Origin of the sequence: Okibacterium sp. HSC-33S16 (assembly GCF_024171565.1) — a bacterium.
In the GTDB taxonomy this organism is placed as follows: domain Bacteria; phylum Actinomycetota; class Actinomycetes; order Actinomycetales; family Microbacteriaceae; genus Mycetocola_A.
On record NZ_JALJZZ010000004.1, the window covers coordinates 57,672 to 172,766 of the forward strand.

Here is a 115,095-nt window from a genome sequence, read left to right on the forward strand (position 1 = left end):
TGCTGCGGGCTGCGTCGTTCGGTCGGCCACCTCGCTCGCGGATTATGCCGCAATCGCCGGTCTGCTCGACGACACCTGGGGGAGAGGAACCGGTCCGGACCCGTCGTTCATCCAGGCCGTCGCGCATGCCGGCAACACCGTGCTGATCGCCGAGAGGGCGGGTGCGACCATCGGTGCGCTCGTCGGTGTGCTCGGCTGGGACGACGGCCTGCACGTGCACTCCCACGTGGCCGCTGTACGCCCCGCGGCTCGAGGCGGAGTGGGCTTTGCACTGAAGCTCGCCCAGCGCGCGCTGGCCCTCGACCACGGCGTCACCGAGGTGCGCTGGACCTTCGACCCGCTGATTCGCCGCAACGCTCACCTCAACCTCGACAAGCTCGGTGCAGCGGTCCGCGCCTGGCTGCCCGACTTCTATGGGGTCCTGGGTGACGCCATCTCCGGCTCGGATGCGAGTGACCGGTTTGAGGTGAGCTGGGCGCTCGATTCAGCGGCGGTTGCCGAGGCGATCGACCGCTCCATCACCCGGGCGGAACCGACGCATGCCGATCTCGGAATGTCCGCACGTGGCATCCGCTTTGACTTGCATATGGATTTTGAGGAGCTCCGTCGAACCGACCCTGTTGCAGCTGCCGAGTTTCGAGCGGCGTCGCGAGCGGTGTTCGATCCGGCATTCTCCGAGGGCCTCAGCGTGACGTACGTGAACGGTGGATACGTCTTCACGTAGCCGGGCGCAACCCCTTCAGTCCGCTTCCGGCAGTCGGTATCGTCGGAGCTTCGATCGAAGGGGATTACATGGAATACCGTACTCTCGGCTGCTCAGGCGCCGTCGTCTCAGCTCACGCACTCGGAACCATGACGTTTGGCGCTGAAGCCGACGAAACGACGTCGGGTGACATCATGACCGCATTCGTCGAGGGCGGAGGGACCTTTTTCGACACCGCGGACGTGTACAGCGCCGGGGCCTCGGAAGAAATCATTGGCCGATGGCTCTCGAAGCATCCGACGGAAGCCGGGCAGATTGTGCTGGCCACCAAGGGCAGGTTCCCGATGGGCGAGGGGCCCAACGATGTGGGACTGTCACGGCGGCACTTGCGTGCTGCCCTCGACGCGTCGCTGACGCGACTCGGTGTTGAGCACGTCGACCTTTACCAAATGCACGCGTGGGACGCGATCACGCCGATCGAGGAGACGCTGCGTTTCCTCGATGACGCGGTGACCGCTGGCAAGATTTCGTACTACGGCTTCTCCAACTATCTCGGCTGGCAGCTCACGAAGGCGGTCGGGGTCGCGACGGCACGAGGGCTCTCGGCGCCGGTCACCCTGCAGCCGCAGTACAACCTCCTGGTGCGCGACATTGAGCACGAGGTGGTGCCAGCGGCACTCGACGCGGGAATCGGGCTGCTGCCGTGGTCGCCGCTCGCGGGCGGCTGGCTGAGTGGCAAGTACGAGCGCGACGTGTCGCCGACCGGGCAGACCCGCCTTGGTCAGAATCCGCAACGCGGGATGGAGGCGTGGGAGGCGCGTAACGCGTCTGAGCGCACCTGGCGGGTGCTCGACGCCGTGAAGGACAGCGCCGAGGCCCACTCGGTGTCAGCGGCGCAGGTCGCGCTGGCCTGGCTGGGCGCTCAACCCGCAGTGACCTCCGTCATCCTGGGAGCGCGCACCGTCGAGCAGCTGACCGACAACATGGCCGCGGCTGATCTGAAGCTCAGCAGTGAGGAGCTACAGCGGCTGACCGATGCCAGCGCTCCCGAGATGGACGACTACCCCTATGGCGTCGCGGGGATTGCACAGCGGAACAGGCCGATCACCGGCGGGCGTTGAGCTTAGGCGTTCTCGAGTTCGTCGATCACGATCTTCTTCTGGCCCATCATGACCTGGATCTGCTCGGGGCGACGGGTGAGCTCGCCCATGCGTGCCGGAATGATCTGCCAGCTGATGCCGAAGCGGTCTTTGCACCAGCCGCACTGTTCCGCCTCAGGAACGTGGGACAGGGCCGCCCAGTACCGATCGATCTCAGCCTGGTCGCTGCAGGACACCACGAACGAGATCGCCTCGGTGAAGCTGAACGCCGGTCCGCCGTCGAGACAGACGAAGTCGATGCCGTTGAGGGTGAACTGCCCGTTGAGAATTTTGCCGGACATGCCGGTGAAGTGTTCGTCGAGGGACTCGTCGGGGTAACTCGCCATCGAGGTGATCGACGAGTTCGGGAAGACGCTGACGTAGTACTCCATCGCCTCACGGGCGTTGTCGGTGAACCACAAGCAGGGTTGGATCGGTGAGAGCTCGGCCATGGAAACCTCCGTAGTGAGTTCGAGTGAGTCGCCGCTCAGGCTACGCCCGCGAGGCATCCTCGGGCGAGAAGTATTTTGGAGTGGGCGATAGGGTCGGCAGATGAGAGTCGAATCGATCACTCTGCACCGCGTCGGGATGCCGCTCGTGCGGCCATTCGAGACGAGCTTCGGACGCGAAACGGAGCGCGATGTGTTGCTCGTCGAGCTGCACACCGATAGCGGTGTGGGCTGGGGCGAGTGCGTGGCGGGCGCGGCCCCGAACTACAGCTCGGAGTACGTCGATGGATGTGCCCAGGTGATCGAACGGCATCTGGCGCCGCTGCTTCTCAGCGCGACAGCGGTACAGGCGCGGGATCTCACTGGGCTCTTTGCTCCGGTGGTCGGGCACCGAATGGCCAAGGCCGCGCTCGAGGCGGCCGTCCTCGATGCCGAACTGAGAGCATCCGGAATCAGCATGGCCACCTTCCTGGGAGCCGAGCGCACCGAGGTGGAATGCGGCGTGTCTGTCGGCATCAGCCCGACGATCGACGAGCTGCTCACTGAAGTGCAGGGGTACGTCAACGCGGGATACCGACGGATCAAGCTCAAGGTCAAGCCGGGTTGGGACATCGAGCCGGTGCGCCGGGTGAGAGAGCTCATCGGTGCGGATCTCGGGTTGCAGGTTGACGCCAATACGGCGTACACGCGGGATGACATTGCGCACCTGGGCCAGCTCGACGAGTTCGACCTGCTGCTGATCGAGCAACCGTTCGATGAGGAAGACATCGCGTCGCACGTCGAACTGGCACGAGTGATATCGACACCGGTGTGCCTTGACGAGTCCATCGTGTCGGTCGGGATTGCGATCGACGCGATCGAGCGTGGGGCGACGTCGATCATCAACATCAAGCCGGGCAGGGTCGGCGGTTATCTGCCCGCTGTCGCCATTCACGACGCGTGCGTCGGGCGCGGTGTGCCTGTCTGGTGTGGCGGCATGCTCGAGACCGGAATCGGGCGGGCAATGAACGTGGCGCTCGCCGCACTACCCGGGTTCACGTTGCCCGGCGACACGAGTGCCTCCGACCGCTACTACCGCGAGGACCTCACTGAGCCGTTTGTTCTTTCGAAGGGGCGGCTCGCCGTTCCGACCGGTCCTGGCTCGGGCATCACCGTGCGCACGGACCTGGTTCAGCAGCTCGCCCTGATGCGCCCAAGAACGCTCCGACCCTAGCGTCGCGCACCTCACGAGAATTTCGCGCTTTGAACCACAAAATCCGCTGTGCACGCCGTCGAAACACCTCGCGCGGTGGCGTTGCACTCGACAAAGCCGACAGAATAAGGAGAATTCCAAGCGAAAGGCTCCCGTGACTCTCACCGTCGGAACCAACTGGTCAGCCAACCACGCCTACCGGGCCGCGCGCATCGAAGCGCCATCGAGTGTCGAGGAGGTGCAGCAGCTTCTCGCCGGTTCCACCGCCGTTCGAGCGCTCGGCACCCGCCACTCGTTCAACCCGATCGCCGACTCGAGTGACCTGCTTCTGTCAACCGCGAACCTCACCTTCGCTCCGCACATCCAGGAGTACGAGCGACTCGTCACGGTCGGTGCCGGTATGCGGTACGGCGACCTGGCGAGTGAACTGCAGAAGCACGGCTGGGCGCTCTCCAACCTCGCCTCGCTTCCACACATCTCGATCGGTGGAGCCATCGCGACCGGAACCCACGGCTCCGGAAACGGCGTGCGCTCACTCGCGGCATCCGTCGCTGCGCTCGAAATCGTCACGGCCAGCGGAGAGGTTCTGCAGCTCCGCCGCGGAGACGCCGACTTCGACGGTGCCGTCGTCAGCCTGGGCGCCCTCGGCATCGTCACCCGGGTCGCCCTCGATATCGAACCGACCTACGAGGTCGCTCAAACCGTGTTCGAAGGACTCCGATTCGACGAGGCCGTCGCGAATTTCGACGCCATCACCGGCGCCGCGTACAGCGTCTCGCTCTTCACCACCTGGCGTAACCCCGACGTGATCGACCAGGTCTGGCTCAAGAGACGTCCGAAAACGGATGCCGCGCCACCGGCAGACCTCTTCGGTGCTGTCCCAGCACCGGCCGATCGTCACCCGTTGCCGGGTATCTCGGCTGTGAACTGCACCGCACAAATGGGCGTCGCGGGAGCCTGGCTCGACCGTCTGCCGCACTTCCGGCTCGACTTCACCCCGTCAAACGGTGAGGAACTGCAGTCAGAGTTCCTCGTTCCGCGTCGCCACGCGGTGGCGGCGCTCGCCGCTGTGCGGGAACTCGCCTCGAAGATTTCGCCGCTGTTGCAGGTCTGTGAGGTGCGCACGATTGCCGAGGACTCCCTCTGGCTGAGCTCGGCGTTCCAGACCGACGCGGTCGGACTGCACTTCACCTGGTTCAAGAGGCAAGCCGAGGTTGAGGCGTTCCTGCCGGAGCTCGAATCGGCCCTTGCCCCGTTCGACGCTCGCCCGCACTGGGGCAAGGTCTTCACAGCCGACCGTGCCGCACTCGAGCGCGTCTACCCACGACTCGACGACTTCCGGGCGCTTGCCGCGAAGCTCGACCCGAACCGCGTCTTCGTCAACGAATTCCTCGCCGAGAAGGTGCTGCCCGCCTAGGCTTTCGGCATGAGCGACGACGCGACGACCCCGACCGACCCCCTCGCGGCCGCCCGCGCCGAAGCTGAGGCCCTCGCGACAGCGGCTTCGGAAGCCCAAGCGGCGGCGGCCGCTGCGCTCCAGCGGCTGGAAGACGCCGCCGCGGCCGCGCGGGCGAACGCCGAGGCCCAAGCGGCCGACGCGCTGGCGCATGCCCACGCCGACGGTGATGCGGCGGATACCGATGCGCGATCCGCAGCCGCGGCGGCGACAGCGGCTAAGAATGACGAAACGAATGCCGCGTCGGAGGCGGCCCGCACGGCATCCGTCAACGCCCAGGCCGCCGCCAACGCGACCACCGTCGCCGCGCACGACGCCGCGGAGAAATCCGCTGCCGCAGCCACCGACGCGGCGACTCGGTCAGCGGTCGCGGCCACCGCATCGGTGCCTGATCTCTCGGATCCACCGAGTGTGCCGGTGCCCGTCCCGGACGCGCCGGCTACAACCCCGGCAGCCGGCCCGCTCGATGACGGTGAGATGGATCGTATTCGCGCCGGCTACGCCTTTGAGGGCGCCGCGCTCCAAATGGGGGCGCTCGTCAACGGCGACCCGGTGCCCGACGTCCAGGTGCGGATTCCGCTCGCCATGATGAATCGCCACGGGCTCGTCGCCGGAGCGACCGGAACCGGCAAAACCCGCACACTGCAGGTTCTCGCCGAGCAACTCAGTGCACACGGGGTCTCGGTCTTCGCTGCAGACATCAAGGGCGACCTGTCGGGAATGGCGGTGCCGGGGGAGGGGAATGACAAGTTACTGTCCCGCACTGCGGGAATCGGCCAGGACTGGGCGCCAGCGTCCTTTCCGCTCGAATACTTTTCGCTCGGCGGGGTGGGAAGGGGAGTCCCGATACGGGCAACGATCGCCGGTTTCGGCCCGATCCTGCTCAGCAAGGTTCTCGGCCTCAACGACACACAGGAGTCGAGTCTTGGGCTCGTGTTTCACTACGCCGAGTCGGCGGGTTTGCCGCTGCTTGACCTCACCGACCTCCGCGCGGTGCTGACGTTCCTGGCCAGCGACGAGGGAAAGGGCGAGCTGAAGGAACTCGGCGGACTCTCCGGCGCGACGGTCGGCGTGATCCTTCGGGAACTGATCACGTTCGCCGACCAGGGTGCTGACGTGTTCTTCGGTGAACCGGAAATCGACACGGCCGAGTTCCTCCGCACGACCGCAGACGGTCGAGGAATCATTAGCCTGCTTGAAGTGCCCGGTGTACAGGACCGGCCCGCCCTCTACTCCACCTTCCTGATGTGGCTTCTCGCTGACCTCTTCAACGACCTGCCCGAGGTCGGCGACCTCGACCAGCCGAAGCTCGTGTTTTTCTTTGATGAGGCGCACCTCCTGTTCCGGGATGCGTCGAAGGACTTCCTGGCGCAGATCACCCAGACGGTGCGACTCATTCGGTCGAAAGGGGTGGGCATCTTTTTCGTCACCCAAACACCGAAGGACGTGCCCGCCGATGTCCTCGGGCAGCTCGGCTCGCGCGTACAGCACCAGCTGCGCGCGTTCACTCCAGACGATGCCAAGGCCTTGCGCGCCACGGTGTCCACCTATCCGACATCGGCGTATGACCTGGCCGAAGTCCTCACAGGGCTCGGAACCGGCGAGGCCGTCGTGACGGTGATGAACGAGCGGGGTGCTCCGTCGCCAGTGGCGTGGACACGGCTGCGCGCACCTCAGGGCCTGATGTCTCCGCGACCGGATGCCGACCTTGCTGCGGCAGTGCACGCATCCGCTTTGCTGGTGAAGTATGGCACTGCGATCGACCGGGAGTCCGCGCGCGAAATCCTCAGTGCGAAGCTGGAAGCCGCGAATCAGGCGGCCGCCGCGGAGGAGGATGCGGTTCAGCGGGCGAAGGCCGAGGCGGAGTACGCCAAGCAGAAGGCCGCGATCGACAAGGCGCAGGCGGCCGCACAGAAGAAGGCGGATGCGGAGTACGAGCGGTTGCTCCGCAGAACTCAGGGCACGGCTCGTCGGCGTACCACTCGCAGCGAGAAGACCGTGCTGGAGCAGGTGCTCACCTCACGGGCGACGAAGACCATTCTCACCGGGGTGGTTGAGGGCATCTTCGGCACCCGGCGGCGACGCTAACGGGTTATCGGCTCGCCAGCCGGCGCTCAGCCAAAGCGCCGATTCGCAACGCCTGTGCTTCGGCGGCGTGATTCCCGTCGGCTGCGAACCAGCTCGCGCTGAGGCCGGTCCAGGCTACCGTCCACTCGATCAGCTCGATCTCGTCGAGCCCGGCCAGCTCGGAGAGAACCGTCAGCCGCCGGTCGAACTGGGTTTCGGCGAGTGCCGGCTCGGGATTGCAGAGGATGTTTGCGTAATCGAACGCCCGATGGCCGATCAGAAACTTCGGGTCGATGGCGAGCCAACCGAGTCGATCGCCAAAGTTGAGCACGTTGTCGTGGTGCAGGTCGCCATGCAAGACCACGAGGTCAGCGGAGTCGGTCGGCCGCTCGAGCAGGCGTCGCGCAACCCGCGCTGCGCGGGCGTAGAAGCCGTCGCTGTCTGGGCGGGCGAACAGGGAGCGGAACCACTCGTCCAAGGGGATCAGACCGGCCGGCCTGGCCGCGAAGTCCGCGCGCGACACCGCGTGCAACCGCGCCGCCACCTCGCAAAGCACACGGGTGGCCCGGTCGTCGTGGCCCGATGCCGCCACCTCAACGAGCGAGCCGCCGCCCCAGGCGACCACCACCGCCTGGTCGTCGTGCTCGAAGACCGGCGCGGCACCGCGGCCGTCCCACCACGCGAGCAAGCGGCATCCGTTCGCTTCTTCTTCTAATCGGGCCACCTTGAGCATCGCGCGTTCGCCGCCGCGAAGGACCGGCTGGAGGACAGAGGACGGGGTGCTCATGGCGGCGCCGACCGCTGTGAGCTGCCACTCGGCGCACTTCTGCTCGACGGTTGCCGGACGCCAACTGCTCATGCCGCCACCCTATCGCCGTGCGTAGAATCGGCACCGTGATCACGATTCGCCCGTACCGCCCCGGCGACCGCGCCGATGTCTATGACGTGTGCGTGCGCACCGGAGCGACCGGGCAGGACGCCTCCGGCATGTACTCGAGCGATGACCTGCTCCCCGACATCTACGCACTGCCGTACGTCGACACCGAACCCGAGTTGGCGTTTGTGGCTGACGACGGCGAGCGTGTCGTCGGCTACGTGATCGCAACCGCCGACACCCGCGCCTTCGCCCGCTGGTTCAGCGACACCTGGTGGCCGTCGGTCGCGGGGAAGTATGGTGGCACGGTGTCCGACGCCGAAGCCGGCATCCTCGCGTCGGCCGCAGACCCGGAGCGCATGCTCGTGTCCGAGGTCGACGACTACCCGGCGCACCTGCACATCGACCTGCTGCCTGAAGCGCAGGGCCAGGGTCTAGGACGTCGGCTCATCGATACCCTGCGGTCGGCGCTCGCTGAGCGAGGCGTTCGGGGCCTCCACCTCACCATGGGCGCTGACAACATCAACGCCGGTGCGTTCTACCGCCGGCTCGGCTTCACCGAGCTTGCATCCAGCACCGATACGGGAACGAGCTTTGGCATGGCGATCGAACGATCATAAGCGAGCGGATGCCATTCCTCACGGAAAGTGAATCGGTCGCCGTTCGAACCAATACAGCATTTCGGGGCGCGACGTCTGAAGCTCATCGAGGGTGACCGGGTGGTCGATGTGTTCGATCGGAGCGGTTCCCAACTGGGCAGCGATGCGGTTGATGCTGTTGCGGCTCCAGTATTCGCCACGCATGCGAAGGAGCGGTCGGCCGCTCGCGTCGAGCACGAACATCTGCAGTCGTGACTGTGACGCCATGGTGCGGTGCATCTCGAGCATGAGAACACGTTCGATATCGGTGATGTTCGTCCGGTTTTCGCCGCCGAAGAACCGCACCTCAACGATTGTCGTCGGGGTGACCGTGACACTCACCCGGGTGTAGCGGTAGGCGGCGATGAGAACGACCACCAGAACGATGACCTGTGCGGCGCCCACCCAGCCCCAGGTTCCAGCCGGGATGGTCAACCAGTAGAGCACGATCATGATCGGAACACTCAGCGCAAGCAGGGCCAGAACGCCCTGCGCCAGCAGGCCGCGACGAACCCGGACCGTCACTGTCGTCGTGCCTGTTACCGTCATCGTCCCCGTCCCCCGGAGTAAGTGTGTCCTGTTGCGTCGAGTAACACTATCCACAGTTTGGGGGACACTGCGACAAGCGGTTAACGGCAGAACGCGCCCGTCTTCTCGAGAGGCGCGTTCTGGTTTGTGGCGGAGAATGGGGGATTCGAACCCCCGAGGGCGTTAACCCAACACGCTTTCCAAGCGTGCGCCATAGGCCACTAGGCGAATTCTCCTGGCCGATCTCCTCGCCGGAGCGATTCAACCTCAGCTATCCTACCGTGCCTTTCGGATGCGTCTGACCGCATGCTGGCCCGACAGGCAAACAAGGCCTCACAATGTCTGTAGAATAGGTGTCGGCTCCTCGCGTGGCGCCATCCAGGCCAACTCCCCCAGGACGGAAACGTAGCAAGGGTAACCGGGCTCTGGCGGGTGCGCGAGGGGTCTTTTCTCGTTAACGGCACTATCGCGGATGCGTGTTGGGTTCCTAGGATGACCCCATGGCTCCCACGACGGTAGACACTGACATGCTCGCTCGCATCGACGCGTGGTGGAGGGCCGCAAACTATCTCTCCATCGGGCAGATATACCTGCTCGACAATCCGCTCCTTCGTGAGCCCCTCACCAAAGATCACATCAAACCGCGATTGCTGGGCCACTGGGGAACGACGCCTGGGCTCAACTTCGTCTACGCCCACCTCAACCGGGTAATCGCCGAGCGCAACCAGCCGACGCTCTACATCGCCGGCCCGGGTCACGGCGGTCCCGGGATGGTGGCGAACGCCTGGCTCGATGGCACCTATTCCGAGATCTACTCACCGATCACGCAAGACGAGCGGGGCATGAAGAGACTGTTTCGGCAGTTCTCCTTCCCGGGTGGCATCCCGAGCCATGTCGCCCCCGAGACGCCCGGGTCCATCCACGAGGGCGGTGAACTTGGTTACGCACTCAGCCACGCCTACGGTGCGGCCTTCGACAACCCCGACCTTCTGGTGGCGGCGGTTGTCGGCGACGGCGAGGCAGAAACCGGGCCTCTCGCCACCAGCTGGCACTCCAACAAATTCGTTGACCCGCTGCAGGACGGCGTTGTTCTGCCGATCCTCCACCTCAACGGTTACAAAATTGCCAACCCCACCGTGCTGGCACGCATCCCGGAGAACGAGCTTCTCGACTTGATGCGCGGATACGGGCACACGCCGTACCTCGTGTCTGGTGGCTTCGACGGCGAAGATCCGATGCTCGTGCACGCCCGCATGGCCGAGACTCTCGACATTGTGCTCGACGAGATTGCTGAGATCAAACGCACCGCGCAGGCACAACAGGACGCGGGCGAAGATGTCACGCGGCCGCGGTGGCCCATGATCATCCTCCGCACTCCGAAGGGCTGGACCTGCCCAGCCGAGATTGACGGGCTCCCCGTCGAGAACACCTGGCGGGCCCATCAGGTTCCGCTCGCCAACGCCCGCGACACCGACGAACACACGAAGATCCTCGAGAACTGGCTCAAGAAGTACCGTCCAGAAGAGCTTTTCGACGAGAACGGCTGGCTCCGCAGCGACATCGCGGCGCTGGCGCCGGCTGGCGAGCTGCGCATGAGCGCAACGCCACACGCGAACGGCGGAGTGCTTCGGCGTGACCTCGAACTGCCCAACTTCCGCGACTACGCGGTCGACGTTCCAGCGCCAGGCGCAACCACCGCCGAGGCGACCAAAGTGCTCGGCATCTGGCTGGCCGACGTGATTCGCGATAATCCCACCAACTTCCGCATCTTCGGCCCAGACGAAACCGCGTCCAACCGGCTGGCGCCCTCGGTCTACGAGTACACCGACAAGCAGTGGAACGCTGAGCTCCTCCCGGTCGATAAGAACCTCGCTCGAGCCGGTCGGGTAATGGAGGTGCTGAGCGAACACCAGTGCCAGGGCTGGCTCGAGGGCTACCTGCTCACCGGCAGGCACGGTCTGTTCAACTGCTACGAGGCGTTCATCCACATCATCGACTCGATGTTCAACCAACACGCGAAGTGGCTCAAGACCGCGGGCGATATCCCGTGGCGACGGTCGGTTCCGAGCCTCAACTACCTGTTGTCGAGCCACGTCTGGCGCCAGGACCACAATGGCTTCAGCCACCAGGACCCTGGCTTTATCGATCATGTCGTCAATAAGAAGGCTGACGTCGTTCGTGTGTATTTGCCAGCGGATGCCAACACGCTGTTATCGACGTACGATCACGTTCTGCGATCGGTCGATTACGTCAATGTCGTCGTGGCGGGCAAGCAGCCGCAGGCGAACTGGCTCACCATGGACGAGGCCATCGCCCACTGCACCCGCGGACTGGGAATCTGGGACTGGGCAGGCACCGAAGTGCCGGGCGAAGAGCCCGATGTGGTCTTGGCCTGCGCGGGAGACGTGCCGACCCTCGAGACGCTCGCCGCGGCATCCCTTCTTCGAGAACATCTGCCCGACCTCAAGGTGCGCGTGATCAACGTTGTCGACCTCATGCGACTGCAGACCGAGTCGGAGCACCCGCACGGGCTGAGCGATCGGGAGTTCGACGCGCTGTTCACAACCGACAAGCCTGTGGTCTTCGCCTATCACGGCTATCCCTGGCTGATTCATCGGTTGGCATACAAGCGACACGGCCACGACAACATGCACGTGCGCGGATATATCGAGGAGGGCACGACCACCACACCGTTCGACATGGTGATGCTCAACGACCTGGACCGCTACCGACTCGTCATCGACGTGATCGACCGGGTGCCGGGGCTCGGTGCCCGGGCGGCCTCCTTGCGGCAGGCCATGCAGGACGCACGGCTCGCGGCGCGGCAGTACACCCGCGATCACGGCGAAGATATCCCCGAGGTTGCGTCGTGGCAGTGGTCGACCGAGGGAGAGGGCGGCGTGTCGCAGGAAGACGCACAGGAACGGGTTGACGAAACCGGTGCCGATAACGTCTGAGTGTTCCGTACGTCGAGTGCCGCGACGGCGGGCGTGAGCGTCGCACCGTAGGGTTGAACTGTGGCTCAAAGCATCTACATCACGTCCGCTGAAGGACAAACCGGCAAGTCGACCATCGCGCTGGGTACGCTCGACACCCTGTCACACGAGGTAGAGCGCGTCGGCGTCTTTCGTCCGATTGCCCGGTCGACGGAGGAACGCGACTACGTTGTCGAGCTCCTCCGCAGCCACGACAGTGTGAACCTCGACTACGACGAGTGCATTGGCGTCACCTACGACGAGGTGCACACCGATGCCGAGGCTGCGCTCGCAACCATCGTCCGTCGCTACAAGGCCGTCGAGGCGCAGTGCGACTCAGTCGTCATCCTCGGGTCAGACTTCACGGACGTCGGCAGCCCCACCGAGCTCGGCTACAACGCGCGCATCGCCGCGAACCTCGGCGCCCCGGTGCTCCTCGTGCTCGGCGGTCGCTCGAGCCAGGGCTCGGGGGAGCGGCTCGGCCAGGCCGACCCGCGCACGCCCGAACAGATGAACGACATCGCCGAGCTCGCGTTGCTCGAGCTGCGCAACGCCCACGCCACCCTGCTCGCCATCATCGCCAACCGCGCCGACGACGAGCGACTGCCCGAGATCACCGCGGCCATCGAATCGACGAACCCAGGTGTGCCGGTGTGGGCGATTCCGGAGAACCCGTACCTCATCGCCCCGAGCATGGAATCGATTATGAAGGCGACGGGCGGAACCCTAATCAAGGGTGACCCGGCGCTGCTGTCGCGGGAAGCGCTCGGCGTCGTCGTCGCGGGCATGGGCATGGTCAACGTCCTTCCCCGGCTGATCGAGGGTGCTGTCCTCGTGGTGGCGGGCGACCGCACCGAAGTGTTGCTTGCGGCCATGATGGCGCAGAGCTCGGGCACCTTTCCGTCCATCGCGGGCGTCGTGCTCAACGGTGGGTTCGACCTGCCCGAGCCGGTCGAACGGTTGCTCGATGGCTTGCCGCAAACGTTGCCGATCATCCGCACCGGCCTCGGCACCTACGACACCATCGTGGCCATCACCCGCACGCGCGGACGACTCGCGGCCGATTCGCAGCGCAAATACGATGCTGCGCTCGCGCTGTTTGAACAGCATGTCGATGCATCCGCTCTCCTTCAGCTTCTCGAGGTTAGCCGCACCGATGTCGTCACGCCGCTCATGTTCGAGTACGGCTTGTTGGAACGAGCCCGCGCGAACCAGAAGCACATCGTGCTGCCCGAGGGTGGCGACGATCGTATTCTGCGCGCAGCGCACACGTTGCTTGCCCGAGATGTGGCGAAGCTCACCATTCTTGGGGAGACATTCGAGGTGCGATCGCGCGCCATTGAGCTGGGACTCGACATCTCACGGGCCGACGTGCTGTCGTCGCACGACCCGGTGCTTGGGATCAAATTCGCCGAGGAGTATGCGCGGCTGCGGGCGCACAAGGGCGTGACCGTCGAGCAGGCTCGAGACCAAATCACCGACGTGTCGTACTTCGGCACGATGATGGTGCACATGGGACTCGCGGACGGCATGGTTTCGGGAGCGGCGCACACCACCGCGCACACCATTCGACCGGGCTTCGAAATCATCAAGACCAAACCGGATGTCAACGTGGTCTCCTCCGTCTTCCTCATGGCGCTGCAGGACCGGGTTCTCGTCTACGGCGACTGCGCCGTCATTCCCGATCCGGATGCTGTTCAGCTGGCCGATATCGCCATCTCGTCGACGGAAACGGCCCTGCAATTCGGCATTGATCCCCGCGTGGCGATGCTCTCGTACTCGACCGGCGAATCTGGCTCGGGCGCCGACGTGGAGAAAGTGCGGGAGGCGACCGCCATCGTTCGGTCTCGCCGGCCCGACCTGCTCGTTGAAGGTCCGATCCAGTACGACGCGGCAGCGGACGCGGCGGTTGGGGCGTCGAAGATGCCGGGCTCAGAGGTGGCCGGTCGGGCAACGGTCTTCATATTCCCTGACCTGAATACCGGAAACAACACCTATAAGGCTGTTCAGCGGTCTGCCGGTGCTGTGGCGATTGGCCCGGTGCTCCAGGGCCTCAATAAGCCCATCAACGACCTGTCGCGCGGTGCCCTGGTTCAGGACATCGTCAACACGGTCGCCATCACAGCCATCCAGGCGCAGGGTGAGAGCATCGCATGAGCGCAATCCTCGTCGTCAACTCCGGGTCGTCTTCCTTCAAGTACCAGCTGATTGACATGGACACCGAGCAAATGCTCGCAACCGGACTCATCGAGCGCATCGGTGAGGAGTCCGGTCGGTCGGTGCACACGATTCCGTGGGACGCCGTCCCTTCGGTCGACCGGTCGGATGCGCCGCAGACGACGGAGCGGACGCTGCCGATTCCCGATCACGCGGCAGGTTTCCGGGTGATGCTCGACGCGTTCGACGCACACGGGCCGTCGCTGTCGCGGCACCCGTTGCTCGCCGTCGGACACCGTGTCGTGCATGGCGGCAAGCGGTTCTTCGAGGCCACGCTGATCAACAACCTCGTCAAGATCAACATCGAGGAGCTGGCTGAGCTGGCCCCGCTGCACAACCCGGCGAATCTGCAGGGCATCGAGGCCGCGCAGAAAGCGTTCCCGGACGTGCCGCACGTCGCCGTGTTTGATACCGCGTTCCACTCGACGCTGTCACCCGCCGCGTACAGCTACGCGATCGACGACGAGCTCGCTCGGAAGCACCGGCTGCGGAAGTACGGTTTTCACGGCACCTCGCACAAGTTCGTGTCTGAAGAAGCTGCGGCGTTTGTTGGACGTCCGCTTGGCGAGCTCAAGCAAATCGTGCTGCACCTCGGCAACGGTGCATCTGCGTCGGCCATCGACGGCGGTCGGTCGGTGGAGACGTCCATGGGGCTCACCCCTCTCGAAGGACTGGTGATGGGAACCCGGTCGGGCGACATTGACCCCGCAGTTCTCATTCACCTTCACCGCCGCACCGGCATGAGATTCGACGACATGGATGTTCTCCTCAATCGGAAGAGCGGACTCCTCGGAATGTCGGGAGCCGGCGACATGCGGGACGTCCTTGAGCGCTCGGCCACGGGGGATGAGAGAGCAACGACGGCTTTCGACGTCTATGTACATCGGCTCAAGGGTTACATCGGCAATTACATGGCGCAGCTCGGCGGTGTGGATGTGATTTCGTTCACGGCTGGCGTCGGTGAAAACGCGGCAGCGGTTCGCAAGGCGGCACTTTCCGGGCTGGAGGGATTCGGCATCCGTCTCTCTGACGACCGTAACGAGGAGAAGTCGCGGGATCTTCGGCGCATCTCTGCCGACGACTCAACCGTTGTCGTCCTCGTGATTCCGACCAACGAGGAACTCGAAATCGCCCGGCAGACGTTGGCCCTCTTGTGATCAGCGGCCGACCGGCCGAACTTGGCTCCCGCCTGTTCGGCTTTCACCCCGGAGTAGCAATCCAGGTCGCCGCCGTTCTGATCGTTGTTTGCGGCGTAGCGCTGGCGATGGTCATCGATCCCGCGCCGCTGCAGACGCCGGCCTTCGGAGTTGCGATGGGGATCTTCGCCATCGCAACGGTGTTCGCCTTCCTGCTTGGACGCACCGAATCGAACCTGCTCTACGCTGTGCCGGTCCTCGATATGTTGGCGCTCATTGTCATGCGACAGGTTCCAGACACCCATATTCACGCGCTCAGTTTCCTGGCCATCTTGCCGGCCCTCTGGCTGGGCTGGTCGGGCAGGTTGTCTCTCACCGCTCTTGCCGTCGTGCTCTCGATCGGAATGATTGAAATTCCTGGCGTCAACGATCAACCGGTGGTCGATCTGGAATTGGTGTTGCGTGACTTCCTCACTCCATCCGTTGTTCTGGTTGCTGCGAGCAGTACGTACATGGCCGCTCGTCGAACTGATGCAAGTATCCGGTACCTAATCGAACAGGAGAGAATGACGGCCGCTGCGCTCGAGCGGGAGAAGAGCACGTCGCAGCTCTTGGACGCCATTCTGGACGCTGTCGACATGGGTGTGCTCGCCTACGACGCGAGTGGCAAACAAATTCTGGCGAACCGCACGGTGCACGAGCATCCGGTGTCTGTGAGCACCGGACTGAGCCCGATGGAGCTGGAGCGGCAAGGCTATATGCTCCGGGCCGACCGCGTCACGCCGATTCCCGCCAACGACGGATTCATCTTCCGCGCTTTGCAGGGCGACGAGTACTCCAATCGGATCATGTGGATTAACGCGCCAGGCTCGGGGCAGCATGCTTTGGCCGCTTCTGCGCGTCCGCTGATAGGGCCCGACCAGAAGTTCGCCGGGACCGTTATCGCGATCGACGATGTCACCGCTTACCTCGAGGCCCTGTCCGCCAAGGATGCGTTCGTGGGGTCTATTTCGCACGAACTTCGGACGCCACTTGCATCCATTGTCGGATACCTCGAACTGATTCTCGACGACCCGGACGTGACGGAAGGAATTCGAGGCAGCCTCGAGGTAATCGAGCGGAACGCCGATCGGCTCCGGCAACTGGTTCAAGACTTGTTAGCAGAGGCCAGCAAGGGATACGGAGCTGTCAAACTCGAACGGGATCTCTGTGATCTCAGCACGCTGTGTTCGGAAGTGGTCGAACGCTGCAGCGGTGCAGCAGAATCCGCGGGAGTCACGCTGGCTCTGGACGCACCGGAACCGGTAATGGCTGTCATCGACCGGAAAAGCATCGCGCAGGTTCTGGACACCCTCACCTCAAGCGCGTTGCGGTTCACCCCGCCCGGCGGGACTGCATCTCTGTCGGTGAGGACTGTCGAGGGGCGAGTGCGCATCGTCGTTCGTGACTCCGGAGTCGGCGTGCCGCCCGAAGAAATGGAGGCCCTCGCATCGCCGTTCTATCGTCCAACCGAAGTGGGAGAGCAATTTCCCGGTGTCGGGCTCGCACTCACGGTGAGCAAAGCACTGGTCGAGGCGCACTCAGGGACGCTGGCATTCAGCGCGACACCCGGGTTAGGGACGACGGTCACAGTGGAACTGCCGGTGCGATAGCGCGCTTGCTCGAAGCCAAGGCCGGGGAGTTCCGCGCGACCGTTGCGTGAGGATTCCTCACCTGCTAGCCTGTGCGCCATTCGACCAAGGAGTTTCTCTCCATGTCAAAAATCACTCGCGTTGTTGTGACCTTTTTCGCGGCCATCGCGTTGCTCTTTGTCGGAGCAGTGCCAGCGCTCGCGGACCACAATGCCGGCGCCGATCTCGACGAGGGTGGCGACTGTTACTACGGGCAGTTACTGTCGGGTCCGCCGAAAGATATTCGAACCACGGACTACACGCTCATTCGTCATGGCGATTCGCTGCTGGTGGTGTGTTATTTTTCCCTGCCACGTGTGATTCTCGCCGATGAGGACTGCCTGGGCTGTGGCAGTGATATCAAGGACGACTGGTATGCACCGAGCCGACCTGCGTTCTTCACCAACCCCCACGCCTGCGTCCCGCCAGGGGCGATGAGCCCGGGAGGCGACTGGCCGAACGGCGAAATGTCCCGATGGACCGACGCCAAAATCGTCTTCTACCGAACCCATGCCGTGCTGACCTGCTTCTGGCCGGACGACCCGACCGATGATCCGGGAGCACCCGGCGGGCCACCGCTACCGTAGCTCGGGGCTGTGATCGACGAAAATGCAAGGAAATGTAAGGAGTCCGCTCCATGTCCAAGCTCACAAAAGTTCTGCTGACCCTGTTCGCCGCGTTCGCACTGCTCGTTGCTGGCGCGGCGCCAGCGCTGGCTGACCACAATGCCGGCGCCGACCTCGACGAGGGTGGCGATTGCTATTACGGAACCCTCCTGCCCGGTGGCCCGCCCGTAGACATTTCGACGACCAGGTACAAAGTGATCCGCTCCGGCAGCTCGCTGCTGGTCGCCTGCTACTTCTCACTGCCGAGTTTCATTCCCGTGCCCGATCCGTGTGACGGGTGCCCGGGCGACAACGAGGGCGACTGGACCGCTCCCACACGGCCGAACTTCGTGGTCGCGGAAAACAGCTGTCTTCCACCCGGTGCGCAAAGCCCAGGTGGTGATTGGCCGGGTGGTGACGGCGCGAGGACGACGGATGCGAAAGCGGTGTTCTACCGAACCCACGCCGTACTCACGTGTTACTGGGCCGATGATCCCACCGACGATCCCGGTGCGCCCGGCGGCCCGCCGCTGGCCGATTGAGCGTGATGAAAGGCGAATGACCGAGAGCGGATGCGCCGTCGCGGCAAGCGACGATGCATCCGCTTTTCTCTGCGATATTTCACAAGAACCATTGCACAACAGTTCTTGCGAAACTAATCTGAGGCCATGGACACCTCCGAAAAAGCCATCGCCGCCCTCACGGATCCCTCCGCGATGCGGGCGCTCGCGCATCCACTGCGGGTGCGACTCCTCGGTGAATTGCGAGTATCAGGGCCGCAGTCGGTGGGAATGCTGGCTGAGCTATTCGACGAAGCACCCGGGTCGATCAGTTACCACGTGGGAGTGCTGGCCCGTTCGGGCTTCGTAGCCGAGGCGCCGGAGAATGCTCGCGACGGCCGCGAGCGCTGGTGGAAAGCGGCGCAGACGCACACCCGTTACGAACCGAGTCAGCTCAACAGCGATCCGGACACTCGGGTGGCGAGCGCCGCGATGCGGCACACCTTCCTGCAGGCGCAGGCGAGGGAACTTGCCGAATACATCGACCTCGAGCCGACGCTGGAGCCGGAGTGGGTGGCGGCCGCGACGACCGGAGACACGGTGGCGTTCCTCACACCCGAGGAGTTGAGGGACATGGCCGATGAGCTCAACGCCTTCGCGCGCAAGTGGGAGTCGAAGAGTCGGCCAGACGCTCAGGGCGCGCGCCCCGCGCGGTTCATGTACAGCGCGTTCGTGCGGCCGCAGTACAGAAAAGCGGCAACGCCGGAGGCCGAAGGCGAAACAGGGTCCGACCAATGATCACCGCAGACACCGCACGTGAGAACCGGTCGCGTACTCCGCTGATCGGGCTGCTGGCCGCCGAGCTGATCTCGAAAGCGGGAAACGCGATCACCATGGTGGCCGTGCCGCTCTACGTCCTGGGCACGACCGGGTCTGCACTCGCGACCGGCGTTGCCGGGGTCTTCGCAACGGTGCCCGTCGTCGTCGGTGGTGCGCTCGGGGGAGCGGTGATCGACCGATTCGGCTATCGCACCTCGAGCATCCTGGCGGATCTGGCCAGTGGGGTGACCGTGCTGCTCATTCCGGTGTTCGCGCTCACCAGCGGGTTGCCGTTCTGGCTGCTGCTACTCCTCGTGTTCCTGAGCGGGCTACTCGACACCCCGGGGGACACCGCGAAGACCGTGCTGCTCCCGGAACTCGCGGAACGAAGCGGCACGGCGATCGCCCGTGCCGCTGGCGCGCAATCCGCCGTGCAGCGCAGCGCGTCGATGATCGGTGCGTCGACGGCGGGCATCCTGGTGGCGCTCGCCGGAGCGACGAACTCGCTGCTGGTCAACGCGGCGACCTTCGCGGTGTCGGCCGTGCTCATCGCCGTGTGCATCCCGCGCTCGGTGGCGCTGCCGCTGCGCCAGGATGGCGACGCACCGTACCTGCGGGAATTGGCTGACGGCATCCGTTTTCTATTGAAACAACCCCTGCTCCGCAATGTCGTGCTGCTGGTGATGGTCACCAACGCGATTGACATTGCGGGGGTGACGGTGATCAAACCCATCTTCGCGACCGCGCACTCGGATTCGGGATCGCTGCTCGGCTTCATGATCGGGTGTTTCGGTGCGGGCGCGCTGGCCGGTTCGGCGCTGTTTGCACTGTGGGGGCATCGGCTCGCCGGGCGGGCGTTCTTCGTCTGGTCGTTCTTCTTCGCGGGAGTGCCGCCGTACCTCGCCATGTTCCTGGACCTGCCGATCGCGGGAGTGCTGGTCGTGTTCGCGTTGTCCGGGCTATCTGCCGGTGCGATCAACCCGATGCTGTCGACCGCGATGTATGCGCTGACGCCGGTACCGATGCGCGCTCGAATCTTCGGTGCGACGACGGCCGGCGTGGCGGCGGCTATGCCGCTCGGCAGCTTTGTGGCCGGGCTCGCCATCGCCGGGGTCGGTTTCGCGCCGACGGTGCTGTTCTGTGCGGTGCTCTACGCGGTCCTGACGGTGATCCCGTTGTTCGGGTCGCGCTGGAAAGGTCTCGACGCGGCCAGGGCCGAGCCCGGCATCGGTTGAGCGGGCGCTGCGCACGGAACCTCCGCAGGAAGAGGTCACTGTGGAGAACCCCGGCTCGTTGTCAGCGGCGGCGACTACGATAAGTGGGTGGTTACCGCCCTGTATCGCCGTTACCGGCCAGAGTCCTTTGCCGAGCTGATCGGTCAATCTCAGGTGACCGATCCCCTGCGGACGGCGCTGCGCACCAACCGGGTGAATCACGCCTATCTCTTCAGCGGTCCGCGCGGCTGCGGCAAGACCACCTCCGCTCGCATCCTGGCGCGTTGCTTGAACTGTGTTGAGGGCCCGACCGACACCCCGTGTGGCGTCTGCCCCAGCTGTGTCGAACTCAGTCGTGATGGCGGCGGATCACTCGACGTGGTCGAAATCGACGCGGCAAGCCACAACGGTGTCGACGACGCCCGCGACCTCCGCGAGCGGGCCATCTTCGCCCCCGCGCGGGACCGATACAAGATTTTCATCCTCGACGAAGCCCACATGGTCACGCCCCAGGGGTTCAACGCACTGCTCAAGATCGTCGAAGAGCCACCGGAACACATCAAGTTCATTTTCGCGACGACCGAGCCAGACAAAGTCATCGGCACGATTCGCTCGCGTACCCACCATTACCCGTTCCGGCTCATCCCGCCCGCCCAGATGCTCGAGTATGTGCAGTCGCTGTGCGAGAGCGAAGGGGTGCACGTCGAGGCCGGTGTGCTCCCGCTCGTCGTGCGCGCGGGAGGTGGGTCAGCGCGAGACACCCTCTCACTGCTCGACCAGCTGATGGCCGGTTCCGAGGGCGACACCGTCGACTACGAGCGTGCCGTCGCGCTGCTCGGCTACACCCACTCCGCCCTCCTCGATGAAGTGATTGACGCGCTCGCCGCACGTGATGCCGGTGCTGCGTTCTCAGCCGTTGACCGCGTGATCCAGACCGGGCAGGATCCCCGGCGTTTCGTCGACGATCTGCTCGAACGGCTTCGTGACCTCATCGTCGTTGGTGCGACCGGTGCCGATGCGGCTGCGGTGCTTCGCGGCATCCCACAAGACGAACTCGACCACATGTCGGTGCAGGCGACGACCTTCGGCCAGGCAGAACTCAGCCGCACCGCTGACATCGTGAACACGGCGCTCAGCGAGATGACCGGTGCCACTTCGCCGAAGCTGCACCTCGAACTGATGGTGGCTCGCGTCCTCGTTCCGTCGATGGACGACTCAGCACGCGGCGCGCTCGCTCGGGTTGAGCGGCTCGAACGCCGCGTCGGCATGGGCGACAGCGTGCTTGCCCCTCCCGCCCAGCCCGGCCCACCGGTCGCAACTGCCCCAGCGCCGTCTGCGCAGCGCCGGGTCGACGAACCCGCCGAGCCGATGCCCAGCCGTTCGACGGCCCCGTCAGTCCCGGCTCCCGCCGCGACGCCGCCGGCCACGGCTACGCCGACTCCTGCGGCTGAGCCCGTTCGGGTTCGTCCGATCGGACCTGTGTCGCTGCAGCAGCTCAAGGACGCCTGGCCCGAGATTCTCGAGCGGGTTGCCAAGACCAAGCGTGCCTCCTGGCTCGTCGCGACGACCGCAACGATTCGCGGATTCAGTGACGACCATGTTCTCCGACTCGCCTTCCCCAGCCAGACGGACGTCGATGAGTTCAAGAAGCTCACCGCCGGTGACGGTGTGTCATCTCACGTTCGGCAGGCGATCCTCGATGTCCTCGGCGTGACGGTGAAGTTCATCGCCCAGGTGGCGCCTCCCGGCGACGGACCCGCCGGAGCGTCGGACGCACCGCCCGCCGCGCCGCCTGCACCGGCCGTCACTCCGGAGCGCCCGGTTTCCGATGCTCCGATCACCGCTCCCCGCGTCGAGGCAGCTCCGGCTGCCGCGGGTGTTGCCGGTTCCGGAACTCCCGGACCCGGCCCTGCGGCCGAGGCGCCTGCGGCGACACCCGCCTCCGGCAAGATGCCGCCGGCGTGGCCCACCGCCACGGCGGGAAGTGTCGGTCCGATCGGAGATGACCCCGAGTCGCGTGCCGCTCGCGATGCGATTCCGACCGAATGGGTTGTTCCCGGTGTGACGCCGGCGCCCGCACCAGCCACGTCGCCGGCGCCCGCACCAGCCGCGTCGCCGGCGCCCGCACCGGCCGCCGCTGCCCCGGCACCCGCTGCTCCCGTCGCCACGGTCGCCCCCGAGCGTCCGAGCGCACCGGCACAGATGTCGGCGCCGCTCGACGCCAACGGCGGATGGGCCGTGGTGCAGATTCCGAAGTCAGCACCGGTCGACGCGCCCAGCGACGTTCCCGCTGCGCCGGTTCCTCCGGCCGCTGCACCTGTCGCGCCCAACGCTGCACCTGCCGCACCCGCTGTGGTCGACCCGTCGCTGCCGAACGACAACGATGCACCGCCGCTCGACGACGAGCCGCCGTACCCCGACCCGTACGGTGACCCATACGCCGAACCGGTGGCCATCGGAAGCGTGACCGCCGCAATCGCCCCGGGCATCGCCCGGTCGAACGCGACGGCGCCCGTACCGGTCGCACCACAGCAGACGGCGCCCGCTGCAGCGCCACAGGGTGCCCCGACTCCGGCGCGGGCTCCCCAGCCGTCGACGCGCGTCGTCACCCCGGCGCACCCGAAAGCCAACTCTCGCTACGGGGAATCTGTGGTGCGCGAACTCCTCGGGGCCAGCTTCATCGAGGAGCAGCCCCACACACCAGCAACACGTTTCAACAGGGACTAGTCACACATGTATGAAGGAATAGTCCAGGAGCTGATCGATGAATTCGGCCGCCTCCCCGGGATCGGCCCGAAATCAGCCCAGCGCATTGCGTTCCACATCCTGCAGACGGAGACGTTCGACGTCACCCGGCTCGCCGAACTCCTCACCGAGGTGCGCGAGAAGGTGCACTTCTGCGAGATTTGCGGAAACGTCGCCGAACAGCCCACCTGCTCAATTTGCCGCGACCCACGCCGTAACCCGGCCAGCATTTGCGTGGTTGAAGAGGCGAAAGACGTTGTCGCCATCGAGCGCACCCGCGAATTCCGCGGCCTGTACCACGTGCTCGGCGGGGCGATCAGCCCGATCGACGGCGTCGGCCCCGACGACCTGCGCATCCGCCAGCTCATGCAGCGACTCGCCGACGGCGTCGTGCAGGAGGTCATCATCGCCACCGACCCCAACCTCGAAGGCGAAGCAACGGCCACCTACCTCAGCCGCCTGCTCACCGCGCTCGAGATCCGGGTCACCCGCCTGGCCTCCGGCCTGCCGGTCGGCGGCGACCTCGAATACGCCGACGAAGTCACCCTTGGCCGTGCGTTCGAAGGACGCACGGTCGTCTCCCGCTGATTTTCTCGAGAACGGATGCCGTCCCTCGCGCCGGCCTGACGGCATCCGTCACATAGCAGCCCCGGAATATCCGCGCCTTTAGAATGGACTATCGGGTATCACCCGGTCCACCCACCCCAGGAGTACACGTGAGCCTTATCGTGCAGAAGTTCGGCGGGTCCTCCGTCGCGGATGCCGAGAGCATCAAGCGCGTCGCCAAGCGCGTCGTCGAGACGCACAAGGCCGGGCACGAAGTCGTCGTCGTGGTCAGCGCCATGGGCGACACGACCGACGAACTGCTCGACCTGGCCGCCGCGGTCTCCCCGCTGCCGCCCGAACCGCGCGAGATGGACCTGCTCCTCTCCAGCGGGGAGCGCATCTCGATGTCACTGCTCGCCATGGCCATCAAGAACCTCGGCGTCGACTCCCGCTCATACACCGGCCTTCAGGCTGGCATGCGCACTGACAAGCACTATGGCTCGGCCCGCATCGTTGACGTTAACCCGGTGCGGGTGCGCAAAGCGCTCGACGCCGGCGCTGTCGTCATCGTCGCCGGTTTCCAGGGCTTCAACGACGAAACCGAAGACATCACCACACTTGGCCGCGGCGGTTCAGACACCACGGCCGTTGCGCTCGCTGCGGCGCTTAACGCTGAGGTGTGTGAAATCTATACGGATGTCGACGGCATCTTCACGTCTGACCCTCGCGTCGTTCCCCTGGCCCGCAAGATCGACACGATCACGAGCGAAGAGATGCTCGAGCTCGCCGCGAACGGCGCCAAGGTGCTCTACATCCGCGCTGTGGAGTATGCCCGTCGACACGGCGTCACCCTGCACGTACGATCATCGTTCAACAACAACGAGGGCACCCTCGTTTTCAACCCGAAAGAGGGCGAACAGATGGAACAGCCCATCGTCACCGGCGTCGCGATCGACCTCACCGAAGCCAAGATCACCGTCGTCGGTGTGCCTGACATCCCCGGTAAGGCCGCCCAGATCTTCAAGATCATCGCGGCCAAGGAAGCCAACGTCGACATCATCGTGCAGAACGTCTCGGCCGCAGCCACCGGCTTGACCGACATCTCGTTCACCCTCCCGCAGGATGAGGCACCGCAGGTCATCGCCGCGCTGCTCGAGAGCAAGGACGACGTCGGTTTCGAGTCGCTGCAGCACGACGACCAGATCGGCAAGCTCGTTCTCGTCGGCGCCGGCATGAAGGCCAACACCGGTGTCTCGGCCAAGCTCTTCGAGTCGCTGCACCTCGCCGGTATCAACATCGAGATGATTTCCACTAGTGAGATCCGTATTTCGGTGATTACCCGGGCCGACAACGTCAAGGAAGCCGCTCGTGTTGTGCACGCGGCCTTCGAACTCGACGCCGTTGAAGAGGCCGTCGTTCACGGTGGCACCGGCCGCTAACGCCATCCAGCACTACTGACAGCGCATCCCGTGAGTCGGGTGCGCACACCAGCACAGAAGGAAGCCAGCATGAGTAACGGAGTGAACGTCGGCGTCGTCGGCGCTACAGGACAGGTCGGCGCCGTGATGCGCACGCTGCTCGCCGAACGGGACTTCCCGATTGCGAGCATCCGTTTCTTCGCATCGGCACGGTCGGCCGGATCTACCCTGACCTTCCGCGGCGAGGAGATCGTTGTGGAAGACGCGGCAACCGCCGACCCGAGCGGCCTCGACATTGCCCTGTTCTCAGCCGGTGCAACGACGAGCCGTGCCCAGGCCGAGCGATTTGCTGCCGCGGGGGCACTCGTCATCGATAACTCAAGCGCCTGGCGGATGGACCCCGAGGTTCCGCTCGTCGTCTCAGAGGTCAACCCGCACGCCATCGACCAGGCCGTTAAGGGCATCGTCGCGAACCCGAACTGCACCACCATGGCGGCCATGCCGGTCATCAAGGTGCTGCATGAGGAAGCCGGGCTTGAGCGGCTCATCGTGAGCACCTACCAGGCGGTCTCCGGATCTGGCCTCGCCGGTGCCCGCGAACTCGCCTCGCAGATGCGCGCGGCTGTGGAAGACGAGAACCTGTTGAAGCTCGTTCATGACGGTTCCGCCGTCGCGATGCCGGAGCCCACCATCTACGCCCGGCCCATTGCCTTCGACGTGGTCCCGCTCGCGGGCTCGATCGTCGATGACGGCCAGTACGAAACCGACGAGGAAAAGAAGCTCCGCAACGAGAGTCGCAAGATCCTCGAGCTGCCCGAGCTTCTCGTGTCGGGTACCTGTGTCCGGGTCCCCGTGTTCACCGGCCACTCGCTGTCGATCAACGCCGAGTTTGCGCGCGACATCACGCCCGAACGCGCGATCGAGCTGCTCAGAGGCGCACCGGGCGTTCGCCTGGCCGAGATCCCCACGCCGCTCGAAGCCGCCGGTCAGGACCCGTCGTTCGTCGGACGTATCCGCGCCGACCAGAGCGCGCCCAAGAACAAGGGGCTCGCGCTGTTCATCTCGAACGACAACCTCCGCAAGGGCGCCGCACTCAACGCGGTTCAGATCGCTGAACTGGTTGCTGCGAAGCTCCGCGACACGGCCAACGCGTAACTCTCACACCGTCGAGCCTGCCGCGTCGAGTGCGCGGCAGGCTTGACGCAGTTGTGCCGGCGTCGGGGAGAACGGCGAGATATTGCTAGTCTCAACACCATGTCACTGCCCCTGACCGCGGTTTCGCCGTCGAGCCGTCTGCGCCTGGAGCGCTCGGTCTTTCTGTGGCAGCTGCTCCTCGCCGGTGCCGTCCTTTTGCTCGTGTGCATCGCACTCAGCATGGCTGGCGACATTTCACGCCCCGAGCTGTTCTTCCTCGGCGTTTCCGTCATCTTCGCGGCGACTGCCGGCGCCGGCGTCGTGCCGTGGGGCAGGCTGGGCAAGAACTGGACGATGATCATCCCGATCATCGACATCCTCGCGGTCGTCGCGCTGCGCGTGGCCGAACCGATGCTCGGCGCCGGCCTCTTCCTCATCTTCCCCGTGCTCTGGTTGGCGACCTACTTTGGCCTGTTCGGCGCCATAACGGGTCCGGTTTTGTCGACGGCCGCGCTGACCGCCGGCCTTCTCGTGATTGACAACCCCACTGCGGGCACCTGGATCATCGGTGTCCTCATCATTCCGGTCGTCCTGGTCTTCGTGTCAACAGCAACCTACGTCGGCACCCGCAAAACCCAGGCACAACGGGTGTTGCTTCGCCAGCAGGCGGAGTTGCTGGAGAGCGCCTTCGGTCGAGCACGACAGGATGAGCGCACGCTCGACCAGGTGATGAACACCGTGACCTTCGGCGTGGTTGCGCTCAACCGGTTCGGCCGACCCACCATCATCAACAGCGCGTACCGACGCTGGCTCGACGAGTTCGGCACACCCGCGTCGGCGTATTTCCCGGCGGTCGACTATCAGGAAGACGGCGTCACACCGTTTGAGCCCGGACAACGTCCACACGAACGGATGCTCCGGGGCGAGAGCTTCGACAACCTCATCGTCTGGTACGGCGAGCCCGGCCAGAAACGACTCGCGTTGGGCATGACAAGTCGGGCGCTCACCAACGCGGAAGGCCAACGTGAGGGCGCGGTTCTGGTTTCGCGGGACCTCACCTCCGAAATCGACGCAATCCGATCTCGTGATGACCTCGTCGCATCCGTTTCTCACGAACTTCGCACACCGCTCACCTCGATTCTCGGCTACCTCGAACTGACACTCGACGGTGATGCGCTCACCGAAACCGACCGTGGCTACGTCGATATCGCGCTCGCCAACGCCGACCGTTTGCTGTCGATCGTGAGCGACCTGCTGCTTGTCTCCCAGGAAGAACGCGTCGGCTTTCTGCTCAACTTCGCCCCCACCGACCTTGCTGTGCTCGCCAAACAATCGATCCAATCGCTCAAACCCGTCGCGGACGAACGCCGCATCTCGCTCTTGCTCACCTCGATCGGTTCGCCGGTTGTCTACGCGGACGAGTTCCGCGTGCGCCAGGTTATCGACAACCTGCTGTCGAACGCCGTCAAGTACAACCACTCGGGTGGGCGCGTGAGCGTCGCGGTCATCGGTGACGATGACGAGGTCGAGATCTTCATCTCCGACACCGGTCGCGGCATGACCCCCGATGAGCAAAGCAACCTCTTCCAGCGGTTCTACCGGGCCGAATCGGTGCGCAACTCGAGCATTCACGGCACCGGACTCGGCCTGGCGATCAGCCAGGAAATCATTCGAGCGCACGAGGGCGACATTCGCGTGTCGGCGTCGAGCCCGTCGGGGACCACCATGGTGATCACACTTCCCCGCGAGCAGGAGGAGGTCGACGAATGATCCGAACACTGCTGGGCGGCCTCATTTGTCTCAATCTGCCGACCCTGCTGCTCTCCAGCGGGCTCGTGGTGACGGTATGCGGCCTCATCTTCATCATCGGATCCGTCGCCCAGCACCATGACCGTGCGAGCCGACTCTGGTCAGCCGCGTTTACTTTCGGCATCCTCGCCATGGTGTCATTCGCCGTGTGGTCGGTTCTGCCGGACTCGCCCGCCATCATCGGCGTCGGGAACGGTTCGCTGACGCTGGCCATGGGATTAATTTGGAGCGGGTCCCGGGCATACAACGGCCGGCAACCGTTCGGCCTTCTCAGCTTCGCGGGGGCGCTGGTCGTGGCGATCCTTGCCTGGGTTGACGGCGAGAACGGCAGTTGGGCCGGAGGCCAGGCCTTCCTGATCGGGGTCGCGGTCTTCGCAGCGCTTGCCGGTGTCGAAGCTTTTTCCGGGCGGATGCGACGCAGCATCAACGCGCACATCCTTGCGGTGGTCATGTGCGCCGTTGGCGTATTTTTCGCGATCCGTGCCGTGGTGTTCGCGATCAGCGGCCCGTACAGTGATGTGTTCCTCGGCTACCTCGACACCGACATCACCACGTTCGTCACCGTGCTTTTCGTGGTTACGGCATCGACATCGATGAACGTGCTCCGCACCGAGGGCACGTCCCCGCGGGGCAGTCGAACGGTTGACGTTGAGCAGTGGGAACACTTCAGGCCACGCGAGAGCTTCGCCAACGAGGTGAACGACAGACTTGAACGCCTGGCTCGATCGGGGGCGCCCGGCGTTCTCGCCCGCGTCGAGATCGACAACCTCGCGGAGATGAACACGGCGTTCGGCCGTTCGTTCAGTGACTCGGCCATGACTCTCGTCGGCGCCATCCTCCGCGATGAAGTGAGCGCATCCGCGGTTCTCGGGCATTCGGGAGGAGCAGGGTTCGACGCACTGCTCTTCGGCGATCTCGACAGCGCGCTCGACTGTGCCAAGCGAGTGCGAGCAGCACTTGTCGATATGCCCATCGACGTGTCGCAGGGCCTCCGGGTGAGCGTGACGATTGCGCTTGCCGTTCCGGAATCGGGGGAGAAGTTCGCGGCCCTGTCCGAGCGAGCCGCAGGACTCGTCGCTGACGGGCACGCGGCTGGCGGCAACCTCATCGTCGGCCACCCGGAGGAGGACGCCGCCCGTGTATGACGACCTCATTGTGCTGAGCGCTGCCGTAGTCCTGCCGATTGCCACGCTTGCACTGCTCAATGTCGCCATGGCGTCGAAGTCCCGACTGTTGCAGGCGTGGAGTTCACTGCACGTCTTCGCAGCGCTCGCGTCGATCGCCGCCGCATGCGTGTCCTGGGTCGGGGCAGACTCCCCGCTGCACATCGTCCCGAACCTCGCAGTCATTTGCGCCCTCGGCGGATTTTGGTCCGGGGCCCGGGTCTTCAACGGGCGCCGTCCGCGCCTCGTCATCGTCGCGATATTCGCGCTCGTCACCGGACTCGTGACGTACCTCGAGCGGCCCGAGTTCGGTGAATGGGGCGGTGCCTCCCTGGCGATGAGCGCCGTGATTCTGCTCGCTGTGGCCAGCGCCATCGAGTGTATGCGCGGCGAAGTCGGCGGCTATGTCAATGGCCGCATTCTCACCGTTGTCTGCCTGCTCGGGGCAGCGTGGCTGGCTGGCCGGCTCACCGCCTACCTGATCGCCGGCCCGAACGATCCGTTGTTCGAGCGATACTTCAACCCGACGGTCACCGTGCTGGTTGCCATCATGGCTTTCTCCTGCGCGGCACTGTGCACCGCCATGCTCGTCGCCGGGCGCATGGGCGGCTGGGCCGATCTTGGGCCGTCCGTTCCGACCTTCTCAATGGGCGTGCTGGACTGGGCCGCCTTCGTTCCCGGGGCGCGTGACCGGGTGACCCGGGTCCGTGCCCATGGAGACCATTCAGCGGTCCTGGTGCTCAAGATCAACGGGCTCGACGAAATCAACATCACCTACGGCACCGCCTTCGGTGATGACGTGATCCGCACGCTGGCCGCGTTCCTCCGCGAGCACCTCGCACCGACGACGCTCATTGGCCACCGTGGCGGTGGCCGCTTCGTCATCGTCGGCATCGCCTCCGACGAGCAGGAGGCCGAGCGACGCGCCTACGAGCTGCTCGACGGGCTCATTTCCGTCACGGTGGCGGGCAGGAAGGGCTTCCGCGTTGCGGTGAGCATCGGCGCGAGCGATTCCTTCACCGAGGAGCACACCTTCGATGAGCTCTACGCTGCTGCCGCTGCGGCGGTCGATCGAACTCGTCAGCCCGGGGGCAGCCGCGTGCAAACGTCGGCGTCCCGCCCGGCGGAGTGAACGCGTCGCACGAGTTCGGCGATGCTCAACGGACGCCTAAACTAGAGTAATGACCTCTTCCAGCCCGGTGGATGTTGCCCTTATCGGTGGCGGCATCATGAGCGCGACTCTCGCTTCCCTTATTCAGCAAATTCAACCCGACTGGAAGATCGTGATCTTCGAGCGACTGGGCGACGTTGCCGAGGAGAGCTCGAACCCCTGGAACAACGCCGGTACCGGGCACGCCGCGCTCTGCGAGCTCAACTACATGCCCGAGTCAAAGGATGGCTCAATTGACCCGTCCAAGGCAATCAGCATCAACGAGCAGTTCCAATTGAGCCGTCAGTTCTGGTCGTCGCTGGTACGTCGAGGCGTCCTGCGCGAGCCGAAGTCGTTTATCAACTCGACGCCGCACATGACCTTCGTTCGTGGTGAAAAAGACGTCAACTTCCTTCGCCGCCGCTACGAGGTGCTCAAGAAACAGCCGCTCTTTTCCGACATGGAGTACTCCGAAGACTCCCGCGTCATTCACCAGTGGGCACCGCTGCTCATGAAGAAGCGCCTCAAGGGTGAGCCGTTCGCGGCGACCCGCACCCCGTCGGGAACCGACGTGGACTTTGGTGCCCTGACCCACCAGCTGATCGAATCGGTAACGGATGCCGGTGCGCAGCTTCGTCTCAACACCGAGGTTCGCGGCCTGAAAAAGCAGAAGGACGGAAGCTGGCTCATTCGCCACCGTGAGCTGGTTGGTCGCACCCCGGGCGAGACCCGCGCGCGCTTTGTCTTCGTCGGTGCCGGCGGCTGGGCGCTCAAGCTCCTGCAGAAGTCAGGCATTCCCGAAATCAAGGGCTACGGTGTCTTCCCGATCTCCGGACAGTTCCTCCGCACAGACAACCCAGCCATCGTGGCCCAGCACAAGGCCAAGGTCTACAGCCAGGCCGCTGTCGGCGCCCCGCCCATGTCGGTTCCGCACCTCGACACCCGCGTTGTCGACGGCGAGGCCAGCCTGCTCTTCGGCCCGTACGCCGGATTCAGTCCGAAGTTCCTCAAGACGGGCTCACTCCTCGACATCGTGACGCAGGTGCGCCCGTCGAACCTGCTGCCCATGCTCGCGGTCGCCCGCGACAACCCCAGCTTGATGAAGTACCTCATCGGTGAGCTTCTCGCCAGCAAGAGCAAGAAGTTCTCGGCTCTGCGCACCTTCATGCCGACCGCGAACCCGAAGGACTGGTACCTCATCACGGCCGGCCAGCGTGCGCAGGTCATGAAGAAGGACGAGAAAAAGGGTGGCGTCCTGCAGTTTGGCACCGAGGTCATCGCGGCGGAGGACGGCAGCATCGCCGGCCTGCTTGGCGCGTCGCCCGGAGCGTCAACCGCCGTCCCAATCATGCTTGACGTTCTCAAGACCTGTTTCCCGAACGACTTCGCCCGCTGGGAGCCGACACTCACGAGCATGATCCCGAGCTACGGCGTCACGCTCAACGACAAGCCCGAGCGCGCCGACGAGGTCCTCTCGGCGACCGCTGCCGTTCTCGAACTGACCCGCTAATTCGACGCACACCCCGGTATCGCCGTGAGCGCGGTCAGCGCTCCGGCGTACCGGGCGTTCGCGGCGACGATGGCGCTCTCCGTGATGTCCATTGCGACGCCCCGGTCGAACCCCGCGAGGGCTCGATCCATGTCGTCGCGCGCGGCGGCTAACTCGCCGACGGCATCAGATACTGACTGTCGCGACGCCTGGCAATTCTCGAGCGCCTGGGCGGCTGCTGCAAGCTTGATGCTGAGCGCAGTGACCTCGCTCTCCAGGGCTACCTCGCGGCTGCGGGCCGTGAGCACCGATGTCGTCACGACGGCGGACAGAATAGCGGCCACCACGGCGGCGAACAGAAGCGTTCCGATCGAGACACGAAGGCGCGCCCGGCGCGACGCTCCGGGCCCCGTATCGTCACGAGCGCCGGGTTCGGCGACTCTTGTCGCCCGCGCAGAGCCAGGTAGCACGATCCGAGTCCCCCTCAGTTTTTCTCCCCTGCATACTTTCTCATAATGAGGCGGGTGCATGCGGCTCGGATGTTTCCGGCAGATCACATCCGTGCGAAACAAACGTGACAAATCCTCACGGCGCATTACTGTTGTACTGAGCACCTGCCCAGAGGCCGATCCGGTGCGCCGAAAGGAGGACCGTGAACGGCTTGACCGCCCTCACCGCACTGCAGCGCCTCCGCGATGCGGTGTTCAGTTGGACCGTAGGGCCGGGTTTCTATCGCTTCGGGCGCGGATCTCGCATCCTGCTCCCGTTTCGGGTGGCCCGCGGTGACAAGATCGCAATCGGGAAGGACTGCCTGATCGGGTCGAACTCATGGTTCATGATCCCGGTTGACGACTCGCCGACACCGACCATCGTGCTCGGCAATCGGGTCCGGATGAACCAGACCCAGATCTCCGCCGTTTCCAGCGTGGTCATCGACGACGGTGTCGCTATCGCTCGCGGCGTCTACATCTCTGACCACACCCACGGCTTTGACCAGCCCGATGTCTTCATTCGGGATCAGCCGCTCGACCGCATCGCACCGGTCCACATTGGGCGCGGCGCCTGGATCGGCCAGAACGCCATCATCATGCCCGGCGTCACGATTGGCGCCGGCGCCGTGGTCGGTGCCTTGAGCGTGGTGCGTGACGACGTTCCGGCCCGCACGGTCGTTGCCGGCATCCCGGCCCGGGTCATCCGCTCGTTGCCCGGGTCCGACGTTGTGACGGGATCTCACTCGTGAGCGATCCGCACGACGTGGTCTTCACCTTCAGTTATGAAACCTGGACGGATGCTGTCGCTCGCGGCATGATGCGTCCTCCCGACCGCCTGTTGTCACGATTGCTGGAAAGTCCGGCCGTGAACAAGCTGCTCGTGGCGAACCCGTTCCGGTGGCTGCCGTCGTACGCGCTGCGCACCCTGTCACGCTCGAGAACCCGGTTTCCGGGCTCGCCGACCCGGGTGCTGCACACGCCGCTCCGCCTCCACCGGGCGGATCGAGCGAACGTGAGCGCGGTTGTGCGCGACTATCGCGCCTATGATCGCTCGCTCGAGCGCGCCTCCGAGCGGCTCGGGCAGTCAGGCCCCGTGGTCATCTCGGCCAACCCGATCATCGCGGGATTCGCCCCGTTCGACTGGGCGGGCGGCGTGACCTTCTACGCTCGCGATGACTGGCTGAGCTCACCGGCCCGCCAGGAGTACTGGCACGCCTACCGTGAGGCGTACCGGCGGATTGCCGACCGGGGCGTCGGTGTTGTGGCCGTCTCGGAGCAGGTACTCGACCGAATCTCGCCCACCGGCCCGAGCGCCGTTGTGCCCAACGGTGTCGAACCGGCCGAGTGGGCAGGGCCCGTGCCGACTGAGCCGGCCTGGCTCGCCGCGATTCCTGGGCCACGGGCACTCTACGTCGGCACCCTCGACTCCCGACTCGACGTTGAGGGACTCGCCGCACTGGCCCGCCGCCGCCCCGACCTGTCGATCATTCTTTTGGGACCGCAACCCGAGCCCGGGTATCTGGCCGCGATCCGTGGCATCCGTTCGGTGTATGTGCATCCAAGCGTGGGCAGGGAGGAACTCGTCGCGGTGATGCGCAATGTCGACGTGTGCCTCCTGGCCCACCGCACCACTCCACTGACCGAGGCGATGAGTCCGCTCAAGGTCTACGAATACCTGGCAGCCGGTTGTCCGGTGCTCGCCATCGACCTGCCACCGGTGCGCCGCATATCGGAGCGTGTGCTGCTCACTGCAACGGTCGCCGACTTCACGGACCGGCTCGATGAGGCACTCGCGCTGGGGCCGGCGACTGAGGTCGACCGGCTGCGGTTCGTGGCCGACAACTCGTGGGAGTCCCGGCACCGAACAATCCTCGGCACCGCCTGGGCCTCGGCCGGCCTGAGCTTCCCGTCGTTCGCGCAGCCCCCGTTTCCTGCCGCTGAACCGAGAGGATCCCGATGAGCGTCGAGATCGTGCACTGGAACCCACGCCGCCCGGTGCTGCGAGGCCGTATCGGCAAGCTGGTGCCGGTCAAGCGTCCTGTCGGGAACTTCGGCGACCTGCTGGGGCCGATGATCGTCGAGCGAATGCGCGAGCGGCTCGGCCTCGACGTCGCAGTGGGGCTGCCCGACCATCGGCTGCTTTCCGTGGGGTCGATCCTGCAGTACGCCCGGAATAACGACGTGGTGTGGGGGAGTGGTATCAACGGCAAGGTGGATCCGCCGTGGGCGACGCTCGACACCCTCGACATTCGGGCGGTGCGCGGGCCGCTCACTCGACAGCGCCTGATCGAACACGGGTTCTCGGTTCCCGAGGTCTACGGCGACCCGGCGCTGCTGCTGCCCGAGCTGTTTCCTGAACTCACCGACTGGGCGCGCGAGCCCAAACGCTACCCGCTCACCATCGTGCCCAACCTGCACGACCTGGCCGAGCTGCGCGGGCGCGCCCACGTCCTCTCGCCGCGGGCGCCGGTCTGGAAAGTCCTCGAGCGCATCGCGCGCAGCGAGCTCGTGATCGGCTCGAGCCTGCACGGCGTCATCGTGGCAGAGGCGCTCGGTGTTCCGGCCCGGCTGGTCGCCCCGGCGCGGGAAAACCTGTTCAAGTATCGCGACTACTTCGAAGCCACCGGGCGGGACGTTCTTCCGCTCGTGTCGTCGGTCGATGCGGCGCGGGCCGTCGGCGGTGCGCCGGCCCCGCGGTGGAACCCTCAACCACTCCTGGACGCGTTCCCGGACGAGCTCTGGCCCCCTGTTCTCTAGCTGGCCCAGCGGCGTTCCGTGTCGAGCAGGTAAACGCGAGAGAACGTCAGGTTACATTCTCAGTTAAACCTGATTAATCCTCAGGTTCTGCGCTAGCGTGAGAATATGCCTCAAACGGGGGCCACGACACCTCGATTCCGAGGGTGCGAGGCACTGGTGGGGCACTCACTTCCCTCAGCGACCGATTGGTTTTGCGTATGCGCAGCGCACTTGCGTCACCGAAGCCCGCCCGGTTTGCCCCGAACGCGGCACCCGTCGCACTCGGCCGGCGCCCGACCGGCGCGGGCACTGCTGCTGACGAGGCGCCCCCGTCGCTCTCCGTCCTGGCGCAACCGCTCAAGCTTCGCTGGCCCGTGCGCTACCTCCTGGCGACAACGGCCACAGACGTGCTCGCGATCGTGGCCGCCCTTGCCCTCGCCCAGGTCGTGCGCTTCGGCCCCGACAGTCTCGACTACGCCTCGGGCGCCGGCATCGAGTATGCGGTGCTCGCTGCGGCCATCGCCGCCGTCTGGCTGATCACCCTCTCGGCCACCCGCTCCCGCGCCGCCCGCCTCGTCGGCGTCGGCTTCGCCGAATACCAGCGCGTCACCAACGCCACCCTGCTCACGTTTGGCCTGCTCGCCATTATCGCGTTCCTCCTCCAGCTCGACCTGGCCCGCGGCTACCTCGGCATCGCCCTGCCCACCGGCCTCGTGCTGCTCCTCGCCGGGCGCAAGTTCTGGCGAGTGCAGTTGACCCGCATGCGGGTGAGGGGCCGGTGCCTCACCGGTGCCCTGGTGGTGGGATCAACGACAGACGTTCGCGAGGTGATTCACCAGCTGCGAGCGAATCTCACGGCCGGATACCGACCGATCGGGGTTGTGCGAACGGATGCACCGGCATCCGTTTTCGAAGGATTGCCCGGAATCGATCTCGAACAGCTCGCCGACACGTCTCGACTGTCGCGCACGAAGGCGGTAATGGTGGCCGGCAACCTGCCCGGTGGCAGTGAGCAGCTGCGCACGATTGGCTGGTCGCTCGAGAACTCGAGCACCGAGCTGATTCTCGTGTCGAGCCTCACCGACGTGGCAGGGCCGCGAATTCACATGCGGCCGGTCGAGGGCCTGCCGATGGTTCACGTGCAACTGCCCAAATACACCGGGTTCACCTATGCGGTGAAGCGGCTCATTGATGTGGTGGTCGCCGGGAGCGGGCTGGTGCTGCTCGCGCCGCTGTTCGGGCTGATCGCCCTGGCCGTGCTGCTCGAGGATGGCGGCCCCGTGCTGTTCCAACAACGTCGCATCGGCGTCAGTGGAACGTCGTTCTCCATGCTCAAGTTCCGCTCGATGGTGCCAGACGCCGAGGCGCGGCGCGTCGACATCTCGCAACTGGACGAGGGCAACGGCGTGCTCTTCAAGGTGCGCAACGACCCGAGGATCACCCGGGTCGGACGGGTGATCCGGCGGTTCTCCCTCGACGAGCTGCCGCAGCTGGTCAACGTGCTGGTGGGGGAGATGAGCCTGATCGGGCCGCGCCCGCCACTGCCGAGTGAAGTCGAGCGATACGAAGACGCCGCCACGCGCCGCCTGCTCATCAAGCCGGGCATCACCGGGCTGTGGCAGGTGTCAGGCCGCTCCAATCTCAGCTGGGAGGAGAGCGTCAAGCTCGACCTCTATTACGTCGAAAACTGGTCGGTGACGGGGGATTTCATGATCCTCCTCCGCACCGTCCGCGCCGTCGTGAGGAGTGATGGCGCCTACTAGTACGGTCCTTTGTTCGATCAATTGTGCACAATTCGGGAGTTCACAATGTCGCAGTATCTGTTCGTCTGCTCGGGTGGTGGACACCTCAAGCAGCTCCATACTTTGGCTCGCCGCATCGGCATTCCGCCGGGAAACCAGTTTTGGTTCACCTTCGACAACGGGTTGAGCCGCACGCTCACCGAGGGAACCGACCGGGTGTTCGCGAACTTCGCGGCACCGCGCGACGGCCTCAACATCATGAAGAACACAGCCCTGGCCGCCAAGGTGATGGCGCACAAGAAGTTCGCGGCCGTGATCAGCACGGGTTCGTCGCCTGCGGTATCGGCCTTCCCCGTCGCGCTGGCCCACGGCATTCCCTGCCACTACATCGAGAGCGCCGCGCGAGCGGAAGGTCCGTCATTGACCGGCAAGATTGTCGCACGGATGCCGCGAGTCAAGACGTATTCGCAATACCCGGTTTGGGCGACAGAGAGCAGTTGGGCGTACCGGGGCAGCATCTTCGACGAATTTGCGCCGGGGCCTGAACGCGAGGAACGGCCCATTCGCAAGGTTGTGGTCTCCCTCGGCACGCAGGAGTCGTACGGGTTCGACCGGCTGTTTCGCCGACTTGTTCCGCTGCTCGACGGGTGTGAGGTGCTCTGGCAGGTCGGCGCGGCCGATGTGTCGGAATACGGCATCGACGGTCGGGCCAGCGTGCTGCATTCGGAACTCGCCGACGCGGTCGCCGAGGCCGATGTCGTGGTCGCACACGCCGGAACCGGGGCGGCGCTCACCGCCATCGAGGCAGGCAAGATTCCGGTGCTCGTGCCCCGGCTCGCGCGCTACGGCGAGCACATCGATGACCACCAGGAGCAGATCGCCGCCGAGCTGTCACGGCGCGGACTGGCCGTGAACTGCCCGCCCGAGGAGCTCGACACCGAGACGCTCATCGCGGCATCGGTCCGCTCGGCGGAACGGGTTGATCCGCCCAACTTTGCGCTCGACGGACTGGTGCCGTCGCTGGCGGCCGTGTAGTTGCGCCAAGCCTGCCGTCGGACCCCTGGTCCGCGGTGAGGGGCCGGCGACCCGGGCCGCCCCGATCGGTTCGGGTCGCCGTTCGAGCCGCAGTTGCGGTGCTGCGCCCTCAGCCGCACCGCGCCCTCGTTTTCCATGTCTGCTCGCGTGCCCGTGTTCGTGCCTCCGCTCGTGCGAAAGCGCCAGTAGAAAGGGGTGCGCGCCGCCGTCACCCGCAACAACTGGCACTCGTGCGGATGGCGCTTAGTGCGCTGCCCGGCAGAAGTACCAGTACGCCGGGGTTGCCGCGCCCACAACTCCCAACAACTGGCGCTTCCTCGGCTAGGGCAGCAACGACCGGAGGCAACCGGCACCCGGGTTGCTGTGGATAACCCGCGCGGCGAGTACTCATCTGCGACAGCATCGATCCATGACCGAACGGCGGCCGCTTCCGCGGGCAATCCAGCAGGGGCCGATCAGCGTGGCGCGCGCCCTCGAACTTGGAGTCAGCCCGGGGCGGCTGAACGCATCGGACCTGCAGGCGCCGTTTCGTGGCGTGCGAATGCCTGCATCGATGGTGCCCGAGCCGCTGCAACGTGCACGAGCACTCGCCACCATCCTGTCCAATGGCCAGTTCTTTAGCCACCAGACCGCTGCGCTGATCTGGGGAATGCCGCTGCCGTGGTCGCTGCAGAACGACGGCATTCTGCACGTTTCCGCATTCAGGCCCCAGCATCCGCCGCGTCGCATCGGTGTCGTCGGACATGTCATTGCACCGGGCACCGTCATCACACAGGAGTGGTTGGGACTGCCCGTCACCGCGCCTGCATCGACCTGGACCGAACTCGCGACGGTCCTCACCCTCTACGAATTGGTTGCTGTCGGTGATTACCTGCTGCGGGGCGTCGAGACGTCGCCTCCCAACGCCCAGCGCCCGGTGTACACGCCGCTCGCTACGGGCACCGGCCTGAAAGCCGCGGTGGACCGAACGCCACGAGCTGGAACCGCGAAACTGCGGAAGGCCCTTGAGCGGGTACGCGAGGGGGTGGAGTCCCCACGAGAGACGGTCCTTCGACTCACCCTCATCGAGTGGGGTCTGCCCGAGCCGGAGATCAACAAGGAGATCTACTCCGACGCGGGAGAGTTCCTCGGCCGAGTCGACCTCTGCTATCCCGGATTCAAGGTGATCGTCGAGTACGACGGAGAGCAACACCGCGAGAACCGGTACCAGTTCGACCGTGACATCGACCGCATCGCCAAACTTGAGGAGAACGGGTGGCGAGTCATTCGCGTTCGACACGCGTTACTCCAACGCAACCCCGGCGAAGTTGTGCGTCGGGTGCGAGTGGCGCTCAGCCAGCGCGGGTGGGTGCCGGTGGCCGCGAACTGAGTGCACGCACCTACCGGGCGGCGCCGGGAGTACCAGTTGCGATGGGTTGGGAGAGCTCGCACCGGCAACAACTGGTACTTCGGTCGAGGGGTGCGGCATCGGGGCGTCACAGGAGTACCAGTTGCGACGGGTCATGCGGTGCGCGCACCGGCAGAAAGTGGTACTTCCGGCCCGGGCATGTGGTGGGCGCGGCCCGGGCGCGGTGCGGGAGCGCGGGAAGCGGGGACCACCCGTGCCCAACTACCGGGTCGCTGCCGCCCCCGCGACGACCGGCTCGAGCGGCTGCCCGTCGATGTCGACGCTCGCCGGCACGTGCGGCCCTGCCGGGGTGATCTCGGCACTGCCCGCCTGCTCAAGGTGAAGGTCGCCGCCCTCCTCATCGACATAGACCACGTCGCCCGTGCGGTTTCCGTCCGAGCCGATGGCATCCGGTTCAGAACAGGACTTCGCATTCCACTTCTCGACGATCGAATTCGTCATCGGGCTCGCGCAGTCGGCCAGGTAGGCGACGATGTTGCGGTCGAAGACGAGCCCGGGCAGCGGGTCGATCCGCACCGATCCGCCCGAGAACGAGTTGTTGCGCACCACAAGGTTCGTCGTCTTGATATAGCGCAGGTCGGCCGCCGACCCGCCCTGGCAGTTCGCGCTCTTCACGATGCAGCCCTGCACGAAGTTCGACTCGATGAGAATGTCGGCCATCCCCGTGCCCTTGCCCGACGACAGGATGATGCCCGCGTTGTAGCAATTGCTCAGTTTGTTGGCCCGCAAGGTGATGGTCTCACTGTCGAAGATTTGCACGCAGTCCGCGTGCAGGCCGTTGTTCTTGTTCTGGTCGTAGTCGCGCACTTCGTTGTTTTCAATCAGAACGTCGGATGCTCCGCCGACCTGAATTCCATCGACGCTCGATCCGCCCTCAAACAGGCTGTCGCTGACGGTGACGTTCTGCGACCGAACAAACAACCCGGTTCCTGACACGTGAATGTTCTCGAGTCGCGTGTCGACGGCGGGCCTGTTCACATACATCACCCCGGTGACCGTGATGCCCTGCCAGGTCACAGAGGGGACGGCGATTTTGAGTCGGTCGAAGGTGGGGGTTGCACCCTTCGCCGGGCCGACGACCACCGCGGACGCCAGGCCTTTGAGGTTTCTGCCGCCGGTGAGTTCCATGCTGCCGTAGTTGCCGTCGGCCAGCGTGATCGCGCTGCCCTCGCCAGCCTTGCCGAGCGCGGTCTCAAGCGAGCACGGTGACCCGGTCGAGCAGCTCGAGCCCGAACCTTGCGGTCCGGCGACGAGAGCGTCCGGCGCCGTGAGTTTCCCCTTCGCGCTGAGCCGCGATCCCGTGGCGCCGGCCGGGTCGAGCTCAGTCTCCGCGGCGTCCTTGGGTGCGGCTTTGCCATCACCGTCGCCCGGTGAGTCGGAGAGCTCGTCGGAATTACTGAGTACATCCCACGCCACCGCCGCGAGCTTCTGCTGCCCGGCCACCGAGGGGTGGAAGTAATCGATCGTCGAGACGTCGGCGCCGGTGAACTCGACGTTGAAGGCGGCCTTCTCGTCCCAGATGCAGTGCGGGTGGGCCGCGCACGCGTCGGCGAGCACCCCGTTGAAGGTGTCGATGAGTGCCGAGATCGATGCACGCCGGTCAACATCGGCCTGCTCGCTGCTCGTGGCGTTGTACAGGATCGAGCGGCACTGGGCGATCTTCTTCCAGGTAGCAACGGCGCTCGGGTCGTCCTTCTTCGCGTCGATGAGCCGCACGAGGTTCGGCACCGACGACACGTAGACCCGCGCATCGGGCAGCCCGGTGGCCAGGGCGGTGAATGCCGTGTTCACGTTTTCGGTGAACGTTGCCTCTGGCGTCATCTCGTCGTAGGACGGCGCGCACACGTCGTTCGCCCCGATGAGCACGGTGACGAGGTCGGGCTGCAGTTCGACCGCGCGGGCGGCCTGGTCGGGCAGGCTCTCGACACTGGCGCCGTCACTCGCGATCACCTCGACGGTGGGAGCCGAGCCGCTGGTTGAGGCCACCCGCGAGGCGAGCGACTGCACTTCGGGGTCGGTGCCCGTCGACCACGACGCCTCAGGGCAACTGCCGCTGCGGTCACACGCGTTGACCGCGAGGCTCATCGAGTCACCGAGTGACGCGATGGCCGAGATGGTGAACGGCGCCGGCTCGGTCGACGGCACGGCGGTGGGCTTCGGTGCCGGTGCCGAACATCCGGCGAGCACGAGGGCGGTGGCGACGGTGGCGATCAGCATCCGTATCGACACTGTGTGTGCTCGCATCAGGCGGTCCCTCGTTCGCTCATCGGTGTGCCGCTTGCGGCCGCGGGCTTTCGGGTCTGCTTCACAAAGTCGAGGATCTGGGCGAGGTCGCGCCGGTACGCCGGAATCGCCATGGCCAGGCCCAGGGGAACCAGCCCGGCCACGCCGCCAACCAGCACGTGCAGCAGGGCCGGGAGCTCGAGGGCACCGGTGGCCCACGCAGCGGCGAAGGCGAAGGGCACGAGCGCCGCCGGGCGCAGGACGGGCAGCACAACATCGCGCCCGGTGACGAAGGTGCCGCGAATGGCCCAGGCGAAGCCGGGAACGAGCACGGCGAGCGAGACGAGGCCGTATGCGAGCGCGAGACCGTTCACGCCGTTCCACCACAGTCCGACGAAGAACGAGCCGATAATCACGGGCCGGGAGACGATGTAGTAGACGAGCTGCCGGTGGGCGCGGCCGAGCGAGATGTAGATCCAGCCCTGCACGTTGCCGATAGCCTGCGCCACCCCGGCGATGGTGAGCAGGGCGAAGATCGTCGCTGTTGCGTCCCACTGCGGCCCCAAAAGGAGGAGGACGAGCGGATGCGCCAGCGCGGCCGCGATCGCAAACGCGGGTAGCGTGAGGTAGGCGATCACCATCAGGGCGGCGCGGATGTACCGGCGGTAGCGCGGCCCGTCATCCTGCAGCCGACTCAGAACGGGTAACGCCACGCGGCCAAGCGGGCCGTTGAGCTGCTGCAGCGGGAGCATGAACAGGGCGTATGCGCGCGAATACTGACCGAGCACATCGGAGCCGAGTTGCCGCCCAATCACGACGTTGTCGACGTTGCGGGCAAGATAGTTGAGCAGCTGTACCCCGAAGATCGAGCCGCCCGTCGTGAGCAGCGGCACAACGGCCCGGTCGATGTGCGGGCGACCCCAGTGCGGGTGCGCGGCCGTCCACAGCGCGATCAGCCGGTAAACGCTCGCGGCCCCGGTGAACACCACGAGTGACCAGACACCCCAGCCGGCCAGGGCCGCGACGATCGACAGGCCGACGCCAAGCGCCATCGAGACCACGTCGATCCGCGCGAGCACCCCGAACTTGAGGTCGCGCTGCACCTTGGCCTGCAGCGGCATGGCGAGCCCGTTGATGAGCAGGGTGGGCGCGACGGCGATCGACAGCAGCACGAGTCGCTCCTCGTCGTAGATCGCCGCGATGAGCGGGGCGCACAGGGCGATGAGCGCCGTGCCGATCACACCGATGCCGGCACTGAGCCAGAGCACACTCGACCAGGTGCGGTCGTTGAGCTTCTTGGCCTGGATGATCGCTCCGGTCATTCCGAAGTCCCGCACGAGGTCGGCAACCCCGACGATGGCCATGATCATGGCGATGAGGCCGAAGTCGCTGGGGTCGAGCAGCCGCGCGAGCACCACGGTCGACACGGTCTGCAGGATCGTCTTCGACCAGGTGCCGCCCATCGTCACGAGCACGCCGCGGCTGGCCTGCCGGCCCAGTCCGTCAGAGGGGCGAGCGGATGCGTCGGCGTCCGTAACCGATTCTGCCCGCCCTGCGTGCGTTCCCGGTTGGCGCGGCGGCCTCATGCCCGACTCGTCTCATCACGGTTCCAGCCCGGCAGCTGGCCCCGCCGCTCGGACCGGGTGGCCAACAGCAGGGGAATGCCGTATCCCACGCAATAGACGAGGAACGCCGGCCAGAGGTGCGGGCGAACCGCCACCCGGCCGATGAGATTGAGGTAGCCGGTCGCGCGGGAGCTGGCGGGCGGGGCGGCTGCGGCCACGAGGTGCGCCGACCGGGTGCCGGCGGCCCGGGCCACCTCGGCGCGGCGGACGAGCTGCCGGTTGCCGGCGGCAATGCGGGTGGCCCGGCGGATGTGTGCGCGGAGAGTTGCCGGGGCGCGCACAACGAACTCGGCGTCAACGGTGATTCGCTCGGCCGGGCTGAACAGTTGCTGCACGTACCGGTCGTCGGCGATGACGTCAGGGAACGCGCCAAAGCGTGCGCGGCCCTCAGCGGTCACCGCGTAGATGCCCGAGCCGACGTGCCCGGCCAGCCGGAAGTCGGAGAGCGCCCAGATTCGGTAGTGCGCCCGGGCCGGCCAGCTTGACGCCGAGGTGTCAACGCGCAGTCGCGGCGCGGCCACGAACGGGCCCTCGCGACCGGCCAGTGCATCGGCGAGGGCGCGGAGGGTGGCGACGGACACGATGACGTCGGCGTCGACGTACGCGCGGGGGAAGAGGTCACCGGCCGCGACGTCGCCCGCGTTGAGCGCGACGGTCTTTGACGGGGTCTCTGTGGCGATCACCTGCACCGTGTCACCTCCCACGGCCCGGGCAACCGCGACCGTGTCATCCGTGCAGGCATTGGCCGAAACCACGACGGAGAGCGTGGCATCCGCTCGCAATTCAGTGAGGAGGCGGGGGAGCACCGTCTCTTCGTTGTGGGCCGGGATGACCACGCTCATGCGCATGGCCCTCACCCCACCCGACGGCGACGGCCGTCACGTGGCCGGGCCAGCACCTGCCCCGACGCTGACCCGACCACACTGTGTCGCGGTGGTGCCTCCGTGAGCACCCACGCGCCGACCCCGAGCAGCAGAAAGAGCAGCATAAAGGTCTGGAAAAATCCGAACGCATCGTAGAAAAACATGGCCGTGGCGTAACCGATCACCGAGATCGCGAGGGCCAGGGCAAGTGCCGTGTACTGCGGCGAGTGCGCGGGCCGAAACGCGTAGGCGATGAGCCGGCCGGCGGGGACGAGCAGCAGCACCACGACGCCGAGCACACCGAGGGCGCCGACTTCCATGAGGGTGCCGAGCCACTGGTTGTCGAGGATGAACGAGTTGGCCGTATCGCCGATGACGATGCGCGAACCAAGGCCGGAGCCGAAGAATGGTTGATGCGACACGATCTCGAATGCCGGGTCGAGGTCGGCCAGGCGGCCGGCGCCGGTGAACCCGGGGGAGGTTTTTTGTGAGGCGATGAGGGCGTCGGGGTCGAGGAAGCCGCCGAACATGGCCTCAAACGGTTTCGGAATGACCGCGGCGGCCACCACGACGGCCGGCAGCGCGAAACTCGCCAGCACGATGCCGAGTACCGGTCTCAGCACCAGGATGAGGAGGAACATGACGGCGAGGGTGACGACGGCGGTGCGGGACACGGCGGCCGCGATGCCGAAGAGCTGCAGGGCGACGATGCCGCCGAAGAAGATCTTGCGGTTGTAGATGTTGAGCGGCCACGCGGCGTAGCGGGCCAGGTAGATCGCGATCGGGATGAGCATGCAGAGCATGACGCTGAGCGCGATGGGGTGTTGCGCCGATGCGTATGCCCGGGCCCCGCCGGCGCGGAACGCCTCACCTTCATCGCGCAGCATCTCGAGCGGGAGGAAGGTCGAGAGCTTCATGAAGATGTTCTCCCGGGTGACCTTCTCGACGAGGGCGAAGAAGCCGACGATGCCGGAGAACACGGTGAGGGCGGTCAGCAGCGTGTTCACAGTGCGCGGGGAGCGGAGGAGCTGGCGGGTGAGGTAGAGCAGCGACACGACGATGGCGTAGTTGCCGAGCGCACCGATCGCGCCGGAGGCGAGGCCTTCCTCGGTGATGTCTGTGGCGTTGGCCGCGACCGACACAATCATGGTGACGAGCCAGAAGAGCAGCGGTGCGCCGAAGGCGATGGGGCGCCAGGTGAATGTGCGGTCGATGAGCAGGGCCACCCCGACGATGACCACGATCAGTACGATGACGAGCCGGTAGGGCTCGAGGGCGAACGGCAGCGGAATCGGGACGGCGTATCGCCGGACCGGGATGAACAGCACGACGGCTGCCAGAAAGGTCAGCGCGATACCCGAGCGGCTCGGCCGGAAGCTGAGCACGGCGTCGCGGATGCGCTCGCCGACGAGGCGCGAACTGAGGGGCCCCCCGCCAGCCGGCTCTGTCGTCGGTGGCGGAGCGTCCGGCGTGCGATCGGGCCCTTTCTCCGGCGACGCACGTTGCGCCCGCACGATACTCATCGCGGCCTAGACGTACGCGGGAGTGTCGTCGGACCGCTTCGGCTCATCGCGGGACGGTTCGGCGATGCTGCCGTCCTCGGATGCGCCACCGGCCGTGTCGACCGAGGCCGGTTCGCCGGTCCCGGTTGTCGGCTCGCTGCCGTCTGCGCTCTCATCGACCGGCGTCTCAGCGGTGTTCCTGCCCTTCGACCGGCCAGCGGCTGCTCGACGCTTCTCGCGGCTGACCCGAATGTTGTAGAGCACGAAAATGAGTGCGATGACGAGGAGGAGCACACCAAACGCCGTGAGGATCACCGGGATGAGCGGGTTGCTGCCCTCAACCTCGGTGGCTTCGCTCTCGCGCAAGGTCTGCAGTTGCACGCGCTCGGCCTCAGGCAGTGCCGTGGCGTCCTGCTCGGCACGCACGTACTCCTGGAAGACGGTGTTGGCCGCGCGGGAGATTTCCTCCGCGCGGGCCGGTGAGTGCGCGGAGCCGACAATGTCGAGGATCGGCAAGGTGAGGCGGCCGGGGAAGGACTCGTCGCCGGCCGGTTGGGTCGTGCGACGAACGGCTGTGACCTGTTCGTCGTCGGCGAAGGATCCGACGACGCCCTCAACCCGCGTGCGGATCTCGGAACCCGAGACGATGTAGGCGTAGACCACCGTGGTGGATACGAGGTCGCGGGTCACCGTCGGGGTGACGCCCTCCTGCACCGGGGCGCCGGGGATAACCGACTGGTAGAGCGGCTGTTGCGGGCTGCCGACGAGGACCGTGGTCGAGGCGCGGTAGGTCTGAACCGCGCGAGGCTGCAGTTGGCCGTCGACGTAGCTGTAGCCGACGATGCCGCCGACGAACGCCGCGACGATGATGCCGACGAGGAGCAGCCACTTGTAGCTCCAGAGCACTCGCAAGTAGAGAGGAACGTCCATCGATCTCGGCTTTCTTTCTGGCGGGACAGCTGCCCCGGGGCTGGGCGGGCCGTGGTGCCCTCCTCCATCGTGGAGGCCCGACGTAAAATTGAGGAACCCTCAGTATTACGAGTATATTAACAATCGGTCGGCTGTGGTCAAACCGGCGAGCACTACTTGTAAATTTCATGACGGTTGCTCACGCCCCTTCGGGGACGCGAAAATCGGCACCCAGCTACCCGAGCGGGGGAGGACGCATGGCCACGCAGCCGACAGGCACGCCCCCGGTGCCGCGAGCGGACGGCCGGCCGCTCCGGATTCTGTACAGCTTTCCGCACGCGTTCGGCAGCCCGGGCATTGGCCAGACCGCGTGGAACCAGGTTCGCGAGCTCGTTCGCGCCGGCCACACCGTCACCCTCGTGGCCGCGAGCGTGGCGCAGCCGGTGACCGGGGTGCGCGAGGTGGAGCAGACCATGGTGCTCGGCGGGCGCCGGGTGCCGCACCGCGCCGTTGGGCGGATGCGGGCATTCGGCTGGCACGATCGCCGGGCAGCAACGCGAGTGCATCAGGAATCGTTCGATATTGTGCATGCCTGGCCACTGGCATCCGCTCGCACGTTGGATGCCGCGCAGGATCGCGGGATCCCGGGACTCCGTGAGGTGCCGAACACCCACACGGCGCACGCTTACGAGGTGGTCGGGCGGGAGTACGCGCGGCTCGGGCTCCCGGTGCCGCAGGGCTGGTCGCACCACTACGACGGTGATCGGCTCGTGCTCGAAGACCGGGAGTACGCGGCAGCGCATGGCCTGCTCGTTCCGTCGGACGCCGTTGCGCAATCGTTCCTCGACCGGGGGTTCGACAACTCACGGCTGCTGCGGCACCGCTACGGATTTGACCCGGCGGTCATCCGGGTGCCGATTCGAGTCGACGCGGCCCGGCCGTTCACTGCCGTGTTCCTCGGCCGGTGTGAACCCCGCAAGGGCCTGCACTTCGCGCTCGACGCCTGGCTCGCGTCGAAGGCCAGTGAGACCGGGCGGTTTCTCATCTACGGCAACTTTGTGCCCGGCTATCGGGAGATGCTCGCCGAACAGCTCGCCCACCCCTCGGTTGAGGTTCGCGAATTCACCGACCGGCCGGCGCGAGTCTACGCACAAGCTGACATCCTGCTGCTGCCGACGATCGAGGAGGGCAGCGCCCTCGTCACGTATGAGGCGCAGGGCGCCGGCGTCATCCCTCTGGTGTCCGAGGCGAGCGGCGCCATGGTTGAGCACGCCGTCAACGGGCTGCTGCACACCCCGGGCGACGTTGCAACGCTGAGCTCACAGATCGACCTCGTGTTCGGCAGCGAACGCTGGCGGCGGGCGCTCAAGCAGGGCGTTCTCGCGCACGCGCCGACCCTCACCTGGCAGGCCGCCGGCATCGTGCTCGTCGACCTCTACCGGCAGGCACTCGCCCAGCTGCGACCCGAGGGATACACGGCGCGCCCCGGCGGCCTGCACCCCGGCACGGGCGAATACCCCGAGCTTCGCGACGGCGTTGCGCGCATGAGCACGTCACACGGCTCGGTGCACCGCGACTCGGTCGAGGCGCCCTGGTCATCACGAGGAAGCAGGCTGCATGGCGCATCCGGCTGACGTCACACTGATTCTCTGCTCGAGGGAGCGCCCCCGCCTGTTGCGGGACGCTCTCGCGTCGGTCGTGTCTGTGACGTCGCCGGACGTTGAGGTTGTCGTCGTTGATTCAGGATCGACAACGGATGCCACTGGGCGCGTGGCGCGTGAAGCCGGCGTTCGCACCGTGCGCACTGACATCCGCGGCCTGAGCATCGCCCGCAACGTTGGCCTCCGCGCCTCCGAGCGCGAGATCGTCGTCTACACCGACGACGATTGCGTGGTCACCGCGGGCTGGCTCGAGGCGATGCTGCGGCACTTCGACGCGCCGGACGTCGGCGTGGTCACCGGGCGGATGCTCGACCACACCAAGGTCGGCTCAGAGCAGGCCTACACGCACAAGTGGCGGTTCACCGATGTGGCTGACGGACTCGACGCCGGGCACGGCGCGTTGATGGCGTTCCGACGGAAGCCCCTGCTCGCTCTCGGCGGGTTCGACGAGGTGCTCGGTGCGGGGCGCGAGCTCGCCGGCGCCGAGGACCTCGACGCGTTTTGCCGCATGATCGACGACGGCTGGCGCATCGTGCACGAGCCCGACAGCATCGTGCACCACGTCTTCACCCGCGTGGGCGAGAACTACCGGGAGCTGCTGCACGGCTACGGCCTCGGCATGGGGGCACTCGCCAACAAGTGGAGCCGCATCGACAAGTCAATCGGCCGGGTGATGCTCACCGTGGTGCTCAGTCGGCAACTGCGCAAGGCCGCTCGGGCGCTGCCCCGCCGACGCGCCCGAGCCCGAGCCGAGCTGGCGATGGCCACCGGCATTGTGCGCGGCTACCGGCGCGGGTCGCGGTTGCGGCTCGACGGAAAACTCTTCGTCGACGCGAGCCGTCCCGCGCCAATCGTGCTGTCCGGCGGCCCTGCCCAGGAGTCCGATGACCCGGCCGGAGCGTCGAACGCACCCGCACCGCTCTCGAGAGAAGGGCACACGGATGCGCGCTGACTCATCCGCCCTGCCCGTCTCGGTGCAGCCGCTGCGGGTCCTCGACGAAAAGTTCCTCGCGAACGAGGTGGTCTTTCGAATCGCCCGCCCGGCGCTTGCCATGATCGTGCCGGGCGACGCCCTGCGCCGGGCCGACGGCAGCATCGACGCCGACCTCATCCGCCGCATCGTCGACGAACGCCGCCGCGGCGTTCCGGCCACCGGGCAACGCCTGCAACGGGTCGCCCTCGGACTGGCGACGCCGGCCTGGGTGCCCGCCGACAACGTCGACCTGGACTGGCATGTGCGGGTGCTCGACGGCGTCTACCCGGCCGGCCCCGACGCCAACCTCCTCTCCGGAGCGGCGAGCCGGCTCGACCCCTCCCGACCGCTCTGGTCGATCACAGTCGCTGACCTCGACGACGGCCGGATCGCGCTCATCGGCATGATCCACCACTCGGTCGGCGACGGCATCTCGGGCATCGAGATGATCTCGGGTCTCCTCACGCCGGCACCATCGACCCCCGGTGAGAGTGCCGCCGAGCCAGCGGTTCCGACCACCCGGGCGCCCGCCACCCAGCTCGAGCTGCTCCGCGGGCACTACGCCGCCTGGCGCTCCCGGCACGCAACCCGGGCAGACGCGTGGCAGGACTACCGCCGCAAACCGGTGAAAAAGCGGCTGAGGCGCCTGGGAGGTCGACTGATCAGGCCACTCAAGAACCTCTACCTCGTGCGCTCCGGCCTGGCCGACCGGATGGTCGAGCCCCACAACTCCCGCATGCTCCTGCTCGACGCCTCCGCCGTGCGCGGGATCGCCCGGCAGTTCGGCGCGAGTCCCACCATCCTCACCGTGGCCGCGGCGTTCGCGGCGCTCGCCGCCCTGCACCCCGATGCTCGTGAACACGCGCTCACCGTGCCGCTCTCACTGGGACGCGAGGCGGCGGCACGCAATCACATCTCGATGGTTCGTGTGGTGGTGACCGCGACGGAGAATCTGTCGGAGCTGGTGGCATCCGTGTCAGAACAACTGACGACAGCCGTGAAGACCGGCAACACGAATACGGTGTCGCCGCGTGACTGGGCGGGGTATGCGTCACACCTGCCGATGCATGCGCGCCGGCAGTATTTCGGGCCGGCCGAGGTGACGTCGATCACCCTGTGGCCCGTGCTTGACCTCGACGATCGCATCGCCGTGTTCACCACCACCTACGCGAACACGTTTGCGGTGGCCGTTCTGGCGCGGACGGATCTCGATATCGATCGGGCGACGGATGCTGTCGCGCGCGTTTTTCATACAGCCATCGGTACGGCGGCGGCCAAATCGCCGACCCCGGCCGAGAACTCACAGGAGGTGCGCAGTGGCGTCTAAGGGACTCGGCGGGGTGCTGCGATCGGTGCTCGACCCGCGAACGCTCGTGCATGCGGTGCGGCTCGCGCACTTCTACGGATACAGCTGGGTGCAGGAGGTGCGGAAGCTGCACCGCGGCGCCAACGTATCGTTCGGGCCGACGGTGTCGTTTCGGAACGCCGAGCGGATCTACCTCGGCGCCGGATCGCACCTCGGTGAGGGCAGTGTGATCTGGGCCGGCAACACGCAGTCGCGGGTGGTGCTCGGGGAGAAGACCCTGCTCGCGCCGAACGTCACGATCACGGCGTCGAACTACGGCATTGTCCGCGGCACTCCGGTAATGGACCAACCGAAGATCGAGAAAGACATTGTGATCGGGCCGGGCGTCTGGCTCGGTGCCAACGTCGTGGTCACGGCCGGGGTGACGATCGGGGCCGGGGCCATCGTCGGAGCCGGGGCCGTTGTCACGCGCGACCTGCCGGAGAACTGCATCGCCGGCGGGGTACCCGCGAGGGTGATCGGGCATCGGCCGGCAGCGCCTGCCGAACCGGATGGCGCCGGCACCGACTCTCAGGCGTCGCAACCAGGAAGCACATTCGACCGGGCGGGCATCGCATGACCCAGCCCTCGGTGTCGGTGATCATCGTCAACTTCAATACCCGAGAGCAGACACTCGAGTGCATCGAGTCGGTGTATGCCGAGTCGAGGGCGATGCGGCGACTGGGTCCGCCGTCGCCGCCACCGCTCGACAACCTCACCGTGATCGTCGTCGACAACGGTTCGGTCGACGGCAGCGCCGACGCAATCCGCGAACGGTTCCCGGCTGCCGTGGTGGTCGAAGCTGGCGAGAACCTCGGCTTCGCGCGGGGCGTCAACCGTGGGGTCGACGCGTCGACCGACGAGTACATCCTGCTGCTCAATCCCGACACCGTCGTCATTCCGGGTTCGCTCCGCTCACTGGTCTCGTTCGCGGTGCGGAACCCCGACTATGGGCTCTACGGCGGACGCACCCTGCGGCCCGACGGAACCGTCGACCCGAGTTCGGCCTGGGGCGAGACCACGCTGTGGTCGCTCACCTCGTTTGCGCTCGGGCTGTCCACGGCGTTCAAGCACTCGCTGCTCTTTGACCCGGAGTCGCTCGGTGAGTGGAAACGCGACAGCGTGCGCGAAGTGCCGATCATCACCGGGTGCCTCACACTCATCCGCCGTGACACCTTCGCGGCGATCGGGCGGATGGACGAGCGGTTCTTCCTCTACGGCGAGGACGCCGAGTTCTCGGTGCGCGCTCGCCGCTTCGGCTTACGGCCCGTCATCGTGCCGAGCGCCGTGATCGTCCACGACGTCGGCGGATCGACCGGAAACTCCGGCCGCAAGATGAGCCTCGTGATGGCCGGCAAGGTGACGCTGCTCACACGCTCGTGGAGCCCGGCGCGTGCGCGGCTCGGCATCGTGCTGCTGCAGGCCGGATCCCTTCTTCGCGCCGCGCTCGAGATCGCGACCCGATCGCCCAAACGCACCTGGCTCACCGTCTGGCGAGCCCGCGCGAAGTGGCGCACCGGCTACCCGGATGCCGAAGCCGCCCTCTTCGGACGGACCCCGCCGCACCGGCTCGCGCCCGAGCGAACCGCGCGCAACCAGCCGTTACGGGTTGAGGCCGAACCCGCGTTCCGCACCCAGCACGCGAACCCGTACAACGCCCGGCTCTACGCGGCCATGCCGAAAGGCGCTGCGGAGGTGCGCGACCTCGGCTACCTCCGCCTGCTCTGGCGCCGCACCGACATCGTGCACCTGCACTGGCCAGACCTGACCTTCCTCTCCGGTCCCCGCCGGTGGCGACAGATCGCCCGGCTCGTGCTGTTCTTCTCCTTCCTGACGGTGGCCCGGCGAAACGGAACCCGGCTGATCTGGACCGTACACAACATCGCGTCCCACGAAAACCGCTCGACCCCGCGCATCCGCAGCTGGTACTCCCGACTGCTGCTCGGCAACGTCGACGGCATCCTCGCGCTCACCACCGACGGCATCACTGCGGCCCGAACGGCATACCCGGAGCTGCGCGCGGTGCCCGCATTCGTCACTCCACATGGCGACTACCGCGACAGCTACAACTTCTCGGCGTCACGGGCCGACGCGCGTCGCGCCCTCGGTGTGCCCGACGGCACGGTGATGGTGAGCGTCGGCCAGATCCGCAGTTACAAGAACTTGCCGCACCTCGTGGACGTGTTCGCCCGCCGAGCCGCCAGGGTGCCCGCCGGAGCTGAGCTCGACGTTTTCCCGACCGAGATCCTCGCGATCGCCGGCAAACCCGCCGACGCCGAACTGCGCGACGCGCTCAGCACCGCAGCGGCCGGGACTGACTCGGTAATCCTCGACCTGCAGTTTCTCCCCGACGACCGCCTCGCCACCTGGTTGCGGGCGGCCGACGTCGTCGTGTTGCCGTACTCGCGCGTCCAGAACTCCGGGTCAGCAATTCTTGCGCTCAGCGCCGACCGGCCCGTCGTCGTTCCGGCGATCGGCGCGATGACCGAACTGCAGCAGCAGGTCGGCGCCGACTGGGTCTACACCTTCGAGGGGAGCCTCACCGCGGAGGTGCTCGATGACGTCGCCGTCTGGCTCCGCGATACCGAACGAGGCGAGTCCCCGAACCTCGCTGCGCTGGCCTGGCCCGCCATCGCCGCACAGACCCTGGCCGCCTACCGGGCGGTTCTCGATAACCCACCTCCGCTGAAGAAGGACAGGTTCCCATGACCACACTCACCGCCGAGAAGCGCACGCGGTCTCGGTCACGCCGCCACGTGGCATCCGTTGCCGTAGGCATTCTTGCTCTCGCGCTTCCGCTCGGCATTTCGACACCGGCGTGGGGCGCCGAAACGATTCCCTCGGTGATTGCGTCGCACGAGGCGAACCTGCCACCCGTGTCGGCGGGGTCGGCGAACCGCGCGTGGGACGGCCCGGCCGTCGCCGTCATCGACAGCGGGGTGAGCACGCACACCGACCTCAATCTGCAGGCGCAGGTGAACTGCACGGGAAGCGGAGGGGGAGCGGATGCCAATGGGCACGGAACAGGCGTGTCCGGCTTCATCGGTGCTATCGATGACGATAAAGGTATCGTCGGGATCGCGCCCGGCGTGCCGATCTACTCGATTCGGATTCTCGACGCCAAGAACAAGGGAACGCCCGACATGTTCACCTGTGCGGTGAACTGGCTCAAGGCGAACGCAGCGACCTACAACATTCGCGTGGCGAACCTCAGCCTCGGCTACCCGGGCGTCGACGACGGCAACTGCGGACGCACCAACGGAGACGTTGCACACCAGCAGATCTGCGACCTGACCGCAGCGGGGATTGTGGTGGTGGCCGGGGCCGGCAACAGCGCGACCGACCTGGCGACCACAGTGCCAGCGGCCTACGACGAAGTCCTGACCGCGACGAATGTCGTGAACTACGACGGCAAGCCGGGCGGCGTCGGATCGCCGAACTGCCCGGGCATCACGGCGCCGGACGACAAGCCAGCGTCGAAGAGTAACTACGCCGTGTCGGCCGCGGATAGGGCGCACACCCTCGCTCTCAACGGGACGTGCCCGTATACGACGAAGAAGGGCAATGGCTACGACTTCATCCAGTCGGGAACGAGCATGTCGAGTGCGGCCGCGACGGGAGTTGTGCTCAACTGCCTGCGTCCGGGTGGCGCGTGTGTCGGCACGTCGGTGCCACAGGTGCTGCAGACGGTGATCGGGCAGGCGCAGGCCGCGGCGACCACGCGTGGCCGGACCTACGCGGGTGACCCGTTAAGCCAGGTGGGCAACAAGTACTTCGGGTACTTCGCGTCGACGGTGCCGTCCGGCACGGTGCCAACGCCGACGCCGACGCCAACGCCAACGCCAACGCCAACGCCGACTCCGACGCCGACTCCAACACCCACGCCAACGCCGACACCGACGCCGACACCCACCCCCACTCCAACCCCGACCCCGACGCCGACGCCGACCCCAACGCCGACCGATACGACGAAACCAACGGTGGCGATCACGTCGCCTGCGTCGGGTGTCACGGTCTCGGGAGCGGTGCCGGTCCGGGCGTCGGCCAACGACAATGTCGGTGTCACCGGAGTGACCTTCTGGGTCGCGAACGTGCAGGTCGCAACCGGTGTGCAAACCTCACCGGGTGTGTGGGAAGCCTCGATCAACTCACGGGCCTATCCCAACGGTAGTTACAAGGCCACGGCGAAGGCCACGGATGCGAGGGGCAACGTCGGCGTAAGCACGGCGGTGTCGTTCAGGGTCCTGAACTAGCGGTCGGAAGAGCTGTCCCGGGTGCGGTCCCTCCCGTCCCCGGGACTTTCGCCGCTCCGCCGGCCTGGTGCCGCTCGGTTCGTCGGGCGGGTGCGTCGGTTCTGAGCGTGGGAACCCGTCGTTAGGGCCCGATGAACGGGGGTGCCGACGAGCGCGGTGGCGGGCGAGAGTTGCCCGTGCACATCGACGCTTCGGCCACCTTGACCGGGGCGCTTGCCGAAGCCGCCGCCACCCCTCGAGCACTACACTGAGGGCCGTGGCAAAACTGTATTTCCGCTACGGCGCGATGAACTCCGGCAAGAGCACGGCCCTCCTCCAGGCGGCGTTCAACTACGAAGAGCGCGGCCATGAGGTCCTCCTCGCCAAGCCCGCCGTCGACACCAAAGGCAACAACAACATCGAGAGTCGGCTCGGCGTCTCCCGCGAGGTCGACTTCATCATCGAACCGGATGCCGACGCCTACGCGCTCTTCCAGAAGCACCGTGCACAGACCCTCACGGAGACAAACACCGATGTTTCGTGCCTGCTCGTGGATGAAGCACAGTTCCTTACGGACTCGCAGGTCGATGACCTGCTGCGAATTGCGCTGCTGGAGTCAATTCCGGTGATGGCTTATGGCATCCGTACCGATTTTCAGACCATGGCGTTCCCGGGAAGCCGGCGGCTACTGGAAGTTGCGCACAGCCTCGAGGAACTCAAGACGATTTGCCGTTGCGGTCGCAAGGCCATCTTCAACGGGCGTCGGGTCGGTGACCGGTTCATCTTCGATGGAGACCAGGTCGCGATCGACGGCGTCGAAGTGGCCTACGAGTCACTCTGCGGTGTTTGCTACCTGCAGGAGTCGGGCGGAAAGCTCGCGCCCCGGCCCTCCCGCTAGTGGCGAACGGCGGCCGGTGATGCGCCGCCTTCGGTGAAGGTCGGTTCCTTGCCGCGCAGGCGACCGATGAGGAGGACTACTCCGACGACGACCAGGCCGAGCGCGAGCCCCACGATGGCCGAGACCAGTGTGTCGCCGAACCAGACGACGACCGTTCCGAGCGGCTCGAGGGCGTGTTCGATGCCGTGCACGACGTCTCCGATCAGCGGCACACCCACGTCGGTGAGGTTGGAGAGCACGAGGTGGCCTCCGACCCACAGCATGGCAACGGTGCCGACAACACTGATCACGCGGAAAACGGCGGGCATTGAATTGACGATGCGCGTGCCGGTGCGTCGAACGCTCGGGTTTGAGTTGTCTGCCATGCTCAGGCCGATGTCATCGATCTTCACGAGGAGCGCGACGGCGCCGTAGACAACGCCGGTCATGAGCAGGGCAATGACGGCGAGCGCGCCGAGAGTGAGCCAGATACTCATGTTTTTGTCGAGGCTCGCGAGTGAGATCAGCATGATCTCTGTCGAGAGGATGAGGTCGGTGCGCACAGCGCCGCTGACGAGTCTCTTCTCGTCGCGCGCACCCTCGTCAGCATGGCCGTGGTGCAGGCCGAACCATTCGAGGACCTTCTCAGCGCCTTCGAAGCAGAGGTACGTTCCGCCCAGGATGAGGAGATAGGGCAGCACAAACGGTGCAAAGGCGGTGAGCAGCAGCGCGATCGGGATGATGATGAAGAACTTGTTGATCAGGGAGCCGCGTGCAATCTTCGCGACGACGGGTATCTCGCGCGCGGGGGTGAGGCCCTGCACATACTGAGGAGTCACAGCAGCGTCATCGATCACCACGCCGGCGGTCTTCGCGGATGCTTTCAACGCGGCGCTCAGGATGTCATCGACAACAGCGAGCAGACCTACAGACATGTGTCTCCTTCCGGGGAGTAGGAGGATAACTTTATCTTTCGTGGCCGGGTGCCGAGGGCGGGTTGCTAGAGAGCCTTGGTTGGTGAGATGACCAGTTCATTGATGCAGACGTGCCGCGGGCTGTCGAGGACGAATTGCACTGCGTGAGCGATGTCCTGCGCGGAGAGCATCGTTGCCCGGTCCGATGTCCCGGGAACGCGGGGCCGCATCGACAGGAAATCCGTGTCGACGTCGCCCGGGCAGAGGTGGCAGGCGCGGATGCCGTGGTTGTTCTCCTGCGCGTTGAGGCTCTCTGCCAGGGACGCGAGGGCGGTCTTGCTTGCGCTGTATGCAACGCCCGCGTCGGGTGAGAATCGCCAGCCGGAATATGAGGAGATGAACACGACCACGCCGTTGGCGCGCTCACGCATACCCGGTAACACGGCGGAGACCGCGCTCGCCGCGGCCACCAAGTTGGTCTGGACAATGGAGCTGAAGTCCCGCATGGTTTGGTCGCGCCAGTACCGCTGCGGGGTATTCAGGCCAGCGGAGAGAACCAGGTGGGTGAGGGGGCCAACCTCCCGTTCGATGCGTTGGGCCGCCGCAACAACATCGTCATCGTTCGTCGCGTCGAGCGGCACGACCAGTGCTTCCCCGCCACTCTCGTGGATGGAGCGGGCAGTGTCCTCGAGGGCATCGACCCGACGTCCACTGAGTGCGACCCGGTAACCACGGGCGGCTGCCGTCTCGGCGACGGCCCGCCCCATTCCGCTTCCGGCGCCGGTGATCCACACCACATTCTGAGGGGACATGGCGCTCATCGTGTTGGTGGACACGGGGTTCCTCTTTCCTCCGGGCGCTCCCGATCTGCACCGAGGTGCGCGGGAGCGTGCGAGCTAGAATCGCGTGAAAGTATACGGCTGCCCCGGCCAGGACAGCCCCTCTCGACACGAACGGGGACTTCAGCGTGGACCTCAATCTCACAGGCAAAGTTGTCGTGATCACCGGTGCGGCGCAGGGGATTGGGCGGGTTATCGCCGAGACGTTTGCGAGAAGCGGCGCGATCGTTGCCGCTCTGGACATCTCGGAGGAGTCGCTCACCGACTTCAGCGACGCCTTCCGGGAATCGGGGTGGATGAGCGGAGAGTACGTCTGCGACGTTCGGGACACCGTCGCGGTCACCCGAACAATGGAGGAGATCGCGTCACGGTTCGGCCGAATCGACGTGCTGGTCAACAACGCGGGCATCAACGCTGAGGGACTGGTGTCAGAGCTCGATGTCGAACTGTGGGATCGCTGCTTCGCGGTCAACGTTCGAGGCACATTTAACACGTGCAAAGCGGTCCTGCCGATGATGAAGGAGCAGCGCAGCGGACGCATCATCAACGCCGCATCCTTCGCCGCCATCATGCCGAGCGTCGGTGCATCGGCTTACGCGGCGTCCAAGGCGGCCGTCGTGCAGTTCACCCGTACGCTCGCCAGCGAGGTGGGACCGTGGAACATCACGGCAAACTCGTATGCGCCCGGCATGGTGCCGACGGCGATCAACGGTTTTGCTGAGCTGCCGGAGGACGAGCAGTCGAAGAAGCTCGACATGCTGGCTCTGAGACGGTGGGGTGAACCGGAGGACGTGGCCAACCTCGTCTGCTTCCTGGCGAGTGACCTCGCGAGCTACATCACCGGCACCCTCGTCGACGTCAGCGGCGGCAAGTTCAGCACGCAGGTTCCGAGCGCGGCGTATCCGGCCTGATCTGAGCCACGCGGTGTGAGCAGCGTCAAGCGCACGAGGCGGCGGCTGTCAAGACCCTCGCTGCTCTTGGCTGGGCGGCGTATGTTCCCTTGAACAATCGTCACTTTCAGAAAGGCACTGTTATGCCCAGTCGCAATACGGTAGTTCGCAGCATGCACGACGTCGGCGTCGCCGCGTGGTTCGGAGGAACGCTGATGGGAGCCGTTGGACTCAACGGCGCTACGGCGAAGGCCCGCGACTCGGCGGAGGGGCTGCACCTCGCCTCGATCGGGTGGTGGCGCTGGTTTCCCGTCGAACTTGCGGCCATCATTATTCACGGCATCGGTGGGGTCGGTCTGATTCTCAGCAACAAGGAACGACTCAAGAACCAGGCCGAGAGTCGAAGCAACACCGCGGTGAAGTCGGCGATCACCTTCGCTGCCATCGGAACGAGCGTCGCATCCGGTGTGCTCGGCAAAGTCATCGACAACAACTCGGAGCAGGGTGCCGAGGGCATCACGGAGCCGAAGCCCGAAGCGCCGCAGGGAATGCAAACCGCGCAGAGCGTCTTGCGGGTGCTGCAGTGGGTCACGCCAGCGCTGACGCTGGCGATCATCGTACTCGGCGCGCAACAGGGGGAGCAGCAGCGCCCGATCAAGGGCCTGTTCGAGACCACCGCGAAGATGTTCCGCCGCGGCAACTTCACCTGATTCCGTACCTCGGATCCTCGTCGCGCCGAAGTGCCAGTTGTTACGGGTAGTGGGCGACCACACCCGCGACACCTGGCACTTCTGCGTCCGTGGATCGGGCGGAAGGGCGCGCCCGGGATGCCTCGACGTCGAATCAAGCTGGACAGCAGTGAGGTAAGGCATGCCATACTTAGGTAATGCTTACTACGACGGAAGCCCCGGTCGCCGCTCTGGCACGTGCCGCATCTGACACTCGTCAGCTTGATGCGCCTGTCACTCCCGACCAACCCGACGTCGCCGTTTTGCCCGCCGCTCGACCGTACGCCGCCACGGTGTCTCGCATTGAGCGCCTCACGCCCACATTCCTCCGCATCACCTTCACCGGCCCGCAACTCCACCTGTTCGGAACCGATGGTCTCGACCAGCGCATCAAGGTCATGCTGCCCCTTCCCGGCATCGGCTTCACGCCGCTCGACGAGAACGACTGGTGGGGCGCCTGGCGCCGACTGCCCAACGAGCTGCGCAACCCGCTACGCACCTACACGGTACGGGCCGTCCGCTCCGACCGTGGTGAAGTCGACATTGACTTCGTTGCCCACGGTGACACCGGCCCGGCTTCCCGGTGGGCCACCTCCGCTGCCGTCGGCGACGAGCTGATCCTCATCGGGCCGTGCCTGCGCACCGACGGACTGCTCTCGGGTGTGGAGTGGAAGCCGGGCGACGCCACCCACGTGCTGCTCGCCGGCGACGAAACCGCCGCACCGGCCATCTGCTCGATCATCTCGGCGATGCCGCGGGACGCCAAGGGCTGCGCGTTCATTGAGGTACCCACCATCGACGACGCCCTCCCGATCGACGCCCCCAACGGTGTCCACGTGACCTGGCTCGCCCGCAACGGCGACGCCCACGGCTCGGCACTCGACCCTGCCGTCCGTGCCTGGACCGACAGCTTCGTGAGCGACGGTCACCGGGGCGAACGCCTCGCCGATGTCGACATCGAGAACGGCATCCTCTGGGAAGTCCCCGAACCGACCAGCCACTCCGGTGGACTGTACGCCTGGCTCGCCGGTGAAGCCGGAGTGATCAAGACGCTTCGGCGGTTCCTCGTCTCCGAAACCGGCCTCGACCGGCACCAGGTCGCCTTCATGGGCTACTGGCGCGTCGGTCGCGCTGAAAGCTAACGCACCTCTTTAAGAACAGACCCCCCCGCGCAACGCTGCCCCGTGGCATCCGTTCGAATAAATCCCCTGCACTCCCCGAAAGGCATTCCTGATGCGCACGAACCGATTGACCCGCGGCGCCGCCGTCCTGGCCGCAGCAACCGCGAGCATGCTCGCCCTGTCCGGCTGCGCCACGAGCACTGACACTGAAACGGATGCTGGCGCTTCAGACAACTCCGCATTCCCGGTCACCATTGAGAGTGCTCTCGGCGACGCCGTGATCGAGAGCGCACCAGAAAACGTGGTCACCATTGGCTGGGGCTCAGCGGACACCGCCATCGCGCTCGGAACGACCCCGGTCGGCGTCGAAGCCGCAACCTGGGGCGGCGACGAAGACCTCTACTTCCCGTGGGTTCGTGAGGCGATCGAAGAGAAGGGCGACGAGCTCCCAAAGACCTTCAACGTCTACCCCGAGATCGACGTTGAGGCCATCCTCGAGCTGGCCCCCGACCTGATCCTCGCGCCGCAGTCGGGCATCTCCGAAGACGAGTTCGCGACGCTGAGCGAGATCGCTCCGGTCGTTGCCTACCCTGACACTGCGTGGCGCACCACCTGGGATGAGCAGATCGAGATCATCGGCAAGGCACTCGGCAAGACCGACGAAGCAGCCGACCTCATCGAGGGCATCAACGACGACATCGCTGCCGCCGCGGCCGAGCACCCCGAGTTCCAGGGCGTGAGCTTCGCCTACGTCTACACCGCTGAGCCCGGCGCCCTCGCGCTCTACCAGGCCGGCGACTCCCGCGTTGACCTCATTTCGGGCCTCGGTCTGACGATGGATGAGACCGTCGCCGAGGTTCCGCTCACCGACGGCAGCTTCAGCTCGACCGTCGGGCTTGAGCGCGCCGACCTCCTCAACAACGTCGACGTGCTCTTCACCTGGTACAACGACGAAGAGAACCAGAAGCTCATCGAAGCCCAGCCGCTGTTCGCGCAGATCCCCGCTTTCCAGAGCGGTGCCTACGTGCCGAGCGTCGACAACCAGCTCGGCATGGCGTCGAGCATGATCACGCCGCTCTCCGTGCCGTGGGCTCTCGACAAGTACATTCCGATGATTTCGGATGCTGTCGCGAAAGTCGCCAAGTAACCTCCCGTTGCACCTGACATGACCGCAACAGTTGCGCCGACGAGCGCCGGGATTTCTCCCGGCGCTCGTCGCCGCACACCCCGGCTCGCGGTCGGTCTCATCGTCACCGCCGGCGCACTCGTCGTTCTGGTCGGGTTGAGCCTCGCGGTCGGCACCAAATACGTGCCGCTTCCCGATGTCTGGAACGCCCTGTTCGCGCCGGGCGACACCTACGCCGACGCGGTGGTCGCCAGCCGCATCCCTCGAACGATCCTCGGGCTTCTTGTCGGCGCAGCGCTCGCCGTCGCCGGTGGCGTCATGCAGGGTCTTACCCGCAACCCACTCGCCGACCCGGGACTCTTCGGCGTCAACACCGGCGCGGCCGCAGCCATTGTCACGGCGACAGCGCTCGGCGTCGGCGCTGGAACGAGCGTCTGGATCGCGCTGCCCGGGGCGTTTATCGCCGTGGTGATCGTCTACCTCATCGGGTCCGGCCGCGGCCGAAGCACCCCAGTGCGACTCGTGCTCGCCGGCGTCGTCGTCTCGTCCGTACTCGCCGCCTACATCCAGGCCGTCTCGCTCACCCTGCCGCGGGTGTTCGACGCCTACCGGTTCTGGGCGGTCGGCTCGCTCGCCGGTCGCAACCCGCAACTCATCGTCGACATCCTCCCGTTTGTGATCCTCGGGCTCGTGCTCGCCCTCTCGCTGTGCGGCTCGCTCAACGCGCTCGCACTCGGCGACGACACCGCCCGGGCGCTCGGCGCGCACGTCGGTCGCACCCGCATCCTCGGCGCGATCGCCACGACGCTGCTCTGCGCCGCAGCCACCGCCGCGGTCGGTCCGATCTCCTTCGTCGGCCTGGCCGTTCCACACATCGTGCGCAGCATCACCGGGGCCGACCACCGCTGGCTCCTGCCGTACTGCGTCGTCGCCGGCCCCGCACTCCTGATCGCCGCCGACATCATCGGCCGCGTCATCGTCTCCCCGGCCGAACTCATGGTCGGCGTCATCACCGCCTTCGTGGGCGGCCCGATCCTCCTGCTCGCGGTCCGCCGGATGCGAGCCGCCGCATGAGCGCCGCGCCCGCCCCCCTCGCACTCGCCGCCTTGGCTATCAATGCTGGCAGTAGTACCAGTAGTAGCGGGTTATGCGCGTTCGCACTCACGAGAACTGGTACTTCGGACTCGGGCTTGGCCGCCCCGAGTCGGCCGCGCTGTGGCGCTCTCGGCAGAAGCACCACTGATTGTGGGTCATGGGCGTCCACACCCGCGACAACTGGTACTTCCGAGTCCGCGTTGGCGCACGCCGGCGACGGGGCAACCGCGGTCCGCCGGATGCGAGCCGCCGCATGAGCGCCACCGCCACGGCGTCCATCGCCTCGCCCAAGCGCCCGCCCGTCCTGCGTCTCGGCGGCTGGCTGAGCCTGCCGGTGCGGGCCCGCTCCCTGGTGCTCGGCGGCATCCTCGTCGTCGCGATCCTCGCCACGGGTCTTGCCACCCTCACCCTCGGAAAGCTCGGGATCGCGCCAAGCAACCTCCTCCCGACGCTGCTCGGGCAGGGGGAGGGGCGCGACGAGATCGTGCTCACCGCCTTCCGCGGCCCTCGACTCGTCGTCGGCATCGCGGCCGGCGCCGCCCTCGCGGTCTCCGGAGCCCTCTTCCAAACTGTCACCCGCAACCCGCTCGGCAGCCCCGACGTTATCGGCCTGACCTCGGGCGCATCTGCGGGTGCCGCAGCCTTCGGCCTGATGTGGCCGGGCATCCTCCCGCTCCCCGTCGGCGCACTCGTCGGCGCGTTCGTCGCCATGGCACTCGTCTACGTCGGCACCGGCACGGGCTTCTCCTCACCATCGCGGATGCTGCTCATCGGCATCGGCGTCTCCGCCATGTCGCTCGCCTTCGTGCAGTGGGTCCTCGTGCGCGCCGGCCGCGAACAGGCGACGGTGCTCGCCACCTACCTCAACGGCAGCCTGGCCGCCCGCGACTGGGACCACGCCGCCACCATCTGGACCGCCATCGTCGTGCTCATTCCCAGCGCGCTGCTGCTCAGTCGGCGACTCCAGTTGGTCGAAATGGGCGATGAGCAAGCGGATGCCTTAGGCGCACGCTCGACCTCCGCCCGGGCTCTGTCGATCCTCGTAGCCATCGGGCTCGCCACCGCGGCGGTGAGCGTCGCCGGCCCGGTGTCCTTCATCGCGTTGGTCGCACCGCAAATCGCCCGCCGACTCAGCCGCAGTGCCGGCCCGAACATCCTGGCCAGCGCGCTCATGGGCGCGTTCCTGTTGAGCCTCGCCGACCTGCTCACCCAGCAGTTGCCCTTCGATGTGACCCTCCCGGTTGGGGTGCTCACCGCCATCCTCGGTGGTATCTACCTCGGCTATTTGCTCATCGCCCAGTGGCGGAAGGGAACGATCTAGATGACCACCGGTGCGGATTCGGCACTCAGGACGACAGAGGACACTGGACAGATGGCTCGAGTGCATTCCGACACGCAGGGCGTGGCATCCGCTGGATCACGCCTGGCTGCGCGCAATCTGCGTCTGGCCTACGACAAGCGTGTTGTCGTCGACGACCTGTCGATCGATCTGCCCGACGGTGGGTTCACGATCATTGTCGGACCCAACGCGTGCGGCAAGTCGACGCTGCTCAAGGCGCTGTCGCGCACCCTGTCGCCGCAATCCGGTGCCGTGCTGCTCGGCGGCAAGCCGATCGACTCGTACCGGAGCAAGGCGGTCGCCCGCGAACTTGCGATGCTGCCGCAGAGCCCGATCGCGCCCGAGGCCATCACCGTGCGCGACCTCGTGGGGCGTGGGCGATACCCGCACCAGGGGCTGCTGCAGCAGTGGTCGCACGCTGACGAAACCGCAGTGGCTGCTGCGCTCGCGTCGACCGGCTGCGAGGAACTGGGCGAGCGATTTGTGTCGGAGTTGTCGGGTGGCCAGCGCCAGCGGGTGTGGATCGCCATGGTGCTCGCTCAGCAAACCGACCTGTTGCTGCTCGATGAGCCGACAACCTTTCTCGACATCGCGCACCAGTTCGAGGTGCTCGAGTTGTGCGCGCAGCTGCACGTCGAGGGCCGCACGCTCGTCGCCGTGCTCCACGACCTCAACCAGGCCGCGCGATACGCGACAAATCTCGTGGTGATGAAGGCCGGGCAAATTGTGGCGCAGGGGAAACCGGGGGAGATCCTCACCGCAGCGCTCGTTGAAGACGTGTTCGGGCTCCCGTGCGTAATCATCGCTGACCCGGTGACCGGGACTCCGATGGTGGTGCCGCAGGCGGGTCGCGCTCAGCGCTAGCTCAGCGCTCTGGCGAATCGGGCCCCAATGCCCGACACTGGAGCCATGATGACGGATCTTCCTCAGCGCTCCACACGAACTCGTGTTCTCGTCATCGCGACCGCTGGCACGCTTGCCGTCACCGCGTATGCAGCTCTGGGCGCTGTGCAGATTCTGTGGCTCAACCCACGTGCCGCGGTGCCCGGGCTGGCCCTTACTGAAATCGCCGACGAGGTGGCGGCCGCGGGCGAATCGCTCGGTACCCCCTCCGTGATCGCGGCGATGAGCCTCGGGCCGCTGCTTGCTCTGGGAGTTCTTATTCGGGCCGCGGTCCGCACCACGGTCACGCCGCGTGGGGCGCTTCTGCAGTATCTCGGCCTCCTCGCGCTCGGTGCCTTCGTCTACTTCGCGGCGAGTTTCGGACCAGGAATGGCTCTGGCCGACACCTTCGGCATCAGCGGAGCCGACTACTCGCCGTGGGCAGGCCCGCTGTACCTCACCAGCCTCGCGTCGATTCTTGCGCTGATCGCAATTGCGGTGGACGGAGTCCTTCGCCGTCGGTCGGAGCCCGGCCACAACGTGAGTACATCATTTCGTTAATTCAGTAAATCATGTACTGTCGGCCGTATGTCTACAGCTACGGTCCGCGCCACGATCACTCACACAGCAGCGTTCGCGCGTTTCGGTCATGCCGTGTCCGACACAACCCGGGTTGGTATTTTGCTGGCGCTGCGTGAGGCACCCGCCTACCCAGCGGACCTCGCCGACGCGCTCGGAGTTTCTCGGCAGGTGATGTCGAATCAACTCGCCTGTCTTCGCGGTTGCGGTCTGGTCGAGGCTGTTCCCGACGGGAGGCGGACCTGGTATCGCCTCGCCGATCCGCACCTGGCGCCCGCGCTCGATGAGCTCCTCCGCGTCGTGTTGTTTGTGGAGCCGGGCTGTTGTGCCGGCGAGAATTGCACGTGCGCATGACTCAGACAGTTCCCGTTATGCGGCCGGAACGGGCGCTGGTGCTCCGTCGACGCGTTCGCTGGATCGTTGCTGCAACGATCACGTACAACCTGGTTGAGGCGGCCGTCGCCATCGTGGCCGGGTCGCTGGCATCCTCGACCGCTTTGATTGGGTTCGGTCTGGACTCGACCATCGAAGTGCTTTCAGCCGCGGCCGTTGCCTGGCAATTCACTCGCCGTGATCCTGAGCGCTGGGAAAAGGGGACGCTTCGCGTCATCGCCGTCGCGTTCTTTGCCCTCGCTGCCTTCGTGACGGTGAGTTCGGTGCTCGCCCTGTTCGTCGGATCCGAGGTGAAGCATTCGACGCTCGGCATCATCATCACGGCACTCAGCGTCGTTATCATGCCGTTCCTCTCGCTCGCAGAGCGGAATGCTGGACGGGAGCTCGGTTCAGCCAGCGCGGTCGCCGACTCGAAACAAACACTGATCTGCACCTACCTGTCAGCGGCGGTACTGATCGGGCTCGTGCTCAATAGTGCCTTCGGTTGGTGGTGGGCCGACGCCGTTGCGGGACTGGTCATCGCAATCTTCGCGGTGCGCGAAGGTATCGAAGCGTGGCGAGGGGATGCCTGTGCAACCTCGGTCGGCATGCTCCTTGACGACGCTTCCAGCGGGAGTCACCATGATGAAGCCGAACGTCAGGGAGTGTGAACGCGGTCGTCGATTAACCCACCGCTGAGCCGGATCCCCAGAGCGGATGGCTGACGACCACGGCGATAATGATGAGGAAAGCGCCCACGATGAGCGCGACCTCCGCTCGGGATACCGACTGCCCGGAGGGTGCTCGGCGGATGAGAAGAAAGACGCCCCCCGCGCCGAGAAGCGTGGCCCAGACGACGGATACCCAGCCCGCCAGCCACGTCACGATGAAGAGCGCTTCGGCAGGCTCACTCAGAAACCCGACGGTATCGCTGACCAAGAAACACAGGGCGGCAATGAGTGCCAGGGCGAAGGAAGACGCCGAGAGTGGCAGGGCCACTGCGCTGTCGGTCGATCGACGCTCCATGCGGCAAAGCTAGACCGGGGATGAACTCACCACAAGAGGAATCGTCGGTTACGGTGGAGCGGTGACCTCACTCGCACTTGTTCGCCACGGCGAAACCGACTGGAATCGGGAACGTCGGCTGCAGGGTCGTGCCGATATCCCGCTCAATGAAACGGGCATCGAGCAGGCGCGGGCTCTTGCTGCGCGGTTTGATGCCTCCGAGTGGGCACTCATTCTGAGCTCGCCTCTGTCCCGGGCGTGGGAGACCGCTCGGACGCTCAGCGCTGCCAGTGGTATTCCGTTGGGTGACCCAGCCGAGGAGCTGATCGAGCGTAGCTTCGGCTCGGCCGAGGGTGAGATCGTCACGGATGCCAAGGCGCGGTGGATTGACAGCCGGTATCCGGGAAGCGAGACGCCTGAGGAAGTCGGCGAACGCGGTTCCCGTTACCTCACCGAGGTTGCTCGTGCCGGTATCGGCAATGTGATCGTCGTCTCGCATGGTGCGTTCATTCGCGCCACCGTCACGGCACTCACCGGCGTCGACCTCGGCGGAGTGGGCAACGCCGCCATCGTGCGGCTCGAGTACTCCGACGGCACGTGGGAGCTCGCGAACGATCCCGTCGCCTCGGTCACGGTCTGATCTGCGATCGTTTTCATACCCCCATCTCGGGGCACAAGTCGGCATTGGCACGGCAGCATCGTTGTAGTCTGACTCGGTGAGCGCGTTCATGGTCGCTCGACAGACGGGGGACTGGTGAACGGCAGACGCGAGAGCGACGAGCGAGAGCGCCTGAATGTCTCGTCGGGTCGCGCCTCCGAGGTGTCCGGCGCATCAATGCCTTCGCTTCCATCCACACTCAACACCCGCGAGGCCCGTCGTGCGAACGCGGGACTCACGCCCGTGAAGCCGCGAGCAGTGACGGGAAAGACGTCGAAGCGGCCAGCCAGCCGACCCAAAGCGGTAGAGCCGGAGGAGTCGCTGTACCCTGAGCCGGCATACAAGCGAAAGGGTGGCTCTCCCGCAGAGGTAGCCCCAGCAAACGCGCTTATCCCTGAGCCCGTCCCGGTCGACGAGCCTGATCCTATGCCAGCCGCAGTGCCCGCGAGCCAGGCCGTAAATGCTCTCACCTCTCCTCGCGGCGAGGGCACAAAGTCACAGCAATTTGCCCCGCCGCCACCACCGAGTGCGGAGGAAATTCGACCTGTGACGCTGCCTGCATCGCGATCGAGTAGACCAGTCGCCATGCCGAAGCGCCTCGACATGAACCGGACCATCACCGTTGGTGTCGTCATTCTTGCCGTCATTTCGCTTGTGGCTGCGGGCATCCTGGTCTGGGTCAAGGGGCAGAGCCCGTCGGTCGAGCAGTCAATGTTCGCCGCATACCAGGCTCAGCAGATCGAGCTCGACGGCGCAGCAACAGCTGTGGGCGTTGACAACGGAAAATTCAGCACCCTCCACGAGGACTTGACGGCACTCAACACAGCCGCAGCGGCCGCCCTTGTTGCGGTCACCGGGTTCTCCGACGAACCAGCTCGCCTCCTCGCTGAGGCCGCGCGAGTCGAGTTCGAGTCGAGCCTGGCCGCTCAAGCCAGCGCAGTTAACGAGTCGGACGTCGAAATTCCGGACGACTCACTCAGCGCTGAGTCGACCGTCGAAGAACTTGCCACCGGCATCAACGGACTGAACTCTGCAGCCCAGCTGATCGACGAGCAAGCCACTGCGGCAACAGAAGCGCTCACCGCCCTCCGGGCCACCCGCAGCACCTTTGTTGCCGCCCTCGCCATCTTTGGCGAGACGATCCCGACATCCGCCACCGCTGAGATTGAAGGAAATGCGGATGCTTCCGCCTCCTTCACCGATCCCGTCACGTTGGCCGTCACGAATCTCACAAGCGCACTCTCGGCGGGCAAGCCCGGGGTGACCGAACTGCAGGCCTATGCGACGGCGGCCGCGGCCCTCCGGACAGAGCAGGCCCGGCTCGATGCGCTCGACTCGGTGGCACCGGACACAGATACCGAGACGGCACCTCGGACGACGCCGCGCACGCGGACGACACCGTCGACCCCGTCGACGCCTCCCGTCACCACTCCGCCGGCCGAAGAGGCCCCGGTGGCGCCAGCGGTTCCTGAAGAGACGGCGCCCACGGACGCCCCGGAGATCACTCCGTAACCTCGGGTGCCGGAGCGGCACGCGGCTCAGCTTGCGCACACAGAATCGCGACGCCCCGTTTCATTGGACGCTCAGTGCTGTCACACTCTACGGAGGGAGCACGCGCGCTAAAGTGCGGTGGCTCCTGTTCAGTGAGCGCGTTTTGCCCGGCTGCCCGCTGCCCGGTAGTGCGATCCGTTCCCACCCCACCTCGACCCGAAAAAGCTACTCATGATCGACTCCCGTGTGCGTTGCGTTCGCGGCTCTGTGGCATCCGCTGGGCTGATTGTCCTGATGAGCGTTGCGGTGCTGACCGGGTGCAGCGCGCCAGCCGATGCTGGGAGCGGCGGGAGTGCTGGTGCGACGGCGGCCCCCGCGGCGAATCTTACGGCCGACGGACTGCTCGCTGACCTCGCAGAGATCGAGTGCGCTGCGTACGAGTCGGGCGTCTATGACCAGAACGAGATCTGGGGCGAATACGCGACGATTGCTGGGCGGTATGAGGCGTCGGGACTCATCGATGAGACCACGGTCGAAGTGCCGGGTGGGGGTGGGACGATCCAGTCAATTTCGCTGCGCTCCGTGTTGACGTCCGAGGACGAGCTGCGTGATTACGCGGCGGTGGGGGAGGGCGTGACCACCCGACGGGACGAGGTGGGGCAGGACGAATACGACCTTCAAACCAGCCTGTTCTGCACGGTGTTTTCTCACGGCGGGGCGATTCCCGACGACTTTGCGCAGGCGAACGGGCTGGTCCGCTGACCCCGCTCGGCTGGCCTCTCGAGCACGCCGTATCAGGAACGACTCATCTGGCACAAGGTCTTGTGGAATGCTTGAACTTTTCGTGCACCCTGTGCAAGGGTGTTGGGACGGCGCTGTAACCGGGGGGTGAGTGCGCATGGATCAATCAGGGTACCGAGCAGTCACTTTGCTGCGCTTCCTCTTCGCGTCGTTGGGCCTCGCCATCGTCTGGGTCCTCGCGAGCTGGGTGATGGCACCCGATTCGGCCAGAGCGGATGACAACGACGGACTCCTCGGCGGTGTTGTCGGCGGTGTCGTAACTGTCGTTGATGCTCCGCTCGGTGCCGTCACCCACTCCGCCGGATCTACGGTCTCTTCGGTCGTCAATACGGTCACGGCGGTCACGCCAGCGCCGGTTGACCGGGTCGTTGCCGTGGTTCCGAAGGTCGTTGAGACGGTCGACACCGTCGTTCAGGCTCAGCCGGTCACCGCGATCGTCACTCCGGTCGCTCAGATCGTCGACCCGATCGTTGCCGCCGTGCCGATCGTCTCCGACGTGGTGGGCTCGACGCCGGTTCAGAGCATTGTCGCTCCGGTCACCTCGGTGGTCGAGACCTCGCTCGGCAACGTCGTCGGCACCCCGAGTGCCGCGACCGACCTGCCCGGGCTTCCGCTACCCGACGACGCGGTACCCGACGTCACCGTTCCCGGCGTGACTGCTCCGGGCGTTGCTTCCGAGCACACCGCGGGCGCCGCGACTGACGTAGCCCCCGCCGCGACCGCGGACACAACCGCCGTCACCGCCGTCGCCTCCGCAGCACTCGCCGCCCCGTTTGACGCGGCTCACTGGGCGGCCTCGCTCTCGACCCCCGCACCCTCGACCGGTTCGACCGCGGTCGCGGTCGAACCCACGACTCCGCTGACCGCGCCGCTGCTGCCGGTCGGCGATGCACCACTTCCCGCCGCGCCGAGCGCCTCGGGAACAGCAACTTCTTCGGGCGGACCGGCTGGTGCCGGGCTCGTCGCCATTCTTGCAGGGACCGAGACGGCTGCCCCCCTCTCGGGTTCCCTGCTTGCCCGGGCCGGGGATCAGGCCACTCCTGCGTCCCTGGCCCGGGATCTCAGCTCCACTCCTGACTAACGGAGGTTCGCTCTGCCTGCGCGCAGATCACCGAACCCTTTCTTTCCTCGTTTGAGGAAGCATCCGTTATCTTCTTTAGGAGTTTCAGCTCATGAATCGCAACATTGCGAGGTGCCTCTACGGCGTCCTCTTCGCCGGCGGCCTGACCGTTCTCGGCGCGACAGCGGCCAACGCGGCCGACTCAACAACCGGCACAGACGGCATTCTCTCGGGAACCGTCGTGGACGCTCTCGTCTCGGTGCCGGTCACCCTCAACGGCACCTCGGTCAGCGTCCTCGGTGACGCCGCGTCGACCGGCGCGTCCACCCCGGCCCAGCCGGCTCCCGCTGCTCCGGCCCCGACCACGTCGGGCAGTGACAGCATCCTCGGCGGTTCGAACGTGGCGCCGCTGATCTCGGTTCCGGTCACTCTCGGCGGCAACTCGATTGCCGTTGTCGGGAATTCCACGACGTCAGATTCGATGACGGATGCCGCGGCGCCCGCTTCGGCTCCGACGCCGACCGCCTCTGAAACGTCGGGCGACAGCAGTGTGGGTGGCGGAACGAACGTCGCCCCCGTGGTCACCGCTCCGATCACGGTTGCGGGCAACTCGATCAGTGCCGTCGGCGACTCGGCGACCGAGAGCGCAACGACCGAGGCACCTGCTCCGGCAGCTCCGGCGGCCGGTTCGGCTGACGCCAGCACCGCGGGGGATGACGGCATCCTCGGTGGAACCTTGGTGAACCCGAACATCGCGCTGCCGATCACGGTCGGTGGCAACTCCATCAGCGTTGTCGGCGACTCGGCGTCAGAGGGATCCTCGACCGAGGCCCCGGTTGCTGCTCCGGCAGCGAGCACGACGGGCGCTGGCACCTCGGGCGATGACGGCATCCTCGGCGGGACGCTCATTTCGCCAGACGTCACTCTCCCGGTGAACGTCGCTGGCAATGGAATCAGCGTCATCGGTGATTCGAGCTCGACCGGTTCGACGGCAACTCCTGCTGTTGGCACCGCGCCTGCTGCTCCGGTTGCAGGCGCCGATACCTCCGGTGATGACAGTGTCCTGGGTGGAACCCTGGTGAACCCGGATGTCACTCTCCCGGTAACGGTTGGTGGCAACGGAATCAGCGTCATCGGTGACTCGAGCTCCACGGGTCCGACCGCAACTCCTGCTGTTGGTACCGCGCCTGCTGCTCCTGCTGCGGGCGCTGACACCTCAGGTGACGACAGTGTGCTGGGTGGGACCCTGGTGAACCCGGATGTCACTCTCCCGGTAACGGTTGGTGGCAACGGAATCAGTGTGATCGGTGACTCGAGCTCCACGGGTTCTACCACAACTCCTGCTGTCGGCACGACTCCTGCCGCTCCTGCTGCGAGTAACGGTACTTCCGGTGACGAGGGAATCCTCGGCGGCACCATTCTCGCTCCGGTGATCGAGCTTCCGATCACCATCGGTGGCAACGCCATTGGGGTGATCGGTGACACCGAAACGACCGACTCGACCGTTCCGGCTACCCCGGTCACGCCGACCACTCCGGTCGCTCCGGTAACCCCGACGGCCCCGGTGGTTCCGGTTACGCCGACTGACCCGGCCGCCCCGAACACTCCGGTGGTTCCGAGCACTCCTGATGAGTCGACTGACCCCGTAACTGCCGGTGACTCGTCGACCGACATGGTTGCGACTCCTGCAGCATCGATGAGCACCTCGGGCGTCGGTGCATCGGCCGCGAACCCAAACGCGCTCGCCAGCACGGGATCCAACGAGGTAGGGATGTTCCTCGGTCTCTCCGCCCTGCTCCTGCTTCTGGGCGCGGGCGCGGTGATGGTCGCTCGGAAGCGCACCACTCTCCAGTAAGCGTCACTGAAGACTGAACCGGGTGCTGCCCCGCGTGGGCGGCACCCATCGGCCTGCGCGGGATCCGATGACGGTGAACGAGCCTGTAGTTAGGTGAGGCTATGCTAAATTCATGCGCCGCGCGACCGTCCTCTCATCGCGACGCGCCGCCGTACTCGTCTCACTGACTCTCGGATTACTCGTCATCGCGTTCGCCAGCCTGATGCTCGGCAGCAACCACCTCAGCCCGGCAACGGTGATCAGCGGTCTGCTCGATCCGAGCCAGGATGTCGGCAATGTGGTGCAGGGGTCGCGCATACCGCGAACAGCACTCGGGCTGCTGGTTGGAGTGTGCCTTGGCATCGCCGGGGCCGTGATGCAGGGGCAAACCCGCAACCCGCTCGCCGACCCGGGCATCTTCGGAGTCTCGGCCGGCGCCAGCCTCGCGGTGGTCATCAGTATCTACGTCTTCGACACCAGCTCGGTGATCACGACGCTCTGGCTCGCCCTCGCCGGGGCGACAGTGGCCAGCGTGGTCGTGTTCGCCGTGGCTGCTTTGGGCAACGGACTCTCGAGTCCCGTTCCGCTTGCGATCGCCGGAACGGCCGTGTCTGCGCTGCTCGTTGCTCTCACGTCGTACCTCGTACTGTCCGACGAGACAACGCTCGCGGCCTACCGAATTTGGGTGGTCGGCTCGCTCTCCGGCAGGACCCTGACCGGCATTGGCGCCGCGCTTGTGTTTGCGGCGGCTGGTTTGATTTTCGCGACCGCGAACATCCGTTCATTGAATAATCTGGCGCTCGGAACCGAGCTCGCGCACGGGCTCGGCGAGAACCTGCTGCGGGCACGCATTGTCGGGCTCGCGGCGATCACCTTGCTCACGGCTGCGGGCGTTGCGCTGGTTGGGCCGATTGGGTTCGTCGGGCTGACGGCGCCGCACATTGCGCGAAGCCTGGTGGGTGGGAATCACTATTGGTTGCTGCCGACGTCGGGGGTGATCGGTGCGGGCGTGCTGCTCGCGTGTGATGTGATCGGTCGGCTGATTGGTGGCACCGCCGAGGTGCCGGTCGGTGTGGTGCTGACGGTCGTGGGCGGAATCGTGTTCATTGTCATCGTGCGCCGTGGACGGATGGCAACGCTGTGAGCGCACGAACGAGCGTGGAGAAGCAGGCGGAGCCGATCGAAGGCAGCCGGTTCTTCGGGCGGTTGTGGCGAGGACGTGTGGTGGTCGTCACGGCCCTGTGCGTCGTCGTCGTGCTGGCGCTGAGCGTTCTCGGAATCCTTGCCGGCTCGTCGTCACTGAGCTTCTCGGACGTCGTGGTCACGCTACTGGGTGGCGGGACGTCGGGGCAGGAACTCATCGTCTTCGACCTGAGACTGCCGCGCGTCGTCGGTGGTGTTGCCGTCGGTGCCGCGCTCGGTCTCGCCGGAGCGCTGACGCAAACCTTCGCGCGGAATCCGTTGGCTACGCCCGACATCCTGGGCGTGACGTCGGGCGCTGCGCTCGGTGCCGTGGCCGCGATTGTGTTGGCTGGCGGAAGCTACTCGGTCGCGGCAGGTCTGCTCTCCCTCGGGTTGCCCGCCGTCGCGGCGATCGGCGCGCTGCTCACCGCTGCGGTCGTCTACGGACTCGCGTGGCGGGGAGGCGTGGACAGCTACCGCTTGATCCTCATCGGCATTGGTGCGACAGCTGCTTTGGGTGGAATCACCAGTTATCTGATTGCGCGAGCGCAGATCACCGAAGCGGCAGCCGCAGCACAGTGGCTCGTGGGCAGTCTGTCCGGAATCTCCTGGGCGAGCGTCTGGCCGGTGCTCGTCGTGCTCCTCGTTGTAACTCCCATTGCTGTTCTGCAGTCGAGCAGCCTCGACATTAGTCAGCTCGGCGACGACCTTTCGACCGGACTCGGTGTCGCGGTGCAGCGGCATCGAGTGGTGGTCATCATGTGTGCGGTGCTGCTGACTGCCGCCGCCGTCTCAGCCAGCGGGCCCATCGAATTTGTTGCATTCGTTGCACCCCAAATTGCCCGACGGATGGCGCGCACCGGCAGGCCGCCGCTTCTCGCGTCGGCGCTGATGGGCGCGGTCATTGTTGTCGGGGGAGACGCACTCGTGCGCGGGGTGCTTCCGGGCGAGGTGCCGGTCGGCATCATCACGGCGATCATCGGAGCGCCGTATCTGATCTGGTTGCTGACGCGCCGCAAGGAACGGGAGAGCTACGCATGACCGCAACATCCGTGCCGCAGGCGGCATCACCGACAGCGGGAGCACCAGCCCTCGAAGCGAGGGGCGTGACGCTCTCCTATGAGAAGACGTCGATCTTCGAGAACCTCGACCTTCGGATTGAGGAGGGCGAAGTCACCACGCTGATCGGTGCCAACGGGAGTGGGAAGTCGACCCTGCTGAAGGCATTCGGTCGACTACTCGTCCCCTCCGCGGGATCTATGGAACTCGGCGGTCAGCCGCTGCGTTCGCTCCCGACGCGGGCCGTGGCCAAGCAACTCGCCATCCTGCCGCAGAAACCGGTGACGCCGTCGGCGACCACCGTGCGGGATCTCGTGTCGCGGGGACGTCATCCTCACCAGAGCCTGTTTCAGCCGTGGACGCCGAGTGACTCCCGCGTCGTGAACGAGTCGCTCGCGGCAACAGGCCTGTCGGAGCTCGCCGATCGTGACACCGCATCGCTCTCCGGTGGCCAGCTGCAGCGGGCGTGGATCGCGCTCGTGCTTGCACAGCAATCGCCGATCATTTTGCTCGACGAGCCCACGACATTTCTCGACCTCAGCCACCAACTCGATGTGCTGCGACTCGTGCGCTCCATCAACCGCGAACGCGGAGCCACCGTCGTGATGGTGTTACACGACCTCACTCTGGCCGGGCGGTACTCAGACCGTCTCGTCGTGGTGGGAGAGGGGAAGGTGATCGCCGACGGGAAGCCGTGGGAGGTGCTGACACCCGAGGTGCTGCGCCGCGCCTTTGACCTGGAGGCGCTCGTCATTGCCGACCCCACCAGTGGATCGCCGCTCATCGTTCCCGTCGACCCTGACGACCACCGAATTGAACTCGGTACTTAGGTTAAGCTAACCTAACTTTCATGACCTCAACTTCACTCGCTCGCCTCTCTGCTCTGCTGCTCATTCCGGCACTCGCCGCGGTGGGCGTCACCGGCTGCTCCTCCACCGAGACCGCTGCGGACACCAGCGAGAAGGCGTGGAGCTACACCGACGACACCGGCAAGACGGTCAATCTGGATGCCCAGCCGGAGCGCATCGCGAGCTTCGCGGACTACGCGATCGGACTGCTGAGCAACGACATCGAACCGGTGGCCATCTTCGGCCGCGTCGATGTTGCGAGCGACGACCGCTTCGCGGACTACGACATTTCTGACACCGCCATCGTCGGCAACAGCTATGGCGAGATCGACCTTGAGGCACTCGCTGAGGCGGCACCCGAGCTGATCGTCACCGGTATCTACCCGACCGACCGCGAAGGCACCCTCGACCTCGAAGGTCCGCTTTACGGTGTCGCCGACGTCGAGCAGCAGAAGCAGCTCGAGAAGATCGCCCCGGTCGTAGCGATCGAGGTCGGTGGCAAGGGAAGCGACGTCATCGAGAGCCTGAGCAACCTGGCCGAAGCGCTCGGTACCGACCCGGAGACCATTGCTGCCGGGAAGAAAAAGTACGACGAGGCTGCGGCCGACCTCACCGCTGCTGCCGAAGAGACCGGTCTGGAAGTAACCCAGATGTACGCGGACGCTGACGGCGTCTATGTCGTGAAGCCCCTCGACGAGCCCGAGACCGAACTTTACGGCGAGCTGGGCGTGAACTTCACCAACGCCAACCCCGACGGCTACTACTACTGGGACATCTACAGCTGGGAGAACGCGGGCCAGATGATGACCGGAGATGTTCTCCTCGTCAACGTTGAAGGCCTTCAGGAAGAGGATCTTCTCGCCCAGCCGACCTTCGCGTCGCACCCCGCGTTGCAGGCTGGTCAGATCCACACCTGGAACGGCGCTGCGCTCGACTACGCCTCCCAGGCCGCTCACATGACAGAGCTCGCATCCATCCTGCGCGACTCGAAGAAGCTCTAGATCACACCTGATGATGCAGGGGAGGGGGCGGTCATGACGTACGTTCGTGTCGATGGCGCCGACCTCTACAGCGAGACCATCGGGTCGGGCGTGCCCCTCCTCCTGCTACACGGCGGATTCTGTTCGCTTCACACCCTTCAGGCCCAGGCGAACGCCCTCGCCGAACGGTTCACCGTCACCGCCTACGAACGGCCCGGGCACGGGCGAACCGCCGATACCGCCGGCCCGTACAGTTTCGAAGCGAGCACCGCCGAGGCTGTCGCGTACCTCGATGTCCTCGGGCTCGACCGCGTCCACGTCGTCGGCCACAGCGACGGCGCCATCGTCGGCCTCATGCTCGCCATGCGTCACACCGAGCGGGTGCTCTCACTGGTTGCCCTCAGCGGCAACCTCGACCCCAGCGCATTCACGAGCGCTCCCGATGACATCGACTGGGCTGAAGCCGGAGTCGCCCCCGCGGGTGAACCCGACCTCGGTCGCGAGGTCTACGACGAGCTTTCTCCCGACGGCGCTGCCCACGCCGAGGTCGTCCTCGACAAACTGCGCACGCTCTGGGCCACCGAACCGCACATCGCACCTGGCGAGCTCAGCGCCATCACCGCCCCGACCCTCGTCGTCTCGGGCGACCGCGACACCATCCGGATTGACCACTCAGCGCTCATCGCGTCGTCGATCCGGCAGGGCCAGCTCTGCATCGTCCCCGGGGCCACCCACGACCTCGTCTCTGAGAAGCCCGGCCTGCTCGCCGCAATCCTCACCGACTTCTACGATGGGCTCGGCGCCAGTCGTCCCTAGCGCCGAGCCCCTAGAGTGTCGAGAGTGACGACATTCGCCGCCCTCGCCGCCACCGTTCTCCTCGGTGCGCTCGCGCTCTTCCAACTCGCCCTCATCGCCGGCGTGCCCATCGGCCGCTTTGCGTGGGGCGGCCAGCACCGCATCCTGCCAGCCAAGCTCCGCGTCGGCAGTGTGATCTCGATCGTGCTCTACGCCGTCTTCGCGGTCATCATCCTCGAGCGGGCGAGCATGATTTCTCTTCTTCCGGATGCCGTCGCCACCGTCGGAATCTGGATCCTCATGGCCTATTTCGCCCTGGGCATCGTGATGAACGGCATTTCGCGCAGCACACCCGAACGCAACCTGATGACGCCGGTGTGCGTAGTGCTCGCCGTTCTCTGCGTGCTGGTCGGGCTGTCCTGACCACACGCTAACGGAGCGAATTCACCTCATATGTCGTGACGAGGGTGTGCGTTTCGCCGGCCGGCAACTGCACCCACGACGACCCGACGTTCGCGGTCTCGACGCAGATCATGTCGGTCCACTCGTCGTCACCGAAGTCCGGCATGCTCGCCGCCTGCTCGGACCACGGGTTCCACACGACGGTGTCGACCGCGTTCGAGCGGGAAATGCGGACTTGCCGCGTGGCATCCGTCATCACGGTCTCACCGCTCGCCCCAGAAATCGTGCGGGTCATCGGGCCGGTGAGCCGCAACGGCTCGGTGGACTGGAAGCCGGTTTCGGTGAGATCGCAATAGGTGAGGCCGCCCAGGCCGGAGACCGCGGCATCGCGCACATCGGAAACCGCGAAGTAGGTGTGGAGCGACTCCTCAAAGGTGATCTCGGAGTCCTCGAGGTTCGTCACCGAGAGCGACAGCCGCAGGCGTGCCCCAACGACGACCTCGTAGTGGGCCTCGAAGCGGTGGGGCCAGGCCGAGGCGCGCGTGTCGGCCGAATCGGTGAGCCGGAAGACGAGTCGCACGTCGGTGCCGTCGTCGGTCGCGGACTCGAGCGTCCAATCGGTGATGCGGGCCCAGCCGTGCTGCGGGCCGGCCGGGTGCGCACCGAACCACGGAAAGCAGATCGGCACGCCGCCGCGAATCGGGGTGGCCTCGGCGAAGTTACTCGCCGCGCTCATCCACAGAACGGGCTTTGCGCCGGTCGGCTGCCACCGGGTGACGTGGGCACCCTGCAGATAGATTTCGGCCGAGCCGGTCGGGCCGTCGACGACGAGACGGGGCAGTCCACTCTCGCCGGTCTCGAGGTTGACAGAGTCGGGGAGGGCAGTATCGATCAGCGGATGCGTGTCGGCGAGCGTTGTCATGTGGTTCCGTTTCGGTGCAGGAGCGGCCGTCCAACCGAAGGAACGCGGTGGCGACGGTGCTCACGAGATCTCAGATTAGGCAGGCGGTTCAAAGTTTGTCAACCGGTTGCCAAAATGTGACGCCGAAAGCCGACGAGGCGTCACAAGGTCCGAATTACAAGAGCGACCAGGCGATGACGAGGCCGTTGTATGTGACGTGCGCGATGATTCCCGCGCCCAGGCGACCGGTCGTCGCGGCGAGCACGCCGGTGCCGACACCGACGATGAGCGTCGAGATCCCGACGACGATCATCTCCAGTCCGCCGCTCGTCTGCAGCATGTGAACAGCGGCGAAGATGACAGCGGTCACGAGAATGGCCACGACCACGGGAATGCGTGACGCTCTGAGAGTGGGGGACGCCGTGGCGAGAGAAGCGCGCACGAGGGAGCGTTGCAGGAGTCCCCGGAAGAACAGCTCCTCGATCAGCGGAGCGGCGATCACCGGCGCGAGGAGCGCGAGCAGCACCCACCAGACGTCGTGGACGACGGGGCCGAAGGTCGGGCCGCCGGTGGCCACGCGACCGTAGACCACAATCTCAACGAGGGTTGCTGCGGCGCGCATCATTCCACCGACGACGAGGCCGAAGAAGAGGTCGATCCACGCGAACCGCAGCCCGAAGTCCCGCACGAGCGACCGACGCCCGCGCACGTATGAGGCGAAGAACACGGCGCCGAGCAGCGGCACCCAGGCGGCGAAGTAGCTCAGTGCCGTTCGGAGTTCCGGGACCGCCGGCCAGCCGCGCGTGGCCGCCCAGCCCACGGCCCAAACGAGCAGCACGGCGAGCGCAATCCCGACGGTGGCGTCGTTGAGACCCCACCGCACCTTGCGGTCGACGGACCCGCGCGGGGCGATCGTGCTCATGACTCAACGATAGAGGTCAGCGCCATACGGATACAGTCACCCCCGCATTGGGCACTGTCTGTGCAGTCGCTGCACCGATAGGTTCGATGGGCACACCCGAATGCCGGTCCTCCTGAATGCGGCCAGCTCGATGACACTGTGCCTTTCTGAGGGGGAAGTAACGGATGTTCCGTATTGCTCATAAATTCTCGCGCGGTCGATTGGCGGCTGGCGTTCTCGCCGCGTCACTCGTCGCGTCGGCGGCGCTGGTGGGGGCACCCGCCCAAGCCGCTCCCGTGGAAGGCGTTACCGTCGCGGGTAGCGTCTTGATCGCCTCCGGAAAGGTGCCTGCTGGCACCGAAGTCCAACTTGTTCGACTGGGGCACGGTGCGATCTCCCAACCGACGAGCGGGGAATTTTTATTCAGTGGGGTTGTGCCCGGCGACTATCGCCTCGAGCTCCTGGGCGAGTACGTGAAAGGCAGTGAGTTCCTGGAGGTTACCGATCATGACCTCGATGTCGAGCTAGCTGGCATCTACGGTGGAGCTGTCATCGGCAACCTGGCGGCGGCAGGCGCCTCCGAACGCACGAGCATTGCCGTGCACGCGTATGACGAGGACGGTCAGGTCGTCACCACCTCGTTCATGCCGGAGGGCGGCTCGGGTAGCTATCGGCTGGGCGTGCTCCCAGCAGGCGTTTACAAGATTGGGTTCCGCGATAACTCAACGAGGTCATCCTCAGCCCCGCTCGACGACATCTACTTCGACCAGAAGAGTACCTACGATGAGGCTCGTTTCGTCACCGTAAAGGAAGGTGAAACGACCCGGGGCGTGGACGCGGCCTGGAACGCCGACGGAACCATCGCTGGTGCGCCGCCAGTCAATGATCAGTGGGGCCTCGTTGAAGGAACCGTGACGACCGACCTGCCGACCGACGGCCTTGAGATCATCGTCGCATTCGAGTCCACCACGGCTGGCGATGTGGAAGAAGTCTCCACGAGTTTCGCTGACGGAGAAGACTGGAGCGGCACCTACACGGCAGCTCTGAGCCCGGGTACATATCGAGTGGGATTTAGTAAATCATCGAGCTCAACCTCCTCGGTGGAAGTCACTCCCACTTACTACGGCGGCAGCACCTACGAGACCGCGAAGACCATCACGGTCAAGGCTGATGAGACAGTGACCGGTATCGACGCGAAGATTACGGGCTCCAGTGTCCCGGTGAACCCCGGGAATCCGACCAACCCGACGAACCCGACGAACCCCGGAAACCCGACCACCCCCGGCACACCTGCTACTCCCGGCGCGGGCGAAGGCCTCCCGACCACCGGCCCCGCAGCACCAAGCGGCAGCGTCACCGCTGGCGTCTCCAGCTCCGGAACGGTCACACCGGGCGAATCCGTCTCGGTCGCAGCAACCGGCCTCCCGGCCAGCGCTTCGGTCGATGTGTACCTCCACTCCACGCCGCTCTTCCTTGGCACGCTTAAGACGAACGCGAGCGGCGGAATCTCCGGAACCGTCGCCCTGCCCGCAACGGCTCCCGCCGGCGCGCACCACATTGTGTTGCATTACACAGTGGACGGCGTCGCGACCGAACTGGCGATCGCCGCAGTGACGATCACACCCGAGGCTTCTGCTGCAGCAATCGCGAAGGCCAAAGCCGCCGGTAAGCTGCCGTCGACCGGTGCCGACTTGATGACGAGCCTGCTGCTCATGACCCTGCTGATCGCAGCGGGCGTCTCAGCAACGCTGGTCTCCCGTCGCAGGCGCGTGACGGCATCCGTCTAAGCTGAACACCATCACAACCGCCGGTACCTTCGGGTGCCGGCGGTTGTTCTGTCACCTCCACACCTAAGGCGAGCGGATGCCCCAACCGACCCTGAAGATTCCTCCCGTTTCGAAGGCGAGCTCCGCGGTCCGGATGATCGAGCCTCGCCGCTGGAGCACAGCTGCAACGTGGGTGGCGCTCATCGCCGTCATCGTGTTCCTCCCCGACGGTATGACGCGATGGTTCCTACCCAAGGACGCACTGCTGGCCATCGCCGCCGTGCTCGCGTCACTCGCGCCAGCCACTGGCCGCCTGCCTCGCTGGTTCCTCGGACTCGTCGGTGCCGGAGTCGCGACGCTTCTCATCACGGCCCTCCTGTCAGCGTCGCCGATCGGAGCAATACTCGGCCGGTTCCCGCGCTACGAAGGCCTCGTGAGCCTCAGCGCGTACTTCGCTGCCGCGTGGATCGGAGCACGACTGCTGGGGCCGCGGTCGACGCGCTCCGCCACTCGGACGTTCACCCGCGCTGCCGCCGTGATCGCTGTTCTTCTCGGGTTCGTCGCGCTCCTTGAAACGCTTGGAGCCCGCCCAATTTCGTCCGACCTTGACCGGCCCGGCTCGCTCGTCGGCAACGCGACCGACCAGGGCATCGTCGGCGCCATGCTCCTCATGGTCCTTGTGCTGCCGACGATTCGTTCATGGCGACCACAGCTGCTTCCGCGGCGGGGCAAGAGCACAGCAACCGAGTACCTCACCACGTCTGCCGGCGACACCGTTCTCTTGTCTGCCGGGCTGATTGGCGCCGTCTTCGCGCTGGTCCTATCGGCCTCGCGTGGAGCGCTGCTGGCCACCGCGGTGGGCATCGTGGCCCTCGTCGTGCTGATGGTCCTAGCGGCGGCGTCCCGAACCACTGCATGGTGGAAGCCAGTGCTTGCCGGCGCTGGTGGGGTGGCTCTGCTCGTGGTCGTCGCGCTGATCGCTCCGCTCACGCGGTCACGCCTGACCGGAGGCAGCGCCTTGTCCACGCAGACGGTCAACGACCGCGTGCTGATCTGGCAGGAATCGAGCCGCATGCTCGCCGAGAAGCCGTTCTCCGGCGTCGGCCCCAGCGGCTACGCCGATGCGATTGCGCACGCCCACACCGCTGACTGGTTCTCAACAGTCGGTTCGCTGACGACTCTGGATTCACCGCACAATGTGGTCCTTCAGGCGTGGGCAGCCGGGGGAGCGGTATTCCTCCTCGTCGCCCTGGCTGTGGTCGCTGTCGTCGCGACGGTCGGGATCCGTGCCGTTCGAGCGTCTGTCGCTGGCCGGCTGCCAGAGCAACGTGATGATTCTGATGTGCTCATGGTGCCGATCCGCGATTCGCTCGCCCGCACCGATCTTCTCCTGGGCGTTCTCGCCGCGTGCGTCGTCTGGGCCGTTGCCCTGCTCACGCACTTCACGGCAGCGTCAACGAGTATCCTCGGGTGCCTTCTCGTCGGAGTGGTCGTCGCTTCCGTACCCGCAGTGAAAGTCCGAACCTGGTGGCCCGTGCTGCGCACCGCGCTCGTTGCGCTGTGGGCGGGCTGGCTGATTGCCGTCGCGATGGCTGAGATTCCCCTGCAGCGGGGAATCGAAGCCAGCGCCCAGGGCGACGCGACCGGTGCCCTGGCGCAGTTCGAGACAGCGGCCGCTCTTCGGCCGTGGGACGCCGATCTCCGTTCCATCGCCGCTCAGACCTTCGCGGCGGCCGCCGACGGGGGAGTCGAAGGGGCAGCGGAGATCGCACTCGTCTGGGCGGAGGATGCTCTCGCGGCGATTCCGGACAACGTGTCGACGGTGAAGGCGTATATCGTGGCGCTGCAAGCCACAGGAGACACCGATACGGCGGACGACGTCATTGGTCACGTGCTGGAGACCCGACCCGACGACTCAGACATTCACCTGAGGTGGGCCGTCAACGCTTATCTGCAGAACGATGTCGATACCGCTCGCGAGCGTGCGGCCGACGCGGAGGCGCTGGCGCCGGACGACGAAACTGTGCAGACCTTCGTCGAGTTCCTGGACAGCGTCCCCGCCCCGTAATCCGGTGGGGCGTCGAACCTAGATGTACTGGTTCAACCCAACATCGCCGATGCTGTCGTCGGTGATCTCTTCCCAAAGCACGACCGAGGCCGCGTCGGCCACCCCGGTCTGCGCTGCGCGATCAATGAGGCGCTCGGCGAGCAGCGTCGAGTCGTTGCAGCGACCGGCGAGAAGGATCGTCACGATGACATACGACCCGAACCGTTGCTCGACCTCGGCCTGGATGTTTTCGCTGAGGGATTCAGAGACCGAGAGCAGCGCCTTTTTCGCTGAGCGTGGCATCCGTTCTGAAGAATGGCCAATGACCAGGATCAGGTGGTTGAGGGAAGGCACGCGCTCGGCGAGGGTGAGGCAGACGTCGAGGCGAGAATTGAGGTGCTCGCGGATCGCAACGGCGTCAGTGGCTTCGGGCGCCGCGATGCCGAGAACAGCGGCGGCGTAGCCGTTATCGGCTGTCTCGACGCGATCGACCCGGTCAACCTCGGGGAAATCCGCCATCGAACTCAGGCAGGCGAGGTCATCGCCGACGAGGAGAATGCGGTGCGTCGGCGACTCGCGCTCAGCGGGGTTTTCGGCACGCCAGACCGCATCGTCGATCCGGAGCTGGGACTCGATAACCATGGTGTGCTGCCTTCCTTCGGTCAGTAGTTACAGGGGGAGAGGGTGCGCCGATCTAGCAGTTCACGCAGGAGGCGGCGTACGGAACGGCTTCGAGGCGGGCCGCCGGGATGGAATCGCCGCAGGAGATGCAGCGTCCGTATGTGCCGGAGTCCAGTCGGGCCAGTGCGCCACGAATTTGCTCGGCGACGGTCTTGGCGGTGCCACTCGTTGACCAGGCGACCGGATCGATGTGCGGAGCGGCCCGGTCGGCGAGTTCAGCGATGAGCTGTTCACGCTCGGCGAGCTCCTGCTCGAGGGTGTGACGGAGGGCATCGGTCGAGGGGGGAAGGGTGGTTGCGGCAGTGGTGTGTGCGTTCATGAGAACTCCTTTTTTGGGAAACAAAAAACGCGCCGGGTGTGCGGCGCGTTCAGGTGATCGAAATACGAGATCGTCAACCGTGAGAGCACCGCTCGGAGGAAGCGAGAAGGCGCAGCTCGCGCCGGTATCCGAACACGGCCACTCCGCGGAGGGCGTTCGGACGCCGCGCCTCAAGGGCGACGTGAGCGGCGAAGGTGGTCATGGCCTCACCATAGCCCAGAAGATAAAAAAGGCAAGTTGGCGGCGAAGCGTCAGTGGCGGTGGCGGTGGCTGTGGTCGGCTGGGTCGGTGTCGTCGGAGGAGAGGTCACGCAGTCGCTCGAGATCGGCGGCCAGAAGGCCCGGTTCTTTCTCGAGCCCCTCGAGAAGCAGGTCCATCTGGCGGCGGAGAGCGGGGACGCGTTCGGGCCGGTGGTTGTCGGACACGTGGGTGACGAGCATGCGGAGAACGCGTAGAAGGGACGCCGCCACCTCGGGCTGGTCGAGGCAGGTCTGGCGAATCTGGTCGAAGGCGTGCTCGACGTACTCGTCATGGTCCAGGTTCCACGGCGACAGCAGCACGCGGTCGGAGTCGTCCTGCAGGGCGGCAGGGGCCAGCGGCTCGACGAGCACGGTGCGCAGCAGGCTGCCGAGTCGCAGAATCACTTCAATCGCGGTCGTCGGGTCGTTGATCGCGGGGCTCAGTGCGCGCAGCCCGATGTCGACGAGCTGCCGCACGGTGAAGTCGAGGTCCTGCAAGAGCGTGCGGGTGTCGGCGATCTCGACGGTTCCCGACAGCATCCGCAGCGCTTTCTCCGACGGCGTTGGCCAGACCCGTAACAGCGGCTCGCCGCGGTGAATGTAGGCGCCGACGCGGGTCTCCAGTCGAACGTGAGTGCCCGCGGGCACGGTACGCAGCAGGTGCTCAGCGTTGACCTGGCTCACCCAGCCGTTGACCTCACACGGCACGATGAGTGCATCGCTCGGAGCAGGGAACGCCGTCGGGTCCACCGCCCGGGATCCGCTCGGCAGCCGCCCGAGCGAGGCCACAACCGACTCACCCTCATTCCCGATCACCCGTACGAGGTTGCCGACCTGCAGCCCCCGGGCCAAATGGTCGAGGTGCACGATGATGCCGATCACCGTGATGAGCGTCAGCACGATCGCGAGGGTCAGCGACACCCGCGGCGCCGGCGCTGTCGGCTCCCCGCTCAGGCTCGGCAGAATGAGCACGCAGTAGAAGAAGGTCCCGACGAGCAGCCCGATCACGGTTTGGCTCAGCCGATCCCGAATGAACGTGCGCATCGCACGCGGCGAGAACTGGTTGCTCGCGAGCTGCAGGCTCACCACGGTGAGCGAGAAGACGACACCAACGGTTGTGATCATCGCCCCGGCGACGGTGGCCAGCAGCCAGGTCGCCGCGTTGCTGTTCATCGCGAGGAGGAACGGCAGTCGAGCGTCGTGCCCGAGCGCCCGATCGAGTGCGCTCGCACCAATGGCGAGGGCGATCCCGCCCACCATCACGAGGGCAGGAAACAGAAACAGGCTCTCGGTGAACCGGTACCGCACGGCGGCGAGCCGCAGATCCCACGCCATCTTGCTCCGTCGAGCCATGCTCCTCCTCCCGTGTCGACGCTCGTCGAGCTGCCCTCAGTCCTGCAGCTCCGCGGGCGTCGCCCGGTTCTCCACCTCGGCGGTGAGCCGGTCGATGCGGTCGAGGACAGCCGTGAGTTCCTCGACGTCTTTCCAGAGATGCGGATGCTGTTCGCGCACGTCGGTCAGCGGCTGCCCATTCGAGGGCAGCGCGCCCAGATCGAAGCTCGCGTTCGTGCGCGCACCGGCAACCGCGGCCCGCAGGGCGCCGCAGGCCACCGCGATGTCCGCGATGAGAGCGGGGTTCCCGTGCCGGGCCAGCCACTCGAGGTCGTCGACTGCCGCAGCACCCTGGGCACCGAGATCAGCGGATGATTGAGCCGCGTCCAGCGACGCGTCGCGGATCGCTTCTTTCCGGTCCTCGCCGGGTTCGATGCGAAACGCGCGGCCGAAGGATTTCGAGGCCGAGGCATCCGCATCGGCAAGTTCCAGTGCCCTCTCGCGACCGTTCGCCGCGCGTCGCTTCACCGCGTCGAGTTCGGCTTGGGAATCGTCGTCCACCTCGGTGTATCCGGCGACCATGGAAGTCAGTGCGTAGGTGATCGAGAGCATCACGCCTGAGGCAGCGCCGCCGCCGGGAGCGCCGGTGGACTGGGCCAGCGCCGCCGTCCAGGACTCGATGGTGGCTGAGCGGGCGGAGGCTGGGGTCGAGTCGTCCATGATCCAAGTCTTGCGTGACCGGTCTCTTTTCGTCTCGGCCTTGAGTTCTGGATCCAGCGGTGTCAGAGAGAAGAAGAAGCTATCGCTCCGGATATCGATCCTGCTGCGCCTGTGCACGCAAACCGAATCGTTCCGCGATGAGAGCAGCACTCTCCTCAGCGGAGCTCGCCTCGGTGTCGATCTCGAGATCGACGGGTGGATGTTCTACCGGGCCATGCGTCTCGTTGCGCACGCGGCGCAAGGTGCTCACGTCGTTCAACTTATGAAAACTGTGACGATCCTCGTTTTCGATCCTGCGTTCTTGCTCAGTGTCCGACACGGTTAGACGCACGAAACGGACGTAACCCCCTGATCGCTCGACGAGCTCACGGACCCGGCGGGAGAAACCAAGAGGAACCGTCGGTTCCGGCGTGAATGTGAACGAGAGTGATCGGCCGATCGTGGCGGCGTCGCCGATCACGTCGAGCCAGAAACGTTCTCGGAGGCGAACGAACGGCTCACTGCCGAAGGCAAAGACGGTCGTCAGGGTGTCGACGACCAGGTGATTGTGAAACGCGGGGTAGCCGACGAGCTGCTCGAGGGCGCGGGCGGTAGTCAGTTTTCCAGCCGCAGCCGGGCCGTGGAGGAATATGAGTTCCATGGGTTCATCGTCCTGGCAGGCGCGTGGAGTGCTCAATGCCCGAGTCACTCCCGTGTGGTGCCTCGTGCGACGAGCATGCTCGGACTGATGAGATGCTGCGGGGGAACGTCCTGTCCCGCAATGCGCTGGTCGATAAGCGCGGCGGCGCGCTGGACCATCCAGTCATGGCTGGGGTCAATGGTCGTGAGCCCTGGTGTCATGTGCTCACCGAGCGCGAGGTTGTCGAACCCGACGATCTGCACGTCCTCCGGAACTCGGAGGCCCGCGTCATGGACGCCAGCCATCACACCAAACGCCACCTGATCCGTCACGGCGAAAATGCCGTCAATCTCAGGCGTCTGAGCAAGCCGTTCACGCACTGCAATTCTGGCGCAAGCGACCTCAAGTTCTGCGAGTTCCAGAACGCCGTCAGGTCGCGGGGTCAGCCCCGCATCCGATTGTGCTCGCTCCCACCCTCGAGTGCGTGCCGCGGTCATCGACTGTCTGCCCTCATCGCCCCCACCGACGATGAGAAGGTGTCGCGCCCCACGCTCGATGAGATGGCCCGTCGCCAGGTGAGCGCCCGCTTCATTGTCGAGTTGCACGTGGTCGAAGCGTCGGGGCATCCCTTGCTCGCCGAGAAGTACAATCGGCACAGAGGTCTGAAGCTTGTCCACATCGTCGTAGTGCAACCCCACAACGCTCAGGAGTACGGCATCGTAGGTCGCGATTCTCGCGTGCGACAGTGCGGCTAGTTCTCCCTCCGCGCTTGCTCCACTTTGCTCGACGCTGAGATGGCGCCCCGTCTTGGCGAGTTCGGTCGCGAGCCGAGCGGCGAGTTCACCAAAGTAGGGGTGGTCGAAACGCGGAACGATCAACCCAACGGTCCCGGTCAGACCATTTCGAAGTCGCCGTGCCGTCAGATTGACCTCATATCCGAGGCGTTCCACCGCCTCGAGGACTCGTAGGCGCGTTTCGGTGCCGACCGCGCCCGGTCGGCCATTGATCACATTGGAAACCGTCATCAGTGACACCCCAGACGCGCGGGCCACGTCACGCATCGTGATCGTCATGTGTGGGTCTCCTTGTTCTACATCCTTGAGTATCCGCGCCTCTGGGTATCCCGAAGTCTATGGTCGGAAAGCCCGTGGGCCGGACTTTCTGCATCGTTGTAAATATTTCACTCCGCAGTATTGACAGCTGCGATCAGAGGCAGCTAACGTTTTCCGCACCTGAGCTATAACGATATAGCTCTCGACCGCGACTGAAGCGTTTTTCGCTCGCACCGCTTTCATGCGAATAAAGGAGTTCTTCATGAAATCTCGCACCCTGCGCGCTGTAGCCCTTGTGGCTGGCGCCTCGCTCGCCCTCGTCACTGCGGGGTGTAGTGCCGGCAGCGCCTCTGATGACGGAAGCACAACAATTTCTTTCCTGTCGTGGACAGGTCAGGAGCAGATGAAACCTATCCTTGAGGCGTTCCACGAGGAGCACCCCGAGGTGACGGTGAAAGCGTCGTACTCGCCGCCGGTGGCGGAGTACATTCAGACGTTGCAGACTCGCGTTCTCTCCGGCACCGCTCCCGACGTCTTCGTGATCGCCGCCGAGAACAAGACCAATCTCATTGACTCGGGTGCCGTCATCGACCTGGCCGACGAGCCGTTCATGGATGGTGTTCAGGAGTTCAACCTGGACACCTACGGACGCGACGGAGCTCGCTACGGACTCTCGCTGTCGTCCTGGGCTGCCGGCTACGCCTATAACAAAGACATGCTGGCTGAGGTGGGCTACGACGGCATTCCGGAAACCTGGGACGAGTTCCTGAAAATGCTGAAGGCGCTGAAGGATGCTGGCCACACCCCGTTCCTCGAGAGCGTTGACCAGCTGCCGACCACAGTCTCGGCCATGCTCGGCGCAAAGACCTCGGAGATGGAACCAAGCCTGGACGAGCAGATCTTCTCCGGCGACTCCACCTTCGAGGACGAGTGGACACCCATTCTCGAGGAGTACAACAAGCTCTTCACCGAAGACCTCGTGTCCTCCGACGTCGTGGCTCTCGACGGTGACCAGGTTCGTGACGAGTTCGCCAACGAACGCGTCGCGATCATCAACGCTGGCCCGTGGATCATCAATGCGGTTCAAGAAGCCAACCCTGAGCTGAACTGGGCGTTCGGGCAGGTTCCCGGTCTGGCCGACGGTAAGCCGTACCAGGCCGGCGCAGCTGCACCGGGCTACGCAATCAGCGCGAAGTCCGACGAAGCAAAGCAGAAAGCGGCGAAGACGTTCCTCGGCTGGCTGGCCTCCGAGGACGGTGTCGAGATGTTCCACGAGGCAACGAACGACGTCACCGTCACCGAGAACTTCGAGCCCCAGGTCAACCCGGTCTTCGAGTCGATGGTCGAGCCTATCCGTGGTGGCGAGCTGTACTTGCCGATGATCTCCTGGCAGCGCAAGGAGGACCTGCTGAACGTTGAGGTTGTTGCGCAGATCCAGCGCATGATTCAGGGCCAGATCTCCGCTGAAGAGGTTGCCGCCGCTCTCGACGCAAAGCTCGCTGGCTCCTAAGCTCCGATCCGGTTGAGGCGGGGCCGCAGGGTCCCGCCTCAACCGCAACGAGGTAATCGACTATGTCTACACGTGTCTCAGAGATCGCTCCGACCGCACCACCCGTCGTCCGCCGTCGCCGGTCCATCGAGGGTGGATGGAAGCAAATCACGATCAACCGGGCGTTCCTGCTGCCCGCGATTGTCGTCTTCATCTTCCTGTTCATCATCCCGCTCGGCCAAGGCTTCTACTGGAGCCTGACCGACTTCACCGGCTACAGCACCGACGCGAACTTTATCGGCTTCGCCAACTACGCGGAGATTCTCCGTGATCCGTCCATGCTCTCGAGCTTGTCCTTCACCGTGCTGTTCGCGGTAGGCACGACGGTGCTGGTGACCTGCCTGGCCATCCCGCTCGCTGTGCAACTGAACAAGGCGTTCTTTGGCCGAAACTTCGTCCGCTCCCTGTGGTTCTTTCCGGCCGTGCCGAGCATGGCGATCCTTGGCCTGGTGTGGAGCTACATCCTGTCGCCATTGCCGTCGGGTGTCTTCAACACACTCCTTAACGACTGGTTCGGTATCGACTCCGTGTCTTGGCTGTCGGATAACTCGCTTGCGCGAGCATCCGTCATCCTCGTCGGCGTCTGGGCACAGGTCGGGTGGCACGCGGTGTTGTATATCGCCTACCTCCAGGCCATTCCATCGGAGTACTACGAGGTGGCCAAGATCGACGGCGCCAACGCGCGCCAGCAGTTCTTCGGCATCACGCTGCCGCTGTTGACCCCGGCCATGGTGATCAGCTCGTTCCTGCTGCTCACCAGCGGACTCAAGGTCTTCGAGCTGCCGTACACGCTCACCAACGGAGGCCCAGGGTTCGCGACCTACACCATCACCCAGTCGCTGATCACCTCCGGTGTTGGCCAGGGCCGATATGGGCTCGCGTCCGCGCTCGCCGTCATGTTCACGATTGTCGTGGCGATCGTCGGCTTCAGCCAGCTGAAGATCACCAGCTCTATCGGTAGGAGATTCTCGTGAAAGCCTCGCTCTGGCGGCGCGCCACACTCAGCGTCGTGATGCTGGCGCTCGCGCTCATCATCGCCGTACCGCTCTACTACATCCTCATCAACACCTTCAAAACGCAGGCAGAGATGGTGTCTTCACCACTGGGCCTGCCCACACAATGGTCCTTCGCCAACTGGGCTGAGGTGCTCGGTGACCTGTCGATCTACCAGTCCTTCGGCAACACGCTCTATGTCACCGTGCTCGGAGTCGGACTCCAAGTAGTGGTCGGCGCGATGGCTGCGTACGCCATGATCATCACGCACAGCCGGGGTGCCCGAATTCTGGCGGCGGTCCTGCTGCTCGGCTTCATGATTCCGGGACAATCCACGCTGATTCCCCTGTACCGGACCCTCGTCGGCCTCAGCCTCGTTGACAACCTCAACGGACTCGTCGTCATGTACCTCGGCGGATCGATCTTCTGCTTCTTCCTGATCCAGGGCTACATGCGAACGATTCCCTACGAAATCATCGAAGCCGCTCGAGTCGACGGCGCAAGTACCGTCCAAATCTTCTGGCGTATCGTCCTTCCCTTGATCAAGCCGATCCTCATCACGGTGAGTGTCTTCCAAACCATGTGGGTGTGGAACGACTTCCTGCTGCCGACGGTGTTCATCTCCTCACCCGAGAAGCAGACCATCGTGCTGCAGGTCTACCGGGCGGTGTCCGAGTTCAGCACCGACTGGCCGGCCTTCATGACCGTGACCGTTGTCGCCCTTGTTCCCATGGTGATCTTCTTCATCTTCACCCAGCGACACATCGTCAGCGGTCTGCTCGCCGGAAGTGTGAAGGGCTAACCGTTTCCATGAATCCCCGCTTTGAAAGTAGTTCCATGACCCCCGGCTCCGCCGACACCCTGACCGCCGTTATCAACCTTGACCTTCCCGGTCCGACCATCTCCCGCCACATCTACGGGCACTTCGCCGAGCACCTCGGGCGGTGTATCTACGGTGGCTTCTACGTGGGCGAGGATTCGGAGATTCCGAACGAAGGTGGCATCCGCTTGGATGTTGTCGACGCGTTGCGTGCCCTTCGTATTCCGAACCTGCGCTGGCCCGGCGGATGTTTCGCCGACGAGTACCACTGGCGTGACGGTGTCGGGCCGCGTGAGGAGCGCGCCCGCACTGTGAACTCGCACTGGGGGGACGTTGTCGAGGACAACTCATTCGGCACTCACGAGTTCATGCAGTTGTGTGAGCTGCTCGGCGCCGAACCGTACATCAACGGCAACGTGGGGTCGGGAACAGTCCGGGAGATGAGCGAGTGGGTCGAGTACCTCACCCGCGCCGACGACTCACCAATGGCGGCGCTGCGCCGGGCGAACGGTCGGGACGAGCCCTGGCAACTGTCGTTCTTCGGTATCGGCAACGAGGCCTGGGGCTGCGGTGGCAACATGACTGCTCCGCAATACACGCACCTGGCCCGCCAGTATGCGACCTACGTGCGCAACCACGGCGAGAAGCCGGTCTACAAGATCGCGGCCGGTGCGAATGTCGACGACTACGCGTGGACCGAGTCCCTGATGAAGTCGCTCTCGGGTTTGGGCGGCGCGCACGCGCAACACAAGCACGTCCAGGGGCTGTCGCTGCACTACTACACGCACAGCGGGCCGTGGGAGGACAAGGGCGAGGCAACCCGCTTCGACGACGAGCAGTACTACGTAACCATGAAGCGTGCCCAGCGCATGGGCGAGCTCGTCCGAGGTCACGCGGCTGTGATGGACAGTTACGACCCGGAGCGCACGGTCGGCCTGATCATCGACGAGTGGGGTACGTGGTGGAACGTTGAGGAGGGAACCAACCCCGGCTTCCTCTACCAACAGAACACACTGCGCGACGCACTCGTTGCCTCGGTGCACTTCGACATCTTCCACGCGTTCGCCGACCGGGTGGCCATGGCTAACATCGCCCAGACGGTCAACGTGTTGCAGGCAATGATCCTCACCGATCCCGACACCGGTGCGCTGGTGCTCACGCCGAGCTACCACGTCTTCGAGATGAACACGGGTCACCACGATGCGGCGTCGCTCGACGTCGGCATCAAAGGCGAGATTCCGACCCGAGAGGTCGAGGGAGCCGAATTGCCCCTCTTCTCCACCTCGGCATCGGTGAACGGCGACACCGCGCTGATCTCGCTGTCGAACCTCGACGCCGAGACCGCTCGGACCGTTGTGCTCGACCTGCGCGGTCGCACCGTCACGGGACACTCGGCGCGGGTGCTGACGGCGCCAACACTGCACACGCACAACACTCCGGAGCAGCCCGACGCCGTTGCGCCGGTGGCCCACACGGGTGTGCGCGAGCACAGCAACGGTCTCGAAGTGGACCTTCCGGCGCACTCGTACGTGACGGTGCAGCTGCAGCTCGTTTAGGGCGAAGCGGCGTAACGGTCTCCCGCTGAGCGCTATGTCGGTCGCGAGCACATGGCAGCAGCGAGCCCATGGAGATCTCGGAGCAATTGTGAGGGGAGTGGGAAGCCCGCTTGGCTGAGGGGCTTCCCGGCCGTCATCACTGGGTGACGTTGACCGTCTCAAACTGTGACGAGACGGGTGCCAACCGGCTGAGCGCGTCGGGAACCATTCCCTCGTCGACCAGGACTCGCAGCTCACTCGGCTGTGGCGCGAAGCTCAGCGAGAACCCTCGAATAAACTCCAGATCCTCCACGGCCCGTACCGCGGCCAGAGCCCCCGTCGGCACCTCGCGGCCGGCTCTGATGGACACCTGGCGCACATCATCGGACAGGTACCTGAGATAGCCGCTTTCCGGGTTCGCTGGACCTCCGACGACCAGTTGCGCTTCTGGTGTGAGCTCGGCAGACCTCGACAGCCACGTTTCGAGCACGGCGGCCAGCGTGGCATCCGCGGTGGTTCCGATTTCGATCAACAAGCCGGCGTTGTCTTCATCGACCTGGGCGTCATCGCCCTGCTGCGGACTGCGCACGGCCGCTGTTGCAACAGCGGGGTCGTCGAGGAGGGTGCTGAGCAGGCTGAATCGTTGGTCAGTGATGGTCGTCGCGGGGGAGACCGTGACTCTCGCTGCACCGCAGATCACATCCGGATGAACCCGGAAATCCGTGCCGGATGGCGACATTTCCGGCAGAAGAGACGTTGCGGTTGCCCTCATCGATTCGCTCGTGCAGTCGTCGTGGAGGGTGACTGTTGAGTAGATGTCCGTCGCGTCGACGAACGTATCCGCGAGCCCGAATGCGGCGGTGGCGCTGGCGACTCCGGGGAGGTCCTCGGCGAAGGCGACGAAATCATCTGTCGCTGCGCCCTCGGCTCGGGTGTCGGCTGAGAAGAACCAACCGATCACCCAGATCGCACCGCCGAGAACGGTCACGGTCACGACCGCGACGCCCAAGATGATGAGAGCGAACTTGCCGAGCGCTCGGGCGACCGGGCGCTCGGGGCCGGGCCCGTCGCCCGTCTGAGTCGGGGCGTCGAGATCCGGAATCGTCATTTCAGAAGTGTGGCACGAACGGGGAGCAGTGGACGCTCGCACGCCCTCGGTAAACTCGACCACCCTTATTTACACGTTGGGGTGAAAGTGTAAATAAGGCGGGCACCGCTAACTAGGGCCGTCGCACTGTGATCACGTCCTCGCTAGGCTCGCCCTGTGATCGACATTCGCAGGGTGAACCCCGCCAAGGACTCCCACGTGGTTTCCTTGCTCATCGAGAATTACCTTCACCAAACCGAAAGTGAGAAGGCGGAGCGAGGACTTGCCACGTATGTCGAGGGCGAAGCGCTCGCACCTCGCTATGAAGAGGAGATCGCGAACCCGGCGAAAGCGTTCCGTGACTGCGTCGTCTTTGTTGCCACCGACGGCGGAGCTCCCGTCGGCATCGTTGTGGTGAAGCCGGTGGATGCACAGCTTGAAATCAAACGACTCTGGGTGCAACCCAGCCATCGCGGTAAATCGGTCGCATCTTCTCTGCTTCGTCATGTTTTCAGCTCAACGGACGTCGGCAGCATTCGTCTCACGGTTTGGCAGTGGAGAGTGGCGGCGTTGGCGCTCTACGAGAGGCTGGGCTTCGCTAAGGCTGAGTCGTGGGAGCAGCGACGGGAGCTGGTCTGCCTGGAGCGCGCCCATAGCAACACAGATGCGTCAAGATAGGTGTGCGCGATCGTCGCGGCTCAGCTAGCGCCAGGAGCCTTCCGCGCGAACCAATCAGGACAGACATGCTGCTCTCAGACCTTCCCTCTGTTGCCCTTCACGAACTGGCAGGGGACTACGTCATCGCTCGACTTCCCGCGACGGCGGCTGTTCCCGCCGAACTCCTCGCGGCTTCTCCGTCGCATGGCTACGTCTCCGTAACCCGAACCCCACAGGAACTCTCGGTGGTCTGCGCCGCGGACCTCGCGCCTGATGATGCTGAAATTGATGGAATGTGGAGGGCGTTGTACGCGAGCGGTCCCATCCCGTTCGGACTCACGGGCGTCGTCACGTCGCTTGTCGCCCCGCTCTCCGTGGCCGGCTGCCCGGTCTTCGTCACGTCCACCTTTGACGGCGACATTCTGATGGTGCCGTCTGATAGGTACGGTCGTGCCCGAGAACTGCTGACTTCTGCAGGGCACACGCTCGCGCCCGAGATGTCCGGGGACGAGTAGGCTCACTCTCGGCGCGGCTGGAGTAACCGGAGGCCAACAATCTTTCCGTGAGACGGACGCGCGCTGAGACGCATCACCTTTATGGCGGATGCCACAACAACAGGAGCTTCCATGGCGTTCGCCAACTCGCACGGACGCCGCGATCGGATCCGGCGCGCGACGCGCCGACTGGGAGCCGCGGCTGCTCTTCTCGCGGTTGGTGTCACAAGTGCTTGCGCGAGCCCGGACGCAGCACCACCGTCACCGCCGGCCGTCAACACGGACGGTCCTACATTTGATTTTCTCGGTGCCAGCGACGGCGTCGAAATCCGTGATGGCGACGATTGGAGCATGCCGCCATCGGCGCGCCCCGCGGCCAATTCCGGGTTCTTCTCGGAGGAAGCATCCGCAGAGGACCACGTCTTCACGCGCTCGGTTGACGTCAGCTGGCGGCAGATTCAGCCGACACAAGGGGGACTGGACCGGAGCGCATCCGGAGAAGCGCAGGGACTGAACTTCGATTCGCTCGACGAACAGCTCGCCCGCCCCGACCGGTTCTGGATGCGGATCTTCGCCAGCGGTGAGAGCTGGGCGCCCGAATGGGTTGCCGAGGATTGCGGTGTATCAACCTACGGGCCGGACTATGACGGCGAACGGCACCTGCCCATTTGGGACGAATGCGTCTGGGGTCATTTGCTCGACAGCTACCGCAAGGTGTTCATCGATGGTGGCCTCGCCGCCGACCCGCGGTTGTCGTTCGTCTACGTGCCTGGCGCATTCACCTGGGCAGAATTTGACTACGACATAGTGACCGCTGCCGTCGAAGCCGGTGACCTCGATCTGGACACCTACCTCGCCTGGCACGACCACGCCTTGACCGACCTGGCCGAGCTCTTCGGTGAGCATGCGACCAAGCTCGTCTTCACCGGGGAAGACTACCCGTTCGGTCCGTTCGACACTGACGACGACCTGCTTGCCGCCGACGCGGTTGACGCGGGTCTTGGCATCCGAAATGGCATCACCGAAGTGTCGAACTTCCACCTGAGCGAGGCGCCCGCGTACGGATCGCACATTCTGCCGAACGGGCACCTCGCACTCGATGACACGCTGCCGGTGCACGACGGCACGCGAATCGTCGCGACCGAGAACGAGTGCTTCAACGACTGCGGCTACAACTCCGACGACCCGTACTATGCCGTGCGGCAGTCGAACCTCAAGGCTCTGCAGCTGCGGACGAACTGGATCTATGTCGTGCCCGACCCGTCGTACTTCGCCGAATATCCCGAACACTGGGATTGGGTGCGCCTGTCGATGGGCGCGACGGCTCAGACATCGCCGGATGCCTGGGCGGCGTTGCGTGACGCCGAAGACACCTACTGGGCGGGCGATGAAGCCGGCCCGTTTGAAACTGGATCTGAGTCGTGGGCCAATCGGCCGTGGGTGCGCAACTTGGAACGCTGGCTCGTGCAGGTTGATGAACCGGGCTCGGTCGCGCACCGCTCCGACGATGACGTTCACGTGGGGGTCGTGCAGGCGGACAACGGGACCGCGCACGAAGGATTACGAACGGATGCCGCGGGTGGCGACACCGGGTTCGTCTTCGAGCTCGATCCGCGATTTTCGGCGGCGTCCGAGGCGTGTGTCGTCAAGGTGACCTACCTCGACTCGGGAACCGGCGCGTTCACCGTCGATGTGGGGGACTGGTCCTCGCCGCTGATCGAACGCACCGCTGATGGCGCCTGGAAAACGGCGACCGTCGCGCTTCCTTCAGGTGCGCTCGCGGAGCATCCGTCATTTCGGATATCAGTCACGCCCGGCGCCGATGATTTGACCGCACGCTTCGTGCGGGTCGTCCGCTCGGAATAAGGAGCTTCACCGGTGCGGTGTGCCGACTGTTCTGTCCCATCCGGGATGCAAGTTAAGGCGTCTCGAGGTCCTGCCGCTCGGCGGAGGTCTGGTCGAGCGGCTTCTGCTCTTTCGCGGCAGCGATAGCCGCTCTGCCCGACGGCAGCAAGACCGCCAAGGTCATCACCAGCACAGTCGGTTCGACGTTCTCCTGCACGAGGGTCATGAACGGGACCGAGAACAAGGGGCTAACTCCGAACCCGACACAGTCCCACGCCGCTCGGACGAACTCCAAGCAGACCGGAAGGCTCCCTGCAATGCAGAGAGCCTTCCGGTCGCCAACCTGAACCAATCAGGACAGCTGAGTGATGATCGTCGAAGTGCTCAACTATCCGAGGTAGGCCAAGGGAGCGGACGGTCCCGACCCAGCCGAGGTGGAGTCAATAGCCCGTGTGATTTGCTCGTACTCGTCCGTTGTGAGGGTGACAGATCCCGCTCCGGACCAACCATCGATTTGCGCCGGCCGTCTCGCCCCGACGATCGCTGCCGTGACACCTTCGAACCCCAGAACCCACGCGATCGCAACTTCAGCGGTCGAAATTCCGCGAGCTTCGGCGACGGTGGTCATCGCCGCAGCGACGGTGAGGTTTCGCGTGAGGCCTTCACCTTGGAAGTCAGGGTGCCGCGCGCGCCAGTCATTCGACGGAAGGGCGGCGGCCCTTTCGGGTGAAAACGAGCCAGTTAAGAGCCCCGATTGCATTGGGCTATAGACGATGACCCCGGTTCCATTGGCGGCACACCATGGAATCACATCAGCAGCTGCGTCCCGGTAGATTGCCGAAAACGGTGGCTGCAACGAGTCGACATGGCCGATCTGCTCAGCGCGCGCCAGCTCGTCGACGTTGTGGTTTGAAAGCCCGATCGCTCGGAGCTTTCCCGCAGCTTTCAGGTCGACCAATGTCGCCCAATACTCTTCTAGCGGGGTGCCATCTTCAGCTGGCCAGTGCATTTGATAGAGGTCGATGCTTTCAACCCCGAGTCGTCGAAGCGACGCATCGACCTCAGCGCGCAAGCTTGACGGTGCGCCGACTTTCCTCTCACCTGTCTCCAAAGCGTCATCGTCGGACCAGACCAACCCGCCTTTGCTGAAAACCAGCGGGCGTTCCGCTTCGGGCAGCTGTCGAAGCGCTTCACCAACGACTGCTTCGGAGTGACCCCGGCCGTAAACGGCGGCGGTGTCGACCCAGTTGATGCCTCGATCGACGGCCGCAAGAATCGTGCGTACGGAGTCGTTGTCGTCTTGCGCTCCCCAGCCGTACGACCATTTTGAACCACCTATCGCGAAGGCTCCGAGACCAACGCGAGTCACGTCGAAGCCAGTTGTGCCTAGCGTGGCGGTCGGGAGGGATGTATTCATTGTGTTTTCCTTTCTTTCATGTCCGGTGTTTCGCGGACATGCACTTGATTGATGAGACCCAAAAGATGGCGGGCTTGACCCTCGATAGCGTCCCGAGCGGGACCGAGGTATCGCCGCGGATCGATGAGGTCAGGATCCCTAGCGAGCTCCAGCCGTATGGCGGAGGACATCGCCTTATTGAGCTGGGTTGAAACATTCACTTTTGTTATGCCGAGTGAGATAGCGTCCCGGACCGAGTCGTCTGGTACTCCCGAAGTGCCGTGAAGAACAAGGGGGACGTTCACTTCACCACGGATGCTCTCGAGTAGACGAAGGTCGAGGTTCGCAGATTGTGTAGCCATCGCATGAGACGACCCAATTGCAATTGCGAGCCCATCGACTTTTGTCTCTTCGACGAATCGACCGGCCTCAGCCGGGTCGGTCCGCGCGCCAGGAGCGTGCGCACCCTTGCCGCCAACCTCGCCGAGTTCCGCCTCTGTCCATGCTCCTTGTTCGCGTCCCCACTGCGCTGCCTCGCGCGTGAGTTGAACGTTCGTTTCATAGTCGGCAGAAGATGCGTCAATCATGTAGGAGCTGAACCCGGCTTCGATAGCGGACCGACACAGGGAAAAAGAGGTCGCGTGATCGAGGTGTAGGGCGACGGGCATACTCGACCGACGTGCAAGCGCGAGACAGGCTGCGGCTATCGGAACCGGATCGCCGCTGTGGTAGAGCAGAGCGTTCTCGCTAACTTGCAAGATGACGGGGGCGCCGCTGCATTCTGCGGCGCGGACGATCGCTTCCGCATGCTCAAGCTGGATCACGTTCAGTGCGGCGATTCCCGTCCGCAGTTCCTGTGCACGCTGGACCAAATCCGCGGTCCGCGCGATGGTCATTCTGCCCTCACCCCCGCCGGCGAAACCGACATGCCGCCTGATATCCCGTGAGCAGCGCCCTCACTGTAGGTGACCGCCGGTGGACTTGGGGCGATACCCTCCACGGCGAACTGAGCCAGCAAGGCAGCGCCGAGAGCAGAGAGTTCGGGTTCTCGCAGGAACGTAAGCGGCACCGCCGAAGCGGCACGGCGGATCTGACGCCAAAGTGGCTGCGATGCAGGACTTCCGCCGACGAACACTCGTCCATCACTCCGACCGGCAAGCGTTAAGAGACGGTCGATCCTGTCGGCGGCCCGATCCGCTTGGTCATGAAGAAGCTGGAGTATCGGACGAACCGTCAAGTCGATGTTGTTTGCTCTCCTCTCGCCACTCAGATGTGTTGAGTCCATGAGTACCTCCATACGCCGGTAGAGATCGTCGATACTGTCGGTGAATTCCGTATCTCGAACCGCTGCATCGAACTCGCGTCCGGACGCGCTTGCAATGTGAAGATATGCGTGTCGGGCATCGACGTAGGTGCCGACATCAATGCCGGCTTCACGAAGCTCGTCGCTCAGGTAATCCACTAAAACAATTTGCGATTCGGAGGTGCCAACCGAAATATAGATGTCCCCGGTGCTCCGGACCCCCGCCCCGAAGGCACCACAAAAATGGTCATGACCACCGGCAACGATAGGCACGTCCGGGTGCAAACCATGGTTTGCCGAAATTTCACCGCTCGTCCTCGCGATAACCGTCCCCGAGGACACCAGAGTGGGCAGTAATTCCCTTGGCAGCCCCAGTCGATCAAATCTCTGCAAATCCCACTGTTCGGTGGTTGGATCGTAGAAACCCGTTCGCGACGCATGGGACCTGTCCATTGACAAAGGACTGAAGCCTCCGGCGTCTGTTACGTGGTCACCGGTAAGTCGAGAGCTAACGTATCCGGCGATATCGGTGAACGAACGGGAAGCGGTGATTCGGTCGGGGTGCTTACGCGCAATGGACGATAGCTTGTGCCAAGTCGCTTCAGCGTGAGTGGGCCCTTCCGGGGACAGTGCCGACTCGACTGTGTACCAGGCGGGTGTAGTTCCCGTCGACAAGCCCGTCGCATCAACTAAAACGATCTCCTCGCCGACGGATGCGACGCTCACGCCCGCCACGTCTGCGGGGTATTCGCGAAGGACTCTTGCGGACACGGCCGCGGTCACCTCTACGACTGCGTCCGGGTCTCTGAGATCACCCTCCGATGAATGTTTTACCGGTGTTGGCAGGGACGATGAGGCGAGTACGCGACTCTCGGCTGCGTCGTAAAGAAGAGCCTTTGTGCGCGTCGTGCCGATATCAATTCCGAGGTACGCCCTAGTCAACTGGGCACCTGATTGAGTTCAAGGAGCGGAGCGAATGACACCGCGGCTGCGAAAGTTACGAGGCCGCTCGCATCGTCGAGCCCGGGCGTCAATTGTCCAGCGTTCACGACGCCGCCTGCCGTTGCCATTCTTAGCGAGTCCGAGAGGGAACAGCCGTCAGCGACACTTGCCATGAAGCAGGCGAGAAAGGTGTCTCCGGAGCCCGTTGCGTTCACTGCTTCGATTTGTGGGACGGCAACTTGCCACAGACCGTCAGCCGTTGCAACGACGAACGCTGCGCTGCCCATGGTGACGATGACAATGGAGGAGCCTCGTTCTATCTGTGTCACCATCGCGCTCGCGATGCTTCGGAGCGCGGCTTCGTCATGACCGTCAGCGGCGCAGCCCGTCGCGTCTGCGAACTCGGACCGGTTGCACTTCACGAGCCAGGGAGCCGCGGCTAGAGCGTGGCGCAGAACATCCCGACTGGCATCAACGGCAAGTCGCGCTCCACGAGAGTGGGCCAACTCGGCGACATCGGCGTAGAAGGAGCTGGGCAAACCGGGCGGCAGGCTACCAGTGCAGACGACGAGGTCACCCAGGAGAACATCTTCGGCAATCTTCGCGCGGAGTTGCTTGATCTCTGCTTCAGTGACCTCCGGGCCAGGCTCGTTCAGGACGGTGGAGCGACCTGTGCTGACCTCGACGATGACCGGGGTAATTCGAGTGGAGCCGGCAATCGGTGTATGGCGGTCGTCAATGCCTCTATCGCGGCATTCTTCGGCTGCGATGGCTCCGACAGGGCCACCCAGAAAGCCGTACATGCTGACCTCAACACCAAGACTACGAACAGTGCGTGCGACGATGAAGGATTTACCGCCAGCTCTCGCGACAACGGAGCGCACTCGATGAACGTGACCCGGTTCCAGCCTGTCAATGGTTTGCGTTCGATCCATTGCCGGGTTCGGTCCGACGATTCGGATTCGGCGTGAGCTACTTGTTGGCCAATCGATCGGGTTGATCGGCTCAATCGCCGCGTTCACAGGACTTCCGAGAGGAAAGAACGCAGGCGTTCTGACCGAGGGGAAATGAAAAGCTCATCTGGCGGTCCTTGCTCAACGATGACTCCACGGTCCATAAAGACGACGCGATCTGCGACCTGCCGAGCGAAGCCCATCTCGTGGGTGACGACCACCATGGTCATGCCTCTTTTTGCGAGGTCGATCATGATGTTCAGAACACCTTTGACCAGCTCGGGGTCGAGCGCCGAAGTCACTTCATCAAACAGCATGATTCCCGGCTCCATAGCCAGTGCCCTGGCTATTGCAACCCGCTGCTGTTGACCACCGGATAGGTTGAAGGGCCTCGAGCTTGCCTTCGACGAGAGACCGACTTCGCTGAGACGCGCAGCGGCAACGTCCTTCGCCTTTGCCGAGCTGAGTCCCTTCACACGCTCGAGCGAGACCGTGATGTTGCGCTCGACTGTCATGTGTGGAAAAAGATTGAAACTCTGAAAGACCATGCCGACGTGGCTTCGGAGCTCGTTGATGTCCGCTCCGCCGGCCGTGATCTCGCGATCCCCAATGTAAATTGATCCTGATGTAGGCACCTCGAGGAGGTTCATGCTGCGCAGCAGTGTCGACTTGCCGGATCCCGAGGGGCCAATGATGCAGACGACCTCGCCCGGCTCGATCTTCAGATCGATTCCTTTGAGGACCTCGTTCTGACCGAAACTCTTGTGTAGCCCTTCGACCCGCACTCCAAAGGTTGTGGTGGTGGTCATGCTTTTGCTCCTTCGCTCGCAATTGCCTTCGTAGCCGGTTCTTCGACGATCACAGGTACCCTTCCGGTGCGAAGGCGGTTGTCGAGCCAGTTGACGTAGTAGGTCAAGGGGACAGTGATGATCAGATACACGATGCCGGCCGCGACAAGGGGCGAAAGGTTGCCAACTCGCTGAGACATGTCCTGCCCGATGCGATACAGCTCGCGCTCACCGACGGCAAGACCGAGCACGTACACGAGGCTCGTATCCTTCACGATGCCGATGAACTGGTTGGTGAGGGCAGGAAACACGTTTCGGATGCCCTGAGGGACGACAATCATCGCCATGGATGTCGTGTATGGCATCCCCAGTGCTCGCGCGGCTTCAAGCTGCCCATGATGGATGCTCTGGATGCCGGAGCGGAAGATTTCCGCCATGTAGGCGGCACCGATCAAACCAAGAGAGATGATCCCGTAGGGATAGGCACTCGGACCGAAGGGCTGTACTCCCATGTACGGAAGGCCCTGGCCGATAAGAAAGATCGTGAGGATAACCGGCAATCCCCTGAGGAGGTCGACATATATCCTTGCCGGCCAGTTCAGCCAGCGGTGCCGGGAGATCAGTGCCATCGCGATAACGATGCCGAACGCGAGCGCGATTGCTGTGGCGGAGACAGCGAGAATGAGGGTGTTCATGAGGCCAACCCCGACAAGGTCCGGAAGTACCTTCGTGATCAGCTCGATGTTGAAGAACATGTTGATGAAGTCGTTCATAAGTGCAGTCCAATCAAGGTTGGTTGTGGGCGGCAGGGCCGCCCACAACCGCGGGCCTAGTCGTTGGGGTAGGAGTCCTTCGGGAACTTCTCGTAGTAGCCGCTGAGGAAATCAAGCTGAGGCTGGACGTCCTCCGTTGTCACCCACTTCGTGAAGATTTCTTCGTAGGTGCCGTCCGCGAGCATTTCCCGTAGCGTCTTGTTGATGTCGGCGCGAAGTTTGTCGGATTCTGGCCGCAAGACGATGGCTGCTCCACGGTTGTCATCGTTCACCGCGCTGAAGGCAACTTTCACCTCGTACTGCTGCACGTACTTATCAGCAGCCTGACCGTCGAAGAACCCAGCGTCGATCGTTCCGCCTTCCAGCGCGTTGAACATCGGAGCTTCGGCCGGGAAGTAGATGATTTCCGAGTCTGTGAAGTACTGCTCCGCATACTCGGCGTTGCGGCTTGCCGATTTGACGCCGACGCGCTTGCCGTCAAGGTCCTTCGCATCCTCGATCTTCGATTCGGTCGGCACCGTGATTGACATGACGCCGGTGTACGTCGGAAGCGAGAACGACACCGTCTCGCGGCGCTCGTCGGTGTCGGCAATCGATGAAGCGGCTGCGTCAGCCTGACCAACCGCGACGCTGGGAAGAATCGTGTCGAACTCCTGCGTCTTGATATCCAGCTGGAGCCCAAGCCGATCGGTGATCTCGGTGAGCATTTGAACGTCGAACCCTTCAAACTCTCCGTCGTCATTGACAGAGGCGAAGGGGGCGGCGTCGCTGTTCACTAGCAGTTGAAGTGTGCCCGCCTTGGCAAGTTCGTAGTCGGCGGTTGCCGAATTACTCGCTGAAGTTTCGGGCGCGGCCGATGAGCATGCGGACAGTGTGAGTGCAGCGACCGCGGTGAATGCGATGGCGACGTATTTGCTGCGTTGCATTGAAGTACTCCCATTGATAGACGTGGTGCATGAATTTGATAGACGTGTTGCATGGACTTAGTAGGCGTTGCGTGCGGGCGGGTGGTTAGGTCAGTGAAATCTCGATGGTGCGAAGAGCGACAGGTCGAATGGCGAGTCACCGTCGAGCGCAAGGTCTGCGCCGATCTCCCCAATCGCGGGCGAATGCTTGAACCCATGGCCTGAACAGGCGGCAAGCAGCACGATGTTGGGATGGGAAGCCGAAGGGCCGACGACGAAATGTTCGTCGGGAGTGACGGTGATCATGCAGCCTCGGGCGTGCACTGCCTGAGGCTCAAGAGCGCCGCCGAACTGACGGGCGACGAATGCCTCGACCCGCTGAACTTCGTCGGGAGTGACGTCCCTACGATTATCGGAGGGATTCTCGATGGAGTAACCTGCTTGGTCCTGAAGTCCGACCTTCACGCCAAGATCATCGATCGCGGGAGCCCCCCAGCCGCGGACTCCGTCGAGGTCCCTGGTGAAAACGGGGAACCGATCGGGAGCGAAATGTTGCCAATCGTCCCCCCGCGGGAGGAACCAGGTGAGAATGGCCCGTCGCACGGTGAACGAGGACGCCTCGTCCGGAAGTAACGTCGAATTCCAGGCCCCCGCAGCCAAGATCACTTTGCGCGCGACTACCCGCCCGCGTTCTGTATCAATCACGACCCGAGATCCGTCGTCGTCGACACGCGTGACCGGCGTGTTGGCCCACACGGTTGCGCCTGCATCCACGGCGAGTTCGACTGCTGTGGCTATCGAAAGCTCTGGCCGAACAACGCCGGTGGCTGGATCGATCAAACCGATGTCGCTGTCGCGAACCAGATGCTGCGGAAACCGGCTGCGCACCTCGTCGGCGTCGAGCGTCTCGTGTGGCAGCCCTCGTGCTTCGAGCGCAGCGCGGGTGGTCTCTATGAGTTCGCTCTCGGCCGAGCCGAGGGTCAATCCCGAAACGAGCGTAAGGATTTCGCGCCCGGTCTGACGCTCCGCTTCTTCCCAGAGCTCGCGGGAGCGGCGAGCAAGGTCGACGTAGAGAGGGCCTTCCGAGGCACCTCCTCGAAAGAGCCGGGAATGGCCGTGGGATGATCCCCGATCGTGGGCGATTGAGAACTGCTCGATCCCGAGGACTGAGGCCCCGCGGCGCGCTGCGCTCAGGAGCGCCTGACTGCCGGCGGCCCCCAGCCCGACGACCGCGAGGTCGACTTCTTGTGCGTCCATCTGCGCTCTATCTCCTTTGAATGAATGTGGATTTAGACAATCACAAGCAAACACAAGCCGTCAAGAGGGAAAACTCTAGGAAACACAGATATGATCTGAATTAACGAGGATGAAACACACTCACACGGGCACTGCACGACAGACTGGGCCTCAAGATCTCCACACGAGACGGGATGCACATGGCAGAAATGGAACGGCTGTATGCCGAGGAGCGTAGATTCGCGATAGCGCGCGCCGCGAAGGAGGACGGGCGGGTAGAAGTCGCCTCGCTCGCTAGCCGGTTCGGCGTGAGTGCGGAAACGGTCCGACAGGATCTCAATAATCTGCAGTCGTCCGGTCTCGTGCGGCGAGTGCACGGTGGCGCAATTCCAGTGGACAGGCTCCTCTTTGAGGAAAGCGTTGGCGACCGAACGCGTTACTCCGCCGAGAAGAACGCCATAGCGAAGGCCGCCGTCGCATCGGTGCCAGCTTCTGGCGCCATCTTTATTGAGTCCGGATCGACATCAATGATGTTCGCCGAGCACATGCCGAAGGATCGAGAACTCACAGTGTTCACCAACTCCCTTCCGATCGCGCTATTCCTCGCTGCTGAACCAGCGTTGACCGTCTTGACACTCGGCGGACGGGTCCGGCCAGTGACACTGGGGGAGGTGGACCGCTTTGCGATTCGCAGTCTTCAGGAGATTCAGGTCGACGTTGCCTTTCTCGGCACTAACGGTCTTTCTGCCAGTCACGGGCTTACGACGCCTGATCAGACGGAAGCTGACTTCAAGAGGGAGACGCTCCGTTCTGCGAACCACCGAGTGCTTCTCGCCGACCGGAGCAAGGTGGGTACCGTTGCTCTGTGGCGATACGGGTCGGTCGAAGACCTCGATGTGGTCATAACGAACGCGGGCGCAGATGAGGCCATTTTGGATCACGTCAAAGCGAGTGGGCCAAAGCTCATTCTGGTGTGACCGAACCGTTCTCCGTTTTCGCTTTGGGAGGAATGCGGTAACGGATTCCGCTACGTCGCTTCGCCAGTCGTCTCCGAGGCCTGGTCGAGCGGCTTCTGCGCTTTCGCTGCAGCAATAGCGGCTCGGCCCGAGGGCAGCAAGACCGCCACGGCCATCACCAGCACGGTCACGATTCCGGCGATGATCAGCAGCACCTGAACGCTGATCACATCCGCGAGGGGTCCGAAAATGGTCATGCCAACCGGCGTGGCCAGCGCCATCACGATGCCGACGTAACTGAAAACGCGACCATGCATTTCCGGTGCGACGGTCTCCTGCACGAGCGTCATAAACGGGGCGGAGAACAGGGGTACGAGAAGCCCGAACCCGAACATGAAACCGTAAAACACCCAGAGGTTGGGCGAGAGCCCGAGTGCGGTTGTGAAGACGGCGAAGCCAAACGTCGCGAACAGAATAAGTGGCATCCGCCCGCGCTTCGCCAAGACTGTGGCGACGAGAGCACCGCCCAGTAACATGCCGACGCTGAACGCGATCTCGAGCACGGTGACCATCCACACCTCAGTGCCGAACGTTCGCGCAATCAACAGCGGCGTGATGAATGACGGTGCAACCGTGAGCAGGAAGATAATGGCGAAGACGCCGAGCAGCCAGCGCACGACCTTGTGCTGCCAGATGTACCGCATCCCTTCGACGAGGTCCTCGCGATAGCTCGTCGTCTTCGTTGCGATCGACGCGAGGGTCGGCACAGACACGAACACCAGGAAGCCAACGCCGATCACCGCAGTGACAACGTCGATGAAGAAGACCGGCACGATGCCCCAGAGCCCGAAGACAGCACCCGCCGCAGCCGGAGCCAGGAGCGCCATCGCGGATTGGATCGTGCCGAAGAGCCCGTTGACACGCATGAGCTGGTCGGGCGGAGTGATCTGCGGAATCATCGCCTGCACAGCCGGTGTCTGGAATCCTGCTCCGATCGATCTCGCCCCGACGGCAAGCAAAATTACCCAGAGGTCGGTGATGCCGTTGAGCATCGCCATGGCCAGCACGAAGGTGACAATGGCAATCGTGCTGTCGGCGATGATCACGAGTACACGGCGATTCATCCGGTCGGCGACGACCCCTCCGAAGATCGACACGATGCCCTGCGGCAGAAACGCCGCAATGGCGTAAAGAGCGATCGCAAAGCCCGACTGGGTTGCAAACGTGACGTACCACATCACCGCGTACTGCACGATCATCGAACCGAACAGCGAGATCGTCTGACCGCTCAGGAAGAGGGCGACGTTACGTTTCCACCGTGCAGGTACAGCGGATGCTTCGCCCTCGGCGGCGAGAACGCCGTGCGTTGGTGATGACGTCGTTGATGAGGTTGGCTCAGAATCCACCTGCCCACAGTACCTGCGCCCGGCGACATCCGCACCCGTCTCCGGGTGGGGTTTGGACTCAATGCCCTGGGAGTCAGGCCGCGAAACTAGCCGTGCGCGAGCAACTCGAGACCGACGACCGCGAGACCCAGGATGACCTCTACGGCGAGCAGCGCCACCTTCAACCAGGCACCCAGCTGTACGCGACGGACGGCGAGAAAGCCGACGAGGCCCAGAGTCGCGACGAGGACGATGCTCGAGACGCTAAGGGCGAGCTCGATGTTCATGACGTCGAGCGCCGCGAGCCCGAGCAGGATCAGGGGAACAATGACGACGCCAATGGCGTTCGCTACGACACCGACCATGTGGCGCAACTGGCTCCGCGTGGGCAGAGCGGTGTGTGCGACGGTGTGGCTGATGAAGTCAGCCACAAAGACAGCCAGAAGAGTACCGCCGACGGCGATCAGCAGAGTCGTCGCGGCCTTTCCAGCCGTAAGGTCGTGCGCGTGGCTCGAGAGCGCCAGAACGACAGTGAGACTGGTGAAGGTGACGTAGATGCGCTCCTTCAGTCGCTCGGCAATCGTCTGGCGATCGTCCGAGGTGAGTGTGCGGCTTGTGGCCATCAGTGCTCGTGCTCGCGGATTTCACCGAGTTGAGCGGAGACGTCAGCGACGTGCAGCACGTCAATGGGGCGGCCTGCCTGGGCGCCGGACAGAGCCGCGTGACGCAGGCGGTCCTCGAGAACCGTGTTGAGCATCCGCGCTGTCAATCGGTCTTCGGCGCTTGCGTGCATTCGACCGGTGACGATGACGACCCTCGACCCCGGCAGGTTTGCGGCGAGTACTTCGGCAGCGTGCTCGAAACCGGCGGGGCGTTTCGTCAGCGAAAGGTCCGGTGGGTCCTGGGCGTCCGTGCCCTCTGGCCACCAGTCCACGACCACGGCAATGGCATCCACGTGACCGTACGATGCCTCAACGTGAGCGAGCGCGTCGACCAGTGCTTCGTCTCCTGAATCACGAATCTCGATCGGCAAGATCGCCTCACCGTAGGTGTTCACAAGCATCGCGAGTTGGGAGACGTCGTTCTTGAGAATCGCGACCGAGTTGCCCGTGCGGATTAATTCTTCAGCGAGATAGCGGTCCCTTCCATCGCTTCCGCCAACGATGCACCAGACTTCAGACACGGGAACCCTTTCTAAGTTAGTTTGGTCGTTCCTAACTATTTGTCATTCTCTAAGTCCTAGCTGGGAGGAAGCCGATTATGAGTCGACGTAAGGCGGCGGATCTCATCGCTTCGCTGCATGAAAGCCAAGCCGCGATTGCGCAGGCTTTGGACCAGCGCAAGATGGATGTGTTTCTCAGCGTCGACTTATCGATCCAGCAAATTCGGATGGTGATCCTGGTGGCCTCGGGGCAGGCCTCAACGGGCGGAGAGCTCGCGCGGATTCTCGGCATCACCGCCCCGACCGTGTCGACGGCGGTGGACCGCCTGGTCGAGGCTGGCTATCTCGCCCGGGATGACTCCGCCGAAGACCGTCGCATCAAGCACCTCACCGTCACAACGAAGGGGCAGGGCATCCATGACCAGCTTCTAGGCCTCCGCGAAAAGGCTGACGAGTTCATCGCCGAACTTGAGATCGACGATCTGGAGGCGCTCGAGCGCGGGACCGTTGCACTGAGGCGAGCCATCGAACGGCATCGGGGCATTGCAGAGGGTTTCATCGAAGCGGATTCCAGAGACGGGGGTCCCCCGGCCTCCTCGAATCACCCGACATAGGTTTCGCCGCTCGTGGGGGCGACGTCTCCGGTGAGTGGCGTGCTTAGCCGCCACATCGAGGCGAGGCGTCCGCGGCCTGAACGCGACCGGGCCAGAATCGTCGCCTTCCGTGCCGTGGTCAGGCGCGGCCGGGTACGCGCTGGCGAGCCCGAGAATCAAACGCGCTGACACGCCGTTAGGTGATAAACGGACGCTTCCACAAGCGAAGCCGAGGTTCCTCGGGCTTCTCGTCCTCTGATCCGTCAGTGACTAAGTCGACCCAGGCGCATCGTCGGCATGCGCGAAGGTATTCGTGGACGGCTAACCCAACGCCAAAGTACGGATTCGGGACGAGCCGCGTTCGATAGCCGCACTTGACGCATGGTGTGTCCGTCGGTGTAACTGAAGGCGGGTCGGGGTTCTTCCTGATCAAGATGCGATCACTTTCCGATGAACAGAAGATGGGCACGCAACGACGTTTCATGGCCTGAAACGATGACAGCATCGGGCAAAAGTTGCTCCAGTCGAGTAAACGCTCCGCTGTGCCCGGCCACGCTCGTCACCTCTCTAGCTTCAGCAAGCCCGAGCTTGATGTCACCTTCCCATCCGCCGGGGGTAGCGACGAGGAGGGCAGCGGTGACTGGTGTCACGATTGAACGCTCTGCATTGGGGGCTCTCTTCTTCGGCGGGTCGGCTAGCCCGAAGGCCCCGTGCCTTTGCGTCGCCTGCTTACGCCAGGTTTGCTCTTATCGGTGAGCGTGCGTCCACTCCACAAGGAAGAACTGAAGCCGATTTCCCCAAAGCGCGCGCTTCAACAGATCGAAATCTAACAGTTTTACATTGACGATCAAGCTATTTGGCGCTCAAAGCACCCACAATACCCCCACATTGGTGTCGCGCCGATGCAGCGCATGCGCCGCAACTCCGGGAGGATGGAAGCCGGGCAAAGCGTTGGATGGGGTGTGCACGGATGAGCGGAGTGGCTGCCGAGCAAGGGTCCGAACACACTGCTCTTCGTTCGCTATCGCTTGGCCTGCGTGCCATCGTCCTTACCGGCCGTTTCTTTCTGCAGAGCCATGGGGCCACACTCAATCTCGGCGCAACGGATCTCGTTGCACTCGATCAGATCTTTCTCGATGGCCCGCTTACGCCAAGCGAACTTGCGCAGAGGCTTGCCCTGACAACGGGGTCGGTGACTCCTCTCGTCGACCGCATTCAGGCCGCGGGATTCGTCATGCGAGAAGGTAACCCGAACGACCGAAGAAGCATGCTCGTACGGACGACGTCAGCAGGGAATGAGGTCATGGAGCGGCTGTACGCGGAGGTTGACGCAACCTTGCAGCAAACACTCGAGGGCCTCGCGCCGCTATCGAGAGCTGCCATAGAAGAGGTTTTTCGACAAGCGAATGCTTCTCTCAGACGAACGACCGTGACTGCACCAAATCGTACGAGCACCGAAGTTGTGGACGCCTCAGCGGTGAGTAACCACAGCAGGGCCTGAGGTCCGCACAGGAAAGCCTGTGAGCCGCTCATGGTCAGAACCCTTCTTCAGCGGCAGGCGGCCAGATGAGTGTGAAGTTCTTCTACAGACGTGCATCGTGCGCCGAAGCGCCGATGCCCGTGAACCGAAGTGTGTATGGAGCGGACGCCAGCCAAATGAACCCGCCTATCTCACGGACCGGCAAATAGAAGCCGAGTCCAAACGGGGCCGGGCTTTGGGGCACACCTGCCCAACCTCGACGAGTGGCCGATAGTCAAGAGGACGGCATCTGCCCACCCCAACCAACCCCCGACTTGCCACTTATCCCCAGAAGGAGATGATGATCACGACTGACGAAGCGAGCAGTACCGCAACCAAAGCTCCGAAATTCAGTACGAAGCACACCGCCTTCCTGACTGCCGGCGTGCTGATCCTCGCAGGGGGCATCACCCTCGCCTCCGTCGGTGTGGCGAATGCCAATGCTGCGGAGACCGCTCGCCAGTGCGTTGTCGCGCTCAAGAACGGCGCTGAAGCTACGGAGTCCGTGAAGGCTTCCGCAGCCACGTCCTTGACGGCCCTCGAAGCCGTCAAGAATGTCGTCCTGCCTCATGAGGCAGGAACGAGCACCGACTACGCACTCCGTCCAGGCGCTGAAGCAGTCGAAGCTGTTCCTGCCATCGAGGCAGTGCCCGCCGTCGAAGCGATCCCTGCTCGTGCAAGCGGTGCTGAGTTGATCGCTGCGGTCACCGACCAGGGCGTCGCCCTCGGAGCGATCAAGATCTCGACCGAGTGCACGGACCGGAATGAAGCCGCAGCAATCGTGGCCGCATCAGCGAACGCCAAGGCTGCGGCAACCGCACTCGACACGAGCGTCACCACGTTGACTGACGACTTCGCTGTCTTCCAGGCCGAAGAAGCTGCCCGCATCGCTGCAGAGATTGAAGTCGCGCGCATCGCTGCCGAAGCTGAAGCTGCGCGGATCGCGGCCGAAGAAACTGCCCGTGCGGCAGCCGAAGAAGCTGCTCGTCAGGCAGCGGAGGCAGAGGCCGCACGCAAGGCCGCGTCGAAGTCCTCCGGAGGAAGCTTCGGCGAGACCAAGAAGAGCACTGGAGGCGGCGGAAGCACCACGCCCCCCAGCAGCGGAGGCGGAGGAAGCGTTGCACCGCCTAGCGGCGGCGGCGGCGTCGTTCCTCCTGGTAGCAACAACGGTGTCTGTTGGGACAGTAACGGCATGGGTGGCGGAGTCAAAGTGCCCTGCTAAGCAATCCGCCCGGCACAATTACCTCGCCCACCAACGGTGGGAGGAGGATGGGGTCACGTCGCCAACCGGGTGACGCGCCCGGCCCGTGCCGGGGGCTCCAAGTCGCGGCACGAACCACTGAACCTCCGGGGGCATCCGGTCCTTGGGGGGTTCTTCTCGTATGGGACATCACCTCAGAGCACTGCCCGGTTTGGAGGATGGCAACCTGGGACGCGCTCCAACCGGGGAGGTCTAGTGAATCGACGCGCCCGACTGCCGTCGCCCCTGCTCGAGGAACACCGCCGTCAGGATCGCAGGGATTCGAGGTGATCCAGCGGGGAGTGGCCCGATGAGTGTGAAGATCTTCTCCAGCCGCTGATAGAAGGTCTGGCGCTGAATGTTCAGATCTCGCGCGGCATCCGTCTTGCTTCCCCAGTGGGTGACGTAGGCGGCGAGCGTTTCGAAAAGTTCACCAGGAGCCTCGGCATCGCGGCGCAACAGGGTACCGATCTGCTCGTCGATGTAGCGGGTGGCAGCCTCGTCGTCGTCGAGCTCACGCCACAGTCGCGCGAGCGCAAAGTGACGGGCATCGAGGACCGAAGCGCCGGTGCCGGTGAACCGGAGTGTGTCCCGAGCTGACGCCAGGCAGTGCGCAACGCCGCCGATGTGTCGGCTCCCGTTTCCTACACACACAACAAAGCCAGGTCGCGCGGTTGCGAGGCCGTTGAGTCGCTCGATCAACTCAGCACGGCGTGTTTCGAGATCGGCCGAAGATGCGAAGCCCAACACAGCGGCAAGTTCTGAGCCGCTGAGCTGCGTGATCACGTGCGGCGCCGAACTCGACAGGGTTTCGTGAAGCGCCGCGACGTGGGTGTGCTCCACCGTGGCGACCAGAGAGAGATAGAGGTCCGTCGCACCGAAACCGAGTTGCTGCGCGACGGCGGCGAGTTCCTGCTCGGCGGCGTGCGCACCGGGCCGAGCGCTCGCCGCGGGTGCAGAAAGCAGGGAGAAGAAGCGACTCTTCGCCCGATCCTCCGCTGAGATCGGGCGGGAGTGCACGAGAGCGATGGCGAGGATCTCCGGCGCGCGCTCGAGAGCTGCGGAGAGCAAGCGGATGTCGGCGTCGTCAGCGGGGTGCAGGGTCAGCGTTGCGACGACGGTTCCGCCGAACGACACTGGTGCTGAGAATGTCGAGGTGGCGGATGGCGGGGGAGTTGCGTCACCTGCTGAGCCGAGGAGTTCACCCGACAGCGAGGTCAGGGTGACCGATGACCGCGTTTGTTCGCTCAGCACGGTGAGGAGGGCGTCGATGCCGACGAGTTCTTGCACCGATTCCGACAGCGCCATCGACATCCGGTCGGCAATTTGCAGGCGGCGGAGGCTCGAATCGGCCAGTTGGCTGTTGATGCTCTCGCAGATCTGCACGAAGGGTACCCGGCGGCGCAGCTCGATTATTGGGAAACCGCGCTCTTCGGCGTGGGCCAGGAAGGCGGCCGGGATGCGCGGGAACGCGTCGGTCGTTTCGAGGGCGAGTGCGGCGACACCCGCTTCGGCGAGAGAGTCGAGGTACGCGGTCTGCGCGTCGCGGGACGCCGAGCGCAGGTTGGCGGCCTCGCTGAGGATCAACTCACCGCCGCGGAGGAGTGGGGCGATGTCGAGCTGCTCGCTCGCGTGCACCCAGCGCACCGTGCGGCCGACCGGATCCCCGGCGGCAACGACGGGCTGCGCAGCGAAAACATAGGCGTCGGCGAGCACGTCGCGAAGATCCATCGATACATTCCGTCCATTCGGTGTTACACCGAGTTTACAAAGCGTCACTTCTGTCGAAACAATGCCGGGTCATTCTGATTACCGAACGTAGCAACAATCCCGACTCCACCTGACTCCAGGAGACCCCATGTCTGCGACCATCGACGTCGAAGAGACGCTGCAACCCATCCCCGAATCGCAACGCACCACGCGCATCTCCGGCCAATTCTGGATCTGGGCCGGGGCCAACATCGCTCCTATTAACTGGGTGCTTGGTGCACTCGGCATCAACATGGGACTTGGCCTCGCCGACACCCTGATCGTGCTGGTGGTCGGCAACCTCATCGGCATGGGGCTCTTCGGCCTGTTCGTGTTGCTCGGCCAGCGCACCGGCGTCACCGGCATGCTGCTCGGCCGCTCGGTGTTCGGGCGACGCGGCAACTACCTGCCGTCGGCGATCCAGGCACTCGTCGTCATCGGCTGGTGCGCGGTCAACACCTGGATCGTGCTCGACCTCGTGATCGCGCTGCTCGGCCAACTCGGCTGGCTCGACCCGACCGAGCACAACTATGGCTGGAAGATTGCGGTCGCCACACTGATCATGGCCATCCAGGTCGCGGTGTCGCTCGCGGGCTACAAGGCCATCGCGGCGTTCGAACGCTGGACCGTTCCGCCAACCGTGATCGTGTTGGCCCTGATGAGTATCGTGGCCTGGTTCTTCCTCGACATCGACTGGACGTACGCCGGCCCGGCCGACGGAATCCTCACCGGCACCGAGCGCGTCGTCGCGATGTCCGCGGTGATGACGGCGATCGGCATCGGCTGGGGTATCACCTGGCTCACCTACGCGGCCGACTACTCCCGCTTCGTCTCCACAGCCGTGCCGAAGAAGAAGCTCTACCTGGCCAGCGCGCTCGGTCAGATCATCCCGGTCATCTGGCTTGGAGTGCTCGGCGCTTCCCTCGCCACCAAGAACGGCAGCGTTGACCCCGGCCAGCTGATCGTCGAGAACTACGGCGCCCTCGCGATCCCCGTGCTCCTGCTCGTGCTGCACGGCCCGATCGCCACCAACGTGCTCAACATCTACAGCTTCAGCGTTGCGGCGCAGGCGCTCGACCTCAAGGTCGGCCGCAAGAAGCTCAACGTGCTGGTCGGAGTGCTCTCGCTCGCCGCAGCGGTCTTCTTCATCTACTCCGAAGACGCCGCAACCACCCTCGACGCCTGGCTCGTCGGAGTCGTCGGCTGGGTCGCCACCTGGGGCGCGATCATGCTCGTGCACTACTACCTCTTCGAGAAGAACTCGACGAGCTTCGGTCACCTCTTCGACCCGGTCGGCTCGAAGCGACTGCCCGACCTCAACGGCCGAGCATTCGTTGCCTTCGCAGCCGGCATCGTCTTCACCTGGCTGTTCCTCAACGG

At 64.9% G+C, this 115,095-nt stretch carries 106 protein-coding genes, 1 tRNA gene, 1 other RNA gene and 1 riboswitch (2 of these 109 running past the window's edge); of the genes, 71 read left to right on the forward strand and 37 right to left on the reverse strand.

Annotated features, from left to right (window positions below; genetic code table 11):
- Both L1277_RS10565 and L1277_RS10570 read left to right on the forward strand, forming a co-directional pair.
- Positions 1-724 carry the 3' portion of a hypothetical protein gene (locus L1277_RS10565; RefSeq protein ID WP_253376352.1) on the forward strand. 38 nt of this gene lie to the left of the window's left edge, so the window shows 724 of its 762 coding nt (coding positions 39-762); its start codon lies beyond the left edge, outside the window; the stop codon is at positions 722-724.
- Between the two features lie 68 nt (positions 725-792).
- On the forward strand, positions 793-1,824 hold the full coding sequence (locus L1277_RS10570) for an aldo/keto reductase (RefSeq protein WP_253376353.1): 1,032 nt from the start codon (positions 793-795) through the stop codon (positions 1,822-1,824).
- 2 nt (positions 1,825-1,826) lie between these two features.
- On the opposite strand, the gene L1277_RS10575 is transcribed toward L1277_RS10570, so the two are convergent.
- Positions 1,827-2,294, reverse strand: coding sequence for a VOC family protein (locus tag L1277_RS10575; protein WP_253376354.1), 468 nt, complete (start codon positions 2,292-2,294; stop codon positions 1,827-1,829).
- 100 nt (positions 2,295-2,394) lie between these two features.
- Here L1277_RS10575 and menC point away from each other — a divergent pair, with 100 nt between their 5' ends.
- The 3 genes from menC to L1277_RS10590 all read left to right on the forward strand — a co-directional run bounded on the left by menC (position 2,395) and on the right by L1277_RS10590 (position 7,027).
- Complete coding sequence (gene menC / locus L1277_RS10580) at positions 2,395-3,504, forward strand: o-succinylbenzoate synthase (protein ID WP_253376355.1); 1,110 nt, start codon at positions 2,395-2,397, stop codon at positions 3,502-3,504.
- Positions 3,505-3,637: 133 nt separating this feature from the next.
- Positions 3,638-4,900, forward strand: a complete 1,263-nt coding sequence (locus L1277_RS10585) for a D-arabinono-1,4-lactone oxidase (RefSeq protein WP_253376356.1) — start codon at positions 3,638-3,640, stop codon at positions 4,898-4,900.
- Between the two features lie 9 nt (positions 4,901-4,909).
- A complete protein-coding gene (locus tag L1277_RS10590) occupies positions 4,910-7,027 on the forward strand; it encodes a helicase HerA-like domain-containing protein (protein WP_253376357.1) in 2,118 nt (705 codons plus the stop codon).
- 4 nt (positions 7,028-7,031) lie between these two features.
- Here the strand turns inward: L1277_RS10590 and L1277_RS10595 are convergent, their stop codons facing one another.
- Complete coding sequence (locus L1277_RS10595) at positions 7,032-7,865, reverse strand: aminoglycoside phosphotransferase family protein (protein ID WP_253376358.1); 834 nt, start codon at positions 7,863-7,865, stop codon at positions 7,032-7,034.
- Positions 7,866-7,900: 35 nt separating this feature from the next.
- Here L1277_RS10595 and L1277_RS10600 point away from each other — a divergent pair, with 35 nt between their 5' ends.
- Complete coding sequence (locus L1277_RS10600) at positions 7,901-8,500, forward strand: GNAT family N-acetyltransferase (protein ID WP_253376359.1); 600 nt, start codon at positions 7,901-7,903, stop codon at positions 8,498-8,500.
- 18 nt (positions 8,501-8,518) lie between these two features.
- On the opposite strand, the gene L1277_RS10605 is transcribed toward L1277_RS10600, so the two are convergent.
- Positions 8,519-9,067, reverse strand: a complete 549-nt coding sequence (locus tag L1277_RS10605; RefSeq protein WP_253376360.1) for a hypothetical protein — start codon at positions 9,065-9,067, stop codon at positions 8,519-8,521.
- Positions 9,068-9,194: 127 nt separating this feature from the next.
- Positions 9,195-9,282 (reverse strand) — tRNA-Ser (locus tag L1277_RS10610).
- Positions 9,283-9,401: 119 nt separating this feature from the next.
- Here L1277_RS10610 and ffs point away from each other — a divergent pair.
- The 17 genes from ffs (at position 9,402) to L1277_RS10695 (ending at position 31,657) form a co-directional block, all read left to right on the forward strand.
- Positions 9,402-9,498, forward strand: an RNA gene (gene ffs / locus L1277_RS10615) — signal recognition particle sRNA small type.
- Positions 9,499-9,546: 48 nt separating this feature from the next.
- Positions 9,547-12,003 (forward strand): phosphoketolase, encoded by a 2,457-nt coding sequence (locus L1277_RS10620; RefSeq protein ID WP_253376361.1) that lies wholly within the window; start codon positions 9,547-9,549, stop codon positions 12,001-12,003.
- A 60-nt stretch (positions 12,004-12,063) separates the two neighbouring features.
- Entirely contained in the window at positions 12,064-14,178 is a 2,115-nt protein-coding gene (gene pta / locus L1277_RS10625; protein ID WP_253376362.1) for a phosphate acetyltransferase, read from the forward strand.
- On the forward strand, positions 14,175-15,395 hold the full coding sequence (locus L1277_RS10630; protein ID WP_253376363.1) for an acetate/propionate family kinase: 1,221 nt from the start codon (positions 14,175-14,177) through the stop codon (positions 15,393-15,395). Before pta ends, L1277_RS10630 begins: the two co-directional genes overlap by 4 nt.
- Positions 15,392-17,026, forward strand: coding sequence for a HAMP domain-containing sensor histidine kinase (locus L1277_RS15800; RefSeq protein WP_253376364.1), 1,635 nt, complete (start codon positions 15,392-15,394; stop codon positions 17,024-17,026). The genes L1277_RS10630 and L1277_RS15800 overlap by 4 nt, the downstream gene beginning before the upstream one ends.
- Positions 17,027-17,127: 101 nt before the next feature.
- The gene (locus tag L1277_RS10640) at positions 17,128-17,631 is read left to right on the forward strand and encodes a hypothetical protein (RefSeq protein WP_253376365.1); all 504 of its coding nucleotides are present in this window, start codon (positions 17,128-17,130) and stop codon (positions 17,629-17,631) included.
- Between the two features lie 50 nt (positions 17,632-17,681).
- A complete protein-coding gene (locus L1277_RS10645; protein ID WP_253376366.1) occupies positions 17,682-18,191 on the forward strand; it encodes a hypothetical protein in 510 nt (169 codons plus the stop codon).
- Between the two features lie 126 nt (positions 18,192-18,317).
- Complete coding sequence (locus tag L1277_RS10650; RefSeq protein WP_253376367.1) at positions 18,318-18,947, forward strand: transcriptional regulator; 630 nt, start codon at positions 18,318-18,320, stop codon at positions 18,945-18,947.
- Positions 18,944-20,203: an MFS transporter gene (locus L1277_RS10655; protein WP_253376368.1), complete on the forward strand. Its 1,260-nt coding sequence runs from the start codon at positions 18,944-18,946 to the stop codon at positions 20,201-20,203. The genes L1277_RS10650 and L1277_RS10655 overlap by 4 nt, the downstream gene beginning before the upstream one ends.
- An 87-nt stretch (positions 20,204-20,290) precedes the next feature.
- Positions 20,291-22,909: a DNA polymerase III subunit gamma and tau gene (locus tag L1277_RS10660; protein WP_253376369.1), complete on the forward strand. Its 2,619-nt coding sequence runs from the start codon at positions 20,291-20,293 to the stop codon at positions 22,907-22,909.
- Between the two features lie 6 nt (positions 22,910-22,915).
- On the forward strand, positions 22,916-23,515 hold the full coding sequence (gene recR / locus L1277_RS10665) for a recombination mediator RecR (protein WP_253376370.1): 600 nt from the start codon (positions 22,916-22,918) through the stop codon (positions 23,513-23,515).
- Positions 23,516-23,643: 128 nt separating this feature from the next.
- A complete protein-coding gene (locus tag L1277_RS10670; protein WP_253376371.1) occupies positions 23,644-24,912 on the forward strand; it encodes an aspartate kinase in 1,269 nt (422 codons plus the stop codon).
- Between the two features lie 69 nt (positions 24,913-24,981).
- Positions 24,982-26,046: an aspartate-semialdehyde dehydrogenase gene (locus L1277_RS10675; RefSeq protein ID WP_253376372.1), complete on the forward strand. Its 1,065-nt coding sequence runs from the start codon at positions 24,982-24,984 to the stop codon at positions 26,044-26,046.
- 99 nt (positions 26,047-26,145) lie between these two features.
- Positions 26,146-27,795, forward strand: a complete 1,650-nt coding sequence (locus tag L1277_RS10680; RefSeq protein ID WP_253376373.1) for a cell wall metabolism sensor histidine kinase WalK — start codon at positions 26,146-26,148, stop codon at positions 27,793-27,795.
- Positions 27,792-28,979 carry a diguanylate cyclase gene (locus L1277_RS10685; RefSeq protein ID WP_253376374.1) on the forward strand — a complete coding sequence of 396 codons (1,188 nt, stop codon included), beginning with the start codon at positions 27,792-27,794 and terminating at the stop codon, positions 28,977-28,979. The genes L1277_RS10680 and L1277_RS10685 overlap by 4 nt, the downstream gene beginning before the upstream one ends.
- On the forward strand, positions 28,972-30,129 hold the full coding sequence (locus tag L1277_RS15805; RefSeq protein ID WP_253376375.1) for a diguanylate cyclase domain-containing protein: 1,158 nt from the start codon (positions 28,972-28,974) through the stop codon (positions 30,127-30,129). The genes L1277_RS10685 and L1277_RS15805 overlap by 8 nt, the downstream gene beginning before the upstream one ends.
- Before the next feature lie 49 nt (positions 30,130-30,178).
- Complete coding sequence (locus L1277_RS10695) at positions 30,179-31,657, forward strand: malate:quinone oxidoreductase (protein ID WP_253376376.1); 1,479 nt, start codon at positions 30,179-30,181, stop codon at positions 31,655-31,657.
- On the opposite strand, the gene L1277_RS10700 is transcribed toward L1277_RS10695, so the two are convergent.
- Positions 31,654-31,956, reverse strand: coding sequence for a hypothetical protein (locus tag L1277_RS10700; RefSeq protein ID WP_253376377.1), 303 nt, complete (start codon positions 31,954-31,956; stop codon positions 31,654-31,656). The two genes, L1277_RS10695 and L1277_RS10700, sit on opposite strands and share 4 nt — an antisense overlap.
- Before the next feature lie 332 nt (positions 31,957-32,288).
- Here L1277_RS10700 and L1277_RS15715 point away from each other — a divergent pair, with 332 nt between their 5' ends.
- From L1277_RS15715 to L1277_RS10735, 6 genes are all read left to right on the forward strand, one after another.
- A complete protein-coding gene (locus tag L1277_RS15715) occupies positions 32,289-32,876 on the forward strand; it encodes an acyltransferase (RefSeq protein WP_308215093.1) in 588 nt (195 codons plus the stop codon).
- On the forward strand, positions 32,873-34,087 hold the full coding sequence (locus tag L1277_RS10715; protein WP_253376378.1) for a glycosyltransferase: 1,215 nt from the start codon (positions 32,873-32,875) through the stop codon (positions 34,085-34,087). Before L1277_RS15715 ends, L1277_RS10715 begins: the two co-directional genes overlap by 4 nt.
- Positions 34,084-34,884, forward strand: a complete 801-nt coding sequence (locus L1277_RS10720; protein ID WP_253376379.1) for a polysaccharide pyruvyl transferase family protein — start codon at positions 34,084-34,086, stop codon at positions 34,882-34,884. Before L1277_RS10715 ends, L1277_RS10720 begins: the two co-directional genes overlap by 4 nt.
- Before the next feature lie 197 nt (positions 34,885-35,081).
- A complete protein-coding gene (locus tag L1277_RS10725) occupies positions 35,082-36,626 on the forward strand; it encodes a sugar transferase (RefSeq protein ID WP_253376380.1) in 1,545 nt (514 codons plus the stop codon).
- A gap of 45 nt (positions 36,627-36,671) precedes the next feature.
- Positions 36,672-37,640: a glycosyltransferase gene (locus L1277_RS10730; RefSeq protein ID WP_253376381.1), complete on the forward strand. Its 969-nt coding sequence runs from the start codon at positions 36,672-36,674 to the stop codon at positions 37,638-37,640.
- 409 nt (positions 37,641-38,049) lie between these two features.
- Positions 38,050-39,009, forward strand: coding sequence for an endonuclease domain-containing protein (locus tag L1277_RS10735; protein WP_253376382.1), 960 nt, complete (start codon positions 38,050-38,052; stop codon positions 39,007-39,009).
- Positions 39,010-39,249: 240 nt separating this feature from the next.
- Here the strand turns inward: L1277_RS10735 and L1277_RS10740 are convergent, their stop codons facing one another.
- From L1277_RS10740 to L1277_RS10760, 5 genes are read right to left on the reverse strand one after another with little or no spacing between them, the layout of a single operon-like run.
- On the reverse strand, positions 39,250-41,292 hold the full coding sequence (locus tag L1277_RS10740; protein WP_253376383.1) for a GDSL-type esterase/lipase family protein: 2,043 nt from the start codon (positions 41,290-41,292) through the stop codon (positions 39,250-39,252).
- Positions 41,292-42,857: a lipopolysaccharide biosynthesis protein gene (locus tag L1277_RS10745; protein WP_253376384.1), complete on the reverse strand. Its 1,566-nt coding sequence runs from the start codon at positions 42,855-42,857 to the stop codon at positions 41,292-41,294. Before L1277_RS10745 ends, L1277_RS10740 begins: the two co-directional genes overlap by 1 nt.
- Positions 42,854-43,744: a glycosyltransferase gene (locus L1277_RS10750; RefSeq protein WP_253376385.1), complete on the reverse strand. Its 891-nt coding sequence runs from the start codon at positions 43,742-43,744 to the stop codon at positions 42,854-42,856. Before L1277_RS10750 ends, L1277_RS10745 begins: the two co-directional genes overlap by 4 nt.
- A gap of 5 nt (positions 43,745-43,749) precedes the next feature.
- Complete coding sequence (locus tag L1277_RS10755; protein ID WP_253376386.1) at positions 43,750-45,282, reverse strand: O-antigen ligase family protein; 1,533 nt, start codon at positions 45,280-45,282, stop codon at positions 43,750-43,752.
- Between the two features lie 6 nt (positions 45,283-45,288).
- Positions 45,289-46,191 (reverse strand): hypothetical protein, encoded by a 903-nt coding sequence (locus tag L1277_RS10760; protein WP_253376387.1) that lies wholly within the window; start codon positions 46,189-46,191, stop codon positions 45,289-45,291.
- A gap of 236 nt (positions 46,192-46,427) precedes the next feature.
- Between L1277_RS10760 and L1277_RS10765 the strand changes: the two genes are divergently transcribed.
- The 7 genes from L1277_RS10765 (at position 46,428) to L1277_RS10795 (ending at position 55,279) form a co-directional block, all read left to right on the forward strand.
- Positions 46,428-47,804 (forward strand): glycosyltransferase, encoded by a 1,377-nt coding sequence (locus L1277_RS10765; RefSeq protein ID WP_253376388.1) that lies wholly within the window; start codon positions 46,428-46,430, stop codon positions 47,802-47,804.
- Complete coding sequence (locus L1277_RS10770; RefSeq protein ID WP_253376389.1) at positions 47,788-48,783, forward strand: glycosyltransferase family 2 protein; 996 nt, start codon at positions 47,788-47,790, stop codon at positions 48,781-48,783. Before L1277_RS10765 ends, L1277_RS10770 begins: the two co-directional genes overlap by 17 nt.
- Positions 48,716-50,131 carry a wax ester/triacylglycerol synthase family O-acyltransferase gene (locus L1277_RS10775; RefSeq protein ID WP_253376390.1) on the forward strand — a complete coding sequence of 472 codons (1,416 nt, stop codon included), beginning with the start codon at positions 48,716-48,718 and terminating at the stop codon, positions 50,129-50,131. Before L1277_RS10770 ends, L1277_RS10775 begins: the two co-directional genes overlap by 68 nt.
- A complete protein-coding gene (locus tag L1277_RS15720; RefSeq protein WP_308215094.1) occupies positions 50,121-50,729 on the forward strand; it encodes an acyltransferase in 609 nt (202 codons plus the stop codon). The genes L1277_RS10775 and L1277_RS15720 overlap by 11 nt, the downstream gene beginning before the upstream one ends.
- Complete coding sequence (locus tag L1277_RS10785; RefSeq protein ID WP_253376391.1) at positions 50,726-52,858, forward strand: glycosyltransferase; 2,133 nt, start codon at positions 50,726-50,728, stop codon at positions 52,856-52,858. Before L1277_RS15720 ends, L1277_RS10785 begins: the two co-directional genes overlap by 4 nt.
- Positions 52,855-54,402 (forward strand): Ig-like domain-containing protein, encoded by a 1,548-nt coding sequence (locus L1277_RS10790; protein WP_253376392.1) that lies wholly within the window; start codon positions 52,855-52,857, stop codon positions 54,400-54,402. The genes L1277_RS10785 and L1277_RS10790 overlap by 4 nt, the downstream gene beginning before the upstream one ends.
- Before the next feature lie 256 nt (positions 54,403-54,658).
- The gene (locus L1277_RS10795) at positions 54,659-55,279 is read left to right on the forward strand and encodes a thymidine kinase (RefSeq protein WP_253376393.1); all 621 of its coding nucleotides are present in this window, start codon (positions 54,659-54,661) and stop codon (positions 55,277-55,279) included.
- Here L1277_RS10795 and L1277_RS10800 read toward each other — a convergent pair.
- Positions 55,276-56,193: a DUF808 domain-containing protein gene (locus L1277_RS10800; protein ID WP_253376394.1), complete on the reverse strand. Its 918-nt coding sequence runs from the start codon at positions 56,191-56,193 to the stop codon at positions 55,276-55,278. The two genes, L1277_RS10795 and L1277_RS10800, sit on opposite strands and share 4 nt — an antisense overlap.
- Before the next feature lie 65 nt (positions 56,194-56,258).
- Positions 56,259-57,008 (reverse strand): SDR family oxidoreductase, encoded by a 750-nt coding sequence (locus tag L1277_RS10805; protein ID WP_253376395.1) that lies wholly within the window; start codon positions 57,006-57,008, stop codon positions 56,259-56,261.
- Positions 57,009-57,139: 131 nt separating this feature from the next.
- On the opposite strand from L1277_RS10805, the gene L1277_RS10810 reads away from it, so the two are divergent.
- The 10 genes from L1277_RS10810 (at position 57,140) to L1277_RS10855 (ending at position 65,814) form a co-directional block, all read left to right on the forward strand.
- A complete protein-coding gene (locus L1277_RS10810) occupies positions 57,140-57,922 on the forward strand; it encodes an SDR family NAD(P)-dependent oxidoreductase (RefSeq protein WP_253376396.1) in 783 nt (260 codons plus the stop codon).
- 122 nt (positions 57,923-58,044) lie between these two features.
- A complete protein-coding gene (locus tag L1277_RS10815) occupies positions 58,045-58,611 on the forward strand; it encodes a hypothetical protein (RefSeq protein WP_253376397.1) in 567 nt (188 codons plus the stop codon).
- Between the two features lie 176 nt (positions 58,612-58,787).
- Positions 58,788-59,771: a siderophore-interacting protein gene (locus L1277_RS10820; protein WP_253376398.1), complete on the forward strand. Its 984-nt coding sequence runs from the start codon at positions 58,788-58,790 to the stop codon at positions 59,769-59,771.
- 91 nt (positions 59,772-59,862) lie between these two features.
- Complete coding sequence (locus L1277_RS10825) at positions 59,863-60,897, forward strand: iron-siderophore ABC transporter substrate-binding protein (RefSeq protein WP_253376399.1); 1,035 nt, start codon at positions 59,863-59,865, stop codon at positions 60,895-60,897.
- Positions 60,898-60,915: 18 nt separating this feature from the next.
- A complete protein-coding gene (locus tag L1277_RS10830) occupies positions 60,916-61,950 on the forward strand; it encodes an iron ABC transporter permease (RefSeq protein ID WP_253376400.1) in 1,035 nt (344 codons plus the stop codon).
- A 274-nt stretch (positions 61,951-62,224) separates the two neighbouring features.
- Positions 62,225-63,292 (forward strand): iron chelate uptake ABC transporter family permease subunit, encoded by a 1,068-nt coding sequence (locus L1277_RS10835; RefSeq protein WP_253376401.1) that lies wholly within the window; start codon positions 62,225-62,227, stop codon positions 63,290-63,292.
- 51 nt (positions 63,293-63,343) lie between these two features.
- Positions 63,344-64,174, forward strand: coding sequence for an ABC transporter ATP-binding protein (locus L1277_RS10840; protein WP_253376402.1), 831 nt, complete (start codon positions 63,344-63,346; stop codon positions 64,172-64,174).
- 45 nt (positions 64,175-64,219) lie between these two features.
- The gene (locus tag L1277_RS10845) at positions 64,220-64,753 is read left to right on the forward strand and encodes a hypothetical protein (protein WP_253376403.1); all 534 of its coding nucleotides are present in this window, start codon (positions 64,220-64,222) and stop codon (positions 64,751-64,753) included.
- Positions 64,754-64,780: 27 nt separating this feature from the next.
- The gene (locus L1277_RS10850; RefSeq protein ID WP_253376404.1) at positions 64,781-65,125 is read left to right on the forward strand and encodes a helix-turn-helix transcriptional regulator; all 345 of its coding nucleotides are present in this window, start codon (positions 64,781-64,783) and stop codon (positions 65,123-65,125) included.
- Positions 65,122-65,814, forward strand: a complete 693-nt coding sequence (locus tag L1277_RS10855) for a cation transporter (protein WP_253376405.1) — start codon at positions 65,122-65,124, stop codon at positions 65,812-65,814. The genes L1277_RS10850 and L1277_RS10855 overlap by 4 nt, the downstream gene beginning before the upstream one ends.
- A 13-nt stretch (positions 65,815-65,827) precedes the next feature.
- On the opposite strand, the gene L1277_RS10860 is transcribed toward L1277_RS10855, so the two are convergent.
- Positions 65,828-66,169, reverse strand: a complete 342-nt coding sequence (locus L1277_RS10860; protein ID WP_253376406.1) for a hypothetical protein — start codon at positions 66,167-66,169, stop codon at positions 65,828-65,830.
- A gap of 61 nt (positions 66,170-66,230) precedes the next feature.
- Between L1277_RS10860 and L1277_RS10865 the strand changes: the two genes are divergently transcribed.
- The 11 genes from L1277_RS10865 (at position 66,231) to L1277_RS10915 (ending at position 77,279) form a co-directional block, all read left to right on the forward strand.
- The gene (locus L1277_RS10865) at positions 66,231-66,788 is read left to right on the forward strand and encodes a histidine phosphatase family protein (RefSeq protein ID WP_253376407.1); all 558 of its coding nucleotides are present in this window, start codon (positions 66,231-66,233) and stop codon (positions 66,786-66,788) included.
- Between the two features lie 603 nt (positions 66,789-67,391).
- On the forward strand, positions 67,392-68,318 hold the full coding sequence (locus L1277_RS10870) for a hypothetical protein (RefSeq protein WP_253376408.1): 927 nt from the start codon (positions 67,392-67,394) through the stop codon (positions 68,316-68,318).
- A 210-nt stretch (positions 68,319-68,528) separates the two neighbouring features.
- Positions 68,529-69,059: a hypothetical protein gene (locus tag L1277_RS10875; RefSeq protein ID WP_253376409.1), complete on the forward strand. Its 531-nt coding sequence runs from the start codon at positions 68,529-68,531 to the stop codon at positions 69,057-69,059.
- A gap of 136 nt (positions 69,060-69,195) precedes the next feature.
- The gene (locus tag L1277_RS10880; protein WP_253376410.1) at positions 69,196-70,179 is read left to right on the forward strand and encodes a hypothetical protein; all 984 of its coding nucleotides are present in this window, start codon (positions 69,196-69,198) and stop codon (positions 70,177-70,179) included.
- 91 nt (positions 70,180-70,270) lie between these two features.
- The gene (locus L1277_RS10885) at positions 70,271-72,013 is read left to right on the forward strand and encodes a chaplin family protein (protein WP_253376411.1); all 1,743 of its coding nucleotides are present in this window, start codon (positions 70,271-70,273) and stop codon (positions 72,011-72,013) included.
- A gap of 112 nt (positions 72,014-72,125) precedes the next feature.
- Complete coding sequence (locus L1277_RS10890) at positions 72,126-73,136, forward strand: iron ABC transporter permease (protein ID WP_253376412.1); 1,011 nt, start codon at positions 72,126-72,128, stop codon at positions 73,134-73,136.
- Positions 73,133-74,215 (forward strand): iron chelate uptake ABC transporter family permease subunit, encoded by a 1,083-nt coding sequence (locus tag L1277_RS10895; protein ID WP_253376413.1) that lies wholly within the window; start codon positions 73,133-73,135, stop codon positions 74,213-74,215. Before L1277_RS10890 ends, L1277_RS10895 begins: the two co-directional genes overlap by 4 nt.
- Positions 74,212-75,063, forward strand: coding sequence for an ABC transporter ATP-binding protein (locus L1277_RS10900; RefSeq protein WP_253376414.1), 852 nt, complete (start codon positions 74,212-74,214; stop codon positions 75,061-75,063). The genes L1277_RS10895 and L1277_RS10900 overlap by 4 nt, the downstream gene beginning before the upstream one ends.
- 20 nt (positions 75,064-75,083) lie before the next feature.
- Complete coding sequence (locus tag L1277_RS10905; RefSeq protein WP_253376415.1) at positions 75,084-76,082, forward strand: ABC transporter substrate-binding protein; 999 nt, start codon at positions 75,084-75,086, stop codon at positions 76,080-76,082.
- Positions 76,083-76,115: 33 nt separating this feature from the next.
- The gene (locus tag L1277_RS10910; RefSeq protein ID WP_253376416.1) at positions 76,116-76,877 is read left to right on the forward strand and encodes an alpha/beta fold hydrolase; all 762 of its coding nucleotides are present in this window, start codon (positions 76,116-76,118) and stop codon (positions 76,875-76,877) included.
- A 24-nt stretch (positions 76,878-76,901) separates the two neighbouring features.
- Positions 76,902-77,279 (forward strand): hypothetical protein, encoded by a 378-nt coding sequence (locus L1277_RS10915; protein WP_253376417.1) that lies wholly within the window; start codon positions 76,902-76,904, stop codon positions 77,277-77,279.
- A gap of 7 nt (positions 77,280-77,286) precedes the next feature.
- Here L1277_RS10915 and L1277_RS10920 read toward each other — a convergent pair whose 3' ends face one another.
- Together L1277_RS10920 and L1277_RS10925 are read right to left on the reverse strand one after the other, a co-directional pair.
- A complete protein-coding gene (locus tag L1277_RS10920; RefSeq protein WP_253376418.1) occupies positions 77,287-78,180 on the reverse strand; it encodes a D-hexose-6-phosphate mutarotase in 894 nt (297 codons plus the stop codon).
- A gap of 154 nt (positions 78,181-78,334) precedes the next feature.
- Entirely contained in the window at positions 78,335-79,081 is a 747-nt protein-coding gene (locus L1277_RS10925) for a CPBP family intramembrane glutamic endopeptidase (protein WP_253376419.1), read from the reverse strand.
- Between the two features lie 164 nt (positions 79,082-79,245).
- On the opposite strand from L1277_RS10925, the gene L1277_RS10930 reads away from it, so the two are divergent.
- Both L1277_RS10930 and L1277_RS10935 read left to right on the forward strand, forming a co-directional pair.
- Positions 79,246-80,847 (forward strand): LPXTG cell wall anchor domain-containing protein, encoded by a 1,602-nt coding sequence (locus L1277_RS10930; RefSeq protein WP_253376420.1) that lies wholly within the window; start codon positions 79,246-79,248, stop codon positions 80,845-80,847.
- A gap of 76 nt (positions 80,848-80,923) precedes the next feature.
- Positions 80,924-82,894, forward strand: coding sequence for an O-antigen ligase family protein (locus tag L1277_RS10935; RefSeq protein WP_253376421.1), 1,971 nt, complete (start codon positions 80,924-80,926; stop codon positions 82,892-82,894).
- Between the two features lie 18 nt (positions 82,895-82,912).
- Here the strand turns inward: L1277_RS10935 and L1277_RS10940 are convergent, their stop codons facing one another.
- The 7 genes from L1277_RS10940 to L1277_RS10965 all read right to left on the reverse strand — a co-directional run bounded on the left by L1277_RS10940 (position 82,913) and on the right by L1277_RS10965 (position 87,856).
- Positions 82,913-83,515 carry a hypothetical protein gene (locus L1277_RS10940; protein ID WP_253376422.1) on the reverse strand — a complete coding sequence of 201 codons (603 nt, stop codon included), beginning with the start codon at positions 83,513-83,515 and terminating at the stop codon, positions 82,913-82,915.
- Positions 83,516-83,567: 52 nt separating this feature from the next.
- Positions 83,568-83,873, reverse strand: coding sequence for a TraR/DksA C4-type zinc finger protein (locus L1277_RS10945; protein ID WP_253376423.1), 306 nt, complete (start codon positions 83,871-83,873; stop codon positions 83,568-83,570).
- A 73-nt stretch (positions 83,874-83,946) separates the two neighbouring features.
- A complete protein-coding gene (locus tag L1277_RS15655) occupies positions 83,947-84,075 on the reverse strand; it encodes a hypothetical protein (protein WP_256481637.1) in 129 nt (42 codons plus the stop codon).
- 49 nt (positions 84,076-84,124) lie between these two features.
- Positions 84,125-85,465 carry a DUF2254 domain-containing protein gene (locus L1277_RS10950; protein ID WP_253376424.1) on the reverse strand — a complete coding sequence of 447 codons (1,341 nt, stop codon included), beginning with the start codon at positions 85,463-85,465 and terminating at the stop codon, positions 84,125-84,127.
- 36 nt (positions 85,466-85,501) lie between these two features.
- Entirely contained in the window at positions 85,502-86,164 is a 663-nt protein-coding gene (locus L1277_RS10955) for a cyclodeaminase/cyclohydrolase family protein (RefSeq protein ID WP_253376425.1), read from the reverse strand.
- Between the two features lie 79 nt (positions 86,165-86,243).
- Positions 86,244-86,804 carry an AAA family ATPase gene (locus tag L1277_RS10960; RefSeq protein ID WP_253376426.1) on the reverse strand — a complete coding sequence of 187 codons (561 nt, stop codon included), beginning with the start codon at positions 86,802-86,804 and terminating at the stop codon, positions 86,244-86,246.
- Positions 86,805-86,848: 44 nt separating this feature from the next.
- The gene (locus L1277_RS10965; RefSeq protein ID WP_253376427.1) at positions 86,849-87,856 is read right to left on the reverse strand and encodes a LacI family DNA-binding transcriptional regulator; all 1,008 of its coding nucleotides are present in this window, start codon (positions 87,854-87,856) and stop codon (positions 86,849-86,851) included.
- Positions 87,857-88,097: 241 nt separating this feature from the next.
- On the opposite strand from L1277_RS10965, the gene L1277_RS10970 reads away from it, so the two are divergent.
- The 4 genes from L1277_RS10970 to L1277_RS10985 all read left to right on the forward strand — a co-directional run bounded on the left by L1277_RS10970 (position 88,098) and on the right by L1277_RS10985 (position 92,753).
- Positions 88,098-89,345 (forward strand): ABC transporter substrate-binding protein, encoded by a 1,248-nt coding sequence (locus L1277_RS10970; protein WP_253376428.1) that lies wholly within the window; start codon positions 88,098-88,100, stop codon positions 89,343-89,345.
- 62 nt (positions 89,346-89,407) lie between these two features.
- Positions 89,408-90,358 (forward strand): carbohydrate ABC transporter permease, encoded by a 951-nt coding sequence (locus L1277_RS10975; RefSeq protein WP_253376429.1) that lies wholly within the window; start codon positions 89,408-89,410, stop codon positions 90,356-90,358.
- Positions 90,355-91,179 (forward strand): carbohydrate ABC transporter permease, encoded by an 825-nt coding sequence (locus L1277_RS10980; RefSeq protein ID WP_253376430.1) that lies wholly within the window; start codon positions 90,355-90,357, stop codon positions 91,177-91,179. The genes L1277_RS10975 and L1277_RS10980 overlap by 4 nt, the downstream gene beginning before the upstream one ends.
- Positions 91,180-91,214: 35 nt before the next feature.
- Positions 91,215-92,753 (forward strand): alpha-N-arabinofuranosidase, encoded by a 1,539-nt coding sequence (locus L1277_RS10985; RefSeq protein ID WP_253376431.1) that lies wholly within the window; start codon positions 91,215-91,217, stop codon positions 92,751-92,753.
- 136 nt (positions 92,754-92,889) lie between these two features.
- Here the strand turns inward: L1277_RS10985 and L1277_RS10990 are convergent, their stop codons facing one another.
- On the reverse strand, positions 92,890-93,840 hold the full coding sequence (locus L1277_RS10990) for a hypothetical protein (protein WP_253376432.1): 951 nt from the start codon (positions 93,838-93,840) through the stop codon (positions 92,890-92,892).
- Positions 93,841-93,996: 156 nt separating this feature from the next.
- On the opposite strand from L1277_RS10990, the gene L1277_RS10995 reads away from it, so the two are divergent.
- The 3 genes from L1277_RS10995 to L1277_RS11005 all read left to right on the forward strand — a co-directional run bounded on the left by L1277_RS10995 (position 93,997) and on the right by L1277_RS11005 (position 96,836).
- On the forward strand, positions 93,997-94,497 hold the full coding sequence (locus L1277_RS10995) for a GNAT family N-acetyltransferase (RefSeq protein WP_253376433.1): 501 nt from the start codon (positions 93,997-93,999) through the stop codon (positions 94,495-94,497).
- Between the two features lie 65 nt (positions 94,498-94,562).
- Positions 94,563-94,991: an ACT domain-containing protein gene (locus L1277_RS11000; protein WP_253376434.1), complete on the forward strand. Its 429-nt coding sequence runs from the start codon at positions 94,563-94,565 to the stop codon at positions 94,989-94,991.
- A gap of 111 nt (positions 94,992-95,102) precedes the next feature.
- Complete coding sequence (locus L1277_RS11005; protein ID WP_253376435.1) at positions 95,103-96,836, forward strand: hypothetical protein; 1,734 nt, start codon at positions 95,103-95,105, stop codon at positions 96,834-96,836.
- Positions 96,837-96,888: 52 nt separating this feature from the next.
- Here the strand turns inward: L1277_RS11005 and L1277_RS11010 are convergent, their stop codons facing one another.
- The 9 genes from L1277_RS11010 to solA form a co-directional block, all read right to left on the reverse strand.
- Positions 96,889-97,041, reverse strand: a complete 153-nt coding sequence (locus tag L1277_RS11010) for a hypothetical protein (protein WP_253376436.1) — start codon at positions 97,039-97,041, stop codon at positions 96,889-96,891.
- 162 nt (positions 97,042-97,203) lie between these two features.
- Entirely contained in the window at positions 97,204-98,232 is a 1,029-nt protein-coding gene (locus L1277_RS11015) for an aldo/keto reductase (protein WP_253376437.1), read from the reverse strand.
- On the reverse strand, positions 98,229-99,107 hold the full coding sequence (locus L1277_RS11020) for a class II fructose-bisphosphate aldolase (RefSeq protein WP_253376438.1): 879 nt from the start codon (positions 99,105-99,107) through the stop codon (positions 98,229-98,231). Before L1277_RS11020 ends, L1277_RS11015 begins: the two co-directional genes overlap by 4 nt.
- Positions 99,104-100,456 carry an L-fuculokinase gene (locus L1277_RS15660; protein WP_256481638.1) on the reverse strand — a complete coding sequence of 451 codons (1,353 nt, stop codon included), beginning with the start codon at positions 100,454-100,456 and terminating at the stop codon, positions 99,104-99,106. Before L1277_RS15660 ends, L1277_RS11020 begins: the two co-directional genes overlap by 4 nt.
- Positions 100,453-101,478 carry a 1-phosphofructokinase family hexose kinase gene (locus tag L1277_RS11030; RefSeq protein ID WP_308215095.1) on the reverse strand — a complete coding sequence of 342 codons (1,026 nt, stop codon included), beginning with the start codon at positions 101,476-101,478 and terminating at the stop codon, positions 100,453-100,455. The genes L1277_RS15660 and L1277_RS11030 overlap by 4 nt, the downstream gene beginning before the upstream one ends.
- Complete coding sequence (locus tag L1277_RS11035; protein ID WP_253376441.1) at positions 101,475-102,218, reverse strand: amino acid ABC transporter ATP-binding protein; 744 nt, start codon at positions 102,216-102,218, stop codon at positions 101,475-101,477. The genes L1277_RS11030 and L1277_RS11035 overlap by 4 nt, the downstream gene beginning before the upstream one ends.
- Complete coding sequence (locus tag L1277_RS11040) at positions 102,215-102,970, reverse strand: amino acid ABC transporter permease (protein WP_253376442.1); 756 nt, start codon at positions 102,968-102,970, stop codon at positions 102,215-102,217. Before L1277_RS11040 ends, L1277_RS11035 begins: the two co-directional genes overlap by 4 nt.
- A 56-nt stretch (positions 102,971-103,026) precedes the next feature.
- Positions 103,027-103,896, reverse strand: a complete 870-nt coding sequence (locus tag L1277_RS11045; RefSeq protein WP_253376443.1) for an ABC transporter substrate-binding protein — start codon at positions 103,894-103,896, stop codon at positions 103,027-103,029.
- Positions 103,897-103,986: 90 nt separating this feature from the next.
- Positions 103,987-105,132: an N-methyl-L-tryptophan oxidase gene (gene solA, locus L1277_RS11050; RefSeq protein WP_253376444.1), complete on the reverse strand. Its 1,146-nt coding sequence runs from the start codon at positions 105,130-105,132 to the stop codon at positions 103,987-103,989.
- Between the two features lie 179 nt (positions 105,133-105,311).
- On the opposite strand from solA, the gene L1277_RS11055 reads away from it, so the two are divergent.
- On the forward strand, positions 105,312-106,088 hold the full coding sequence (locus tag L1277_RS11055; RefSeq protein ID WP_253376445.1) for a DeoR/GlpR family DNA-binding transcription regulator: 777 nt from the start codon (positions 105,312-105,314) through the stop codon (positions 106,086-106,088).
- Positions 106,089-106,138: 50 nt separating this feature from the next.
- Here the strand turns inward: L1277_RS11055 and L1277_RS11060 are convergent, their stop codons facing one another.
- The 3 genes from L1277_RS11060 to L1277_RS11070 form a co-directional block, all read right to left on the reverse strand.
- On the reverse strand, positions 106,139-107,473 hold the full coding sequence (locus tag L1277_RS11060) for an MFS transporter (RefSeq protein ID WP_253376446.1): 1,335 nt from the start codon (positions 107,471-107,473) through the stop codon (positions 106,139-106,141).
- 86 nt (positions 107,474-107,559) lie between these two features.
- Positions 107,560-108,075 (reverse strand): hypothetical protein, encoded by a 516-nt coding sequence (locus tag L1277_RS11065; protein ID WP_253376447.1) that lies wholly within the window; start codon positions 108,073-108,075, stop codon positions 107,560-107,562.
- Entirely contained in the window at positions 108,075-108,635 is a 561-nt protein-coding gene (locus L1277_RS11070) for a hypothetical protein (RefSeq protein ID WP_253376448.1), read from the reverse strand. The genes L1277_RS11065 and L1277_RS11070 overlap by 1 nt, the downstream gene beginning before the upstream one ends.
- A gap of 77 nt (positions 108,636-108,712) precedes the next feature.
- On the opposite strand from L1277_RS11070, the gene L1277_RS11075 reads away from it, so the two are divergent.
- On the forward strand, positions 108,713-109,228 hold the full coding sequence (locus tag L1277_RS11075; RefSeq protein WP_253376449.1) for a MarR family winged helix-turn-helix transcriptional regulator: 516 nt from the start codon (positions 108,713-108,715) through the stop codon (positions 109,226-109,228).
- Between the two features lie 419 nt (positions 109,229-109,647).
- On the opposite strand, the gene L1277_RS11080 is transcribed toward L1277_RS11075, so the two are convergent.
- Positions 109,648-109,857 (reverse strand): hypothetical protein, encoded by a 210-nt coding sequence (locus L1277_RS11080; protein ID WP_253376450.1) that lies wholly within the window; start codon positions 109,855-109,857, stop codon positions 109,648-109,650.
- A 31-nt stretch (positions 109,858-109,888) separates the two neighbouring features.
- Positions 109,889-109,962: riboswitch (cyclic di-GMP riboswitch) on the reverse strand.
- A 215-nt stretch (positions 109,963-110,177) separates the two neighbouring features.
- On the opposite strand from L1277_RS11080, the gene L1277_RS15850 reads away from it, so the two are divergent.
- Positions 110,178-110,708, forward strand: coding sequence for a MarR family transcriptional regulator (locus L1277_RS15850; protein WP_374110220.1), 531 nt, complete (start codon positions 110,178-110,180; stop codon positions 110,706-110,708).
- 316 nt (positions 110,709-111,024) lie between these two features.
- Positions 111,025-111,948 (forward strand): hypothetical protein, encoded by a 924-nt coding sequence (locus L1277_RS11085; RefSeq protein ID WP_253376451.1) that lies wholly within the window; start codon positions 111,025-111,027, stop codon positions 111,946-111,948.
- A 231-nt stretch (positions 111,949-112,179) separates the two neighbouring features.
- Here the strand turns inward: L1277_RS11085 and L1277_RS11090 are convergent, their stop codons facing one another.
- Positions 112,180-113,697: a PucR family transcriptional regulator gene (locus tag L1277_RS11090; RefSeq protein WP_253376452.1), complete on the reverse strand. Its 1,518-nt coding sequence runs from the start codon at positions 113,695-113,697 to the stop codon at positions 112,180-112,182.
- Between the two features lie 127 nt (positions 113,698-113,824).
- Here L1277_RS11090 and L1277_RS11095 point away from each other — a divergent pair, with 127 nt between their 5' ends.
- Positions 113,825-115,095: the 5' portion of a cytosine permease gene (locus tag L1277_RS11095; RefSeq protein WP_253376453.1), read on the forward strand. It continues 193 nt past the right edge of the window; the window shows 1,271 of its 1,464 coding nt (coding positions 1-1,271); its start codon is at positions 113,825-113,827; its stop codon lies off the right edge, out of view.

Excerpts from the sequence above, each read along its gene's own strand:
- L1277_RS10680 (WP_253376373.1), top strand. The coding sequence starts at position 26,146 with ATGTCACTGCCCCTGACCGCGGTTTCGCCGTCGAGCCGTCTGCGCCTG.
- L1277_RS10630 (WP_253376363.1), top strand. The coding sequence starts at position 14,175 with ATGAGCGCAATCCTCGTCGTCAACTCCGGGTCGTCTTCCTTCAAGTAC.
- L1277_RS10650 (WP_253376367.1), top strand. The coding sequence starts at position 18,318 with ATGGACACCTCCGAAAAAGCCATCGCCGCCCTCACGGATCCCTCCGCG.
- L1277_RS11085 (WP_253376451.1), top strand. The coding sequence starts at position 111,025 with ATGATGATCACGACTGACGAAGCGAGCAGTACCGCAACCAAAGCTCCG.
- L1277_RS10750 (WP_253376385.1), bottom strand. The coding sequence starts at position 43,744 with ATGCGCATGAGCGTGGTCATCCCGGCCCACAACGAAGAGACGGTGCTC.
- L1277_RS10940 (WP_253376422.1), bottom strand. The coding sequence starts at position 83,515 with ATGGTTATCGAGTCCCAGCTCCGGATCGACGATGCGGTCTGGCGTGCC.
- L1277_RS10875 (WP_253376409.1), top strand. The coding sequence starts at position 68,529 with ATGATCGACTCCCGTGTGCGTTGCGTTCGCGGCTCTGTGGCATCCGCT.
- L1277_RS10830 (WP_253376400.1), top strand. The coding sequence starts at position 60,916 with ATGACCGCAACAGTTGCGCCGACGAGCGCCGGGATTTCTCCCGGCGCT.
- L1277_RS11010 (WP_253376436.1), bottom strand. The coding sequence starts at position 97,041 with ATGACCCTCGTGCAGGAGAACGTCGAACCGACTGTGCTGGTGATGACC.
- L1277_RS10855 (WP_253376405.1), top strand. The coding sequence starts at position 65,122 with ATGACTCAGACAGTTCCCGTTATGCGGCCGGAACGGGCGCTGGTGCTC.
- L1277_RS10720 (WP_253376379.1), top strand. The coding sequence starts at position 34,084 with ATGAGCGTCGAGATCGTGCACTGGAACCCACGCCGCCCGGTGCTGCGA.
- L1277_RS10880 (WP_253376410.1), top strand. The coding sequence starts at position 69,196 with ATGGATCAATCAGGGTACCGAGCAGTCACTTTGCTGCGCTTCCTCTTC.
- L1277_RS10975 (WP_253376429.1), top strand. The coding sequence starts at position 89,408 with ATGTCTACACGTGTCTCAGAGATCGCTCCGACCGCACCACCCGTCGTC.
- L1277_RS11075 (WP_253376449.1), top strand. The coding sequence starts at position 108,713 with ATGAGTCGACGTAAGGCGGCGGATCTCATCGCTTCGCTGCATGAAAGC.
- L1277_RS10985 (WP_253376431.1), top strand. The coding sequence starts at position 91,215 with ATGACCCCCGGCTCCGCCGACACCCTGACCGCCGTTATCAACCTTGAC.
- L1277_RS10605 (WP_253376360.1), bottom strand. The coding sequence starts at position 9,067 with ATGACGGTAACAGGCACGACGACAGTGACGGTCCGGGTTCGTCGCGGC.
- L1277_RS11020 (WP_253376438.1), bottom strand. The coding sequence starts at position 99,107 with ATGACCATCGCGCGGACCGCGGATTTGGTCCAGCGTGCACAGGAACTG.
- L1277_RS10655 (WP_253376368.1), top strand. The coding sequence starts at position 18,944 with ATGATCACCGCAGACACCGCACGTGAGAACCGGTCGCGTACTCCGCTG.
- L1277_RS10990 (WP_253376432.1), bottom strand. The coding sequence starts at position 93,840 with ATGACGATTCCGGATCTCGACGCCCCGACTCAGACGGGCGACGGGCCC.
- L1277_RS10890 (WP_253376412.1), top strand. The coding sequence starts at position 72,126 with ATGCGCCGCGCGACCGTCCTCTCATCGCGACGCGCCGCCGTACTCGTC.
- L1277_RS10570 (WP_253376353.1), top strand. The coding sequence starts at position 793 with ATGGAATACCGTACTCTCGGCTGCTCAGGCGCCGTCGTCTCAGCTCAC.
- L1277_RS10945 (WP_253376423.1), bottom strand. The coding sequence starts at position 83,873 with ATGAACGCACACACCACTGCCGCAACCACCCTTCCCCCCTCGACCGAT.
- L1277_RS10785 (WP_253376391.1), top strand. The coding sequence starts at position 50,726 with ATGACCCAGCCCTCGGTGTCGGTGATCATCGTCAACTTCAATACCCGA.
- L1277_RS10960 (WP_253376426.1), bottom strand. The coding sequence starts at position 86,804 with ATGGAACTCATATTCCTCCACGGCCCGGCTGCGGCTGGAAAACTGACT.
- L1277_RS10685 (WP_253376374.1), top strand. The coding sequence starts at position 27,792 with ATGATCCGAACACTGCTGGGCGGCCTCATTTGTCTCAATCTGCCGACC.
- L1277_RS10730 (WP_253376381.1), top strand. The coding sequence starts at position 36,672 with ATGTCGCAGTATCTGTTCGTCTGCTCGGGTGGTGGACACCTCAAGCAG.
- L1277_RS10800 (WP_253376394.1), bottom strand. The coding sequence starts at position 56,193 with ATGTCTGTAGGTCTGCTCGCTGTTGTCGATGACATCCTGAGCGCCGCG.
- L1277_RS10835 (WP_253376401.1), top strand. The coding sequence starts at position 62,225 with ATGAGCGCCACCGCCACGGCGTCCATCGCCTCGCCCAAGCGCCCGCCC.
- L1277_RS11035 (WP_253376441.1), bottom strand. The coding sequence starts at position 102,218 with ATGACCACCACCACAACCTTTGGAGTGCGGGTCGAAGGGCTACACAAG.
- L1277_RS10645 (WP_253376366.1), top strand. The coding sequence starts at position 17,682 with ATGTCCAAGCTCACAAAAGTTCTGCTGACCCTGTTCGCCGCGTTCGCA.
- L1277_RS10825 (WP_253376399.1), top strand. The coding sequence starts at position 59,863 with ATGCGCACGAACCGATTGACCCGCGGCGCCGCCGTCCTGGCCGCAGCA.
- L1277_RS10695 (WP_253376376.1), top strand. The coding sequence starts at position 30,179 with ATGACCTCTTCCAGCCCGGTGGATGTTGCCCTTATCGGTGGCGGCATC.
- L1277_RS10905 (WP_253376415.1), top strand. The coding sequence starts at position 75,084 with ATGACCTCAACTTCACTCGCTCGCCTCTCTGCTCTGCTGCTCATTCCG.
- L1277_RS10970 (WP_253376428.1), top strand. The coding sequence starts at position 88,098 with ATGAAATCTCGCACCCTGCGCGCTGTAGCCCTTGTGGCTGGCGCCTCG.
- L1277_RS11015 (WP_253376437.1), bottom strand. The coding sequence starts at position 98,232 with ATGAATACATCCCTCCCGACCGCCACGCTAGGCACAACTGGCTTCGAC.
- L1277_RS10620 (WP_253376361.1), top strand. The coding sequence starts at position 9,547 with ATGGCTCCCACGACGGTAGACACTGACATGCTCGCTCGCATCGACGCG.
- L1277_RS10595 (WP_253376358.1), bottom strand. The coding sequence starts at position 7,865 with ATGAGCAGTTGGCGTCCGGCAACCGTCGAGCAGAAGTGCGCCGAGTGG.
- L1277_RS11090 (WP_253376452.1), bottom strand. The coding sequence starts at position 113,697 with ATGGATCTTCGCGACGTGCTCGCCGACGCCTATGTTTTCGCTGCGCAG.
- L1277_RS10590 (WP_253376357.1), top strand. The coding sequence starts at position 4,910 with ATGAGCGACGACGCGACGACCCCGACCGACCCCCTCGCGGCCGCCCGC.
- recR (WP_253376370.1), top strand. The coding sequence starts at position 22,916 with ATGTATGAAGGAATAGTCCAGGAGCTGATCGATGAATTCGGCCGCCTC.
- L1277_RS10930 (WP_253376420.1), top strand. The coding sequence starts at position 79,246 with ATGTTCCGTATTGCTCATAAATTCTCGCGCGGTCGATTGGCGGCTGGC.
- L1277_RS10950 (WP_253376424.1), bottom strand. The coding sequence starts at position 85,465 with ATGGCTCGACGGAGCAAGATGGCGTGGGATCTGCGGCTCGCCGCCGTG.
- L1277_RS10910 (WP_253376416.1), top strand. The coding sequence starts at position 76,116 with ATGACGTACGTTCGTGTCGATGGCGCCGACCTCTACAGCGAGACCATC.
- L1277_RS10775 (WP_253376390.1), top strand. The coding sequence starts at position 48,716 with ATGACCCGGCCGGAGCGTCGAACGCACCCGCACCGCTCTCGAGAGAAG.
- L1277_RS10820 (WP_253376398.1), top strand. The coding sequence starts at position 58,788 with ATGCTTACTACGACGGAAGCCCCGGTCGCCGCTCTGGCACGTGCCGCA.
- L1277_RS11065 (WP_253376447.1), bottom strand. The coding sequence starts at position 108,075 with ATGGCCACAAGCCGCACACTCACCTCGGACGATCGCCAGACGATTGCC.
- L1277_RS10745 (WP_253376384.1), bottom strand. The coding sequence starts at position 42,857 with ATGAGGCCGCCGCGCCAACCGGGAACGCACGCAGGGCGGGCAGAATCG.
- L1277_RS10740 (WP_253376383.1), bottom strand. The coding sequence starts at position 41,292 with ATGCGAGCACACACAGTGTCGATACGGATGCTGATCGCCACCGTCGCC.
- L1277_RS10725 (WP_253376380.1), top strand. The coding sequence starts at position 35,082 with ATGCGCAGCGCACTTGCGTCACCGAAGCCCGCCCGGTTTGCCCCGAAC.
- L1277_RS10955 (WP_253376425.1), bottom strand. The coding sequence starts at position 86,164 with ATGGACGACTCGACCCCAGCCTCCGCCCGCTCAGCCACCATCGAGTCC.
- L1277_RS10675 (WP_253376372.1), top strand. The coding sequence starts at position 24,982 with ATGAGTAACGGAGTGAACGTCGGCGTCGTCGGCGCTACAGGACAGGTC.
- L1277_RS10735 (WP_253376382.1), top strand. The coding sequence starts at position 38,050 with ATGACCGAACGGCGGCCGCTTCCGCGGGCAATCCAGCAGGGGCCGATC.
- L1277_RS10860 (WP_253376406.1), bottom strand. The coding sequence starts at position 66,169 with ATGGAGCGTCGATCGACCGACAGCGCAGTGGCCCTGCCACTCTCGGCG.
- L1277_RS10870 (WP_253376408.1), top strand. The coding sequence starts at position 67,392 with ATGCCGAAGCGCCTCGACATGAACCGGACCATCACCGTTGGTGTCGTC.
- L1277_RS10840 (WP_253376402.1), top strand. The coding sequence starts at position 63,344 with ATGGCTCGAGTGCATTCCGACACGCAGGGCGTGGCATCCGCTGGATCA.
- L1277_RS11005 (WP_253376435.1), top strand. The coding sequence starts at position 95,103 with ATGGCGTTCGCCAACTCGCACGGACGCCGCGATCGGATCCGGCGCGCG.
- menC (WP_253376355.1), top strand. The coding sequence starts at position 2,395 with ATGAGAGTCGAATCGATCACTCTGCACCGCGTCGGGATGCCGCTCGTG.
- L1277_RS10935 (WP_253376421.1), top strand. The coding sequence starts at position 80,924 with ATGCCCCAACCGACCCTGAAGATTCCTCCCGTTTCGAAGGCGAGCTCC.
- L1277_RS10965 (WP_253376427.1), bottom strand. The coding sequence starts at position 87,856 with ATGACGATCACGATGCGTGACGTGGCCCGCGCGTCTGGGGTGTCACTG.
- L1277_RS10575 (WP_253376354.1), bottom strand. The coding sequence starts at position 2,294 with ATGGCCGAGCTCTCACCGATCCAACCCTGCTTGTGGTTCACCGACAAC.
- L1277_RS10765 (WP_253376388.1), top strand. The coding sequence starts at position 46,428 with ATGGCCACGCAGCCGACAGGCACGCCCCCGGTGCCGCGAGCGGACGGC.
- L1277_RS10815 (WP_253376397.1), top strand. The coding sequence starts at position 58,045 with ATGCCCAGTCGCAATACGGTAGTTCGCAGCATGCACGACGTCGGCGTC.
- L1277_RS11045 (WP_253376443.1), bottom strand. The coding sequence starts at position 103,896 with ATGCAACGCAGCAAATACGTCGCCATCGCATTCACCGCGGTCGCTGCA.
- L1277_RS11040 (WP_253376442.1), bottom strand. The coding sequence starts at position 102,970 with ATGAACGACTTCATCAACATGTTCTTCAACATCGAGCTGATCACGAAG.
- L1277_RS15850 (WP_374110220.1), top strand. The coding sequence starts at position 110,178 with ATGAGCGGAGTGGCTGCCGAGCAAGGGTCCGAACACACTGCTCTTCGT.
- L1277_RS10760 (WP_253376387.1), bottom strand. The coding sequence starts at position 46,191 with ATGGACGTTCCTCTCTACTTGCGAGTGCTCTGGAGCTACAAGTGGCTG.
- L1277_RS10845 (WP_253376403.1), top strand. The coding sequence starts at position 64,220 with ATGATGACGGATCTTCCTCAGCGCTCCACACGAACTCGTGTTCTCGTC.
- L1277_RS10640 (WP_253376365.1), top strand. The coding sequence starts at position 17,128 with ATGTCAAAAATCACTCGCGTTGTTGTGACCTTTTTCGCGGCCATCGCG.
- solA (WP_253376444.1), bottom strand. The coding sequence starts at position 105,132 with ATGGACGCACAAGAAGTCGACCTCGCGGTCGTCGGGCTGGGGGCCGCC.
- L1277_RS11000 (WP_253376434.1), top strand. The coding sequence starts at position 94,563 with ATGCTGCTCTCAGACCTTCCCTCTGTTGCCCTTCACGAACTGGCAGGG.
- L1277_RS10920 (WP_253376418.1), bottom strand. The coding sequence starts at position 78,180 with ATGACAACGCTCGCCGACACGCATCCGCTGATCGATACTGCCCTCCCC.
- L1277_RS10770 (WP_253376389.1), top strand. The coding sequence starts at position 47,788 with ATGGCGCATCCGGCTGACGTCACACTGATTCTCTGCTCGAGGGAGCGC.
- L1277_RS10850 (WP_253376404.1), top strand. The coding sequence starts at position 64,781 with ATGTCTACAGCTACGGTCCGCGCCACGATCACTCACACAGCAGCGTTC.
- L1277_RS10755 (WP_253376386.1), bottom strand. The coding sequence starts at position 45,282 with ATGAGTATCGTGCGGGCGCAACGTGCGTCGCCGGAGAAAGGGCCCGAT.
- L1277_RS10790 (WP_253376392.1), top strand. The coding sequence starts at position 52,855 with ATGACCACACTCACCGCCGAGAAGCGCACGCGGTCTCGGTCACGCCGC.
- L1277_RS10900 (WP_253376414.1), top strand. The coding sequence starts at position 74,212 with ATGACCGCAACATCCGTGCCGCAGGCGGCATCACCGACAGCGGGAGCA.
- L1277_RS10885 (WP_253376411.1), top strand. The coding sequence starts at position 70,271 with ATGAATCGCAACATTGCGAGGTGCCTCTACGGCGTCCTCTTCGCCGGC.
- L1277_RS10925 (WP_253376419.1), bottom strand. The coding sequence starts at position 79,081 with ATGAGCACGATCGCCCCGCGCGGGTCCGTCGACCGCAAGGTGCGGTGG.
- L1277_RS15655 (WP_256481637.1), bottom strand. The coding sequence starts at position 84,075 with ATGACCACCTTCGCCGCTCACGTCGCCCTTGAGGCGCGGCGTCCGAAC.
- L1277_RS11055 (WP_253376445.1), top strand. The coding sequence starts at position 105,312 with ATGGCAGAAATGGAACGGCTGTATGCCGAGGAGCGTAGATTCGCGATA.